The organism is Labrys sp. Lb11 (assembly GCF_057554225.1).
Window position 1 is genome coordinate 221930 of the sequence record NZ_BAAJOT010000009.1, and the last position, 112802, is coordinate 334731.

101 protein-coding genes (2 of these 101 running past the window's edge) are annotated in these 112802 nt (G+C 68.0%); 56 read left to right on the forward strand and 45 right to left on the reverse strand.

Going from position 1 to position 112802, the window contains the following annotated elements:
• Positions 1-114: the 3' end of a beta-ketoacyl-ACP synthase II gene (gene fabF, locus AC27L4_RS29860; RefSeq protein WP_487146267.1), read on the forward strand. Its footprint begins 1146 nt before the window's first position; only the last 114 of its 1260 coding nucleotides appear in the window; the start codon falls outside the window, past its left edge; the stop codon is at positions 112-114.
• A gap of 154 nt (positions 115-268) precedes the next feature.
• Positions 269-1621, forward strand: a complete 1353-nt coding sequence (gene mltG, locus AC27L4_RS29865) for an endolytic transglycosylase MltG (protein ID WP_487146268.1) — start codon at positions 269-271, stop codon at positions 1619-1621.
• Positions 1622-2127: 506 nt separating this feature from the next.
• Here mltG and zwf read toward each other — a convergent pair.
• Positions 2128-3591 (reverse strand): glucose-6-phosphate dehydrogenase, encoded by a 1464-nt coding sequence (gene zwf / locus AC27L4_RS29870; protein WP_487146269.1) that lies wholly within the window; start codon positions 3589-3591, stop codon positions 2128-2130.
• Positions 3592-3774: 183 nt separating this feature from the next.
• On the opposite strand from zwf, the gene AC27L4_RS29875 reads away from it, so the two are divergent.
• Both AC27L4_RS29875 and gmk read left to right on the forward strand, forming a co-directional pair.
• Complete coding sequence (locus AC27L4_RS29875) at positions 3775-4662, forward strand: YicC/YloC family endoribonuclease (protein WP_487146270.1); 888 nt, start codon at positions 3775-3777, stop codon at positions 4660-4662.
• Positions 4659-5339: a guanylate kinase gene (gene gmk, locus AC27L4_RS29880; RefSeq protein ID WP_487146271.1), complete on the forward strand. Its 681-nt coding sequence runs from the start codon at positions 4659-4661 to the stop codon at positions 5337-5339. The genes AC27L4_RS29875 and gmk overlap by 4 nt, the downstream gene beginning before the upstream one ends.
• 4 nt (positions 5340-5343) lie before the next feature.
• Here the strand turns inward: gmk and rsmA are convergent, their stop codons facing one another.
• The 5 genes from rsmA to lptF are packed head-to-tail and all read right to left on the reverse strand — an operon-like array spanning position 5344 to position 11838.
• Positions 5344-6189 (reverse strand): 16S rRNA (adenine(1518)-N(6)/adenine(1519)-N(6))-dimethyltransferase RsmA, encoded by an 846-nt coding sequence (gene rsmA / locus AC27L4_RS29885; protein ID WP_487146272.1) that lies wholly within the window; start codon positions 6187-6189, stop codon positions 5344-5346.
• On the reverse strand, positions 6189-7181 hold the full coding sequence (gene pdxA, locus AC27L4_RS29890; protein ID WP_487146273.1) for a 4-hydroxythreonine-4-phosphate dehydrogenase PdxA: 993 nt from the start codon (positions 7179-7181) through the stop codon (positions 6189-6191). Before pdxA ends, rsmA begins: the two co-directional genes overlap by 1 nt.
• A gap of 6 nt (positions 7182-7187) precedes the next feature.
• On the reverse strand, positions 7188-9581 hold the full coding sequence (locus AC27L4_RS29895; protein WP_487146274.1) for an LPS-assembly protein LptD: 2394 nt from the start codon (positions 9579-9581) through the stop codon (positions 7188-7190).
• Positions 9581-10669, reverse strand: coding sequence for an LPS export ABC transporter permease LptG (gene lptG / locus AC27L4_RS29900; protein ID WP_487146276.1), 1089 nt, complete (start codon positions 10667-10669; stop codon positions 9581-9583). Before lptG ends, AC27L4_RS29895 begins: the two co-directional genes overlap by 1 nt.
• Complete coding sequence (gene lptF / locus AC27L4_RS29905) at positions 10666-11838, reverse strand: LPS export ABC transporter permease LptF (RefSeq protein ID WP_487146277.1); 1173 nt, start codon at positions 11836-11838, stop codon at positions 10666-10668. Before lptF ends, lptG begins: the two co-directional genes overlap by 4 nt.
• Positions 11839-12084: 246 nt before the next feature.
• Here lptF and AC27L4_RS29910 point away from each other — a divergent pair, with 246 nt between their 5' ends.
• From AC27L4_RS29910 to AC27L4_RS29925, 4 genes are all read left to right on the forward strand, one after another.
• Entirely contained in the window at positions 12085-13584 is a 1500-nt protein-coding gene (locus AC27L4_RS29910) for a leucyl aminopeptidase (RefSeq protein ID WP_487146278.1), read from the forward strand.
• A 5-nt stretch (positions 13585-13589) separates the two neighbouring features.
• Positions 13590-14210, forward strand: a complete 621-nt coding sequence (locus AC27L4_RS29915; protein WP_487146279.1) for a glutathione S-transferase family protein — start codon at positions 13590-13592, stop codon at positions 14208-14210.
• A gap of 5 nt (positions 14211-14215) precedes the next feature.
• Complete coding sequence (locus AC27L4_RS29920; protein WP_487146280.1) at positions 14216-14662, forward strand: DNA polymerase III subunit chi; 447 nt, start codon at positions 14216-14218, stop codon at positions 14660-14662.
• Positions 14663-14733: 71 nt separating this feature from the next.
• The gene (locus tag AC27L4_RS29925; protein ID WP_487146281.1) at positions 14734-15123 is read left to right on the forward strand and encodes a hypothetical protein; all 390 of its coding nucleotides are present in this window, start codon (positions 14734-14736) and stop codon (positions 15121-15123) included.
• 39 nt (positions 15124-15162) lie between these two features.
• Here the strand turns inward: AC27L4_RS29925 and panC are convergent, their stop codons facing one another.
• Positions 15163-16008 (reverse strand): pantoate--beta-alanine ligase, encoded by an 846-nt coding sequence (gene panC / locus AC27L4_RS29930; RefSeq protein WP_487146283.1) that lies wholly within the window; start codon positions 16006-16008, stop codon positions 15163-15165.
• A 239-nt stretch (positions 16009-16247) separates the two neighbouring features.
• On the opposite strand from panC, the gene AC27L4_RS29935 reads away from it, so the two are divergent.
• A complete protein-coding gene (locus tag AC27L4_RS29935) occupies positions 16248-16967 on the forward strand; it encodes a vWA domain-containing protein (protein ID WP_487146284.1) in 720 nt (239 codons plus the stop codon).
• On the forward strand, positions 16964-17689 hold the full coding sequence (locus AC27L4_RS29940) for a DnaJ domain-containing protein (RefSeq protein WP_487146285.1): 726 nt from the start codon (positions 16964-16966) through the stop codon (positions 17687-17689). The genes AC27L4_RS29935 and AC27L4_RS29940 overlap by 4 nt, the downstream gene beginning before the upstream one ends.
• Before the next feature lie 39 nt (positions 17690-17728).
• Here the strand turns inward: AC27L4_RS29940 and AC27L4_RS29945 are convergent, their stop codons facing one another.
• Entirely contained in the window at positions 17729-19420 is a 1692-nt protein-coding gene (locus AC27L4_RS29945) for a serine hydrolase (RefSeq protein ID WP_487146286.1), read from the reverse strand.
• 342 nt (positions 19421-19762) lie between these two features.
• Here AC27L4_RS29945 and AC27L4_RS29950 point away from each other — a divergent pair, with 342 nt between their 5' ends.
• The 6 genes from AC27L4_RS29950 (at position 19763) to AC27L4_RS29975 (ending at position 25911) form a co-directional block, all read left to right on the forward strand.
• The gene (locus tag AC27L4_RS29950) at positions 19763-20095 is read left to right on the forward strand and encodes a phasin family protein (protein ID WP_487146287.1); all 333 of its coding nucleotides are present in this window, start codon (positions 19763-19765) and stop codon (positions 20093-20095) included.
• 238 nt (positions 20096-20333) lie between these two features.
• A complete protein-coding gene (gene clpS, locus AC27L4_RS29955; RefSeq protein WP_487146288.1) occupies positions 20334-20717 on the forward strand; it encodes an ATP-dependent Clp protease adapter ClpS in 384 nt (127 codons plus the stop codon).
• Positions 20718-20727: 10 nt separating this feature from the next.
• Positions 20728-23187 (forward strand): ATP-dependent Clp protease ATP-binding subunit ClpA, encoded by a 2460-nt coding sequence (gene clpA / locus AC27L4_RS29960; protein ID WP_487146289.1) that lies wholly within the window; start codon positions 20728-20730, stop codon positions 23185-23187.
• A gap of 186 nt (positions 23188-23373) precedes the next feature.
• Positions 23374-24087, forward strand: coding sequence for an AzlC family ABC transporter permease (locus AC27L4_RS29965; RefSeq protein WP_487146291.1), 714 nt, complete (start codon positions 23374-23376; stop codon positions 24085-24087).
• The gene (locus AC27L4_RS29970) at positions 24084-24425 is read left to right on the forward strand and encodes an AzlD domain-containing protein (protein ID WP_487146292.1); all 342 of its coding nucleotides are present in this window, start codon (positions 24084-24086) and stop codon (positions 24423-24425) included. Before AC27L4_RS29965 ends, AC27L4_RS29970 begins: the two co-directional genes overlap by 4 nt.
• A gap of 187 nt (positions 24426-24612) precedes the next feature.
• Positions 24613-25911: an amidohydrolase family protein gene (locus AC27L4_RS29975; protein WP_487146293.1), complete on the forward strand. Its 1299-nt coding sequence runs from the start codon at positions 24613-24615 to the stop codon at positions 25909-25911.
• A gap of 165 nt (positions 25912-26076) precedes the next feature.
• Here AC27L4_RS29975 and AC27L4_RS29980 read toward each other — a convergent pair whose 3' ends face one another.
• The 7 genes from AC27L4_RS29980 to AC27L4_RS30010 form a co-directional block, all read right to left on the reverse strand.
• Positions 26077-26682, reverse strand: coding sequence for a HupE/UreJ family protein (locus tag AC27L4_RS29980; protein WP_487146294.1), 606 nt, complete (start codon positions 26680-26682; stop codon positions 26077-26079).
• Entirely contained in the window at positions 26679-27248 is a 570-nt protein-coding gene (locus AC27L4_RS29985) for a HupE/UreJ family protein (protein ID WP_487146390.1), read from the reverse strand. Before AC27L4_RS29985 ends, AC27L4_RS29980 begins: the two co-directional genes overlap by 4 nt.
• Before the next feature lie 46 nt (positions 27249-27294).
• Entirely contained in the window at positions 27295-28296 is a 1002-nt protein-coding gene (locus AC27L4_RS29990) for a HupE/UreJ family protein (protein ID WP_487146295.1), read from the reverse strand.
• Entirely contained in the window at positions 28293-29288 is a 996-nt protein-coding gene (locus AC27L4_RS29995) for a peptidyl-prolyl cis-trans isomerase (RefSeq protein ID WP_487146296.1), read from the reverse strand. Before AC27L4_RS29995 ends, AC27L4_RS29990 begins: the two co-directional genes overlap by 4 nt.
• A gap of 13 nt (positions 29289-29301) precedes the next feature.
• Positions 29302-30444 (reverse strand): hypothetical protein, encoded by a 1143-nt coding sequence (locus AC27L4_RS30000; protein WP_487146297.1) that lies wholly within the window; start codon positions 30442-30444, stop codon positions 29302-29304.
• Complete coding sequence (locus AC27L4_RS30005) at positions 30441-32804, reverse strand: DUF3604 domain-containing protein (RefSeq protein ID WP_487146298.1); 2364 nt, start codon at positions 32802-32804, stop codon at positions 30441-30443. The genes AC27L4_RS30000 and AC27L4_RS30005 overlap by 4 nt, the downstream gene beginning before the upstream one ends.
• 351 nt (positions 32805-33155) lie before the next feature.
• Positions 33156-33980 carry a transporter gene (locus AC27L4_RS30010; RefSeq protein WP_487146299.1) on the reverse strand — a complete coding sequence of 275 codons (825 nt, stop codon included), beginning with the start codon at positions 33978-33980 and terminating at the stop codon, positions 33156-33158.
• Positions 33981-34140: 160 nt separating this feature from the next.
• On the opposite strand from AC27L4_RS30010, the gene AC27L4_RS30015 reads away from it, so the two are divergent.
• A complete protein-coding gene (locus tag AC27L4_RS30015; RefSeq protein WP_487146300.1) occupies positions 34141-35208 on the forward strand; it encodes an AraC family transcriptional regulator ligand-binding domain-containing protein in 1068 nt (355 codons plus the stop codon).
• A gap of 173 nt (positions 35209-35381) precedes the next feature.
• Here the strand turns inward: AC27L4_RS30015 and parE are convergent, their stop codons facing one another.
• On the reverse strand, positions 35382-37433 hold the full coding sequence (gene parE, locus AC27L4_RS30020) for a DNA topoisomerase IV subunit B (RefSeq protein ID WP_487146301.1): 2052 nt from the start codon (positions 37431-37433) through the stop codon (positions 35382-35384).
• Between the two features lie 222 nt (positions 37434-37655).
• Here parE and AC27L4_RS30025 point away from each other — a divergent pair, with 222 nt between their 5' ends.
• Genes AC27L4_RS30025 through AC27L4_RS30040 form a run of 4 tightly spaced genes read left to right on the forward strand, consistent with a single transcriptional unit; the run spans position 37656 to position 40455 of the window.
• Positions 37656-38519 (forward strand): cell envelope integrity EipB family protein, encoded by an 864-nt coding sequence (locus AC27L4_RS30025; RefSeq protein ID WP_487146302.1) that lies wholly within the window; start codon positions 37656-37658, stop codon positions 38517-38519.
• Between the two features lie 3 nt (positions 38520-38522).
• Positions 38523-39371, forward strand: coding sequence for a phosphatase PAP2 family protein (locus tag AC27L4_RS30030; RefSeq protein ID WP_487146303.1), 849 nt, complete (start codon positions 38523-38525; stop codon positions 39369-39371).
• A 3-nt stretch (positions 39372-39374) separates the two neighbouring features.
• Entirely contained in the window at positions 39375-40127 is a 753-nt protein-coding gene (locus tag AC27L4_RS30035) for a glycosyltransferase family 2 protein (protein WP_487146304.1), read from the forward strand.
• Entirely contained in the window at positions 40120-40455 is a 336-nt protein-coding gene (locus tag AC27L4_RS30040; RefSeq protein WP_487146391.1) for a lipid-A-disaccharide synthase N-terminal domain-containing protein, read from the forward strand. Before AC27L4_RS30035 ends, AC27L4_RS30040 begins: the two co-directional genes overlap by 8 nt.
• A 337-nt stretch (positions 40456-40792) precedes the next feature.
• On the opposite strand, the gene metC is transcribed toward AC27L4_RS30040, so the two are convergent.
• A complete protein-coding gene (metC, locus tag AC27L4_RS30045) occupies positions 40793-41980 on the reverse strand; it encodes a cystathionine beta-lyase (RefSeq protein WP_487146306.1) in 1188 nt (395 codons plus the stop codon).
• Positions 41981-42228: 248 nt separating this feature from the next.
• Between metC and AC27L4_RS30050 the strand changes: the two genes are divergently transcribed.
• The 5 genes from AC27L4_RS30050 (at position 42229) to pip (ending at position 47560) form a co-directional block, all read left to right on the forward strand.
• Positions 42229-43242 carry an amino acid ABC transporter substrate-binding protein gene (locus AC27L4_RS30050; protein ID WP_487146307.1) on the forward strand — a complete coding sequence of 338 codons (1014 nt, stop codon included), beginning with the start codon at positions 42229-42231 and terminating at the stop codon, positions 43240-43242.
• A gap of 67 nt (positions 43243-43309) precedes the next feature.
• Complete coding sequence (locus tag AC27L4_RS30055) at positions 43310-44500, forward strand: amino acid ABC transporter permease (protein WP_487146309.1); 1191 nt, start codon at positions 43310-43312, stop codon at positions 44498-44500.
• Between the two features lie 10 nt (positions 44501-44510).
• On the forward strand, positions 44511-45656 hold the full coding sequence (locus tag AC27L4_RS30060; protein ID WP_487146311.1) for an amino acid ABC transporter permease: 1146 nt from the start codon (positions 44511-44513) through the stop codon (positions 45654-45656).
• A gap of 8 nt (positions 45657-45664) precedes the next feature.
• On the forward strand, positions 45665-46447 hold the full coding sequence (locus AC27L4_RS30065) for an amino acid ABC transporter ATP-binding protein (protein WP_487146313.1): 783 nt from the start codon (positions 45665-45667) through the stop codon (positions 46445-46447).
• Positions 46448-46579: 132 nt separating this feature from the next.
• A complete protein-coding gene (gene pip, locus AC27L4_RS30070; RefSeq protein ID WP_487146392.1) occupies positions 46580-47560 on the forward strand; it encodes a prolyl aminopeptidase in 981 nt (326 codons plus the stop codon).
• A gap of 14 nt (positions 47561-47574) precedes the next feature.
• Here the strand turns inward: pip and AC27L4_RS30075 are convergent, their stop codons facing one another.
• The 3 genes from AC27L4_RS30075 to AC27L4_RS30085 form a co-directional block, all read right to left on the reverse strand.
• Positions 47575-48576, reverse strand: coding sequence for an NAD(P)H-quinone oxidoreductase (locus tag AC27L4_RS30075; RefSeq protein WP_487146314.1), 1002 nt, complete (start codon positions 48574-48576; stop codon positions 47575-47577).
• A 172-nt stretch (positions 48577-48748) separates the two neighbouring features.
• A complete protein-coding gene (locus AC27L4_RS30080) occupies positions 48749-49453 on the reverse strand; it encodes a glutathione S-transferase N-terminal domain-containing protein (protein ID WP_487146315.1) in 705 nt (234 codons plus the stop codon).
• A gap of 94 nt (positions 49454-49547) precedes the next feature.
• On the reverse strand, positions 49548-51779 hold the full coding sequence (locus tag AC27L4_RS30085; protein ID WP_487146317.1) for a diguanylate cyclase: 2232 nt from the start codon (positions 51777-51779) through the stop codon (positions 49548-49550).
• A gap of 236 nt (positions 51780-52015) precedes the next feature.
• On the opposite strand from AC27L4_RS30085, the gene AC27L4_RS30090 reads away from it, so the two are divergent.
• From AC27L4_RS30090 to AC27L4_RS30100, 3 genes are read left to right on the forward strand one after another with little or no spacing between them, the layout of a single operon-like run.
• Positions 52016-52552: a CDP-alcohol phosphatidyltransferase family protein gene (locus AC27L4_RS30090; protein ID WP_487146318.1), complete on the forward strand. Its 537-nt coding sequence runs from the start codon at positions 52016-52018 to the stop codon at positions 52550-52552.
• Positions 52553-52570: 18 nt separating this feature from the next.
• The gene (locus AC27L4_RS30095; RefSeq protein WP_487146319.1) at positions 52571-53665 is read left to right on the forward strand and encodes an AI-2E family transporter; all 1095 of its coding nucleotides are present in this window, start codon (positions 52571-52573) and stop codon (positions 53663-53665) included.
• On the forward strand, positions 53662-54366 hold the full coding sequence (locus AC27L4_RS30100) for an AAA family ATPase (RefSeq protein ID WP_487146320.1): 705 nt from the start codon (positions 53662-53664) through the stop codon (positions 54364-54366). Before AC27L4_RS30095 ends, AC27L4_RS30100 begins: the two co-directional genes overlap by 4 nt.
• A gap of 4 nt (positions 54367-54370) precedes the next feature.
• Here AC27L4_RS30100 and AC27L4_RS30105 read toward each other — a convergent pair whose 3' ends face one another.
• The gene (locus AC27L4_RS30105) at positions 54371-55261 is read right to left on the reverse strand and encodes a cation diffusion facilitator family transporter (RefSeq protein ID WP_487146321.1); all 891 of its coding nucleotides are present in this window, start codon (positions 55259-55261) and stop codon (positions 54371-54373) included.
• Positions 55262-55558: 297 nt separating this feature from the next.
• Between AC27L4_RS30105 and AC27L4_RS30110 the strand changes: the two genes are divergently transcribed.
• Together AC27L4_RS30110 and AC27L4_RS30115 are read left to right on the forward strand one after the other, a co-directional pair.
• Positions 55559-57802, forward strand: a complete 2244-nt coding sequence (locus tag AC27L4_RS30110; protein ID WP_487146323.1) for an RNA degradosome polyphosphate kinase — start codon at positions 55559-55561, stop codon at positions 57800-57802.
• A 4-nt stretch (positions 57803-57806) separates the two neighbouring features.
• Positions 57807-59351 carry a Ppx/GppA family phosphatase gene (locus AC27L4_RS30115; RefSeq protein WP_487146324.1) on the forward strand — a complete coding sequence of 515 codons (1545 nt, stop codon included), beginning with the start codon at positions 57807-57809 and terminating at the stop codon, positions 59349-59351.
• Between the two features lie 6 nt (positions 59352-59357).
• On the opposite strand, the gene AC27L4_RS30120 is transcribed toward AC27L4_RS30115, so the two are convergent.
• The 6 genes from AC27L4_RS30120 to rnd form a co-directional block, all read right to left on the reverse strand.
• A complete protein-coding gene (locus tag AC27L4_RS30120; RefSeq protein ID WP_487146325.1) occupies positions 59358-60101 on the reverse strand; it encodes an amino acid ABC transporter ATP-binding protein in 744 nt (247 codons plus the stop codon).
• Positions 60098-60751, reverse strand: coding sequence for an amino acid ABC transporter permease (locus tag AC27L4_RS30125; protein WP_487146327.1), 654 nt, complete (start codon positions 60749-60751; stop codon positions 60098-60100). The genes AC27L4_RS30120 and AC27L4_RS30125 overlap by 4 nt, the downstream gene beginning before the upstream one ends.
• Before the next feature lie 61 nt (positions 60752-60812).
• Positions 60813-61661: a substrate-binding periplasmic protein gene (locus AC27L4_RS30130; RefSeq protein WP_487146329.1), complete on the reverse strand. Its 849-nt coding sequence runs from the start codon at positions 61659-61661 to the stop codon at positions 60813-60815.
• 67 nt (positions 61662-61728) lie between these two features.
• On the reverse strand, positions 61729-62628 hold the full coding sequence (locus AC27L4_RS30135) for a dihydrodipicolinate synthase family protein (RefSeq protein ID WP_487146330.1): 900 nt from the start codon (positions 62626-62628) through the stop codon (positions 61729-61731).
• Between the two features lie 135 nt (positions 62629-62763).
• Entirely contained in the window at positions 62764-63867 is a 1104-nt protein-coding gene (locus AC27L4_RS30140; RefSeq protein ID WP_487146331.1) for a LacI family DNA-binding transcriptional regulator, read from the reverse strand.
• Between the two features lie 72 nt (positions 63868-63939).
• Entirely contained in the window at positions 63940-65091 is a 1152-nt protein-coding gene (rnd, locus tag AC27L4_RS30145; protein ID WP_487146332.1) for a ribonuclease D, read from the reverse strand.
• Positions 65092-65319: 228 nt separating this feature from the next.
• On the opposite strand from rnd, the gene aspS reads away from it, so the two are divergent.
• From aspS to AC27L4_RS30170, 5 genes are all read left to right on the forward strand, one after another.
• Positions 65320-67128 carry an aspartate--tRNA ligase gene (gene aspS / locus AC27L4_RS30150; RefSeq protein ID WP_487146333.1) on the forward strand — a complete coding sequence of 603 codons (1809 nt, stop codon included), beginning with the start codon at positions 65320-65322 and terminating at the stop codon, positions 67126-67128.
• A gap of 46 nt (positions 67129-67174) precedes the next feature.
• Positions 67175-67981 carry a glycosyltransferase family 2 protein gene (locus AC27L4_RS30155; RefSeq protein ID WP_487146335.1) on the forward strand — a complete coding sequence of 269 codons (807 nt, stop codon included), beginning with the start codon at positions 67175-67177 and terminating at the stop codon, positions 67979-67981.
• A gap of 22 nt (positions 67982-68003) precedes the next feature.
• On the forward strand, positions 68004-69053 hold the full coding sequence (locus AC27L4_RS30160; protein ID WP_487146336.1) for a glycosyltransferase: 1050 nt from the start codon (positions 68004-68006) through the stop codon (positions 69051-69053).
• A 67-nt stretch (positions 69054-69120) separates the two neighbouring features.
• Entirely contained in the window at positions 69121-69855 is a 735-nt protein-coding gene (locus AC27L4_RS30165) for a membrane-anchored protein (protein ID WP_487146337.1), read from the forward strand.
• 24 nt (positions 69856-69879) lie between these two features.
• A complete protein-coding gene (locus tag AC27L4_RS30170; RefSeq protein WP_487146338.1) occupies positions 69880-70581 on the forward strand; it encodes a glycosyltransferase in 702 nt (233 codons plus the stop codon).
• A 22-nt stretch (positions 70582-70603) separates the two neighbouring features.
• Here the strand turns inward: AC27L4_RS30170 and AC27L4_RS30175 are convergent, their stop codons facing one another.
• Complete coding sequence (locus AC27L4_RS30175; protein WP_487146339.1) at positions 70604-71137, reverse strand: acyltransferase; 534 nt, start codon at positions 71135-71137, stop codon at positions 70604-70606.
• 349 nt (positions 71138-71486) lie between these two features.
• On the opposite strand from AC27L4_RS30175, the gene AC27L4_RS30180 reads away from it, so the two are divergent.
• Positions 71487-72314 (forward strand): hypothetical protein, encoded by an 828-nt coding sequence (locus AC27L4_RS30180; protein ID WP_487146340.1) that lies wholly within the window; start codon positions 71487-71489, stop codon positions 72312-72314.
• A gap of 97 nt (positions 72315-72411) precedes the next feature.
• Complete coding sequence (locus tag AC27L4_RS30185; RefSeq protein ID WP_487146342.1) at positions 72412-74394, forward strand: acyltransferase family protein; 1983 nt, start codon at positions 72412-72414, stop codon at positions 74392-74394.
• Positions 74395-74438: 44 nt separating this feature from the next.
• On the opposite strand, the gene AC27L4_RS30190 is transcribed toward AC27L4_RS30185, so the two are convergent.
• Both AC27L4_RS30190 and AC27L4_RS30195 read right to left on the reverse strand, forming a co-directional pair.
• A complete protein-coding gene (locus tag AC27L4_RS30190) occupies positions 74439-75134 on the reverse strand; it encodes a TylF/MycF/NovP-related O-methyltransferase (RefSeq protein WP_487146343.1) in 696 nt (231 codons plus the stop codon).
• Positions 75135-75334: 200 nt separating this feature from the next.
• Complete coding sequence (locus AC27L4_RS30195) at positions 75335-75970, reverse strand: 2OG-Fe(II) oxygenase family protein (protein ID WP_487146344.1); 636 nt, start codon at positions 75968-75970, stop codon at positions 75335-75337.
• 238 nt (positions 75971-76208) lie between these two features.
• Here AC27L4_RS30195 and AC27L4_RS30200 point away from each other — a divergent pair, with 238 nt between their 5' ends.
• Entirely contained in the window at positions 76209-78497 is a 2289-nt protein-coding gene (locus tag AC27L4_RS30200; RefSeq protein ID WP_487146345.1) for an NADP-dependent malic enzyme, read from the forward strand.
• A gap of 26 nt (positions 78498-78523) precedes the next feature.
• On the opposite strand, the gene AC27L4_RS30205 is transcribed toward AC27L4_RS30200, so the two are convergent.
• Both AC27L4_RS30205 and AC27L4_RS30210 read right to left on the reverse strand, forming a co-directional pair.
• A complete protein-coding gene (locus AC27L4_RS30205; protein ID WP_487146346.1) occupies positions 78524-80488 on the reverse strand; it encodes a hypothetical protein in 1965 nt (654 codons plus the stop codon).
• Positions 80489-80925: 437 nt separating this feature from the next.
• Positions 80926-81822 (reverse strand): sugar kinase, encoded by an 897-nt coding sequence (locus AC27L4_RS30210; protein ID WP_487146347.1) that lies wholly within the window; start codon positions 81820-81822, stop codon positions 80926-80928.
• Between the two features lie 305 nt (positions 81823-82127).
• Here AC27L4_RS30210 and AC27L4_RS30215 point away from each other — a divergent pair, with 305 nt between their 5' ends.
• The 4 genes from AC27L4_RS30215 to gyrA all read left to right on the forward strand — a co-directional run bounded on the left by AC27L4_RS30215 (position 82128) and on the right by gyrA (position 87300).
• Positions 82128-82397, forward strand: coding sequence for a bacteriocin (locus tag AC27L4_RS30215; RefSeq protein ID WP_487146348.1), 270 nt, complete (start codon positions 82128-82130; stop codon positions 82395-82397).
• Between the two features lie 192 nt (positions 82398-82589).
• Positions 82590-84026 carry a cardiolipin synthase gene (gene cls, locus AC27L4_RS30220; protein ID WP_487146349.1) on the forward strand — a complete coding sequence of 479 codons (1437 nt, stop codon included), beginning with the start codon at positions 82590-82592 and terminating at the stop codon, positions 84024-84026.
• Between the two features lie 201 nt (positions 84027-84227).
• Positions 84228-84470 carry a hypothetical protein gene (locus AC27L4_RS30225; protein ID WP_487146350.1) on the forward strand — a complete coding sequence of 81 codons (243 nt, stop codon included), beginning with the start codon at positions 84228-84230 and terminating at the stop codon, positions 84468-84470.
• A 109-nt stretch (positions 84471-84579) separates the two neighbouring features.
• Complete coding sequence (gene gyrA / locus AC27L4_RS30230) at positions 84580-87300, forward strand: DNA gyrase subunit A (RefSeq protein WP_487146351.1); 2721 nt, start codon at positions 84580-84582, stop codon at positions 87298-87300.
• A 162-nt stretch (positions 87301-87462) separates the two neighbouring features.
• On the opposite strand, the gene AC27L4_RS30235 is transcribed toward gyrA, so the two are convergent.
• Entirely contained in the window at positions 87463-87750 is a 288-nt protein-coding gene (locus AC27L4_RS30235) for a hypothetical protein (RefSeq protein ID WP_487146353.1), read from the reverse strand.
• Between the two features lie 316 nt (positions 87751-88066).
• Between AC27L4_RS30235 and coaD the strand changes: the two genes are divergently transcribed.
• The 4 genes from coaD to pyrG all read left to right on the forward strand — a co-directional run bounded on the left by coaD (position 88067) and on the right by pyrG (position 91404).
• Positions 88067-88573, forward strand: a complete 507-nt coding sequence (gene coaD / locus AC27L4_RS30240) for a pantetheine-phosphate adenylyltransferase (protein ID WP_487146393.1) — start codon at positions 88067-88069, stop codon at positions 88571-88573.
• Between the two features lie 20 nt (positions 88574-88593).
• The gene (locus AC27L4_RS30245; RefSeq protein WP_487146354.1) at positions 88594-89133 is read left to right on the forward strand and encodes a peptidylprolyl isomerase; all 540 of its coding nucleotides are present in this window, start codon (positions 88594-88596) and stop codon (positions 89131-89133) included.
• 142 nt (positions 89134-89275) lie between these two features.
• Complete coding sequence (gene secG, locus AC27L4_RS30250) at positions 89276-89665, forward strand: preprotein translocase subunit SecG (RefSeq protein ID WP_487146355.1); 390 nt, start codon at positions 89276-89278, stop codon at positions 89663-89665.
• A gap of 110 nt (positions 89666-89775) precedes the next feature.
• The gene (pyrG, locus tag AC27L4_RS30255) at positions 89776-91404 is read left to right on the forward strand and encodes a CTP synthase (RefSeq protein ID WP_487146356.1); all 1629 of its coding nucleotides are present in this window, start codon (positions 89776-89778) and stop codon (positions 91402-91404) included.
• An 87-nt stretch (positions 91405-91491) separates the two neighbouring features.
• On the opposite strand, the gene AC27L4_RS30260 is transcribed toward pyrG, so the two are convergent.
• The gene (locus AC27L4_RS30260) at positions 91492-91884 is read right to left on the reverse strand and encodes a winged helix-turn-helix transcriptional regulator (protein WP_487146357.1); all 393 of its coding nucleotides are present in this window, start codon (positions 91882-91884) and stop codon (positions 91492-91494) included.
• Positions 91885-91979: 95 nt separating this feature from the next.
• Between AC27L4_RS30260 and AC27L4_RS30265 the strand changes: the two genes are divergently transcribed.
• Positions 91980-92588 (forward strand): NAD(P)-dependent oxidoreductase, encoded by a 609-nt coding sequence (locus AC27L4_RS30265; RefSeq protein WP_487146358.1) that lies wholly within the window; start codon positions 91980-91982, stop codon positions 92586-92588.
• On the opposite strand, the gene AC27L4_RS30270 is transcribed toward AC27L4_RS30265, so the two are convergent.
• From AC27L4_RS30270 to AC27L4_RS30290, 5 genes are read right to left on the reverse strand one after another with little or no spacing between them, the layout of a single operon-like run.
• On the reverse strand, positions 92582-93286 hold the full coding sequence (locus AC27L4_RS30270; protein ID WP_487146359.1) for a class I SAM-dependent methyltransferase: 705 nt from the start codon (positions 93284-93286) through the stop codon (positions 92582-92584). The genes AC27L4_RS30265 and AC27L4_RS30270 overlap by 7 nt on opposite strands.
• A 26-nt stretch (positions 93287-93312) precedes the next feature.
• On the reverse strand, positions 93313-94131 hold the full coding sequence (locus AC27L4_RS30275) for an ABC transporter ATP-binding protein (RefSeq protein ID WP_487146360.1): 819 nt from the start codon (positions 94129-94131) through the stop codon (positions 93313-93315).
• The gene (locus AC27L4_RS30280) at positions 94131-95132 is read right to left on the reverse strand and encodes a FecCD family ABC transporter permease (RefSeq protein ID WP_487146361.1); all 1002 of its coding nucleotides are present in this window, start codon (positions 95130-95132) and stop codon (positions 94131-94133) included. The genes AC27L4_RS30275 and AC27L4_RS30280 overlap by 1 nt, the downstream gene beginning before the upstream one ends.
• Positions 95129-96091, reverse strand: coding sequence for a FecCD family ABC transporter permease (locus AC27L4_RS30285; protein WP_487146362.1), 963 nt, complete (start codon positions 96089-96091; stop codon positions 95129-95131). Before AC27L4_RS30285 ends, AC27L4_RS30280 begins: the two co-directional genes overlap by 4 nt.
• A gap of 50 nt (positions 96092-96141) precedes the next feature.
• Positions 96142-97104 carry an ABC transporter substrate-binding protein gene (locus tag AC27L4_RS30290; RefSeq protein WP_487146363.1) on the reverse strand — a complete coding sequence of 321 codons (963 nt, stop codon included), beginning with the start codon at positions 97102-97104 and terminating at the stop codon, positions 96142-96144.
• A gap of 251 nt (positions 97105-97355) precedes the next feature.
• Between AC27L4_RS30290 and AC27L4_RS30295 the strand changes: the two genes are divergently transcribed.
• Complete coding sequence (locus tag AC27L4_RS30295; protein ID WP_487146364.1) at positions 97356-98243, forward strand: VOC family protein; 888 nt, start codon at positions 97356-97358, stop codon at positions 98241-98243.
• A 98-nt stretch (positions 98244-98341) separates the two neighbouring features.
• On the forward strand, positions 98342-98611 hold the full coding sequence (locus tag AC27L4_RS30300; RefSeq protein WP_487146365.1) for a helix-turn-helix domain-containing protein: 270 nt from the start codon (positions 98342-98344) through the stop codon (positions 98609-98611).
• Positions 98612-98670: 59 nt separating this feature from the next.
• On the opposite strand, the gene AC27L4_RS30305 is transcribed toward AC27L4_RS30300, so the two are convergent.
• From AC27L4_RS30305 to AC27L4_RS30320, 4 genes are all read right to left on the reverse strand, one after another.
• On the reverse strand, positions 98671-99693 hold the full coding sequence (locus AC27L4_RS30305) for an ABC transporter permease (protein ID WP_487146367.1): 1023 nt from the start codon (positions 99691-99693) through the stop codon (positions 98671-98673).
• A 6-nt stretch (positions 99694-99699) separates the two neighbouring features.
• Positions 99700-100683: an ABC transporter permease gene (locus AC27L4_RS30310; RefSeq protein WP_487146369.1), complete on the reverse strand. Its 984-nt coding sequence runs from the start codon at positions 100681-100683 to the stop codon at positions 99700-99702.
• A gap of 14 nt (positions 100684-100697) precedes the next feature.
• Positions 100698-102185: a sugar ABC transporter ATP-binding protein gene (locus AC27L4_RS30315; RefSeq protein ID WP_487146370.1), complete on the reverse strand. Its 1488-nt coding sequence runs from the start codon at positions 102183-102185 to the stop codon at positions 100698-100700.
• A gap of 80 nt (positions 102186-102265) precedes the next feature.
• Complete coding sequence (locus tag AC27L4_RS30320; protein ID WP_487146371.1) at positions 102266-103282, reverse strand: substrate-binding domain-containing protein; 1017 nt, start codon at positions 103280-103282, stop codon at positions 102266-102268.
• Between the two features lie 209 nt (positions 103283-103491).
• Between AC27L4_RS30320 and AC27L4_RS30325 the strand changes: the two genes are divergently transcribed.
• From AC27L4_RS30325 to kdsA, 5 genes are all read left to right on the forward strand, one after another.
• A complete protein-coding gene (locus tag AC27L4_RS30325) occupies positions 103492-104406 on the forward strand; it encodes a MurR/RpiR family transcriptional regulator (RefSeq protein WP_487146372.1) in 915 nt (304 codons plus the stop codon).
• Positions 104393-105958, forward strand: coding sequence for an alcohol dehydrogenase catalytic domain-containing protein (locus AC27L4_RS30330; RefSeq protein ID WP_487146373.1), 1566 nt, complete (start codon positions 104393-104395; stop codon positions 105956-105958). The genes AC27L4_RS30325 and AC27L4_RS30330 overlap by 14 nt, the downstream gene beginning before the upstream one ends.
• Before the next feature lie 22 nt (positions 105959-105980).
• The gene (locus AC27L4_RS30335; RefSeq protein WP_487146374.1) at positions 105981-107531 is read left to right on the forward strand and encodes a xylulokinase; all 1551 of its coding nucleotides are present in this window, start codon (positions 105981-105983) and stop codon (positions 107529-107531) included.
• A gap of 102 nt (positions 107532-107633) precedes the next feature.
• On the forward strand, positions 107634-108653 hold the full coding sequence (locus AC27L4_RS30340) for a galactitol-1-phosphate 5-dehydrogenase (protein WP_487146394.1): 1020 nt from the start codon (positions 107634-107636) through the stop codon (positions 108651-108653).
• A gap of 194 nt (positions 108654-108847) precedes the next feature.
• Positions 108848-109681 (forward strand): 3-deoxy-8-phosphooctulonate synthase, encoded by an 834-nt coding sequence (kdsA, locus tag AC27L4_RS30345; protein ID WP_487146375.1) that lies wholly within the window; start codon positions 108848-108850, stop codon positions 109679-109681.
• A 3-nt stretch (positions 109682-109684) separates the two neighbouring features.
• On the opposite strand, the gene AC27L4_RS30350 is transcribed toward kdsA, so the two are convergent.
• Together AC27L4_RS30350 and queF are read right to left on the reverse strand one after the other, a co-directional pair.
• Positions 109685-110665, reverse strand: coding sequence for an MBL fold metallo-hydrolase (locus tag AC27L4_RS30350; RefSeq protein WP_487146376.1), 981 nt, complete (start codon positions 110663-110665; stop codon positions 109685-109687).
• 11 nt (positions 110666-110676) lie between these two features.
• Positions 110677-111138, reverse strand: a complete 462-nt coding sequence (gene queF / locus AC27L4_RS30355) for a preQ(1) synthase (protein ID WP_487146377.1) — start codon at positions 111136-111138, stop codon at positions 110677-110679.
• Between the two features lie 388 nt (positions 111139-111526).
• On the opposite strand from queF, the gene eno reads away from it, so the two are divergent.
• On the forward strand, positions 111527-112802 hold the 5' portion of the coding sequence (eno, locus tag AC27L4_RS30360) for a phosphopyruvate hydratase (protein ID WP_487146378.1). The gene runs 5 nt beyond the window's last position; the window shows 1276 of its 1281 coding nt (coding positions 1-1276); the start codon lies at positions 111527-111529; its stop codon lies beyond the right edge, outside the window.

Genomic DNA, 112802 nt, shown 5'->3' on the forward strand with positions numbered 1-112802 from the left:
CCGGTCGACCTGGTGCCGCTCGTCGCCAAGCCGCGCAAGATCGACACGGTGCTCTCGAACTCGTTCGGCTTCGGCGGCACCAACGCGTCGCTCGTGCTGCGCCGGGTGGCGTAGGCGGCGCGATTCGTAGGGCGGCCGGGGCTGCGCCCGGGCGTCCGCCGCAGCGGCAGGATCGGAGGAGCCGGGATGCCGCGGTCCGGCGGGAACGGACTTTCGCCATATTCGGCGATCATGCCGGGCCCTCCGAGTGAAGTGATGCGAGGTCCAAATGGCTGATGACCGCGACGGCGGATTCCCTGGTGGATCGTCCCGCCCGTCCTTCGGCAGCCGGTCGGCGCCGCGCAGCGCGCGCGCCGCCATCGAGCCCGAAAGCGTGCCGCCGCCGCCCTCGCGCTCGGCACGCGCACGCAACCCCTGGATCGTGTTCGGCCATTCCGTCATTTCCCTGCTGTTCCTGGTGGTGATCCTGGGCGGCGGCGCGCTGTTCTTCGGCATGCGCGCCATGAATGCTCCCGGCCCGCTGAAGGAGGAACGGACGGTGCTGATTGCGCGCGGCGCCAGCACGACCGACATCGCCGATGCTCTCGACAAGGCGGGCGTGATCGACAGCCCGCTGTTCTTCGCCGCGGCCACGCGCGCCGTGGGCACGGCCAGCGGGCTCAAGGCAGGCGAGTACCTGTTCAGGCCTGGCGTCTCCATGCGCGTCGTCGTCGACATCCTGACCGAGGGCAAGGGCATCGAGCACGCCGTCACTATTCCCGAGGGCCTGACCAGCCAGATGATCGTCGAGCGGCTGTCGCAGGACGACGTGCTGGTCGGCGACACCCCGGCGGCGCCGACCGAGGGGACGGTGTTGCCCGACACCTACAAGTTCCAGCGCGGCACCACGCGCGCCCAGCTGCTGGCCCGGATGGAAGCGGAGCAGAAGCGCGTCCTCGACGAGATCTGGAAGCAGCGTTCGCCCAACCTGCCGCTGAAGAGCCCGCATGAGCTGGTGACGCTGGCCTCGATCGTCGAGAAGGAGACGGCGCAGGCCGACGAGCGGTCGCGGGTCGCCAGCGTGTTCATCAACCGCCTGCAGAAGAACATGCGGCTGCAGTCCGATCCGACGGTGATCTACGGGATCGTCGGCGGCAAGGGCAAGCTCGACCGTTCGATCACCCGGTCGGACCTCGACCAGTCGACCGCCTACAACACCTACACCAACAACGGCCTGCCGCCCGGGCCGATCGGCAATCCCGGCCGTGCCGCCATGGAGGCCGTGGCCAATCCCTCGGTCACCAAGGATCTCTATTTCGTCGCCGACGGCACGGGCGGCCATGCCTTCGCCGCCACGCTGGACGAGCACAATCGCAACGTCTCGCGCTGGCGCCAGATCGAGCAGCAGGCCAACGCGCCCGTGCCGCCGCCGGCGGCGCCTGCCACCGCCGCCCCCGCCACGGCGGCTCCGGCTCCCGCCGCCGATCCGAACGCCGAGGTCGCCAATGCGCCGCAGGATCTGCCGGCCCAGAACGGCAAGAGGCAGCGCACCTTCACCGACCCGGTGGAGAACACCAAGAAAGACCCGCTCTTGAACAAGACCTTCGACCTCAACTCGCCGCAGAACATCCCGAAGCTCTGAGGGGGATTGGCCGGGACTCAGCCCCATAGACGCTAAGACAAGCGATCGTCGGGAAATGGTCTCACTCGCTCAGGGGTGTCATGGCCGGGTTGATCCGGCCACCCCCGAGTGAAATCGAACTCGATTTCGCCGCGAGATCGCATGCGATCTCGTTAGAGCGTTTTGCGATTTGACGGAATCGCGTCAAGTCGCAAAGACGCGTCGAAACAAGGAGTTGGAGCAAAGCGCGTTTCCACCAAAACGCGCTTTGCTCTAGGAAACACGACGATTGGCGGCTGTCGTCACCCGATTCTGTTTCGTTGGTGGGCGCGTGGATGGCCGGATCAAGACCGGCCATGGCGACTGGGAGGGCATCGCCTTTCCCCGGGCCTACATGGTCCGGCCTTATCTCAGCGTCTATGGAGCCCAGCCCTGCTTGGCGAAGGGGTAGTGGGCGATCCAGGAAGCGTGAAAAACCCTCTCCGCGTAGCGGAGAAGGTTTTCGCGTCCTTCCCTGTTCCGCAGCCTTACTGCGCCGACGGATTCGGAGCGCGCCACGCCCGCTCGAAGGGCAGCCGCCAGGCATGGGGAGCGATGAGCTGGTGGATCGACTTCGGGCCCCATGAGTCCGGCGGGTAGAGGCGGACCGGCGGAGGATTGTCCAGGAGCGGCGTCGACAATTCCCACAGGCGCTCGATGCCCTCGGCGGTGGTGAAGAGCGTGCGGTCGCCCCGCATCGCATCGAGGATCAGGCGTTCATAGGCTTCCAGCACCTCGCCGATCAGGCCGGTGTCGTTCATGGCGAACTGGAGGCTCTGCTTGTCCAGCAGCATGCCAGGCCCTGGACGCTTGCCGTAGAACGACAGGGACATCTTCGAGGCATCGGCAAGGTCGAAGGTCAGATGGTCGGGACCTTGCGCGCCGACGCCGGAGCCGGCCGGGAACATGCTCTTGGGTGGCTCGCGGAAGGCAATGGAGATGATGCGCTGGCCCTCGGCCAGTCTCTTGCCGGTGCGCAGGAAGAACGGCACACCGGCCCAGCGCCAATTGTCGATCGTGCATTTGAGGGCGATGAAGGTCTCGGTCTCGGAGGCGGGGTCGACGCCTTCCTCCGAACGGTAGCCGGTATACTGGCCGCGGACGACGTCCTTGGGGTCGATCGGCAGCATACTGCGGAAGACCTTGTTCTTCTCCTCGCTGATCGGTCCGGCCTCCAGGGCCGTCGGAGCCTCCATCGCCGTGAACCCGAGGATCTGGAACAGGTGCGTCACGACCATGTCGCGATAGGCGCCGGTCTGCTCGTAGAAGCCGGCCCGCTTGCCGAGACCCAGGGTCTCCGGCACGTCGATCTGGACATGGTCGATGAAGTTGCGGTTCCAGATCGGCTCGAACAATCCGTTGGCAAAGCGGAAGGCGAGGATGTTCTGCGCCGCTTCCTTGCCGAGGAAGTGGTCGATGCGGAAGATCTGCTCCTCGGCGAAGATCTTGTGCAGCTCGGCGTTGAGGGCTTTCGCGCTCGCCAGATCGACGCCGAACGGCTTCTCCATGATGATGCGGCAGCGGCTGACGAGATCCGCCTCGGCCAGCAGCCGCGCCGCCGACAGGGCCGCGCTGGGCGGTACGCTGAGATAGTGAATGCGGCGGCTTTCAGCGCCGAGCGACTGCTCGGCCTTCTCCACCGCGGATCTGAGGGCGGGGGCGCCGGCGGACAGCGACACATAGTCCAGGGTGTCGGCGAACGCGGTCCAGTCCGCCTCGCTCGGCTTGACGCTGGCAAACTGGTCGAGCGCCCCGCGCGCAATGGCCCGGAAGGCGTCGGCGTCGATCTCGTCGAGGGACACGCCGATGATGCGGCAGGCCGGGATGAAGCCGGTCCGGCACAGATGGAACAGCCCGGGCAGCAGCTTGCGCCGTGACAGGTCGCCCGTGGCGCCGACGAGGACCACGACCTGGGGATGGCGCGGACCCACACTTGCAGAGTTCTTCGGCACCGACGCCTCCATTCCCGATCCGACGCAGCTTCCATCCGATATTCCACGACAAATGACGACGACACCAGTGGGTACCGTGATGTGGTCCCGGAGACATCCTCGAAATCCGCGGCGGCGGCTTGAGCCCGGCATCGCGGCCCACTATGGTCCAGCCCTTCCGTTTCTCCAGTCGACGAGTACCCCATGGCCGTAACGAGCATGACCGGGTTCGCACGGGCCGATGGCGCCAGCGGGCTGAGCCGCTGGTCATGGGAGGTCAAGACCGTCAACGGCAAGGGCCTCGATATCCGCCTGCGCCTGCCGCCGGGGCTCGACGCCGTCGATGCGCCGGCCCGGGCCGCTGCGTCCGCCACCTTCGCGCGCGGCTCCTGCCAGATCGGCCTCACGGTCAAGCGCGAGGCGACCGCGACCGCGGTTCGCGTCAACCAGGCCGTGCTCGACGCCGTGCTCGAGGCGATGCTGCAGGCCTCCAAGCGGGTCGATGCCGCCGCACCGCGCCTCGACGGCCTGTTCGCCATCAAGGGCGTGCTCGAGACCGACGAGCCGGAAGAGACGGAGGCCGAGCGCAGCGCGCTGCAGGCCGATGTGCTCGCCGGCCTGCAGGCGGCCCTGAAGGCCTGCGCCGCCATGCGCCTGGCCGAGGGCGAGGCGCTGGCCCGCGTGCTGCATGCGCGGGTGGACGAGATCGAGGCGCTGACCCGGGAGGCGGAGGCCAACCCGGCCCGCCAGCCCGCTGCGATTCGCGACAAGCTGGTCCAGCAGATCAAGGCCCTGACCGATGCGGCGCCGGCGCTCGACCCGGACCGCCTGCACCAGGAAGCCCTCCTCCTCGCCGCCAGGGCCGATATCCGCGAGGAGCTCGACCGGCTGCACGCCCACATCGCCGCCGCCCGCGAGCTCCTGACCAAGGGCGGGGCGATCGGCCGACGCCTCGACTTCCTGTCGCAGGAGTTCAACCGCGAGGTCAACACGCTCTGTTCCAAGGCGAACGATGTCAGCCTCACGGCCACGGGTCTGTCGCTCAAGGCCGTGGTCGAACAGTTTCGTGAGCAAGTGCAGAATATCGAATGACCGACCTTCGAACCGAAACCGCCGCCGCGCCGGCGCCGCCGCGCCGCGGCCTCATGCTGATCGTGTCCTCGCCCTCCGGGGCGGGCAAGACCACGCTGACGCGCCTGCTCCTGGCGGCGGACAAGAACATTGACCTGTCGGTCTCGGTGACCACCCGGGCGAGACGGCCGAGCGAAGTGAACCGCGTCCACTATCATTTCGTGAGCGCCAGCGAATTCGAGACCATGCGCGAGCGGGGAGAACTGCTGGAGTCGGCGAAGGTGGTCGGGAATTTCTACGGCACGCCCGTCGCCCCGGTCGAAGCGGCGCTCGCGGCCGGACGCGACGTGCTGTTCGACATCGACTGGCAGGGCACGGTTCAGATCTACGAGCGCATGCGACCGGACATCGTGTCGGTGTTCGTGCTGCCGCCCTCGGCGGCCGAGCTCAAGGCGCGGCTGGAGCGACGGGCCGAAAACACGGCCGAGGACATCGCCCATCGCCTGCAGAATGCCCGCGTCGAGATCGGACATTGGACGAAGTACGACTATGTCCTGGTCAATACGGACCTCGACGCGACGCTCGGCCGGTTGAAGGCTATTCTCGAGGCCGAGCGCCAGAAGCGTGCCGAGAAGGCGAGGGTCGTAGAACTTATCGAGACGCTCAAGGCGGATCTCGATGCCATGGCGATGCCCTGAGGCGTCAGCCGCCGAGTGAGTTGGCGAGCCGGACGAACCCTTCGACCGGCACCTCTTCCGCCCGCATTTCCGGCCGCAGCCCGCAGGCCTCGACCCAGGCGGCGGCATCGGGCCTCAGGCCCTTGAGGCTCTGGCGCAGCATCTTGCGGCGCTGGCCGAAGGCGGCCTGGGTGACCCGCTCGAGATCGGCGGCCCGGCAGGGCAGCGGCTCCGGGCGCGGGCGCAGATGCACCACCGTCGATGTCACCTTCGGCTGCGGCACGAAGGCGGTGGGCGGCACGTCGAACACGAGCTGCGCCTCGGTCCGCCAGCCCGCGATGACACCGAGCCGGCCATAGGCGTCGTCCCCGGCGCCGGCGACGATGCGCTCGGCCACCTCCTTCTGGAACATCAGCGTCATGCTGTCGAACCAGGGCGGCCAGGGCTCGGTCTTGAGCCAGGCGACCAGCAGCGGCGTGGCGATGTTGTAGGGCAGGTTGGCGACCAGGCGGACCGGTCCCTCCACATCGGCAAGCAGGCTCGGCCAGTCGGCCTCGAGAGCGTCGGCGGCATGGACGGCAAGGCGGCCGGGATAGCGGGCGGCGATCTCGGCCAGAGCCGGGAGGCAGCGCTCATCGCGCTCGATAGCGATGACGCACCGGGCGCCGCAGGCGAGCAGGGCCCGCGTCAGGCCGCCCGGACCGGGACCGATCTCGACCGCGACGACCCCGTCGAGGTCGCCGCCGGCCCGGGCGATTCGGGCGGTGAGATTGAGGTCGAGCAGGAAATTCTGGCCGAGCGACTTCTTCGCCATCAATTCGTGGCGGGTGATGACGTCGCGCAGCGGCGGCAGGTCGTCGATCTGGGTCATCAGCGGCTGAGCCGGTCGGCGAGCGCCAGGCTGGCGAGGAAGCTCCTGGGATCGGCGCGGCCCGTGCCGGCGAGGTCGAAGGCGGTGCCGTGATCGGGCGAGGTGCGCACGAAGGGCAGGCCGAGCGTGACATTCACGGCTTCGTCGAAGGCCAGCGCCTTGGCCGGGGCCAGCGCCTGGTCGTGATACATGCACAGCGCCGCATCATAGCCCGCCCGTGCCCGGGCGTGGAACAGGGTGTCGGCCGGCAGGGGTCCGCGTGCGTCGATGCCGGCGCGCCGAAGCCTCTCGACCGCCGGCGCGACGATGCGACCGTCCTCCTCGCCGAGCGCGCCGCCTTCACCGGCATGAGGATTGAGGCCGGTGACGGCGAGCCGCGGCGCAGCCACGCCGAAGCGCCGCCTGAGGTCTCGCGCCACCGTCTCGCCCGTGCGCACGATCAGGTCCTCGGTCAGGGCTGCCGGCACGGCCGCGAGCGGGATATGGATGGTGACCGGCACCACCGCGACGATCTCGGACCAGATCATCATCACCGGCTCGACGGCGGCGCCCCAATGGCGGCGGGCAAGTTCGCCGAGATATTCGGTGTGGCCGGGATGGGAGAAGCCGGCGCGGTAGAGCACGTCCTTCATGATCGGCGCGGTGACCAGGGCGCGTGCCCGGCCGTCATGCACGGCCGCCACGCCGCGGTCGATCGCCTCGACCACCGCGGCGGCGCTCGCCACGTCCGGGCGGCCCGGCTCGGCCGGGGCGGGGTTGCGCAGCGGGACGACGGGCAAGGCACGTCCGAACACGGCGGCAGCCTGCGCCTCCTCGGTCTCCTCGACCGGCAGGTCGAGGCCGGCCATCCGGATGCGCTCGCGCATCAGCACGGGATCGGCGAGGACGTAGAACGGCGCGCGGCCCTCCGCCTGCCGCCAGGCCATGGCGGCAAGCTCCGGCCCGATGCCGGCCGGCTCGCCCATGGAGACGGCGATAGGGAGCTTCGTCATAATCGGTCAGTATTTCGGGAAGCCTGTGTCCATCACCTTGTCGGCGAACTCCTTGGGCGTGCCGCCTTCGGTCAGGCCGCGCAGGCTGAGCTGCAGCTTGACCGAGGTGTCGGTCTGCTTGTTGGTGTCGTCGTAGGAGCTGGCGAAGACCAGGCCGAGCGCGATGCACTCGTCGAGATAGGACAACCCGACGAAGCGCGAGGCGAAGCGCTGGTCGTCGATGTCGTAGACCGCGCCGGCCGTGGCCAGCCAGTGCTCTCCGACCCGGACGGCGGCACGGCCGCGGACGCCTTCGCGCTTGTCGAGGCCGAGCAGAGGCTGGGCGTCGAAGCGGCCATAGGCGATGTCGGCGCGGACATTGCCGATCGAGCCGATGGCGCTGATTTCCATGCGCTCCACCGACCAGTCGCTCTGGTCGAAGCGGGCGCTGCTGGTGACGGCGAAGTTGTTGGTCGGCTGCAGCTGCACCCGCGCGACATAGTCGGAGGCATTGGTGTCGAGGCCGGACTCCAGGCCGATATTGGCCATGTCACCGGTCGTATAGGGATTGGTGCCGCCGAAGGAATAGGATTGTCCGAACATGGCGTTGAAATAGGCGCCGCCATTGGTGGTCAGCGTGTACTGCATGCCGGCATTGACGCGCGAGCCGTCCTCCAGCCGGTCATAGCCGGAGAACTTGTCCCACTCGAACAGGTTGGTGTCGTCAAAGACGAGGCTTTGCGCATCCTCGTTCGGGAACTGGCCGGTCTGGGCCATTTTCGGCCGCAGGATCACCTGCGCGATCGGCTCGATCACCTGCGAGCCCCAACTCATCTGGGCGACGAAGGGATAGCGGTACTCCAGGCCGATGGCCGGCACCACCCGGGCGGCGAAGGCCTGGCTGGCGTCGACGAACTGCACGTCGCCCGGAGCGGTATCCAGCTCCGTCCAGCCGAGATCGCCGCGGATATAGGCGAACGGCGTCCAGCGCTGGCCGATCGGGTCGGTGAAGGTGCGCTTCCAGTAGAGGTTGGCCGACGCGCGCGAATAGGTGCCGTCGATACCCTGCTGGACGCAGTTCTGGCGTGTCGTCGTCAGCGCGTTGCCGTCGCAGTTGGCGTTGTTGCCATTGAGGATGTCCTGGAAATCCGCCTCGGTGCGGGTCAGGCTGGTGAAGTTGACGTTCCAGCCGAGTTCGCCGCCGAGGACGGGGTGGTCGACGATGTAATCGTAGTCGATCACCGGGTGGACGATCGGCAACTGCTGCTGCACGTCGACGTCGGAAAGGCCGATGAAGTAGTAGAGACGGGCGTCGAACCACGACTTGTCGCCCTGGCCGGTCAGGTAGACCGTCGAGGTGATCTCGCGGGGCTGATTGTACAGGTCGACACTGTAGTCGTTGAGGAACCTGCGGTCCGACAGGGCGGTGAGGTTCCAGCCCCATTTCCAGCGCTCGTTCAGCCAGAACTCGCCGACGGAGCTGACTGCGCCGCGGAACTCGCGGTCGCCTGGAGTGCCCTCGCCAAAGGCTCCCGGATCCATCTGGAACACGCCGGCTGCGCGGATGGAGTAGGAGCCGGTGATCAGGCGATGGCGCCACTCCGCTTCCAGGAACGGGCCCTGGCGGGTGGTGACGCCCGGGGTGATCGTCAGGTCGTAGTTCGGCGCGAGCGCGAAGAAGTAAGGCGCCCTCAGGCCGATGCCGAGGTCCGACGAATAGAGATAGCTCGGGGCGAGGAAGCCGGACTTGCGCTTCACCGTCGGGTCCGGGTTCGACATGTAGGGGAGATAGGCGATCGGGATGCCGAGGAACTCGAAGCGAGCATCCTCGAAATAGATCATCTTCTCCTTCTGGTCGTGGATGATGCGCACCGCCTTGATCTGCCAGAGCGGCGGCTTCTCCGGCTGCTCCGCACATGGCACGCAGGCGGTGTAGACGCCGTTCTGGAACACCGTGTAGTTGCCCGCCGTCCGCTCGGCGCGGGAGGCGGCAAGATAGGTCTGGTCGGCGGTCACCACGCGCAGGGCGTTGACGAAGCCGTTGCCGAAATCGTCGGTGAGATCGAAGGACTCGGCGCGCGTGACCGTGCCGTCCGTCTCCGTGATGACGACGTTGCCATAGGCTTTCACCCGGCTGGTCTTGCGGTCGTAGACCACCCGGTCCGACTGCATGGCGCGGCCGTCGTAATAGATCTGCACGTCGCCGACCGCGGTGACGGTGTTGCGGTCGTTGTCGTAGATCATCTCGCGCGCCTTCACCACCATGTTGGCGTTGGGGTCGCGCTGCTGGACGAGAGGAGAGGTGACGGCCGTCTGCGCCACGGCGAAGCTGGCGGGCAGGCAAGCCAAGGCCATCGCGCTCGCCAGCATGGCGGCGCGCAGGCCGGACATCCTTATTGGGCGGGCGGCGATGAGGCTCATCAGCCGTCCTCCTGATTCAAAAGCACCGTGAAACCGATAAGCATACTGACAATCGCGGGGCTCCACGCGGCGGCCGAGGTGTTGACGAGGCCGGCGGCACCAAGGTCCTCAGCCATTTTCGTGACGACATAAAGCACGAAGCCTGCACCGACGCCACCCAGGACCATGTAACCGAGACCACCGAACCGTACGAACCGCAACGACACCGTGGCGGCGATCAGGACCATCGCCACCAACAGCGCCGGACGCGCGAGAAGGGTCTGATAATGCAGACGGTACTCGTTGGCATCAAGGCCGGCCGCCGTTGCCAGCGCGATTGCCGACGGGAGTCGCCAGAATGACACGGTGTCCGGCGAGGTGAAGGTCTGCTGCACCTGGGCCGCCGTCAGGTTGGTGGCCAGCACATAGGTGTCGAAGGTGGTCGGCTGGGTCTCGGGCTTGAGCACCCGCACCTTGGACAACTGCCAGGCGCCGTTTTCCAGGCGCGCCGTCTCCGCCTCGATCCGTTCCTGGAAGCGCCCTTCGGGGTCGAAGTTGAAGATGGTGACGCCGCTCAGCGACAGGCCGCCATCCATGCTCGATGAGGCGCGGATGACAGCCTGGCCGTCGACCGAACGCTGGCGAATCCAGCGCTCGGTCCCGGTGGCGAGCTTGGCCTTGCCGGCGCCGAAGACCTTGGCTTCCAGGATATCGCAGCGTGCCTTGAGGTCGGCCGAGAGCGGGTTGAAGCCGGTGGCGACGAGAATGCCCATGATCGCGGCCGCCAGGATCGGCGGCGTCAGGAATTGCCACACGGACACGCCGGCCGCCCGCGCCACCACCAGCTCCAGCCGCCGCGACAGGGCGATGAAGCAGGCCATCGCGCCGAACAGCACGGCGAAGGGCAGCGTCTGCTCGGCGACGGAGGGCGTGCGGAACAGCGAGATCGCGGCGATCGTGGCGGCGCTCACGCCCTTGATGTCGGCGGCGCGGCGCATGGTCTCGACGAAGTCGAGCACGAAGATCAGGGCCAGCAGCACGCCGACGACGCTCAGCACCGCCTTGACGAAGCGACGGCCGATATAGAAGCCGAGGGTGCGGCCGATCATGGCCCGGCGCTCGCCCGCCTGGCGCCCGGCAGCCGCGCCAGGAGGTCGGCGCCGAATTGCGACCAGGATGGCGGCAGGCGAGGATGCGCCCAGCCCATGATGACCGCCAGGCTGATCAGCGAAGCGATCACCGGCACGGCGAAGGTGGCGGCGGCGCCGGCGAGGGAGCGGGTGCTCCAGGTCTGACCGGCGAAGCCGGCGATTCGGATCGCGGCGATGGCGACGATGGCGATGGCGAGCGCGCTGCCGCGGCTCTGCCGCGTGGTCCTCGCTTGGCCTAACGCCGCCAATGCCACCAACATGAACGCCACCGGGTACAAAGGAGCGACAAAACGCTCGACCAGCTCTGCCCGGAACCGGCCAGCATTCGCCTTATACTGCGGATCGTCCACCTTCGGCGACCACAACTCGCTCGTATAGAGCTCCCTTGGTTTATAATGCGTGACGTCCTGTTCGTCGACAAGCTGCGACAGGTCGAAGGCATAGCGTTCGAACACGACGATCGCCGCATCCGCGGCCTCGCCCGCCTGCTGGCGCTGCACCGAGCCCTTGTCCAGGACCAGAAGGGTGCTGTCCCCCGAATCGACGATCTGGCCGCGTTCGGCAATGTAGGTCAGCGTCTGGTCCTTGGCGCGGGCGTCCTGCACGAAGATGCCGAGCAGCGCTCCGTTCGGCCGCCGCTCGCGCACGTGGAAGGTGATGCCGCCGGCCACGGTGGTGAACTGTCCTTCCCGGACGATCTTGGAGATGAGGTCGGCGCGCACCTGGGTCAGCCAGTAGCGCAGCTCGCGCAGGCTGGCCGGCTGGCCGAGCACGGTGGCGGCGGCGATGGCGAGCGCGACCAGGAGGGTCAGCATCCAGAAGGGCCGGGTGAGGCGTGCCGGGGAAAGGCCGGCCGCATTCATCACCACCAGCTCCGAATCGCCGTTGAGGCGGTTGAGGAGCCAGACGATGGCGATGAACAGGGCGACCGGGGCGATGATGACGACGAGCGAGGGCAGGGCCAGGGAACTGATGATCAGGAAGATCAGCACGGACTGGCCCTGGGCCGTCATGAGGTCGAAGTCGCGCAAGGCCTGCGTCAGCCAGATCAAGGCCGTCAGCACGACGAGACAGGCCACGAAGGCGATGCCGAGATTCCGGAAGATGTAGCGATCGATCAGACGCATGCGAATTCCCTGTCGGGCCGTTCTAGCGACGGCTTGCGGTTGCGGCGAGGCGTTTCTATGTCCGGACGGATTTTGCCGCCGGGCGTGCTATAGAATCCCCAAGCCCGCCCGCCGGCCGGATCACCCGCCCGGTTCGTTTCCCCGTCCGCCGGGGTGCCGAGACCCCACCGGCCGTTCAGACCCGTCTCGCCGGGCCGGGACGGGCGGCCTCGCATCCCGCCCCATCCCCGATCTTGGACATAGAGCATGGCCTCCGATCTCAAGCTTTCCCTTGCCCCGCTCGCGGCTCCCTCCGGCGGCGTCTGCGTGATCTTCGCCGATGCGGGCCTGTCGGTCGGGCCAGCCACCGCCGCCTTTCTCGCCGAAGCCGGCGATCTCCTGAAGCGGGCGGCGGCGGCGGACAGCTTCAAGGGCAAGGCGCTGTCGGCCCTCGACATCGTGGCGCCGGCCGGGCTGGCCGTGTCGCGGCTGATCGTCGTCGGGCTCGGCAAGGCCGAGGACATCGCCAAGGCGGACTGGGTGAAGATCGGCGGCTATGTCGCCGGCCGCATTCCCGCCGGCGCGACCGCCGCCAGCGTGCTGCTGGAGCTGCCCGCCGGCCCGCTGGAGCCGAGCAAGGTCGCCGATATGGGCCTGGGCGCCCGCCTGAGGGCCTACAGCTTCGAGCGCTACAAGACCAAGAAGAAGGATGCGGACGCCGAAGCCGGCGCCCTGACGCTGACGCTCGCCGTCGGCGACGAGCGCGCGGCCAAGAAGGCGCTGAAGGGGCGCGAGGCCATCGCCGACGGCGTGGTCCTGGCGCGTGACCTCGTCAACGAGCCGCCGAACGTGCTCTATCCCGAAACTTTCGCCGATCGCGCCAAAGCCTTGGAAAAGCTCGATGTCGAAGTCGAGATCCTGGACGTCAAGGCGATGCGCAAGCTCGGCATGGGAGCGCTGCTCGGCGTCGGCCAGGGCTCGGAGCACGACAGCCGCCTGGTGGTGATGCGCTGGAATGGCGCCAAGGATGCCGACCAGCAGCCTATCGCGTTCATCGGCAAGGGCGTCACCTTCGACACCGGCGGCATCTCGATCAAGCCGGCGGCCAGCATGGAGGACATGAAGGGCGACATGGGCGGGGCTGCCTGCGTCGTCGGCCTGATGCACGCGCTGGCGGCCCGCAAGGCCAAGGTCAATGCGATCGGTGCCATCGGCCTGGTGGAGAACATGCCGGACGGCAACGCCCAGCGGCCGGGCGACATCGTCACCTCGATGTCCGGCCAGACCATCGAGATCATCAACACCGATGCCGAAGGCCGCCTCGTGCTCGCCGACGTGCTCTGGTATATCCAGGATCGGTTCAAGCCGAAGTTCATGGTGAACCTGGCGACGCTGACCGGCGCCATCCTGGTCGCGCTCGCCCAGGAATATGCCGGCTTGTTCTCCAACAATGACGAACTCTCGGCCCGGCTGCACGAGGCCGGAACCAGGACCGGCGAACGGGTCTGGCGCCTGCCGCTCGGCCCGGAATACGACAAGATGATCGATTCCAAGTTCGCCGACATGAAGAACACGGGCGGTCGGCATGGCGGCTCGATCACCGCCGCCCAGTTCCTGCAGCGTTTCGTCAACGACACGCCCTGGGCGCATCTCGACATCGCCGGCACGGCCATGGGCTCGCCGGCGAGCGAGACCAACCGCAGCTGGGGCTCGGGCTGGGGGGTGCGGCTGCTCGACCGTCTGGTGGCAGACCACTATGAGAGCTGACCGGCGTGCAGGTCGTCCTCTTCGGCACGCCGGACAGTGTCTATGTACGCATGGTTCGGCTCGTGCTAGAGGTGAAGAACATCGGCTATGATCTTGTCATAACCGATGTTTTCGACAAGGTGTCGTTGCCGGCTGACTATGTGGTGCGCCATCCGTTCGGCCGCATGCCGGCGATCGAGATCGACGGCGTCCGCCTCTACGAGACGGATGCGATCGTCCATTATCTCGATGCGCTGCAGCCGGCGCCGCGGCTGCTGCCGGCAGACCCCCTGGCGGCCGCGCGCATGCGCCAGATCATGCGGGTGATCGACAACTACGCCTATCCCGCCCTGGTCTGGGGCATCTATGTGCCGCTGTGGTGGCGCGGGGGAGCGACCCCGGACGCGGCGGCGCTGGCCGCCGCCCGCCGGGCGCTGGCGGCCCTCGGCGACCTCGCCGCGGTGGCCCGGCTTGCCGCGGAACCGTCCCTGGCCTGGTGCTACCTGGCGCCGGTGCTGGCCGCGCTCGACAGCGTCGAGGCCGGCGCGCGCCTGCTCGATGAGCAGGCCGGGCTCCGCGCCTGGTGGAACGGGGTTCGCGATCTGCCGGCAATGGTTGCCACCCGCTCGGCCGGGACGCAGAGTTGAGGCCGATGACCGACGCTCTGTTCTACCACCTCCAGCACGCGCCGCTCGAGAAGGTGCTGCCCGGCCTGCTCGAGCGCTCGATCGATCGCGGCTGGCGCTGTGTCGTCCAGGCGCCGGCCGAACGGGTGCGCATGCTCGACGATCTGCTCTGGACCTATGCCGAAGAGAGCTTCCTGCCGCACGGGGTCGAGGCCGACGACGGTCCCGGGCAGCCGATCGTCCTCGTCACCCATGCCGGCAACCCGAACGGGGCGAGCGTGCGCTTCCTGGTCGATGGAGCGCCGCTGCCGGATGACGCGGAGAGCTATGAGCGGCTGGTGGTGCTGTTCGACGGCAATGACGAGGAGGCGGTTGCCACGGCCCGCGCCCATTGGAAGGTGGCGAAGGGCAAGGGCCTCACAGCCACCTATTGGCAGCAGAACGACAGGGGCGGCTGGGAAAAGCGGGCGTGATCAGGGCTCGGCAACGTCTTGCTAACCATGGCATGCTACCCGCCTCGCGCTTCGATTCCCGGAACATCCTCATGATTCCTCGCGTGACTGCCGCGCTCGCCGCGGTCCTGCTGCTCGCCGCCTGCCAACAGACCGGGCAGCGTCCCCGGCCGGTCGTCGTGGCCGATGCCACGCCGTTGAACTCCAAGTTCGCCCAGGCGGGCGACGGCACCGTGATCCCGGATTTCAAGCCGGATGCGGAGGCGGCCGCCTTCGCCTCGCGCTGCGGCGGCGGCCGCGGCGGCTCGATCGCCATGGGGATGAGCGAGTGCGATCTCATCGGCATCAAGGGCACGCCCAGCCGGGTGGTGGGCGGCCTCGACCAGCAGGGCCGTTCGCACAACGCGATCTGGTATGTCGAAGGCGGCGTGCGCACGGTCTACAAGTTCGACGACGACCGGCTGATCGGCATCATCCGATAGGCGTCGCGGAGCCCGGTCCTCAGGTCGGCGGGGCGGGGCTCAGACGCCGATATTGTCGATCAGTCGGGTGCGGCCGAGACGGGCGGCGACGAGCAGGCGAACCGGCTCCCGGCCGTCGCCGGCCAGCGGGGCCAGCGTGCCGGCATGCCGGGCCTCCAGATAGTCCAGCGCAAAGCCGGCCCGTTCGATCGCCTCGCGCCCCTCGGCGAGCGCCGTCGCGGCATGGCCGCCGGCACGAATGGTGCGGGCGCAGGCCGTCAGCACCCGGTGCAGCGCCGGTGCGACGGCCCGTTCCTCTGCGGAGAGGTAGCGGTTGCGCGAGGACAGGGCGAGGCCGTCGGCTTCGCGAACCGTCGGCAGGCCGATGACGCGGGTCGGGATGTCGAGGTCGCGCGCCATCTGGGTGACGACGATCAATTGCTGGTAGTCTTTCTCGCCGAACACGGCGATGTCGGCCTGCGCCTGTGCGAACAGCTTGGTGACCACCGTGGCGACGCCGGCGAAATGCGTCGGGCGGAAGCGGTCCTCGAGCCCGGCGACGGCCGGTCCGGCAAGCGAGACCGTGGTGGCGAAGCCGGCAGGGTACATTTCCGTCGGGGCCGGGATGAAAGCGATGTCCGCGTCGGCGGCTTCGAGGCGGGCGAGATCGGCAGCCTCGGTGCGAGGATACTGGCTGAGATCCTCGCTGGCGGCGAACTGGGTTGGATTGACGAAGATCGAGACGATGCTGTTCCTGGCCTCCTGCCGGGCCTTGGCGACCAGGGCGATATGGCCGTCATGCAGCGCCCCCATGGTCGGCACCAGCCCGATGCCGCCTCCGTTCCGTCGCATGTCCGCGACGGCCGAGCGCAGGGCTGCGACGGTGCGCACGATCGTGACGGCCATGGGCGACTCCTCTGGTGCACTGCAAGATAGCGCCTGCCCGTCCCGGGCGACAGGCGATTGATGCCGCCTGCGAGCGGAATCTCGGCGGCTCGCGTCCGCCGGCGCGCCTCCGACGGCACGCCTGCGGGTCAGGGGGCGACGACGTGGAGCGGCTTGCCGCCCTTGCCGGGATCCCGGCGAGCGCCCGGCCGCTTGCGCGGGCGGCCGCGAGACCCAACTATCGGGAGGAGGAATCGCCGATGCCCGACCTGCCCCGCAAGCCAGCCCCTGCCGAGCCGCCCGCTCCGTCGGACAGCGCCGCCGTGGCCGATTTCCTGGCCAAGGTGCGGGCGATGCCGCCCGCCGGCGAGCGCGGGCGTCTGATCTTCGCGCTCGATGCCACGATGAGCCGCCAGCGCACCTGGGACACGGCATGCCGCCTGCAGGGCGAGATGTTCCGCGAGGCCGGCCGCGTCGGCGGCCTGGATGTGCAACTGGTCTATTTTCGCGGCCTTGGTGAGTGCAAGGCCTCGCGCTGGGCCTCGGACCCCGAGCGCCTGGGGGCGATGATGGCGCGCATCGACTGCCGCGGCGGCCACACCCAGATCGGGCGCGTGCTGACCCATGCGGCGGGCGAGGCGCGCCGGCACCGCATCGGCGCCCTGGTCTATGTCGGCGATGCGGTGGAGGAGCCGGTGGATGCTCTCTGTGCCGGGGCGGCGGAACTGGCCTTGCTCGGCGTGCCGGTGTTCGCTTTCCAGGAAGGCCGCGACGCCGGCGCCGAGGCGGCGTTGCGCGAGATCGTCAGGATCACCCGCGGCGCCTGGTGCCGGTTCGATGCTTCCGCCGCCAACGAACTGGCATCGCTGTTGCGCGCCGTCGCCGCCTATGCGAGCGGTGGCCGCAAGGCGCTGGCGGAGCTGTCGGCCCGCGAGGGCGCCGGCGCGACACTCCTCCTGCAGCAGATCGGTGGCGTATGAGCGGGCTTCTTCTCGGGATCGTCGCCCTGGCCGGCGCGCTGTGGATGCTCAAGAGCTTCACCCAGGCCAGCCCCAGCGCCATGTCGCGCCTGATGCGCAAGCTCGGCGGCTATGCGGCTATGGCGGCGGGCGCGCTGCTGCTGGTGCGGGGACGCATCGACTTCGCCATTCCGCTCTTCGTCTTCGGCGCGGGCCTAGCCGGCTGGATGCCGGGCTTGCAGGGCGTGCTGGGCCAGTTCGGCGGCGGCGGGGCGCGGCCGACGCCGGGGCGCACGACGACGGTGCGTTCGCGCCTGATCGTCATGGAGCTCGACCACGACAGCGCCAGCCTGCGCGGCCAGGTGATCGCCGGCCGTTTCGCCGGGCGCAGGCTCGACGACATGGCTCCGGAGGAACTCGGGGCGCTCTACCGCGAGGCGGCCGGCGATGCCGACAGCCGCTCACTCCTTGAAGCTTATCTCGACCGCCGGGCGCCCGGATGGCGTGAACACTTCCAGCAGGACGCGGCAGCGGGGGCGCGCGAGGGTGGGCGGCGCGGCGACGCGATGACCAAGGAGGAAGCTTATCAGGTCCTTGGGGTGGAGGCGGGGGCGAGCGCCGACGACATCCGTCGTGCGCACCGGACGCTCATGAAGAAACTCCATCCCGACCAAGGGGGGTCGACGTACCTGGCGTCCCGGGTGAACGAGGCCAGGGATGTTCTTCTCGGAGGCCATCACTGAGTACTCCAACGCTACGCAACAGACGGACTTGGCAGGCGGTCACAGGCGGACGGGCAGGCAGGAGAAGTCGCGCGACTTGAGGGCGGCGCAGGCGGCCTGCGCCTGGCGCTGATCGTTGAAGCCGGCGAAGCGGGCCCGCCACAGGGTCGTGCCCTTCTTCTCCACGGTCTCGGTGAACGGCTCGGCGCCGGCGAGGGTGCGGTGGCCGGTGGACTGGGCCTTGGTCAAGAGCTTCTGGGCCTCGTCCTGGCTCTCGGTGGCGCCGATCTGGATGATCCAGCCGGTGTGGGCCGGAGCGGTGGCGGCGGCAGGCGGGGAAGCGGGCTGTTCCGGCGCGGCCGCTGCCGCGGCCAGCTCGCCGATGGCGTCGCCCTTGTCGTCGACGCGGAAGGTGGTGGTGCGCACCGTGGCGGTGGTGATCGGCTCGGAGCCGGTCTGCTGGCTGGTGCGAGCGGGGGGGGTGGCGGGAGCGGTGGCGACGGGGGCCGGGCCCTGGACCCAGCGCATCACCGGACCGGTCTCGACGGTCGAGGCTACGGCCGGGCGGGCGATCTCGAGCGGCCTGGGCTTCGGCATGGCGGTCGGCTTGGGCGCGGGCACCGTGTCGGCGAGCGAGGCCAGCTGCATCGGCGCGGCCACGGGCGCATTCGCCTTGGCCTTCGGCGTCTCGGCGACCACGGCCGGCCTGATCTTGGCGGGGGCCGGAGGCGGCGTCGCCGGATCGGCCATGGCGACCTGCTTGGGCAGGGGCGACGGCTCGACGGCGGCATAGAACTGCTGGGTCTGCCGGGTGCCGGCATAGGCGCGGGGCAGGTTGGAGGCGATCAGCTGGCGCATGGTGGCGTCGCGGGAGGCGCCGGAACGCCCGCCCATCACCACCGCGATCAACTGGCGGCCGTCACGCTTGATCGAGGTCAGGAGATTGAAGCCGCTCGCCCGGGTATAGCCGGTCTTGATGCCGTCGACGCCTTCGACGCTGCCGAGCAGGCGGTTGTGGTTGGGGATGCCCTGGCCGCGGAAGACGAAGCTGCGGGTGGAGAAGAAGCGGTAATATTTCGGGAAACGGTCCTGGATGGCGACGCCCAGGGTCGCGAGGTCGCGTGCCGTCGTGATCTGGCCGGGGTCGGGCAGGCCCGAGGCGTTGTGATAGGTCGTGCGCGACATGCCGAGCGAGCGGGCCTTGCGGGTCATCAGGACGGCGAAATTCTCCTCCGAGCCGCCGAGGGCCTCGGCCACCACCACGGCCGCGTCATTGGCCGAGCGGGTCACCATGCCCTGGATCGCATCGCCGACACTGATGGTGGAGCCGGGGCGCAGGCCCAGCTTGGTCGGCGCCTGCGCGGCGGCATGGGCCGAGACCGGCAACTGGCTGTCGAGCGACAGGCGGCCGGCCTGCAATTGCTCGAACAGCATGTAGAGGGTCATCACCTTGGTGACGGAAGCGGGGTGGCGCAGGCCGTCGGGATCGGTCTCGGCCAGGGTGCGGCCCGCCTTGACGTCGACGACGATCGAGGAAAAGCGCGGATTGTCGGTGAGGTTGACGGAGCGTGGCGCCTGGCGGGTACGGTCGGCCAGGCGCTGCTTCTTGGCGACATGGACCCTGGTGGTGTGGCGCTTGCGCGCCTCGGCCGAATCCGTATCGAAAGCAATCACGCTCGTGACGGCGATGACACAAGCAACCGCGATGGTGGCGCCCCGGCTGAGACCGCCCTTGATCCATCCTGACAACATCACGCGTCCCTACTTACTCTCCGCCGGCGTTCTGCCTGCGGTCCGCAACACATCACTCAGCGACGAAGGACAGGCCTTCGCTGTCGGGCAGTTTGCCGAATGGGTCGGCGGCGGCCTGACACTCGATTCTCCGGTCACCCGGACAGCACAGTCAACGACGCTAGGCCGACGCGGTTACGGATCGGTTAAACTGCGGTAATGTCAGGGCAAAGGTGGCGCTTTCTTGACACGATATCGCACTGCACCTATATCATGCTGCAGTGCACGATGGCCGTGCCGAGTACCCGATGCAGATCGCATAGAGCGGGCCGCCCGGCGGCTCGGAAATCAGGAGAGGCTCCCATGTTCCAGTCCATCGACGACGTGCAGAAGTTCGGCAAGGAGAACTTCGAACTCGCCAGCAAGAGCTTTGCCGCGATTTCGAAGGGCCTGCAGACCGTCGCCGCCGACACGGCCGACTACACCAAGAAGTCGTTCGAGGCGTCCTCGGCCGCGGTCGAGAAGCTGATCGGCGCCAAGTCGCTCGACAAGGCCATCGAGATCCAGAGCGAGTTCGCCCGCTCTTCCTACGAGGGCTTCGTCGCCCAGACGACCAAGGTCGGCGAGCTGTTCACCAACATCGCGCGCGAGAGCTACAAGCCCTATGAAGGCTTCCTGGCCAAGGCGCCGAAGTGAGAGCCTGACGCGGCTGCGACCTCGGGCCGCATGACCAGATTTTCGAAGGCCCGGCCCCTGCGCCGGGCCTTCGTCGTTTCGGGGCTCGCACGCCGCGCCGCGCAGAATTGCGCAGGCTGGCGCATCTGGTGGCGCAAACGCACTGGCGAAATGCCACAGGCATTTATAAATTGTGTGGCGGGATCGCGTCGGCCTGCGACTCCCCTCGTGCTTCGAGGCCGGGTTGCTTTCGGTTTTCATGATTGAATCAAGCACGTCCTCGCCGCAGTACCTGAGTGCGCAGCCCCTGCGCGCCATGGCCCGCGAGCCGCGCCTGCCGGGCGACGGCACGGGGGCGGCGGTGATCACCAAGACCAAGCCGCAGACCAAGCGGCCGCCGGTCTACCGGGTCCTGCTGCTCAATGACGACTACACGCCGATGGAGTTCGTCATCGAGGTGCTGGAGCGCTTCTTCAACAAGAGCCGGGAAGAGGCCACGCAGATCATGCTGCACGTTCACCACAATGGGGTGGGAGAGTGCGGCGTCTACACCTACGAGGTTGCCGAGACCAAGGTGACGCTGGTCATGGATTTCGCCCGCAAGCACCAGCATCCGTTGCAATGCGTCATGGAAAAGAAGTGAGGAACTGATCGTGCCGTCATTTTCCCGCAGCCTCGAGCAGTCTCTCCATCGCGCCCTGGCCGCCGCCAATCAGCGCCGCCATGAATACGCCACGCTCGAACATCTCCTCCTGTCGCTGATCGAGGATCAGGACGCGGCCGCCGTGATGCGCGCCTGCAACGTCGACCTCGACGTCCTGCGCCGCAACCTGATCGAGTATATCGACACGGAGCTGGAGAACCTCGTCTCGGACGGGCGTGAGGACGCCAAGCCGACCGCCGGCTTTCAGCGCGTCATCCAGCGCGCCGTGATCCATGTGCAGTCGTCCGGCCGCGAGGAGGTCACCGGCGCCAACGTGCTCGTCGCGATTTTCGCCGAGCGCGAGAGCCACGCCGCCTATTTCCTGCAGGAGCAGGACATGACGCGCTATGACGCCGTCAACTACATCTCGCACGGCATCGCCAAGCGCGCCGGCCTGTCGGAATCCAAGCCGCCGCGCGGCTCCGACGAGAACGAGGGCGAGACGCCCAAGACCGGACAGGGCGGCGAGGACGGCGCGAAGAAGAAGCAGGACGCGCTCGACGCCTACTGCGTCAACCTCAACAAGAAGGCGCGCGAGGGCAAGATCGATCCGCTGATCGGCCGCGACCTGGAGATCACCCGCACCATCCAGGTGCTGTGCCGGCGTCAGAAGAACAACCCGCTCTTCGTCGGCGATCCGGGCGTCGGCAAGACCGCCATCGCCGAAGGGCTGGCGCGCCGCATCATCGAGCGTGACGTGCCGGAGGTGCTGCAGGGCGCCACCGTGTTCGCGCTCGACATGGGCACGCTGCTCGCCGGCACCCGTTATCGCGGCGATTTCGAGGAGCGCCTGAAGCAGGTGGTCAAGGAGATCGAGGCCTATCCCGGCGCGATTCTGTTCATCGACGAGATCCACACCGTCATCGGCGCCGGCGCCACCTCGGGCGGGGCGATGGATGCCTCCAACCTCCTGAAGCCGGCGCTGGCCGCCGGGGCGTTGCGCTGCGTCGGTTCGACCACCTACAAGGAGTACCGCCAGTATTTCGAGAAGGATCGGGCCCTCGTCCGCCGCTTCCAGAAGATCGACGTGGCCGAGCCGACCATCGCCGACACGATCGAGATCCTGAAGGGCCTCAAGCCCTACTACGAGGAATTCCACAAGCTGCGCTACACCAACGACGCCATCAAGGCAGCGGTGGAGCTCTCGGCCAAGTACATCAACGACCGCAAGCTGCCGGACAAGGCGATCGACGTGATCGACGAGACCGGCGCCTCGCAGATGCTGGTGCCCGAGAACCGCCGCAAGAAGTCGATCGGCGTCAAGGAGATCGAGGCGACGATCGCCACCATGGCGCGCATCCCGCCCAAGAGCGTCTCCAAGGACGACACGGAGACGCTGCGCAACCTCGAGCTCAACCTCAAGCGCGTCGTCTACGGCCAGGACAAGGCCATCGCCCAGCTCTCGTCGGCGATCAAGCTGGCGCGGGCCGGCCTGCGCGATCCGGAGAAGCCGATCGGCAACTACCTGTTCTCGGGCCCGACCGGCGTCGGCAAGACCGAGGTGGCGCGCCAGCTCGCCTCGATCCTGGGCATCGAGCTCCTGCGCTTCGACATGTCCGAATACATGGAGCGCCACACCGTCTCGCGGCTGATCGGCGCGCCGCCAGGCTATGTCGGCTTCGACCAGGGTGGCCTGCTGACCGACGGCATCGACCAGCATCCCCATTGCGTGCTGCTGCTCGACGAGATCGAGAAGGCGCATCCCGACCTGTTCAACATCCTCCTGCAGGTGATGGACCACGGCAAGCTTACCGACCACAACGGCAAGACGGTCGACTTCAGGAACGTCATCCTGATCATGACCACCAATGCCGGCGCGGCCGACCTCGCCAAGTCCGCCTTCGGCTTCACCAAGTCCAAGCGTGAGGGCGACGACACGGAGGCGATCAACCGGCTGTTCACGCCGGAATTCCGCAACCGCCTCGACGCCACCATCCCCTTCGCGCATCTGTCGCAGGAGATCGTCGCGCAGGTGGTCGACAAGTTCGTGCTGCAGCTCGAGGCCCAGCTCGCCGACCGCAACGTCACGATCGAGCTCACCGAGGATGCCCGCACCTGGCTGGTCGCCAACGGCTATGACGAGCTGATGGGCGCGCGTCCGATGGCGCGGCTGATCCAGCAGACGATCAAGACGCCGCTGGCCGACGAGGTGCTGTTCGGTCGGCTGACGTCCGGCGGGGCGGTGCGCGTCGTCGTCACCACCGACGAGGCGGGCAAGCGGGCGCTCGGCTTCGAATATCCCGACGGGCCGATCGCCCCGAAGGCGGAGCGCGTCGTGGCCGAGGCTGCCCGCAAGCCGCGGCGCAAGTCGACCAAGCGGAGCAAGGCCAAGACCAAGGCGCCGGCCCTGCTGCTGGCGCCGAAGGGGCCGCGCGGAACGGTGCCGAAGGTGCCGCTCAAGACGGAGTGAGCCGCCGAGCCGCGCCATCGGCGACCGGCCTCTCGGGCCGGCCGCCGATCGTTCCTGCTTCGTGCCGCCCCTAGAGCAAAGCGCGTTTTGGTGCAAACGCACTTTGCTCCAACTCCTCGTTTCGACGTGTCTTTGCGACTTGACGCGATTCCGTCAGATCGCAACACGCTTTAGCCGCAGCCGCCCATGGTCCGATCGCAGGCCTTGCCGGCCCTTCGCGCCTCGCTCAGCCTGCCGGGCGTGGTGCTGCTCGGCTCGATGATCGGCTTCGGCGGGCTGGCGCATGACGCCGGCTGGGGCCTGTTCGAAACCGTGCTTTCCACCGCGATCATCTGGGCGTTGCCGGGGCAGGTGATCCTGATCGGTGCCCTGGCGAGCGGTACCGGCCTGCCTGCGGCCCTCGCTGCGGTCTCGATCTCCTCGATCAGGCTGCTGCCGATGGTATGTTCGCTGCTGCCGCTGCTTCGGCAGCCGGGCACGCGGCTCTGGACCCAGATCCTGGCCAGCCACTACGTCGCCCAGACCGTCTGGATCCTCAGCCTGCTCAACCTGCCGAAGGTGGAGCGGGACGCGCGGACCGGCTTCTTCTTCTGGATGGCCAATCTCACCGTTCTGCTCAGCGTCGTCGGCTGCGGCATCGGCTGGATGCTCGCCGGCCGGCTGCCGCGCCCGCTCGACGTGGCGCTCTTGATGCTGACGCCCGTCTCCTTCCTGCTGTCGACCGAGAAGACGGCGAAGAGCCTGGACGGCAAGCTCGCCTTCGCGCTCGGCCTTGCGCTGCTGCCGGTGGCGCATGTGCTGGCACCTCTGTTCGGCTTGGCGCAGTGGGATATTCTCATCACCGGTCTGCTGGGGGGCGTCGCGGCGTTCCTGGCCGGCGGTTGGCGGCGATCGGCATGAACGGGCCGGAGAGCCCCTGGGCGCTGTCGCTGATCGTTCTCGCCGCTGCGGCGGTGTCCGACGTCTGGCGCGTGCTCGGCGCCCTGGTCGCCGCGCGGATCGACGAGACGTCCGCCGCCTATCGGCTGGTCAAGGCGGTGGCCACGGCCTTGATCGCCGCCATCATCGGCCGGCTCGTGCTCTATCCCGCCGGGACCCTGGCCGAGGTGCCGGCCTGGCTGCGGATCGGCTCGATGGCGGCGGGCTTTGGCGCCTATTTCGCCGCGAAACGTTCGATGATCGTCGGCACCGTGGTCTGCGAGGCGCTGCTGGCGATCGGCACGTTCTGGTGGGACTGAGGCGCTTCGCCCGTCCGGCCTGCAGACGGGCGTTGCCAAAGTCGCCGCGGCGGTGATGATGCTGCCCGTCCTGTCTCCCGACGCCGCCACGCCGAGGGCTCCGATCCGTGTGCCGCGGGACGGTGCCGCGGTCCGGCCGGGGCAGGGCGGTTCCCGCCGTTCCAGCTTCCAGATGCCGAGGCCTGCCATGTCGTTCGACCTCCTTGTCAAGAATGCCACCCTGCCGGATGGCCGCAGCGGCCAGGACATCGCGGTGTCGGGCGGGCGAATCGCGGCGATCGAGCCCGGCATCGCCGCGGAGGCGGGGCAGGTGATCGACGCGGCCGGGCGGCTGGTCGCGCCGCCCTTCGTCGACTGCCATTTCCACATGGACGCGACGCTGTCGCTCGGCATCCCGCGGCTCAACCAGTCCGGCACGCTGCTTGAGGGCATCGCGCTGTGGGGCGAGTTGAAGCCGCTGCTGACCCAGGAGGCCGTGGTGGAGCGGGCGCTGCGCTATTGCGACCTCGCCGTCAGCCAGGGCCTGCTGGCGGTGCGCAGTCATGTCGACGTCTGCGACGACCGGCTGCTGGCGACCGAGGCGCTGCTGCACGTCAAGGCGCTGGTGAAGCCCTATCTCGACCTGCAGCTCGTGGCCTTCCCGCAGGACGGCTATTACCGCTCGCCCAATGCGGCCAGAAACCTGGAGCGTGCCCTCGATATGGGCGTCGACGTGGTCGGCGGCATTCCGCATTTCGAGCGCACCATGGCCGACGGCGCCGCCTCGGTGCGGGCGCTGTGCGAGATCGCGGCGAAGCGCGGCCTGATGGTCGACCTGCATTGCGACGAGAGCGACGATCCGCTCTCGCGCCATATCGAGACGCTGGCGGCCGAGACGCAGCGCCTCGGCCTCGGCGGCCGGGTCGCGGGCTCGCACCTGACGTCCATGCACTCGATGGACAGCTACTATGTTTCGAAGCTGTTGCCGCTGATCAGGGAGGCGGGCGTCGCCGCCATCGCCAACCCGCTGATCAATATCACGCTGCAGGGCCGGCACGACACCTATCCGCGCCGCCGCGGCCTGACGCGCATCCCCGAGATGCGGGCGATGGGCATCACCGTGGCGCTCGGCCAGGACTGCACCATGGATCCGTGGTACGGCCTCGGCGGCGCCGACATGCTCGACGTCGCCCATATGGGTGTGCATGCCGTGCCGATGACCAGCCGCGAGGCGATCCACTGGGCCTTCGGCGCGGTGACGACGACGCCCGCCGCGATCATGGGCCTCGACGGCTACGGGCTGGCGGTGGGCTGCAACGCCGATTTCGTGCTGCTGCAGGCGGCCGACACGATCGAGGCGATCCGCCAGCGCGCCACCCGCCTCGCCGTGGTGCGCCGCGGCCGCGTCATCGCCCAGACGCCGCCGCGCATCGCTGGTCTCGCGCTCGAGGGCCGCCCCGCCAGCCTGGACCCGGCCAGCTACGCGCCGCGTCCGGCGGGGAACTGAGGGCGGCGCGAGTTCGCTCGGTCCGTTCGCAATCGCGGAGCCGGTTGGCTGGCGCGGTCGAGCGGCATGCGGTGCGGCTGCATGCGGGCGTGGCCGCGTGCCCAAGCCTCGCCGCGGGCGCATCCGTCCCGCATTCACGCATCGAGGCCGGGAGCGGCGCTCCCGTCAGCGGGACGGCGCGATGAATTGATAGGCGAGGTAGAGCATGGCGCTCGCGGTGATCCACGAGCCCGCGACCTGCGCCGCGATCCGCTGCCAGTGCTTTTCCGTTCGAAGCCCAAGCGCGGCGATGACGGTGGCCACGATGGTGCTGCCGAGGAGCGTGGCCAAGCCGCCCAGCAGAGCCGCGGAGCGCGTGTTCGCCTCCGGCGCCGCATCGATACCTGTGGCAAGCCCCGCCAGCATCGCCAGGCCCGTCGCCATCCACAAGGGCGCGCGCAGCCCCGTGGTCACGATCGCGGCGGCAACCAGGGCCACTGCGACGAGCGGTGTGGTCATGTCGGATGTCGCCGCGAGGACAGGCACCGCCGCCAGGCCCGCAGCCATGGCGCCGGCAAGCGCCATGATCCCCCAGCGGCACGTCGCGAGGCCGGACCTGCCGATCAGCAATCCTGTCGCCGCGAGTGCAAGAAGCTCGGCGGGAACGACGACGGGATGCAGCAGCCCCGCATAGAAGTCCCCGGCGCCCTGGAGAGCACCATGGGCATGGGCCGTCCGGGGCACCAGCCACAGGAGGACTCCCGCCGAAAGGACGCAACGGCGGCGGGTCATGCCATGCCGGCAAGATAGGCGCCGCCTGCGACCGCGATCAGGACTCCGGCGGCACGGACGGCGACCCTTCCGGCCGGCCAGCGGGCCAGGCTGCCGAAGGCGATGCCGCAGAGGTGGAGGAGGCCGGTCGCGATGACGAAGCCGAGGGCGAAGGACACCGCATCCGACTGGACAGGCATCTCGGCCCCGTGCGCATAGCCGTGGAAGATCGCGAAGGCGCCGACGATGAGCGCTGCCGCCCAGAGCGGCGGCTTCAGGGCCAGGGCGACGCACAGGCCGAGGACGATCGCGGACAATGCGATGCCTGTCTCGACTGCGGGAAGCGGCACTTCCATCATGCCGAACGCGCCACCGAGGGCCATCACCAGCGGAAAGACGATCGGCAGAACCCAGATTGCCGGCGCCCCGAGAAACACGCCCCAGAGCCCGACGGCGACCATGGCGATCACGTGGTCGGGACCGAGGAGCGGATGCATGAATCCGCTCGAGAAGCCGCCGCCGCCGTGTTCGGCGCCCGTATGCGCCAGGGCGGGGCCGACGGCGATGACGGCCATGAGCCCGATCATCGCGCCCGCGGCGCAGCATCTGTTCCAGGTCAACTCATGCCTCCCCTCAAAGAAAGATCGCGCTGAGACGTTCCACCGACCAGAACGCGGCGACGATGCCGATGCCGTAGGCAGCCGCGATCCGGACCGGTCGTCCGAGAGAGAAGATGAGCCTGGCCGAATAGGCGGCCAGGAGAATCACGGCGATGAACATCAGCTGGCCGGTTTCGACGCCCACGTTGAAGAAGAGCAGCGCCAGGGGAATATCGCGCTGGGGAAGGCCGAGATCGACCATCGCACCGGCGAAGCCGAAGCCGTGCAGCAGGCCGAACCCGAAGGCCACCACCCAGGGCCAGGTGATCGTCAGGCTCGTCTCGCCCCGCTCCATCCGTACCGCCTCGGCGGCGACGAGCAGGATGCTGAGCGCGATCATGGCCTCGACCGGCGGTCCGGGCAGGCTGACGAGGCCGAAGGTGGCGAGGGCGAGGGTGATCGAATGGGCGACGGTGAAGGCCGTGATCGTCTTCACCAGGACACGCCAGTCGCGCACGATCAGCATGAGCGAGGCGACGAACAGCAGATGATCGAGGCCATAGAGAATGTGGCGTATGCCGAGCCGCAGGTACTCCCACGCCACCGACCACATGCTCTGCTCGGCGGGGACCACGTACCAGGGCTGCGAGGGACGCACGATGGTGCTTGCCTGCCGGCCGTCCAGCCAGGTCACCCGGACGAGAACGTCGGTGATGGTGGCCTGGAGGCCGACGAAGTCGATCCGCTGCCCGGCCAGGCCATCCGGCGCGGAGATGATGCGCTTTTGCAGGATGGAGCCGGGCAGCGGCCGTTCCTGCGGCGCCATCACATGCTTCATGCCGTCGGGAAACTTGAGGACGACCGGCAGCGGCATGCCGGAGAAGAGCGGCGTCTTCCACAGGACGGTGTACCGGCTGGCGTCCGTCTGATCGATCTGGAGATAGGCGGGCCTGACCTCATGCGCCGCGGCCGGAATGATCAGGCCGAGGAAGGCGATGACGAACGCGGCCAGGGAGCGGGCGAAAGCGATCGTCATTCGGCCACCGACGCGCCGGGGCCAGGGGGCACGATGCTCAGATTGTCGATGTCGACGTTTTCCAGCGGTGGGGTGACGACCTGGTAGCGGGAACGGATCTCGTTCATCGCGCGCTGCTTGACCTCGCGATACTTCTCTTCCTGCCAGGCCTCGACCACGGTCGGCCGCACCTCCTCCATCGTCGGAACGCGAGGCGCCTCGAGTGAATCGATCCAGATCAGGTGCCAGCCATAGCCGGACTCGATCGGCCCGCGCCAGTCGCCGGGCTTCAGCTCGAACAGGGCGCTCGCAAATGCCCCGCCGAACTCCTTCGCCATCTGCTCGGGCGTCACGTCCGCATAATAGTCGTGGAACATGAAGGGATCGGCGATATCGGCTGTTCCGAGGGAGGCGGGAGCGTGACCGGCGACGCGCCGGAGGCTTGCCTCGGCAGCCTCGCGCGCGCCTTGCCCTCGCTTGTCGGACGAGAAGTAGAGGTGGCGGAAGCGGATCCGCGGCGGCTTCGTGAACTCGGCCTTGTGCGCGGCGAACCAGGTCTCCAGTTCCTGGTTGGTCGGCGGGGCCAGCGCGGCGACATCGGCAAGCAGGAAGTCCATCTTCTGCGCCAGGCGGCGCTTGATGACCTCGTCTTCCTTGTCGAGGCCGAGCGCGATCGCCTCGCGAACCAGCATTTCCGAATCGGCCTTCTGGTCCACCAGGGCCCGCAATTGCTCGGCTGTCGGCTTCTCGCGGCCCTGGGCGAGCCACACGACCGCCAGCTGGCGCAGATCGTCGTTGGTGATCTCTATGCGCTGGGCGCCGGGGGCGGCCTGGGGCTGCTGGTCGAGCAGCCTGTAGCCGCCGAGCACGGCGACGCCGAGCACGACGAAATGCAGGAGCGGCTCGCGCAGGGCACGGCCAAGCCAGCTGCGTTTCTCGATCCTGGCCGGATTCGCTTCATTCGCACGCGCCAAGCCGCCGACGCGGCGGCCATCTTCCGAAAGGCTGTCCATCTGGAACGTTTGCTCAGTTCTGCTGTGCGATGAAAGCTGTCGCCGCCGACTGCGCTTCGGTGCTCGGGCTGTCCCGCAGGTAGGTCAGGATAGCGAACTGCTCGGCGGGATCGGTCACGGCATTCGAGCGAAGCACCTCGACATAGTCCGGTACGGCATCCCATGCCTTCCAGTCGCCGAGATAGGTGGCGACAAATCCGGCCATCGGCTTCCGTTCACGGATGAAGTGTCGGTAGGCGTCCACGATCCGTTGCCGGGGGACCACGTCGCTGCCGCTTCCGCCGTGCACGTTGAGCGCGAGCAAGGCCGCTTCGATCTCGGGCAGGGAGCGGCTGTGGTCGAGGAGATAGTTCTCCTCGATCCATGCGATGCGGGAGGAGCCGCGCAATTCGATATCTGCCGCCAGCATGGCGGCGACATTCGTCGCGTCCTGCGCCGCGCGGGCCTCGATCAGGCGCTGCTCCAGCGTCGCCGCGTCCTCGGCGCCGCCGGCGGCGCCGAGGAGCAGCAGATAGGCGTCGCGGCGCCTGGCAAGGGCGGGATCGGCGATCCACCGCCGCAGCTTGCCGGCGTCGAGGGTGGACCCGAGCGTGCGCAGCGCCTCATACGGTGCGCGCGCCAGCTCGCTGAACGCGATCTCGGCGACGAGCGGATCGTCGTTTTCGAGATAGGTCTCGATGAGGACGATCCGGGTGGACCAGTTGGTGCTGTCCGGGACGGCCTGCACCGTGCTGACGAGCGGCCAGGCCCGCGGCGGGGCCTTCGCTTGGCCGTCATTGGTCTTCAGGAGTTCGCGCAGCCAGGCGGCGCTTTCGGCTCTGACCGCTCCGAAACTCGTCCAGCGGCCGGACATACCGTTGCGCGCGACCAGATAGAGCTTTCCCGCCTGAGGCGGCGGCATCTGCGAACGGTCGGCGCTCGCCTCGACGGTCGAGCCGAGGGAGACGTCGCCCTTGATGGTCTCCACCAGTTGGAATTGCCGGCCGTCCGGGAGGGACGCGGCAAGAGCCACCTGATCGGCGGCATCGAGCTTCTGGCCCGTCGTTACGGAAACGGCCGACAGGCAGATCGCACAGGCAAGGGCGCGGCCGAGGCCGCCGCCCAGAAGGAGTGCGGCGCCGAGCAGCGCCGCACCGAGCTTGCGTACCGGCCTCATTGCGGCACCGTCGCGTCCTTCACTTCGGTTCCGAGGAACAAGGGGGTCGGGACGATCTCATAGTTGGCGTAGCCGAACTCATTGCTGCGCGCGGCAAGATAGGTGTCGCCCCTGGTCATGAGGTCGCTCGAGCCGCCGGCCAGCTTGTAGACGGTGAAGTCATACTCGCGGTTGCCGAACCAGGTCACGACCTTGCCGTCGCGGATCGAGTAGTCGCTCGGCGCGCCGAGATAGGAGCCGCTCACCACATCGCCCACTTCCGAGGGCTGCGGCATGCGCGGATCGACATTCATGGTCAGCATCTGGCCACTTTCCGCCCACTGCACCTTGAAGACGCTGCCGGTGACGTTGTTACGGAGCCAGGTGTATTTGCCGACGAGCAGGGCCTTCAGCGCGGCTTCGTCGAGCTTGACCGCCCCCTGGTCCTTCAGATCGGCTTCGGTCGAGCCCTTCGGGGCGGCGATGCGCTGCTCGGCCGTCGGCGCATACCAGATCGGCGACGACCAGGCGCGTTCCTGCACGGTCGCGGCCACCATTTCCGGCGGCGAGATGCCGAGCTCCTTGGCCTGGATGGTCGTCCAGCGCGGCGTCGGGATCTCGAGGGCGCGCGCATAGTAGAAGGCATCGTCGGCCGGATTGAACTCGGGATCGGACCAGACCGCCTTGAGCTCGGTCGCGCCGATCGAGTTCTTGTACGAGGCGTCCTTGATGTCGACCGTCGATCCGATCGCCGGCACCCTGCCGGTTATCGCATCCGGCCGGCGGTCGCCGGCCCAGGCGACATCGAACACTTTCTCGAAGCTCTGGCCGTTCTTCGACCATCCCTTGACGATCTGGATGCGATCGAGATTGCCGGAGGTGGGGTCCTTGACCGCCCACACCGCAAAGGAGGGCGCGGTCTTGCCCGCGGTGAAGGACGCCAGATCCCCGCCCATCGGAACGCCCTGCGCATACGCAGTCTTGACCCAGTACCGATCCTTCAGCCAGTCCGGAACCAGGCCCCACGCCAGCTCATGGTGCTGCTCGGCCTTCTGATCCTTGGCATAGTCCCAGCTGCCGAAGAAGCGCAGCTTGATGCGCGGGCCGCTGGTGGCGAATGTCTCCTTGCGCTTCATCGCCTCGAACAGCGACGCACGCGTATTCTCCTCCGCCCACACGCCGGTCAGGCCGGCGGGATTCTCGAAGCGGACGTCGAGCCCCGCGAAGTTGTGCCCGGCCATGCGCTCCCTGATGGTCCCGTCCAGCCGGGCATGACCGCCGAAGAAATTCTCCTGGCGATAGGGCGCGGCGGTGTTGTGCGAATCCGATCCGCCGACGACGCCGGTCTTGAACGGATTGTAGCCGCGCGCCTGCTGCATCGTGATGCCGTCCTTCAGCGCCTGGCGGACATAGCTGCCGCCGAGCGTGATGAACTGCCCCTGGGGATCGCCCAGGAGGTAGTTGAGGACCTCGAAATTGGCGAACTCGTCGTTGGGCGAGAGCAGCGGATGGGTCTCGGACGCGCCCTTGATCTGCTTGATCTCGGTCAGGCGCTCGTTGCGGTCACGCGATTCGGCCCAGGCCTGGTCGATCGGCCGGCCCTTGAAGTCGACCTCGGTCGGATACATCAGCCCGCCCGACAGGTTCGCGTTGTGCGAGATCGCCAGAAGCTCGTTGCCGGCCTTGCGCTGGCCGTCCATCCAGGCCCAGAGGTCTTCGGGTGCCTGCGATTCGAGCGAGCTGAACGGGCGGCTCGGAACCTTGGCGCAATCCTTGAAGAAGATGTTGCGGTGCATGTTGCGGTAGTCGGGGTTCGACGTCCACTCGTAGGAGCAGAACGCCGTGAACTTGCCGGGTTCGTTGGCGGCATCGGCGGCGGCGTTGTTGGCCTTCCAGACCGTGTCCGAAATCTCGGGCTTCACCAGGGCTTCGATCGGCTGCGCCTTCATCATGCTGGTGCCGAGCCAGAGATAGATGCGCTGGATGTCGGCGGCGTCCCGCACCTTCAGCTTGTCGGCGATCGGCAGCTTGCTGATCGGGGAGCTCGGATCGTTCGAAAGCCGGACGACGCCTGCGTACTCGGAGTGATCGGTCACGCCCATCCAGTCGAGCGGTGTCGTGATCTTCACGTCGTAGCCGAGCGGGTGCTTGATCGGCTCGCCCTTGGCGTATTTGTAGGCATCCGCCGGTCCCGTGATGTGGTTGCCGAAAATATAGGCGTCGAACGACCAGCTGGTATGGACGTGCGTCTCGCCGAAATAGGCCTCGCGCTCAGGCGCTCCCTGCGCCAGGGCGGCAGCATCGGGAATACTCAGCAAAGGGATGGCTGCGCATGCGGCAGGCGCGATCCCGTAAAATCTAGCGAAGAGTGATTTCGACATGCCCCAAGACTCCAGTCTTCCCTATTCAAATGAGTTATGCGACCAACGCCGGCTGCATGATCCCTGACTGCCGTTGCGACAGCGGGCCGGCATACGAAAGTGGCTAGTTCATCTTGATTCCGGGCTTGACCCTCTCGTCTTGAAGACAACTGCTATCGCCTCAATGACCTTTTGTCGGGCCTTGCGGCCGACGATCACCTCGCGCTCCAGTTCCTTGCCCTGCTCGACATTGTACGCGTGTTTTTTCCGCAAGGCCATTGTGTCGACCGCTGTACCACGAAGCCGGACCTCGAATGCCGGTCGAAGCTTTCGGAGCGTCCCTTCGAGGCATGGCGAGACCCCTCCACCGGCTCACTTCGGCAAGAGGACGGTCATGCCCCATCGCGCGCCCCAGCCGGTGGGGCCGCTGTCTTCGGGCGATGTCGCCCAATAGCGGATGCCCGCAAAGAGCTGGACCGGCAGCTTGTCGAACTTCACGATCTTGGCGACCTGGAAGTTGATCGGGACGGACCAGTCCCCGGTCTCCCAGTCATAGGTGCTCTCGGTGTTGAGGGTGAAGCTCCAGGCGTCCCTGGTCGTGTAGGAGACGAAGGGCTGCAGGTAGGTGGCGTTGACGTCGGGCTTGTCGGCCGCGCCGGTGACGGACCACAGGTGATTGGCCAGGGCGCCGATCGTCCAGCCGTCGCCCTGCCACAGCGCCACGGCGGTCGGCCCCACGCTCAGCTTCTCGGAGCTGAGAAGCGAACCGGAGCCCGTGGGGATGCCGAGCACCGGACCGATGCCCCAGATGATGCCGCCGGTGGGGCGGCTCGGCGACAGGAAGAAGCTCTGCGTCGTGTCGCCGAGCCCGAACTGCGAGCCTGCGCCGGGGGCGATGTCCTTCTGGTAGACGACGGGTATGATCGTCCTGGAGATGAGGTTCCAGTCGTCATTGATGGTCAGCGGAATGACCGGCTGGAAATTCATATAATATTTCGAACCGTCCTCCGCCGGCCCGATTCCGCCGTTGTAGTTGAACTGGAAGGGAATGCTGATGAGATCGGCGACGGGGTTGGAGAGCTTTTTCGCCAGATCCGCCTCGCCGTCCTCGGCGAAGGCGGCGGTCGCCTGAAGTCCGGTGACGACGGCCAAAGATATTGCTGCGGCGATGGTCTTCGACACGATCCCGGACGCCATTGCTGCCTTCCACTCCACCGCAGGTCGACTCGATCTCTGTTCATGCGCGGCGTCCTGCCCCACGACTCGTCCGCGGATGACTCTTGCCACGCTAGGAGGCAGGCGATACCGAGACCACCCATTTTACGCCATCGATGCGGTTGTTCGGGAGTGTCATCACATGGCCACAGTCCCTGTGATCTCCAGCCATGTCCTGCAAGGCTTGCCGGCGTTCGTGCGCCACGAGATGGGGGAGAAGGCGCTCCAGCAGGCCAATCATGCCGCGGGGTTCGATGTCGAGCTGATCGAGGGGCGGAACTGCTTCGTTCCGCAGCAGGCGGTGGTGGCCTTCGCCGATGCGGTCGGCAGGGCGGCCGGCGACCCCAACCTCGGCCTTCTGATCGCTCCCGGCATGAATGTCGCGGCCTATGGCAGCTTCGGGCGCTATGTGTTCGGAGCCGGCACCCTCGACCAGGCGATCACGCGCAGCATCGCGGCCCTTGGCTATCATAGCACCTGCGATACGTTGTCCGTTACGGCTCTTGCCGATGAAGTGCGATATAGTTACAAATTTGCTTTGGCCGGTTCTGAGGGATACGGTGTTGTCGCAAGTGCTGCGATCGGTGAACTGTTGAGTATATTCGGGGCGTACCTGCCCGATAGTTGGCGACCGCTGCGTGTCGAGCTCGATATCGAAGCGCCGCGCCAGGCCTCACTGTTCGAGGACGTGTTTCAATGCCCGGTTCTTTTCAACGCCCCCGCGGTGGCGGTCGTCGTTGAACGACATCACCTGGCGGCTGTGTCGAAGCGTCCGCCACAGCCGATCGTGACCATGGAGGATGTCGCGCGCGATCGGCCCGGCGGCGCCCCGCGAAGCCTGCTCGGCGTCGCCGTCGAACAGATCCGCGCCCAGGTTCTCGCCGGCAGCGTGTCGATCGACGACATCGCGCGATCGATGGACACCAGCATCCGGACGTTGCAGCGGGAACTGCATCGCGCCGGCACGGACTTTCGCAGCCTCACGACCACCGTCAGAGTTCAGCGCGCGACCGAACTGCTGCGGCACGAGAACGGGTCGATCACCCGCATTTCGACAGAATTGGGATATTCCTCCCCGGCCGGTTTTGCGCGCGCCTTTCGCAAGGCGACGGGGTTCGGACCGCGTGAATTTCGCGCAAAGGAGCTGGGGCGACCTGTGGACTCCGAGACGATCGGCACGAGCCGCCGCCAAGGCGTTGTCCGGGACTAAGTGCTTCACCTCTGTTTTGCGAGCCACCCTGTGAGCGAGATGGGCTCCAGGCCGGACTTGCCGCGACGCCCGCGTCTTCCTCCCCCGGCAAGTCGGATGTTTCCGACTGGCCCGGGGGAGGGGACCGGCCGGCGTCGCGCCTGGAGCACGTGTACGCGGACGAGGCCTCGGAGTCAGAGGTCCACCAGTTCGCCGGCGAAGGCGGCGCGCTCCTGGATGAAGGCGAAGCGGGCCTCGGGCTTGTTGCCCATCAGCCGCTCGACCGAGGTCGTGGCGTCGACGCGCTCGTCGTCAACCACCACCACCTTGAGCAGCGTGCGCTTCTTCGGGTCCATGGTGGTCTCCTTGAGCTGCGCCGGCATCATCTCGCCGAGCCCCTTGAACCGGCCGATCTCGACCTTCTGGTTGGGCTTGAACACGGAGGCCAGCAACTCGTCCCGGTGGGCTTCGTCGCGGGCATAGACCGACTTGGTGCCCTGGGTCAGGCGGTAGAGCGGCGGGGCGGCGAGGTAGAGATGGCCGCGCTCGATCAGGCGCGGCATCTGGCGCCAGAAGAAGGTGATCAAGAGCGAGGCGATATGGGCGCCGTCGACGTCGGCGTCCGTCATGATCACGATCTTCTCGTAGCGCAGGTCGTCGTCGCGGTAATGGGTCCCCATGCCGCAACCGAGCGCCTGGCCGAGATCCTGGAGCTGCTGGTTCTGAGCCAGCTTGTCGCGGCCGGCCGCGGCGACGTTGAGGATCTTGCCGCGCAGCGGCAGCACCGCCTGGCTGGCCCGATCACGCGCCTGCTTGGCGGAGCCACCGGCCGAATCGCCCTCGACGATAAACAGTTCAGAGCCTTGGGCGGCGTTGTTCGTGCAGTCCGCGAGCTTGCCGGGCAGGCGCAGCTTGCGTGTCGCGCTCTTGCGGGCCACGTCCTTCTCGGCGCGGCGGCGCAGCCGCTCCTCGGCCCGCTCGATGACGAAGTCGAGCAGCTTGGCGGCCTGCGACGGGCTGTCGGCCAGCCAATGGTCGAGCGGGTCCTTGATGGTCTGCTCGACGATGCGGCTCGCCTCGATGGTGACGAGCTTGTCCTTGGTCTGGCCGGCGAATTCGGGCTCGCGCACGAACACCGACAGCATCACCGCCGAGGTCGCCATGATGTCCTCGGTGGTGATCTGGGCGGCGCGCTTGTTGCCGACGCGCTCGGCATGGTCCTTGAGCGCGCGCAGCAGGGCGATGCGCAGGCCCTGCTCGTGGGTGCCGCCGTCCTTGGTCGGGATGGTGTTGCAATAGGAGGCGACGAAGCCCTCATCCTCGGCGAGGAAGGCGATGGCCCATTCCGCCGCGCCGTGGCCGCCGGGCTTGTCGACCTTGCCGCAGAACATCAGCTCGGTGACCAGCGCCAGGCCTTCGGTGGCGGCGCGCAGATAGTCCTCCAGGCCGCGCGGGAACTTGAACACGTCCTCCGCCGGCACGTCGGCGACGCCGGCCAGCAGCGCCGCATCGCATTTCCAGCGGATCTCGATGCCACGGAAGAGATAGGCCTTCGAGCGCGTCATCTTGAACACGCGCTTGGGATCGAAGGCGATGCCGTGCTTGAAGATCTGGGCGTCGGGCTTGAACCGGACGCGGGTGCCGCGCCGGTTCGGCGCGGGGCCGACATGGTCGAGCGGGGCGAGCGGCAGGCCGCGCGAGAAGCGCTGGCGGTAGAGCTCGCGCCCGCGCGCCACCTCCACCTCCAGGTGCTCGGACAGGGCGTTGACCACGGAGACGCCGACGCCGTGCAGGCCGCCGGAGGTGTCGTAGACCTTGCTGTCGAACTTGCCGCCGGCGTGCAGCTTGGTCATGATGACCTCGACGGTCGACTTGTCGGGGAATTTCGGGTGCGGTTCCACCGGCATGCCGCGGCCGTTGTCGGTGACGGCGATGAAGCCGTCCGCGCTCAGCTCCACCTCGATGAAGGTGGCGTGGCCGGCCACGGCCTCGTCCATGGAGTTGTCGATCACCTCGGCGAACAGGTGATGCAGGCCGTCCCCCTCCGGGCCTGTCGAGCCGACATACATGCCCGGGCGCATGCGGACGGGCTCGAGCCCCTCCAGCACCTCGATGGCGGAAGCGCCGTACTCGGCGTCGACGGCCTGGCGCTGGGCGGCGGCCTTGATCGGGTCGGGCTTCCTGGCGTCGGCAGGTTTCGGCTTGGGCGGGGCGCCGGCGCCGAACAGGTCGGTGGTTTCGGTCATCGAGAAAGAGTCTGGTCCGGTCGATTCGAGGGGCGGCACTATGCCATGGCTGCGGGATCATCGCGAACGGATGGTAAACAAACCGGTGCGTTCGGTCACGGCTTCATCGGCCCAATTCCGTCATCTTCTGCTGGCAGGTGAACGTGGCATCGTTGCGGCGCCTGGCGCGGCTCAATATGGTGCCGCCTGACAACGGCTCTAGCACGGACGGAATCAATGGAGATGACACGAACGGCCGGATTGCGGGTGGCCGGGCTCGCGGCCGGTCTGCTGGCCGCCGCTTCCGCCTGGGCGACCGAGGCGGCGACGCCGGCGACCGCCAAGCCGGTCGACTTCGTGCCGCACCGCGCCGTCTACGATCTGTCGCTGGGGGAGACCCGGGGCACGTCGAGCGTCGAATCGATCCGCGGCCGCATCGTCTATGATTTTTCGGGCAATGCCTGCGAGGGCTATGCGCTGAAGTTCCGGCAGGTGACCGAGATCGGCACGACCGGCGGCGGCGACAACGTCTCCGATCTGCGCTCCACCACCTTCGAGGACGACAAGGGCCGCAGCTTCCACTTCAACTCCCAGAACTTCCTCAACCAGCGCCTCGACGCCTCGATCGACGGGGCGGCCGATCGCGGCGAGAGCGGGGCGGTGGGAGTGGCGCTGAAGAAGCCGAAGAAGGCCTCGTTCGAGCTGCCGCAGGACGTGCTGTTCCCGACCGGCCAGATGAAGGCGGTGATCGAAGCGGCGGAAGCCGGGCGGAACACCTACGAATCGAAGATCTATGACGGGTCCGACGGCGGGGAGAAAGTCTATTCGACCCTGGCGGTGATCGGCAAGAAAGTCCCGGCCGACCGGCCGCGCGAGGGCGCTGCGGCCGGGCGCACGGAACTGGACGGCATCGATCGCTGGCCGGTGACGATCTCCTATTTCGATCCGACCAAGGCGACGCCCGGCGAGGAGACCCCGGTCTACTCCATCTCCTTCGACCTCTATGCCAATGGCATATCCGGCAGCATCCGCCTCGACTATGGCGACTTCACCTTGAAGGGGACGATGACGTCCCTGGATTTCCTGCCGCAGACCAAGTGCCGCTGAACCATGGCTGACGCTGCTGCGGCGCCGGCGCGGGGGCCCGCGGGCTGGCGGATCGTGCGCGGCCGGCTGGCCGCGCCGCGTCCGGATGTGGGCCGCCGACCGGCGTGGGGCACCGTGCCGCCGGGCGTCGCGGTCGGCCTTGCGGTGCTGCTCGTCGCCGCGGCCATGATCGTCCTCGATCCGCTCGGGCTGGCGGCGGTGGGGGCGTGGCCGAAGCCGGCGAAGCGCGTGTTCGGCTTTATCACCACGTTCGGCGATTCCGGCCTCTACCTCGTGCCGCTCAGCCTGGCACTGGTCGGGCTCTGGCTGTGGGCCCGCTTCGGGCGGCAAACCTGGACGCGGCGCGCGAAGGCGGCGTTGTGCGAGATCAGCCTGCGCCTCGCCTTCGTGGCGCTCGCCGTCGCCGGAACCGGCATCGCCGTCAATGTCGTCAAGCGCCTGGTCGGCCGGGTGCGCCCGCAGCACGTCGAACCCGGCATGGCCTGGCATTTCGAACCGCTCGGCTGGAAATCGGCCTATGCCAGCTTTCCCTCCGGCCATGCCACGACCGCCTTCGCGGTGGCGACGGCGCTGATCCTGGTCTGCAGCCCGGGCTCGCGCGCCAGGCTAGCGCCCTGGCTGGTGGCCGGGGCGGTGCTGGTCTGTGCCAGCCGGGTCGTCCTCGGGGCGCATTTCCCGTCCGACGTCATGGCCGGCGCGCTGTTCGGGGCGCTCGGCACCTGGTGGTTCGCGCATTTTCTGGCGCGGCGGCGGCTGGTTTTCCGGCAAACCGGGACAGGCGCTCTTGCCTTGCGGGGGGCGCATGCGTCAAAGACGCTGCGCGCCGTCCTGGCACAAGACAAGGTTTCCTGAACGATGCAGCCCGATCCGTCGCCGGTCGAGATCAGCGTGGTCGTGCCCGTGCGCAACGAGGCCGGCAACATCGCACCGCTGGTGGCCGAGATCGAGACGGCGCTCGCCGGCCGCTATCGCTTCGAGGTGGTCTATGTCGACGACGGGTCGACCGACGGCACGGCGGCGGAGCTGTCCCGGCTCGCCGCGCAGAAGCCCTTCCTGCGCGCCTTGCTCCACGCGGCGTCCTGCGGCCAGTCCTGCGCCGTGCGCACCGGGGTGAGGGCGGCGGCCGGGACGGTGATCGTCACCATCGACGGCGACGGGCAGAACGATCCGGCCTATATTCCCGCGCTCGCCGATACGCTCGCAACCGGGGGGACGGGCATGGGCCTGGTTGCCGGCCAGAGGCTCGGGCGCAAGGACACCGGCTTCAAGCGCTGGCAGTCGAAGACCGCCAACGCCGTGCGCTCCCGGGTGCTGCGCGACGGCACCCGCGACACCGGCTGCGGCCTCAAGGCGATCCGCCGCGACGTCTACCTCGCACTGCCCTATTTCGACGCGCTGCACCGCTTCATGCCGGCCCTGGTCAAGCGCGAGGGCTTTTCGATCGGCTATGTCGACGTGGTCGACCGGCCGCGCCTGTCCGGCCAGTCGAATTATGGCTTCTTCGACCGGCTCTGGGTCGGCATCATGGATCTCGCCGGCGTGTGGTGGCTGATCCGCCGCCGTCGCCGCGTACCCGTCGTCAAGGAGATCAGCGTCCATGCTGGTTGACATTTCCAACGCCGTCGGCGGCTACCTGCACGAAGTCTTCATCAACAAGTTCAACGGCTGGGTCGTGCTCGGCCTGGTGGCGCAGTTCCTGTTCACCATGCGCTTCGTGGTGCAGTGGCTGGCGAGCGAACGCGCCGGGCGCAGCGTCGTGCCGTTCAGTTTCTGGAGCTTCTCGATCGGCGGCGGCGCCCTGCTGCTGGCATACGCCATCAAGCAGCAGGATCCGGTCTACATCCTCGGCCAGCTGTTCAGCCTGTTCGTCTACTTCCGCAATGTCTCCTTCGTGCTGAAGGAGCGGCGGGCGAACAAGGCCGCAGAACAGGCCTGACGGCCGAAACGGTCGCCGGGAGCATTGTTGGACTGCCTGGATTCATGCCCGCCGAACGGGTGATAAGGCCGCGCACGGTCCCGAAAAGGGCGTAAAAGCCTTCTCCAACGGAGTTGGGAAGTGGCCATGCGAAGCATGGTCGGATGGGGTGTGGCGGGCAGCTGGCGTCGGCGTCATGGCACGACGGTGGTGCAGGCTGAGCCGAAGTCGAGCCTTGCGGGCCACACCCCATCCGACCCGACTTCGTCGGGCCACCTTCGCCGCCTTCGGCGGAGAAGGCAACCGCGGCCTTTTCTGCTCGGGGCGCCCCCCTCGGCGAAGAGCAGAGCGCCCAAGGTCACGCCGCCTTGCGGAAGCGCTCCAGGCCTTCGTCCAGATCGGCCAGCAGGTCGGGCAGGTCCTCCAGGCCGATATGCAGCCGGACGCAGGGACCGCCGGGGTTCCAGGCAGTGGCGGTGCGGTAGGACGTGGCGTCGAAGGGGATGGCGAGGCTCTCGAAGCCGCCCCAGGAATAGCCCAGACCGAACAGGCGCAGCCCGTCGAGGAAGGCCTCCACCGCCGCTTCCGGCGCCGGGGCGAGGACGACGGCGAACAGGCCGGAGGCGCCGGTGAAGTCACGCTGCCAAATGGCGTGGCCGGGATCACCGGGCAGCGCCGGATGCAGCACCCGCTGCACCTCGGGCCGGCCCTGCAGCCAGCGCGCCACCGCCAGCCCGCTTTCCTGGTGCTGGCGCAGCCGCACCCCCATCGTCCTGAGGCCGCGCAAGGCGAGATAGATGTCGTCGGGGCCGGCGCACAGGCCCGTGTCGCCGTGGAAGGCCTTGAGCCGGGCCCAGGCCGAAGGCGAGGCCGAGACGGTGCCGAACATCGCGTCGGAATGACCGACGATGTATTTCGTGCCGGCCTGGATCGCCAGATCCACCCCGTGCTGATGCGCCTTGAAGAACAGCGGCGTCGCCCAGGTGTTGTCCATCAGCACCGTGGCGCCGCGCGCATGGGCGGCGGCGGCGATCGCCGATACGTCCTGCATCTCGAAGGTGAGCGAGCCCGGCGCCTCCAGGTAGACGGCCCGGGTGTTCGGGCCCATCAGGCCGGCGATGTCGGCGCCGATCACCGGGTCGTAATAGGTGGTTTCGATGCCGAGGCGCTTGAGCACGACGTCGCAGGCATGGCGGGTCGGGCCGTAGACGCTGTCGGCCATCAGGAGGTGGTCGCCGGCGCCGAGGCAGGAGAGCAGGGCGGTGGTCACGGCCGAGAGCCCGGACGGGCACAGCACGACGCCGGCCCCGCCCTCGATCGCCGTCAACGCCTCCTCCAGCGCGTCGGAGGTCGGCGTTCCGCGGCGGCCATATTGGTATTTCTGCGTGCGGCCGAGCAGGTCCTTTGCCGTCGGCGCCAATACGGTCGAGCCATGCACCACCGGTGGGTTGACGAAGCCGTGCTGGAGGGCCGTGTCGCGGCCGCCGAGCACGAGCCGCGTGTTCTCACCGAGGGCTGCGAGATCGGTCTTTGCAATTTTCTTCATGGAGTGTCGCTTGCAAGATAGGCGTTTCGCCGCGTCCGTGGCGGTTAGGGACCTCGTAAGACACCTTGCCCTTTCCTGACAATGCGGCAATTCTAAGAACCGGGCCAGACCGGGGCCAGTCGTCGATCGAAGACGATGCTCCGAGTGTCATACGGGACCAGCCCCTCCGGCGATCCGTGGATGCCGGCGGGAATTCATCCAAGACGGCAAAAGACTGTCTTCGACAAACCAGAGAGAGGCTTCAATCCATGAAGACCAAGTTCCTCGCAGCAGCTTTCGGGGCCATTTTCGCGCTCGGCGCGACCGCGGCCGGCGCGACGACGCTGGAAACCGTGAAGAATCGTGGCCAGCTGATCTGCGGTTCCAACACGGGCCTCGCCGGTTTCGGCGCGCCGAACGACAAGGGCGAATGGTCCGGCTTCGACGTCGACTATTGCCGGGCGATTGCCGCAGCGATCTTCGGCGATCCCACCAAGGTGAAATTCGTTCCGCTCACCGCCAAGGATCGTTTTGTCTCGCTGGGGTCCGGCGACATCGACGTCCTGATCCGCAACACCACCTGGACGATGTCGCGCGACTACCAGAACATGGATTTCCCGGCCATCACCTTCTTCGACGGCCAGGGCTTCATGGTGAAGAAGTCCGCCAAGATCTCCTCGGCGCTCGAGCTGTCGGGGGCGACGGTCTGCGTGCAGCAGGGCACGACCACGGAGCTCAATCTCGCCGACTTCTTCCGCTCCAACAACATGCAGTTCCAGGCGGTGACGTTCGCCACCTCGGACGAGGCGCGCCAATCCTATGATTCCGGCCGCTGCGATGCCTTCACCACCGACGCCTCGGCCCTCTACGGCGAGCGCCTCAAGCTCACCGCCCCCGACGACAACGTGGTGCTGCCCGAGATCATCTCGAAGGAGCCCTTCAGCGCCGCCGTGCGCCATGGCGACAACCAATGGGGCGACCTCGTGCGCTGGGTGCATTTCGCCCTGCTGACCGCCGAGGAGGACGGGGTGACCCAGGCCAATGTCGACGAGATGATGAAGTCCGACAAGCCGGACGTCAGGCGCCTGCTCGGCGTCGAGGGTGATTTCGGCAAGGGCCTCGGCCTCGAGAACGACTGGGCCGTCAAGATCATCAAGGCCGTCGGCAACTACGGCGAACTGTTCGACCGCAATGTGGGCGCCGGCTCGCCGCTGAAGATCGACCGCGGCCTCAACGCGCTCTGGACGAAGAAGGGGCTGCAATACGCACCGCCGATCCGTTGATCGCATCACAGCCGGGCGGCCTCGATGAGGCCGCCCGTTTTGCATCCGGCAAACATGTGAGGGCGTGATGACGACAGCGGTCGATCCGGGACGGGGCCCCGATTCCGTATCCTGGGTGAACGATCCGAAGATACGGAGCATCGTGTTCCAGATCGTCCTGGCCACGGTGATCGCCAGCCTTATCGCCTGGCTGGTCTACAACACCGTCACCAACATGCGGCGGACCGGCCTGACCTCGGGGTTCGACTACCTCGCCCAGGTCGCCGGCTTTCCGATCAGCCAGAAGCCCGTCGACTATGTCGTCGGCGTATCAAGCTATGGCCGGGCGCTGGTGGTGGGCCTGCTCAACACCCTGATCGTGGCCGCCATCGGCATCGTGCTGACCACCATCCTGGGCTTCGCCATCGGCATCGCCCGCCTCTCGTCCAACTGGCTGGTGGCCAGGATCGCCACCGTCTATGTCGAGACCATCCGCAACATCCCGCTGCTGCTCCAGCTCCTGTTCTGGTATGCGGTGTTGCGCCTGCCGATGCCGGTGCCCAAGCAGTCGATCAACATCCTCGACAGCATCTTCATCAACCAGCGCGGCATCTACTATCCCGCGACGCAGTGGGGCGAGGGGACGATCTTCGTCGTCGGAGCCCTGGCCGTCGGCATCGTCGGCGCGATCCTCCAGGCCCGATGGGCCGGCCGCAGGCAGGCCGAAACCGGCCGGCGCCCGCCGGTGCTGATCGTGGCGCTCGCGCTGATCATCGGCCTGCCTGTGCTGGCCTTCTTCCTCGCCGGCTCGCCGATGACGCTCGACTATCCCGCGCTGAAGGGCTTCAACATCGCCGGTGGCTCGGCGGTCGGGCCCGAATTCTTCGCGCTCCTGCTCGGCCTCGTCATCTACACCGCCTCGTTCATCGCCGAGATCGTCCGCGGCGGCATCCGGGCCGTGTCGCACGGCCAGACCGAGGCGGCGCGCGCCCTCGGCATCACCTCCGGGCAGAGCCTGCGCCTCGTCGTCATCCCCCAGGCGGTACGGGTGATCATCCCGCCGCTGACCAACCAGTATCTCAACCTGACGAAGAACTCCTCGCTGGCCCACTTCATCGGCTATCCCGACCTGGTGCTGGTCAACGAGACGGTGATGAACCAGACGAACCGCTCGATCGAGGGCATCGCCATCGTGATGGGCGTCTATCTGATCATCAGCCTCGTCACCGCGGCCTTCATGAACTGGTTCAACAGGCGCGTCGCGCTGGTCGAGCGGTGAGGAGGGGGCGATGAGTTCCACGGATTTCAACCCCGCCTATCTCAGCCGGGAGACGTTGCAGCCGCAGCCGGCGCCGGTCGCGACCCGCGGCGTCATCGGCTGGCTGCGCACCAACCTGTTCTCGTCCGTGACCAACGCGGTGCTGACGGTGCTCGCCCTGGCGCTGGTCGCCGTGGTGGTGCCGCTGATCCTCAGGTTCGTCCTGTTCGACGCGGTCTGGAGCGGGCTGGGGCGCGACGCCTGCCTGGCCGAGAAGGTCGGCCATCCTGTCGGCGCCTGCTGGGCCTTCGTCGGCTCGCGCCTCTCCTATTTCATCTACGGGCAGTATCCCGAAGCCGAGCGCTGGCGCGTCAACATCTTCTTCGTCCTGGAGATCATCGCCATCGCATGGCTGCTCTGGCCGCGCATCGGCGCCAAGGCCTGGGGCCTGGTCTATCTCCTGATCGCCTTCCCCGTCCTGGCCTGGTGGCTGCTCGGCGGTGGCTGGGGGCTGGCGCGGGTCGACACCAACCTGTGGGGCGGCATGCTGGTGACGCTGGTTGTCGCCACCGTCGGCATCATCTTCGCCCTGCCGGCCGGCGTCGTCCTGGCGCTCGGACGCCGTTCGCGCATGCCGGTGGCCAAGCTCCTGTCGGTGATCTTCATCGAGCTGGTGCGCGGCGTGCCGCTGATCACAGTGCTGTTCATGGCCAACGTCATGCTGCCGCTGTTCCTGCCCGCCGGGTCGCAGCCCGACAAGCTGCTCAGGGCGCTGGTGGCGGTGGCGCTGTTCTCCGCCGCCTACATGGCGGAGGTGGTGCGCGGCGGCCTGCAGGCGATGCCCAAGGGCCAGCATGAAGGCGCGATGGCGCTCGGGCTCAACTATCCGCAGCGGCTGGTGCTGATCATCCTGCCCCAGGCGCTGAAGATGGTCATCCCGGGCATCGTCAACTCGATCATCAGCCTGTTCAAGGACACGACGCTGGTGGCGGCCGTCGCCATCTTCGACTTCCTCCGCACCATCGAAGCCTCGGCCCAGGACGCGACCTGGGCGACGCCGGTGACGCTCTATTCCGGCTACGCCTTCGCCGCCATCGTCTACTGGATCTTCTGCTTCAGCATGTCCCGCTACTCGCAATGGGTCGAGCGCCGGCTCGACACCGGTCACAAACGGTAGGAAACACCATGGCTACCAGCAGCGCCCTCCAGACCAAGCCCGCCAGCGGCACCGCGGCCGGCCCGGCGATCGAGATCGTCGCCATGAACAAGTGGTACGGCGATTTCCACGTCCTCAAGGACATCAACCTTGTCGTCAGGCGCGGCGAGCGCATCGTCGTCTGCGGGCCGTCCGGATCCGGCAAGTCGACGATGATCCGCTGCGTCAATCGCCTGGAGGAGTTCCAGAAGGGCTCGATCACCGTCGACGGCATTCCGCTTACCAACGACCTCAAGCGAATCGACGAGGTGCGCCGCGAGGTCGGCATGGTGTTCCAGCACTTCAACCTGTTCCCGCACCTGACCGTGCTGGAGAACTGCATGCTGGCGCCGGTGTGGGTGCGCAAGATGCCGAAGAAGGAAGCGGAGGAGCGCGCCATGCATTTCCTCACCCGCGTGCGCATCCCCAACCAGGCCCAGAAATATCCGGGGCAGCTCTCGGGTGGCCAGCAGCAGCGCGTCGCCATCGCCCGCGCCCTGTGCATGGCGCCCAAGATCATGCTGTTCGACGAGCCGACCTCGGCCCTCGATCCGGAAATGGTCAAGGAAGTGCTCGACACCATGGTGTCGCTCGCCGAGGACGGCATGACCATGGTGTGCGTCACCCACGAGATGGGCTTCGCCCGCCAGGTGGCGAACCGGGTGATCTTCATGGATGCCGGCCAGATCGTCGAGATGAACGAGCCGAACGCGTTCTTCTCCAACCCGCAGCACGAGCGCACCAAGCTGTTCCTCAGCCAGATCCTGCACTGAGCCCGAGCGGCGCTCGGCCATGGCGCCCCGGTTCGGCCGGGGCGTTCGCCGGCTGGAGATCGGCGGTCCAAGGCTGTACGGTCGGGCCGTCAGCAAGAGACCATCATGGCAGAACTCAAGGATACCATCGCGATGCCGTTCGACCGTCGCTTCGAGCCGGACGGCACGCCGCGGCGCGGCCTCTACCCGGAGATCGAGCCCTATCGGACCGGTCGCCTCGATGTCGGCGACGGCCACAGTCTCTATTGGGAACTGGCCGGCAACCCGGACGGCAAGCCGGCTGTCTTCCTGCACGGCGGGCCCGGCGCCGGGTGCTCGGCCCGGCATCGCCGCCTGTTCGACCCCGAGCGCTACAAGGTGCTGCTGTTCGACCAGCGCGGCTGCGGCCGCTCGACGCCGCATGCCTGCCTCGACGCCAACACCACATGGCATCTCGTCGCCGACATCGAGCGGCTGCGCCGGGAGGTGATGGGCGCGGAGCAATGGCTGGTGCTCGGCGGATCCTGGGGCTCGACCCTGGGGCTCGCCTATGCCCAGACCCATCCCGACGCCGTGTCGGAACTGGTGCTGCGCGGCATCTTCACGCTGCGGCGGCTCGAGCTCGACTGGTATTATCGGCGCGGGGCCTCCTATTTCTTTCCCGAGAAATGGCAGGGCTTCGTCCGCGACCTGCCGCAGGAGGCGCTCGACGACCCGATCCTGACCTATCACCGCCGCCTGACCGGGGACGATGCGCGCCTGCGCCTCGCCGCGGCGCGGGCCTGGAGCGTGTGGGAAGGCGAAACCTCGACCCTGATGCCGGAGGGGCCCGCGACCAGCCATGCGGACGAGAAGTTCGCGATCGCCTTCGCCCGAATCGAGAACCACTACTTCGTGCATGGCGGCTGGATGGAGGAGGGACAACTCCTGCGCGACGCCGGGCGGCTGCGCGCCATTCCCGGCGTCATCGTGCAGGGGCGCTACGACATGGTCTGCCCGCCGATCACCGCGTGGGAACTGTCGCAGCGCTGGCCGGAAGCCCGGTTCCACATGGTGGAGGATTCCGGCCACTCCTTCGCCGAGCCCGGCACGCTGCACCAGTTGATCGCCGCGACCGACCGCTTCGCCGGCTGAGCCTCCGGCGGCGGTCACTCGACCGTCAGGACGATCTTGCCGACATGCGTGCCCTCTTCCATCAGGGCATGCGCCCTGGCCGCCTCGGCGAGCGGGAAGGTGGCATGGATGATCGGCCGGCAGGAACCGGCGGCCAGCAGCGGCCAGACCCTGTCTTCCAGGGCCCGGGCGATCGCCGCCTTGGCGGAGACCGACTGGGCCCTCAGGGTCGAGCCGGTATGGGTCAGGCGCTTCATCATCAGCCGGGAGAAGTCGATCTCGGCCTTCGCGCCCTGCAGGAAGGCGATGCTGACGATGCGCCCCTCCAGGGCGGCGACCTCGTAGTTGCGGGCGATGTAGGAACCGCCGACCATGTCGAGGATCAGGTTCGGGCCGCGCCCGCCGGTCGCCTCCTTGACCGCCGGTGCCCAATCCGTCGCCTTGTAGTCGATGGCGACGTCGGCGCCGAGCTTGCGGCAGGCCTCGCACTTCTCCGGCGAGCCGGCGGTGACGATCACGGTCGCCCCGAAGGCCTTGGCCAGCATGATCGCGGTGGTGCCGATGCCGGAGGAGCCGCCATGGACGAGCAGGGTCTCGCCCTCGGTGAGGCGGCCGCGCTCGAACACGTTGTGCCACACGGTGAAGAAGGTCTCGGGCAGGGCCGCGGCCTGCACCATGCCGAGGCCGGCCGGGATGGGCAGGGCGTTGGCTTCATGCACCAGAGCATATTGAGCGTAGCCGCCGCCCGGCGTCAGCGCGCAGACGAGGTCGCCGGGCTTCCAGCGCATGACGTCGGCCCCGACCGCGACGACCTGTCCGGCAACCTCGAGACCGGGCAGGTCCGAGGCGCCCGGAGGCGGAGGATAGGCGCCGGAGCGCTGCAGCACGTCGGGGCGATTGACGCCGGCGGCCGCGACCCGGATCAGGATGTCGCTGTCGTCGGGCACGGGCAGCGGACGCTGCTGCGCTTCCAGCACCTCGGGGCCGCCGGGCTGGCGGATGGCGATGGCGGTCATTGTCTCGGGGAGGGCGGACATGATGCGCTCCTTGGCAAGGTTGCGGGGTGGCGCGTTCCCGCGCAGCCCAAGCAGGTTCTCCCGAACCTGCTCACACTTGTAAGTCTGAGCAGCTTTGATTTTGCATTGAAAATGCAAAATCAATCGTGGCGGCAGCCACGAGAAGCTGCTCAGGCAGGAACGCGGGCGGTTCTCACGACCGCTTGGGACTGTCGAGGCCGCGCTGCACGGCCGGGCGGGCGAGGCCGCGCTCCAGCCAGCCCGGCACGTGCTTCAGCGAGTCGAAACCGACGATCTCGCGGGCGCCGTAGAAGCCGATCAGGTTGCGAACCCAGCCGAGCAGCGAGATGTCGGCGATGGTGTAGTCGTCGCCCATGATCCATTGCCGGCCTTCGAGGCGCGTATCGAGCACGCCGAGCAGGCGCTGGGATTCGGCGCGATAGCGCTCGAGCGGCCGCTTGTCCTCGATTTCCCGGCCGGCGAACTTGTAGAAATAGCCGACCTGGCCGAACATTGGCCCGACGCTGGCCATCTGGAAGAAAACCCATTGGATGGTTTCGTAGCGCCGCGCCGCATCGGCCGGCAGGAGCTTGCCGGTCTTCTCGGCGAGATAGAGCAGGATGGCGCCGGATTCGAACAGGCCGAGCGGCTTTCCGCCCGGACCGTCCGGGTCGATGATGGCCGGGATCTTGCCGTTCGGGTTGAGGGACAGGAATTGCGGGGTCCAGCTCTCGTTCTTGCCGATGTCGATCAGGTGCGGCTCGTAGGGCAGTCCGATCTCCTCCAGCATGATCGAGACCTTGACGCCGTTCGGCGTCGGCAGGGAGTAGAGTTGGAGCCGGTCGGGGTGCGCGGCCGGCCAGCGCTCGGTGATCGGGAAGGCGGAAAGATCGGGCATCCAGGTCTCCGGAAGGGCGATTGCCGGACGACGATAGCCCGTCCTGGGGCATGCGCAACCCCGTGGCGGCGGTGGTTCCGCAGCCGCCGCTGCGTCAGGTCGCCCAGCCGGACTCGGATTCGAGGCCGGGACCGGCCGCGACGATCTCCGCGCTGGACACGACCCGGTCGCGCCCATTCGCCTTGGCCTGGTAGAGGGCACTGTCGGCCGCCCGAACGAGGTCCGACCAGGACGTGCCGTCCTGTGGGCCGGCGGCGACGCCGACCGAGATCGAGATGGAGCCGAGCCGGCGGCTGCGATGGGTGAGATGGATCTGCTTGACGGTCTGGCGCAGCTGCTCGGCGCGCTCGATGCCGGCCGCCAGCGAGGCGCCCGGCAGGATGAGCGCGAACTCCTCGCCGCCGTAGCGCGAGGCGATGTCCGACTCCTGGGCATGGTCGAGCAGCGCGCTCGCCACATGCATCAGCACGAGATCGCCGGCGTCGTGGCCGAAGGTGTCGTTGAAGCGCTTGAAGTGATCGACATCGAGCATGATGACGACGAGCGGCTGGCCCGAGCGCTGCATGCGCCGAAGTTCGCGCCCTCCTGTTTCCTCCAGGTATCGGCGGTTGAACAGGCCGGTGCTGGGGTCGCGGATCGACTGCTGGCGCAGCGTCTCGCGCAGCCGCAGATTGGCCAGCGCCAGGGCGATGGTGTCGGCGACGCCACGCAGGATCTGGCCTTGCTCAGCCAGCCAGTCGGTGGTGTCGGCCCCGTCCGAGCGGCACATGTGCAGGATGCCGAGCGTCTCGCCCTGGGCGGCCAGCGGCATGCAGACATAGGCCGCCACGCCCTCGTCGGCGACATGGCTGCAGCGTGGTGTGAGGCGGCCGGTGGCGAACACGTGCTCCTGGCCGCGTCGCAGCGCCCAGCAGTCCTCCGGCGCGAAATGGGCGGCGCTGGAGCGCCGGGCACCCCATTGCGCCATCTCCTCTACCAGGTTGCGCGAGGCGCTGGTCAGATGCAGGTTGCCGCTGAGGGCGGGGAAGAAGCCGGGCATGGCGGCACCCACCACGGCAAAGGCCTCGTCATAGGTGACGCAGGCCTGAAGCAGCTCGCCGAGCTTGACCAGCCGGGCCGTCGCCTCGGAATTTGCCCGCAGTTCGCGATTGAGGGCAGCAAGCTCCTCGGCCCGCTCGTTCACCGAGCGCTCGGCCTGGTGCAGGGCGCTGATGTCGCTGAAGGTCAGCACCGCGCCGGCGTCCGGCCGGCTCAGCGGGCTGCAACTGACGATGACCGGCAGGTGTGAGCCGTCCGGGCGCATCAGGCGCATCTCGCCCTGATGGCGCTGACCGGTGGCGACCGCCATCTCGACCGGCGAAGCGCCCTCCGGCAGGCCGGTGCCGGCATGGCTGCGCATGTCGACCACGGCCCGCCAGTCCTGCCCGGCAATGCGGTCGGCACGCCGGCCGAGCATCCGCGCCGCGGCGGGGTTGACCATGCCGACGCGGCCCTCGCCGTCGATCACGGCGATGCCTTCGGCGGCGGTGTGGACGATGTCTTCCACGAAGGTCTTCTGCTCGACCAGATTGGCCCGCGACGTCTCCAGCTCGCCGGCCATCGCGTTGAAGCCCTTGGCGAGATCGCCGAACTCATCGGCCGAGATCGGCTCGATGCGCGTTCCGCCCCTGCCGTTCGCCAGCGAGCGGATACCCTCGGTCAGGCGCCGCAGGCCGGCGTTGAATCGTCGCAGCAGCACCGTCGCCGACAAGGCCGCGATGATCACGCCGACACAGGCGGTGAAGCCGATCAGCCATAGGAAGTCGTTGACGCTCCGTTCCGCGTCGCGGAGCAGCGAGGTGTACTCGAAGATCACCGCGCCGTCATACGAGCCCGAATGCTCGCCGACCGGGACGACGACGAGGTTGGCCTGGCCGGCAACGTCGGTGCTCCTCTCGACGAAGCTGCGGGGGAGGCCGTCGGCGATCGTCTTGGCCACCTCGCCGCCGGCGTCATGGTTGAAGACGGTGCCGACATTGCTCCTCTCGTCGGGAATATCGGCCAGGATGACGCGATCGCGGTCGACCACGACGAAGTCGCGGTTCGAGCCGCGGTGATGGTCGGCCACGAAGGCTTGCAGCGCCTCGGGTCGTCGCAGCAGCGATGCCGGCGCGTCGGGCGCCTTGAAGGTGATGGACAGGCCGAGCTGGCGGGCGACGCTGGTCGCCTCGGTCACGGCGACGGATCGCGTCAGCTTCGATTCGACATAGATCGCCACGCCGCCCACGGCGCCGATGAGCGCGGTGGCCAGCACGATGGTCGCGACGAGGTGCGCCTTGATACGCAAAGGATCGATTCCGGACGGCCCGGAAACTAGCGGCATCGGCGCCGGAGATAAATACGTAGTGACGACGAGCCGGGGACGACGGCGTCCGGGCGCCCCGGCGATGCGGGGCATGGGCCGGCCCCGCCATGGAGCATTTGGTTCCGATCGCGCACCGGATCGGCCGCGTGCGGCGGCTGCCGTTTGGGCGCGCGGGCGAGAACCGCTATGATCCCGGGGCTCGAAGCCGCTGGTCCGCCATGCCCGTCACCGTCCCGAACCTGATCACCATCTTCCGCTTCTGCCTGGCGCCGGTGGTGGTGTGGTGCATCGCCTCGGGCGAATGGCGCTGGGCCTTCTGGGTGTTCGTCGCCGCCGGAGCCTCCGACGGAGTGGACGGCTTCATCGCCAAGCGCTTCGACCAGCGCACCGAGCTGGGGGCGACGCTCGACCCCCTGGCCGACAAGGCGCTCCTGATGTCGATCTTCGTGTCGCTCGGTGCGGTCGGCGGCCTGCCGTTCTGGCTGGTGATCCTGGTGGTGTTCCGCGATCTGATGATCATCGGCGCCGTGCTGGTGGCACGGGTCATGGACAAGCCCGTGGCGATCGCTCCCTCCATGCTGTCGAAGCTCAACACCGCCGTGCAGATCGCTTTCGCCGCCGTGGTGCTGTTCCTGAAGGGCTTCGGCTTCGACCTGCCCGGCGTGGTGACGGCGGGAGCGTTGGCGGTCGCGGCCTTGACCATCGCTTCCACCGTCCCCTATCTGCGGCAGTGGCTGCGCCATATGGCGACCTGAGGCACCCGGAGTAGCGCGATGTCCCTTCAGCGCCAGATTGCGTTCTGGATCGGCGCGCTTGCCGTGCTGGTCCTGCTGCTGTGGGTGCTGAGCAGCGTGCTGCTGCCCTTCGTCGCCGGGATCGTGCTGGCCTATTTCCTCGATCCGGTGGCACGCCGCCTGGAGCACCTGGGCCTGCCGCGCTGGGCTGCGACCAGCGTGATCATGCTGGTCTTCGTCATGGTCTTCGTCATGGCGCTGCTGCTGCTGGTGCCGATCCTGGTCGACCAGCTCGCCGGCTTCCGGGCACGGATCCCGGCCTATATCTCGGCGCTGCAGTCGACCCTGGCCAACCTCAACAGCGGCTGGCTCGGCACGCTGATCGGCGATCGGCTGCCCGACATCCAGAAATTGTTGTCGGATTCGGTCGGGCAGGGTGCGTCCATCCTCGGCGGCTTCATGGCCTCGATCTGGTCGGGAGGGCAGGCGATCTTCGGTGTCATCAGCATGCTGGTGATCACGCCGGTGGTCGCCTTCTACCTCCTGCTCGACTGGGACCACATGATCGCCAGGGTCGACAGCTGGCTGCCACGCCATCAGGTCGAGACGATCCGAACCATCGCGCGCGACATCGACCGGGCCATCGCCGGCTTCCTGCGCGGGCAGGCGACGGTGTGCCTGCTGCTGGGCCTGTTCTACGGCACCGGCCTCAGCGTGGTCGGCCTCAGCTTCGGCTTCCTGATCGGCCTGTGCGCCGGATTCGCCTCGTTCATCCCCTATGTCGGCTCGATCCTGGGCTTCGTGGTGGCGATGGGCGTGGCGCTGGTGCAGGCCTGGCCGAACTGGCACCTGCCGCTGCTGGTCGCCGTGGTGTTCGGCATCGGCCAGTTCCTGGAAGGCAACGTGCTGTCGCCCAGGCTGGTCGGCGGCTCGGTCGGCCTCCACCCGGTCTGGCTGATGTTCGCGCTGCTGGCGGCCGGTTCGCTGTTCGGGTTCGTCGGCCTGCTGGTGGCCGTGCCGGTGGCCGCAGCCATCGGTGTGCTCGTGCGCTTCGCGCTCTCCCAGTATCTGCGCAGCGCATTCTATACCGGCGTGCCGGCGGCTGCGCACGACGACCGGGAGGCGGGCGAGTGAGGCCGCCCGCCCGGCAGCTCCCGCTCGACCTGCCGACGACGCCGGCCCAGGGTCTTGAGGATTTCCTGGTCTCCGCCTCCAACGACGCCGCCTATCGGCTGGTGGAGGCATGGCCGGACTGGCCGGAGCGGCGCGCCCTCCTGGTCGGCCCGCCCGGCTCGGGCAAGACCCATCTCGCCGCGATCTGGGCCGAGGCATCCGGCGCCGTGACGGCGGAGGCCTCGGCGCTGACGGAACTCGACGTGCCGGCGCTGCTGGCCGGCGGGGCGCTCGCCCTGGAGAACGCCGACCGTATCGGCGACCGCGAGACGGCGCTGTTCCATCTCCTCAACCTCGCCCGCGAGTCCGGCGCGGCGCTGCTGATCACCGCCGGCGACCGGCCCGGCCGCTGGGGATTGACGATTCCGGACCTTCTGTCGCGGCTGCGGGCCCTGCCGACGGTGGCGATCGAGCCGCCCGACGATGCGCTGCTGCGCTCGCTGCTGGTCAAGCTGTTCGTCGATCGCCAACTGGTGGTCGACACCGGCGTCATCGACTACCTCGCCCGGCATATCGAGCGGTCCTTCGACGCGGCGCGGGCGGTGGTGGCCGGGCTCGACCGGGAGGCTCTGTCGCGCGGGCGACGCATCACCCGGGCCATGGCGGGTGACGTGCTGGCGGCCGCGGCAGGCTCGCCGCCGGCCGGTGATGACGCTCCCTGAGGGCTCAGACGAAGGCGACGCGGTCGCCGTGCTTGGCCTTCTGCTCGGGCTCGACGTGGATGGTGACGACGATGCCGTCGATCTCGCGGCGCAGGGCCGCCTCGATCCGGTCGCAGATGGCATGGGACTCGGTTACGCTCATGGCACCCGGCACGACCAGGTGGAAGTCGACGAAGGTGACGCGCCCGGCGAGACGGGTCCTGACGTCGTGGGCTTCGAGCGCCCCCTTCGAATGGGCGGCGATGGTGTCGCGCACCCGCCCCGCCACGTCCGGCGGCACCGCCGCATCCATCAGGCCGCCGATCGACTCGCGCATCAGCGTCCAGCCCGACCAGATGACGTTGAGGCTGACGAGAGTGGCCAGCAGCGGGTCGAGCACCAGCCATCCCGTGACCGCCGCCAGCCCGACGCCGACGAGGACGCCGCCCGAGGTGAGGACATCCGTCCACAGGTGCTGGGCGTCCGCGACCAGGGCGGGCGAGCGCCAGAGCCGGCCGTAGCGGAACAGCACGGCGCACCACGCGACGTTGACGACGCTGGCGAGGCCGTTGACGAGCAGGCCGGCGACCGGGGCGTCCAGCGGCCTCGGATTGAGGAAGGTCGCCCAGGCCTGGTGGATGATGGCGAACGCCGCCGCGATGATCAGCACGCCGCCGAGCACGGCCGAGAGATACTCGGCCTTGTGATGCCCGTAGGGATGGTTGGCGTCGGCGGGCATGGCCGCGAGCCGGACGGCGAAGAAGGCGGCGACCGCCGTCGCCACATTGGTGATGCTCTCGACGGCGTCCGAATAGAGCGCCACGCTGCCCGTCACCAGATAGGCCACATATTTCAGGCCCAGGACCGCGAGCCCGACGGCGATGCTGCCGAGCGCGAGTTTCAGGGTCCGGTTCATGGCGCCATCCGTCGCTTCCAGCTGCAGGGACAGGCGCAAGCAAAAGCGCGTCCCTGTCATGAAACGGCAGGGTTACTCATGTTGTTCCGGAGGCGCAATCGCTATCTTTGCAAGTAAGAACGGTTCGCATTTGCAGGTTGTGCAAGTTGTTTTCGAACCAGGGAGCGCGGCCGGAATCCGCCGGAGGGAGGGCGCGCGGCGCCTGCGCAGGTTGCCGCCGGCAGGGCGCGGTGCTCTGATACATGGACGTCGCAATTGCGTCGTATTCAACGCCGCGACGTGTTTCGGGAGTCGGTGATGACGGAAAAAGGCAGGGCGGCGGCGAAGGCTGCGGGAGTGGCGACGGCGATGCGCGCCGTCGAGATCGAAACGCCGGCGGCGGAGGCTCCCGCCGCCCCGCCGGCGAGGGAGGCGCTGCCGCTCTCGCAACTGCCCGAGCGCTTCATCAACCGCGAGCTGTCCTGGCTGCAGTTCAACCGCCGCGTCCTGGAGGAGGCCTCCAACAAGAGCCATCCGCTGCTGGAGCAACTGCGGTTCCTGTCGATCTCGGCCAGCAATCTCGACGAGTTCTTCATGGTGCGCGTCGCCGGCCTGGTCGGCCAGATCCGCGAAGGCGTAGCCGTCAAGAGCCCGGACGGGCTGACGCCGGCCGAGCAGATCGCCCGGATATCCGAGGGGGTCTCGCGCCTGGCCAGCGACCAGCAGAAGCGATGGACGCAGCTGCGCGACGAACTGCTGCTCGAAGGCATCGTCCTGGCCGAGCCGGCCGATCTCAGCAAGCATGAGCGGGCCTGGCTGGACGAGTATTTCCTCGGCCATGTCTTCCCGATCCTGACGCCGCTGGCGGTCGATCCGGCGCACCCCTTCCCGTTCATCCCCAATCTGGGCTTCACCATCGCCCTGCAACTCGCCCGGATCGGCGACGGTCGCGGCCTCAACGCCCTGATTCGCGTGCCCAACAAGGTCGAGCGCTTCATCCGCCTGCCCGACTTCGCCGAGACCGGGGCCGCCCGCTTCATCGCGCTGGAGAACGTGGCGGTGATGTTCATCGGCAAGCTCTTCCCCGGCTATACCGTCAAGGGGCAGGGCAGCTTCCGTCTCGTGCGTGATTCCGACATCGAGATCGAAGAAGAGGCCGAAGACCTGGTGCTGGAGTTCGAGACGGCGCTGAAGCAGCGCCGACGCGGCATCGTCATCCGCCTCGAGATCGATGCGGCCATGTCCGACGCCATCCGCCAGTTCGTCGCCGAGGAACTCGACGTCAGCGAAGAAGCGATCTTCCGCGTCGCCGGCATGCTCGGCCTCAACGAATTGTCGCAGCTGGTGGCGCTCGACCGGCCGGACCTGAAGTTCACGCCCTACACGCCGCGCTTCCCCGAGCGGGTGCGCGACCACGGCACCGACGCCTTCGCCGCCATCCGCCAGAAGGACATCGTCGTCCACCACCCCTACGAGTCCTTCGACGTGGTGGTGCAGTTCCTGCAGCAGGCGGCCCGCGACCCCAACGTCGTCGCCATCAAGCAGACCCTCTACCGCACCTCCTCCAACAGCCCGATCGTCAAGGCCCTGGCCGAGGCGGCCGAGGCCGGCAAGTCGGTGACGGCGCTGGTCGAGCTCAAGGCGCGCTTCGACGAGGAGGCCAACATCCGCTGGGCCCGCGACCTCGAGCGCGCCGGCGTTCAGGTTGTGTTCGGTTTCGTCGAGCTGAAGACCCACGCCAAGCTGTCGATGGTGGTGCGGCGGGAGATGGGCCAGTTGGTGTCCTACTGCCATGTCGGCACCGGCAACTACCACCCGATCACGGCGAAGATCTACACCGACCTCGCCTTCTTCACCGCCGACCCGGTGATCGGCCGCGACGTGGCGCGCATCTTCAACTACATCACCGGCTATGCCGAGCCGGCCGAGCTGGAGCGCATGGCGGTCTCGCCGGTGTCGCTGAAGAAGCGCCTGCTGGCCCATATCCAGGAAGAGATCGAGCATGCCAAGGCCGGCCGCCCGGCGGCGATCTGGTGCAAGTGCAACTCGCTGGTCGACCCCGTGATCATCGACGCGCTCTACGAGGCGAGCCGCGCCGGCGTGCAGATCGACTGCGTGGTGCGCGGCATCTGCTGCCTCAGGCCCGGCGTGCCCGGCCTGTCGGAGAACATCCGCGTCAAGTCGATCGTCGGGCGCTTCCTGGAGCATGGCCGCATCTACGCCTTCGGCGCCGGCCACGGACTGCCGCACCCCAAGGCCGCCGTCTATATTTCCTCGGCCGACCTGATGCAGCGCAACCTCGACCGCCGGGTCGAGGCGCTCTGCCCGATCCTCAACCCTACCGTGCATGAGCAGATCCTGGACCAGATCATGGTTGCCAATCTTATCGACAATCAACAGAGCTGGCGGATCTTGCCGGACGGTCTCTCCCAACGCATAGTCCCGGCCGCGGGCGAGGAAATCTTCAACGCCCACGAATATTTCATGACCAATCCGAGTCTGTCCGGCCGTGGAAAATCACTCAAGCACAGCTCGCCTCGCAGCCTGCTCAAGCGAGGCTAGAGACGTGGTGAAGCCGGGGCATCCGGATTTTGCCCAGGGACGGATCTGCCAGGGGCCGCCGATCGCCACCATCGACATCGGCTCCAACTCGGTGCGCCTGGTCGTCTATGAGGGGCTGACCCGCAGCCCCACGGCGATCTTCAACGAGAAGGCCATGTGCGGCTTGGGCAAGTCGGTGGCGATCACCGGCTATCTCGACAAGGGCGCGGTGGCCAAGGCGATCAACGCCCTGCGCCGCTTTCGCACCCTGTGCGACACCATGGGCGTCGAGCGGCTCTACGTGCTCGCCACCGCCGCCGCGCGCGATGCCCTGGACGGCGACGCCTTCATCGAGCAGGCCGAGGCGGTCTGCCGCTGCAGCATCGAGGTGCTGTCCGGCAAGCGCGAGGCCAAGCTTTCGGCCTATGGCGTGGTATCGGGCTTCCACCGGCCGGACGGCGTGGTGGGCGACATGGGCGGCGGCTCGCTGGAGCTGATCGACGTCCACATGCACCGCGTCGGCGGCGGCGTGACCACGCGGCTCGGCGGCCTTGCGCTGCAGGACGAGTCCGGCCAGTCGCTGCGCAACGCCGAAAAGATCATCAAGACGGCCCTGGCCAAGGCCGAGCCGCTCGAAAAGCTCAAGGACAGGTCGTTCTACGCCGTCGGCGGCACCTGGCGCTCGCTTGCCAAGCTGTACATGAGCCAGCACGGCTATCCCCTGCACGTCATGCACGGCTACACCGTGCCGGCGCGCGACATGCTGGATTTCTGCCGGCTGGTGACCCGGGTCGATTCCGAAACGCTGGTCGGAAAGGAGACGGTGTCCGCCGCCCGCCTGCCGCTGCTCGCCTATGGCGCGGCGGTGCTGGCCGAGATCATCCGCGTCGGCAGGCCCAGGGACATCGTCATCTCCGCCATGGGCGTGCGCGAGGGCCTGCTCTACACTCTGCTGGACGAGGAGACGCGCCGGCAGGATCCGCTGATCGCCGCCGCAAGCGAGCTCAACATCCTGCGCTCGCGCTCGCCGCGCCACGGCGAGGAGCTGTCGGCCTGGAGCAGTCGATTCATGGCCTCGTCCGGCATCGAAGAGACGGCGGAGGAGAAGCGGCTGCGCCATGCCGCCTGCCTGGTCGCCGACATCGGCTGGCGGGCCCATCCCGACTATCGCGGCGAGCAGAGCCTCAACATCATCGCGAATGCCGCCTTCGTCGGCATCGACCATCACGGCCGGGCCTATGTGTCCCTGGCCAACTTTTTCCGCCATGTCGGGCTCGGCGACGATGAATTGTCGCCGCGCATCCGCGAGGTCGCGACCACGCGCATCCTCGACCGGGCCCGCATCCTCGGCGCGATGATGCGGGTAGGCTACATCCTCTCCGCCTCGATGCCTGGCGTCCTGCCGCGGGCGCCGCTGCATGTCGAGCGCGGCCGTATGGTGCTCGACCTGCCGGCGGATCTGGAGGGGCTGGCAGGCGACCGCCTCGCCAGCCGGATGAAAGCGCTGGGCAAGCTGATCGGCCGCGAGCCGCTGGTGCGGATCGCGACGATGCAGGAGGCGGCCGAGTAGGCTGGATCAGACCGCCTCGCGCTCCAGCACCGCCCGCAGGAAGCGGCGCAGACGATCATTGCCCGGATTGCTGAAGATCCGGGCCGGCGGCCCTTCCTCGACGATCACGCCGCCGTCCATGAAGATGACGCGGTCGGCGACGTCGCGGGCAAAGCTCATCTCATGGGTGACGATCAGCATGGTCATGCCCTGGCGGGCGAGATTGCGGATCACCGCCAGCACCTCGCCGACCAATTCCGGATCGAGCGCGGACGTGACCTCGTCGAGCAGCAGCAGGCGCGGCTGCATGGCGAGGCACCGGGCGATGGCGACGCGCTGCTTCTGGCCGCCCGAGAGCTGGGCGGGGTAGGCCTCGGCCCGCTCGGCCAGCCCGACCTTGGCCAGAAGCCGGCGGGCCTCGGCCACGGCCGCCTCGCGCGGCACCCTGCGCACATGCACCGGCGCCTCGATGACGTTGCCGAGCACGGTCATGTGCGGGAACAGGTTGAAGTGCTGGAACACCATGCCCATGCGGGCGCGCATGGCGTTGATGTCGGTCTGCGGCGTGAAGTCGCGTCCCTCGAACACCATGCGCCCGCCGGTCGGGGTCTCCAGGCGGTTGAGGCAGCGCAGCAGGGTGCTCTTGCCCGAGCCGCTCGGCCCGATGATGGCGATGCTCTCGCCCTCGTTGACGGCGAGGTCGACGCCGCGCAGGACCTCATGCTTGCCGAAGGCCATGCGCAGGCCCTCGATGCGCAGGATCTCGGTCATCGCGGCGCCCTCCGACGCTCGAGCGCCTTGGCCAGCTGCGACAGCGGCAGGCAGATCGCCACATAGATGATGCCGGCCATCGAATAGATCTCCAGGCTGCGGAAGGACTGGCTGGCGGCATCGTACGACCGGTACATGACCTCCGGAACCGCAATCGTCAGGGCGAGCGAGGTGTCCTTGATCATGGCGATGACGAAGTTGGTGAAGGGCGGCAGGATCAGCACCGCGGCCTGGGGCAGGATGACGCGCCGCATGGCCAGCGCCGCCGGCATGCCGAGGCTGCGGGCAGCCTCGTACTGGCCTCGGTCGACAGCCTCGATGCCGGCGCGGAACACCTCCGCGGCATAGGCGCCGCCGATCAGGCCGAGGGTCAGCACCGCGGCCGTGAACGGGTCGAGGCGGATGTTGAAGGCGGTCAGGCCGAAATAGATGATGAAGAGCTGCAGCAGCGCGGGAGTGGCGCGGATCAGCTCGATGTAGATACCGGCCAGTGCGCGCAGCCAGCGCTGGGGGCTCATGCGGGCCAACGCGGTCAGCAGGCCGAGGCCGACGCTGGCGATCAGGGCCAGGGCCGTCAGCTCCAACGTTACGACGGCTCCGCGCAGGATGTAGGGGAAGTATTGCTGGACGAGTTCGAGATAGGCCGCCATGGGCGGAACTGCTCCGGGCGAATGTGGGGCGGAGGCCATCCGGCGGCCTCCGCCGTCGGCATCACTTCATCGAGCCGGTGATATAGCCGGGATTGGTGAGGCCGTAGCTCTCCATGATCTTCTTGTCCTCGCCGGCCTGCTGCATGCGCCGGATCTCCGTGTCGAAGGCCTCGATCAGCGATGCCGTGCCGGTCTTGGCGAAGACGTAATGGGTGGCGGGCAGCTTGTCGCTGCCGAGGTACTCCGGCGGCAGGTATTCGACGACCTTGAAATCGTAGCTCGGGTTCTTCTGCACGGCATAGTCGAAGGTGAAGCCCCACCAGATCGCCGCGTCCAGCCGGCCGGCCTTGAGGTCGAGCAGCATCGGATCGGCTGCGTCGAACTTGCGGATGTCGGCGACGCCGAAGCGCTTCTGGAGCTCGACGGCCTCCAGCTCCTGGGCCGAGCCGCGCACCGTGCCGATGACCTTGCCCTTGAGATCCTCGACCTTGTCGATGCCGCCCTCGCGGCGGGTGATGAGCACATCCATGCCGTACCAGAACGGCACCTTGTTGTAGGCCATGACCTTTTCGCGTTCGGGCGTGCGGTAGAGGCCGGCGATGACGTCGACACGATTGGCTTCCAGCGCCGGCGCCAACGCGGCGTGGACGAGCACCACCGGATCGACCTCGACGCCGATCGCCTTGGCGATGGCGGTCGTGAAGTCGGCGTCGATGCCTTTCCACGCACCGCTCTCGATGTCGATCCAGGCTTCCGGCGGGATGCTGAAGGTGCCGACGCGCATGTAGCCGCGCTTCTTGATCTGGGCCAGGAGATCGTCCTCCGCCCGGGCCGGGCCGCCGGCAAGAGCGGCGCCGGCGATGCCGGCGAGGGCGGTGTTGAAGGCGCGGCGCGTGAAAGTGCCGGTCATGTCGTTGTTCCCTTGTTGTGGATGGTCGGATGGCGGGCGCCGGGCGCTGCGTCCGGCGCCCCGGCGCTCAGAACTTGGGGAGCGCGTCGGCGAAGCGGCGGGCCGCCGCGAGACCGAAGGGGGTGCAGACGGTGGAGGGCAGGGGGGCGCCGCCGGCCTCGATGCCGAGGCGATGGGCGAGGACGCGCTTGCCGTAGGTGACGAGGTGGTCGATGCTCTCCTCCAGGAAGACGATCAGCGGCAGCACCTCGCGGTAATGCCGCTCGGCCTCATCCTCGCGGCCGGCGCGCATGGCGTCGTAGATCCTGGCGAAGAGGTCGAAGCTCTCGCTGCCCGGGATGATGCCCGCGGCGCCGGCGCGCAGCACGTCCGGCGTCTCATAGCCGCCGCGGCCGTTGAACACATCGAACAGTCCCTCTGTCTCCTCGACCAGCCGGGCGATGGCGACGGCGCTGCCCTCGGTCTTCGCGACACGGAAATTGGCGTGGCGGCGGGCCAGCTCGCGCAGGCCGGCATTGGAGAGGCCGATGCCGAGATATTGCGGGGCGTTCTGGATGCCGACCGGCAGGTCGACCTTGTCGATCACCGCGCTGAAGAAGGCGAGGAGCTGGCTCTCCTCGATATGCGACACCGGCGGGGGCTGCAGCACCAGCCAGTCGGCGCCGTGCTCCTTGGCCATGCGGGCGAACTCGATCTGCCCGGCGACGCTGTTCTCGGCCACGGTGACGCTCAGCGGCACGCGGCGGGCATTGGCGGCGCTGACCCATTCGAGCAGAGACAGTCGATTGTCTCGCGACAGCTTGTTGACCTCGGACGCAAGCCCGAGCACGGCGAGACCATGCACGCCGTGGCGGATCATCGCCTCCACCGACGCCACGACGGGAGCCTTCACCAGGCCGCCGCCGTCGTCGAAAAAGGCATAGATCATCGGGTAGATGCCGTGAAAGCCGGACCGGGTTTCGGGCAAGGCAACCTCCTTATTTATCGTTAAACAAACGCTACCCGGCTTAATCTGGATTGGCAAGTCCCCGGCAGGGCGGAAAGAGCGGACGGTCGGGGCGGCAAGGCCGCCGGAGCCCGGCGCGCCGGGGAAGGGCGGCCTTCAGGTCGAGCCGCCGACCTGCACGGTCACGGGCAGCAGGCATTCGCGGGCCGCCGGCGGGTTGCCGCGCAGCGTTTCCAGGATGATGTCGCCGGCGCGCGCGCCCATGGCGTAGGCCGGCGAGACCACCGTGGTCAGCACCGGATCGGTGTATTGCCAGGCATCGAAGGCATTGAAGCCGCTCACCAGGAGGTCCCGCGGCACCTGGCGGCCCTGCCCGGCGGCCCATTTCAGCGCGGCGATGCCCATCTGGTCATTGCCGCCCATCAGCGCCGCGGGCCAGCCGTTGCGTCCGACCTCGGCGGCCAGGGCGGCTTGCGTCGCCGTGAAGCCGCCGTCGCCGCAGACGACGACCTTGAAGCGCTCGCCCAGCCCGGCCTCCGTCATGGCGGCGTGGGCGCCGGCGATGCGTTGCTCGATCGCCGGCCAGGCGGCTTTCGGGGCTAGGAAGATGATGCTGCCGGCTCCGCGCTGCAGCATGTGACCGGCCAGGGCCCGGGCGCCGCCGAAGTCGTCCTGCCGGACCGAGCGCAGGTGCGGCTCGTCCGGCACCGGCTCCTGCACCACCACGACGGGCTGGCCCAGCGTGGCGAAATGCTCGATCAGGCGCCGGCGCAGTGCGGGGGGGCCGGAGAGGAAGACGCAGAGCGCGTCCGTTTCATGCCGTTTCATCAGGGCGGAGTGCTGCAGCTGCGCCGCACTCATGCCCTGCACCACCAGGCCATAGTCGCGCTGGTTGAGGAAGTTGCTCAGGCCGGCGACGAGGTGGGTGATGAAGGGATCGGCCAGGAAGGTCGGCGATTCGTCGACCACCACCATGCCGATCGAGAAACGCTTGGAGAATTTCAGGCTGCGGCCGCTGGCGTGCGGGCGGTAGCCGAGCTCGCGGATGGCGCGCTCGACGGTCTCGCGGGTCTCCTTGGTCATCGACCCGAAGCGGCCGTTCACGACGTTGGAGACCGTCATCGAGGAGACCGCGGCTGCCCGCGCCACATCGGCGACCGTGGGGCGGCGCGGCGGCAAAGGCTCGGAAACAGCCGCGTCGGGTTGGCCGGCAGCGGCAGGGCGAAGGGATCGAGGCGCTCTGGGTCTTGGTGGCTTCATGCTGCGATGAGAGAAACCGTTCCTTCGGACGAGGGGAGCGCGGCCCGGTTCGTCGGAGCCGGGCAGGGGGACTCACCGCTCGATCGCGGTGACCTTGCCCTTCTCGATCGCCAGCGCCAGCTTGCCGTGCTTGAGGGCGAGGGCCTTCTCGCCGAACAGCTCGCGTCGCCAGCCGTGCAGGGCCGGCACGTCGGCCTTGTCGCTGTCGGCGATCAGATCGAGATCGTCGGTGGTGGCGATCACCTTGGCGGCGACGCCCTGCTTCTCCGACACCATCTTGAGCAGGACCTTCAGAAGCTCCACCGTGGCGCCGGCGCCATTGGCGGCGATGCGGGGCGGCGCCTTGGCCGGCAGGGTCGCGGGGTCGCGGGCCATGCCGGCCTTGACCGCGTCGATCAGCTCCAGGCCGCTGCGCGAGCGCTCCCAGCCCTTCGGGATCATCCGGATCGAGGCCAGCTTATCCGGCGTGTCGGGGGCCTGCAGCGCGATCTCGACGATGGCGTCGTCCTTGAGCACGCGCGAACGCGGCACATTCTTGGTCTGCGCCTCGCGTTCGCGCCAGGCGGAGACCTCGATCAGGATGGCGAGGTCGCGCGGCTTGCGGATGCGTCCGCCGATGCGCTTCCAGGCCTCCTCGGGCGGCTGGCGATAGGTCTCGGGCGAGGTGAGGACGGCCATTTCGTCCTGCATCCAATGAGCGCGCTTGCGCTTCTCCAACTGCGCCGCGAGCTTGGTGTAGACCTCGCGCAGATGAGTCACGTCCGAGACGGCATAGGTGATCTGGGCCTCGCTCAACGGGCGCCGGGCCCAGTCGGTGAAGCGCGAGGACTTGTCGATGTGGGCGCCGGTCAGGCGCTGCACCAGCTGGTCATAGGCGATGCTGTCGCCATAGCCCAGCACCATGGCGGCGACCTGCGTGTCGAACACGGGCGAAGGGATGAACTTGGCCATGTGCCAGACGATCTCGATGTCCTGGCGCGCGGCATGATAGACCTTCAGCACCGCTTCGTTGCGCAGGAGCTCGTTGAGCGGTTCCAGGTCGAGCCCCTCCGCCAGCGCGTCGATGACCACGGCCTCCGCGGGGCTCGCCACCTGGACGACGCACAGCTTGGGCCAGAACGTCGTCTCGCGCAGGAACTCGGTGTCGACCGTTACGAACGGATGCCGCGCCAGACGGGCACAGGCTGCAGCGAGATCGTCGGTCGTGGTGATGATGGAGGTCATTGCATGAACGGATTGCGGCGGACTTGTGCTTATCGGACAGGCGGGGCCGCGAGGCAAGGGCGGGGCGCCTCCCGCTGGCGCAAAGCGGGCGGAACGGGGAGCGGAAGCGCCGGAAGGCGCGCGAATCGGTGACGGTCCGGCACCCCCTCGTCATGCCGAACCTTGACGATACCGGATGCTTGGGGTCTATGGCCCGGCAAATCCTCGCAGTCCTTGAAAGACGCCCCGATGCATCGCTACCGTTCCCATACCTGCGCCGAGCTGCGCCCCGACCATGTCGGGCAGCAGGTGCGGCTCTCCGGCTGGTGCCACCGCATCCGCGACCATGGCGGCGTGCTGTTCATCGACCTGCGCGACCATTACGGGCTGACGCAATGCGTGGTCGACCCGGATTCGCCGGCCTTCCACCAGGCCGAGAAGCTGCGCTCGGAGTGGGTGGTGCGACTCGACGGCAAGCTGCGCCTGCGCCCGGAGGGCACGGAGAACCGGGAGATGCCGACGGGCCTGGTGGAGGTCTATGTCAGCGAGATCGAGGTGCTCGGCCAGGCGCTGGAGCTGCCGCTGCCGGTGTTCGGCGAGCAGGACTATCCGGAGGAGACGCGGCTGAAGTACCGCTTCCTCGACCTCCGGCGCGAGCGCATCCACGGCAACATCATGCTGCGCAGCAGGGTGGTGGACTCCATGCGCACCCGCATGAAGCAGGCCGGCTTCAACGAGTTCCAGACGCCGATCCTCACCGCCTCCTCGCCGGAAGGCGCGCGCGACTTCCTGGTGCCCTCGCGCATCCATCCCGGCAAGTTCTACGCCCTGCCGCAGGCGCCGCAGCAGTACAAGCAGCTCCTGATGATGGCCGGCTTCGACCGCTACTTCCAGATAGCGCCCTGCTTCCGCGACGAGGATCCGCGCGCCGACCGCCTGCCTGGCGAGTTCTACCAGCTCGACATCGAGATGAGCTTCGTCACCCAGGACGACGTGTTCTCGACTCTCGAGCCGGTGATCACCGGCCTGTTCGAGGAGTTCGCCAAGGGCAAGCCGGTGACCAGGAACTGGCCGCGCATCCCCTATGCCGAGGCCCTGGCCAAGTACGGCACAGACAAGCCAGACCTGCGCAACCCGCTGGTGATCCAGGACGTGTCCGAGCATTTCCGCGGCTCGAACTTCAAGGTGTTCGCGCGCCTGCTCGAAGACCCGGCCAACCGCATCTGGGCGATCCCCGGACCGACCGGCGGGCAGCGCACCTTCTGCGACCGCATGAACAGCTGGGCGCAGAGCGAGGGCCAGCCGGGCCTGGGCTACATTCTCTATTTCGACCGTGCCGCGGACGAGACCGTCCAGGCCGCCGAGCCGGGGGCCACGGGCGTCGGCGCGCGCGGGCCGATCGCCAACAACATCGGCCCGGAGCGGGCCGAGGCGATCCGCGTCCAGCTCGGACTGAAGGCGGGCGATGCCGCGTTCTTCGTCGCCGGCAACCCGGACAAGTTCGTGAAGTTCGCGGGCCTTGCCAGGACCAAGATCGGCACGGACCTCAAGCTCGTCGACGAGGATCGTTTCGAGCTGGCCTGGATCGTCGACTTCCCGATGTACGAGTGGAACGAGGACGAGAAGAAGATCGACTTCTCGCACAATCCCTTCTCCATGCCGCAGGGTGGGCTGGAGGCGCTGCAGACGCAGGATCCCCTGACGCTGAAGGCCTTCCAGTACGACATCGCCTGCAACGGCTTCGAGATCGCCTCCGGCGGCATCCGCAACCATCGTCCCGACGCGATGGTGAAGGCGTTCGAGATCGCCGGCCACAGCGAGGAGACGGTGATCGAACGCTTCGGCGGCATGTACCGCGCCTTCCAGTACGGCGCGCCGCCGCATGGCGGCATGGCGGCCGGCGTCGACCGCATCATCATGCTGCTGGCGGGCGAGCAGAACCTGCGCGAGGTCGCCCTGTTCCCGATGAACCAGCGCGCCGAGGACATCCTGATGGGCGCTCCGACGCCGGCGACGCCGAAGCAGCTGCGCGAGCTGCACGTCCGGACTGTCGATTGACGTGTCCGGCCGTCGACCGACGGACGGCGCAGCCGTGGAGCGTGACATGGCCTCAGACGCCGGGCCGCTGCCGATCTCCTGCTATGTCCGCACCCTCAACGAGGAGCGGACGATAGCGCGCTGCATCCGGGCGGCGCAGGCGGTGGCGTCCGAGGTCGTCATCGTCGATTCCGGCTCGACCGATCGCACGATCGAGATCGCCGAATCCCTCGGCGCCCGCGTCTTCCGCCAGCCCTGGCTCGGCAACGGCTTCCAGAAGCGCGCAGCCGAAGAGCGTTGCAGCCACGACTGGCTGCTCGATCTCGACGCGGACGAAGTGGTGGCGCCGGATCTGGCGGCTTCGATCCGGGCCCTGTTCGCCGGAGGCTCCGGTCCGCAGCTTCCGGTCTACGAGATGTGCCTCGTCACCGTGCCGCCGCTCGGCGAGCCCTGGTACGACTTCTGGCTCGCCGACCGACGCAAGCTGTACGACCGCCGGGTGATGCGGATACCCGAGCACAAGGCCTGGGACCAGTTGGAGGTTCCGGCCGGCACGGCCGTCGGCCGCGTGAAGGGAAGCCTGCTGCACTACTCCTACCGCGACCTCGGCCATATCGTCGAGAAGCTCAACCGCACCAGCACGGTCCGGGCCCGGGAAGGCGGCAGGAAGTCGCGGGTGACGGTGGCGCTGCGCGTCCTGTTCGGCCTGCCCTTCTACTTCCTCAAGCCGTTCGTGATGAAGCAGCTGTGGCGGGCGGGCATCTACGGCGTTGCCCTGGCCGGCGTGTTCGCTTTCGGGCGCTGGCTGCGCGACGTGAAGATGTACGAGATGATCCTGATGGAAAACAGGAGCGCCGATGCCGATCGCTCGTGATCGTCGCAACGGGTAGCTCGCCGTGGCCAGGATCTTCAACATGATGCTCGGCTACCGGCGGGGCGGCGTCGAGCGCATGGCAGCCGTGTACCATCGCATGCTCGCGGCGCAGGGCCATGAGGTGACGACGATCGGACACCCGCAGGGGTGGGTGCGCGCGTTGCTGCCGGAGGGGGCCGATTTCATTCCAGCCGCCCCGTTCTCGGCCTATGATCCGCGGCTGACCGCTGCCCTGCGCGCCTATGTGCGCACCGCCCGGCCCGACCTGATCCTGGCGCATTCCAACCGGGCGCAGGCCTATGCGGCCCGCCTGGATGGGGTCGTGCGCATCGGCGTGCAGCACAATTTCCGGCTGAAGAGGGCCATCCGCAGGATGGACGGCATGATCGTCGTCTCCACCGACATCGCCGCCGCAGTCCGGGACCGATTCGGCAAGGTCCCCGTCGAGGTCGTGCCGAACGCCCTCGACATCGAGGCCGGCGCCGAGCGGCCGCCGCGCCGGACGCCGCTCGTCATCGGCGCCATCGGGCGGCTGCACCGCAACAAGGGCTTCGATATCCTGATCCGCGCCCTGGCCGGGCCTGCGCTCGCCGGCTGCGACTGGCGCCTGACGATCGCCGGCGAGGGCCCGGAGCTCGCGAGCCTGCGCAGCCTCGCCCGGCAGCTCGGACTGGCGGACCGGGTCTCCTTCGCCGGCTGGGTGTCGGACGTGGCGGGTTTCTTCGACACCATCGACGTCTATGCCATGCCATCGCGCGTGGAGCCGTTCGGCCTGACCCTGATCGAGGCGCTGGCCGGCGGCGTACCGACGGTCGTCTCCGATACGGCGGGAACGCGTGACATCGTCCGGACGCACGAGGTCGCCCTCGTCGTCCCGGCCGAGGATCCGGAGGCGACCGGTGCCGCGATCCGGCGGCTGATCGATGACGAGCCGTTGGCGATCAGGCTGGGACAGGCCGGCCGCCGGCACATCGATGCCACCTATGGCCCCGATGTGATCGCACCGATGCTGTCCGGCGTGATCGCGCGTTTCCAGGAGGCTCGGCGGAGAGATTGCGTTTCCGCCGCGTGATTGTTCATCGTCGGTCGGATCATGCAACGGCCGCGCTTCGGTGGAGCGGGCCTATCGGGAGAGAGGGATGCTGGCAGGGCTACGCGACTTCAAGAAGGACGTGCTGCGCCGGCTGCTCTACGCCGTGAGGCGCCCGAAGGCGCCGGTTCACCCCGCGTTGTTCACGGGGCCTGTCCTCGTCGTCGGCTCGGCCCCGGTCGCCCATCTTCCGGAAGGCTTCGACGAGAGCTTCTGCGTCATCACCATCAACGGCGCGCAGGCCACCACGAAGAAATGGGGCATCGCCGCGCCGCACGTCACCTTCATCCAGAACAACCAGATCGAAGGCCTCAACACCAACGCGGTGGCGATCCGGCGGGTGCTCGACGGCGAGCGTACCGGCCTGCTCTACCTGCTCCTGTGGAAGGACGGGCGCGAGAAGCTGGAACGCCTGCTGGCGGAGTTCAACTATCGATATGACCGCCTGAGCATCGTCGATCGGTTCGAGCGCATGGCGCTGCACGCCAGCGTGATGGGGCGGATCAATCCGGAAGCGGAGAAGGGCATGCAGTTCTCCAACGGCATCACCGGCGTGCTCTATGCGATCCACAACGGCGCCCGCAGTGTCGTCATTTCCGGCATCAACCCGAATTCGAAGGGCCACGTCTACAACGACGCAAACCTGGCGCGTCAGCATGTCCAGAAGGACAAGGAGATCCTCCTGGCGATCCGGGACAGCGGCTTTCCGCTGTTCACCGCCGATCCGGAGGTTGCGCGATCCCTCGGTTTGCCGCAATGGCTTGGCAAGCACGCCGACGGTTGAGGCGCGGATTGAGAGACGGTTCGGATGGAAAACGCACTTGATGTCTATATCGGCTGGGATTCTCGCGAGCCGATCGCCTACGATGTCGCCAAGGCCACGATTCTGGAGCACGCCAGCATCCCCGTGCGCGTCATCCCGATCCGCCTCGCCGAACTGGTGGAGAAGGGGGCCTATACCCGGGCCGTCGATCCGCTGGCATCGACCGAGTTCACCTATTCCCGCTTCTTCACGCCCTGGCTCAGCGGCTTCAAGGGCTGGTCGCTGTTCTGCGATTGCGACTTCCTGTTCTTCGCGGACGTGGCCGACCTGCTGAAGTATCGGGACGAGACAAAGGCGGTCGCCTGCGTCCACCATGACTACAGGCCCAAGGACGGGCTGAAGATGGACGGCAAGATTCAGGCCTCCTATCCTCGCAAGAACTGGTCCTCGTTCATGCTGTTCAACTGCGGCCATCCCTCGACCCGCAAGCTGACGCCGGAGGTGATCAACCGCGAGAGCGGCGCCTATCTCCATCGCATGCAGTGGGCGGCGGACAGCGAGATCGGCGAGATCCCGGTGGCCTGGAACTGGCTGGAGGGGTGGAACGAGAAACCTGGCACGGGCACGCCGAACGCCGTGCATTTCACGAATGGCGGGCCCTGGTTCAAGGACTGGCAGAACGTCGAGTACGGCGAGATCTGGACCCGCAAGGCGCTGGAACTGGACCCGCACTTCAAGCCGATCTGACGGCCCCGGGCCGGCGGCCGGCTCAGGGCTGGCCGCCGCCGCGCATCTTCATCAGCCGGGCCGGGGCGCCGATATAGACGCCATTGGGCACGGTCTTGCCCTTGACCACGGCGTTGGCGCCGATCACGCAGCCCTTGGCCACGTGCGAGCCGCCGAGGATGCGTGCGCCGGCGGCGATCCAGACATCGTCCTCGATGACGACAGGCTTCTTGGTGATGCCCTGCAGGCGAATCGGCTGCGACAGGTCGTCGAAATTGTGATCATGCGCCGCGATCAGGACGAAGGAGGCGATCCGCACGTCGTTGCCGATGCTGATGCCGCCGCGCCCGAGCAGGATGGTGTATTCGTTCAACGAGACATTGTCGCCGATCTCGATATGCCCGCGATGTGCGTTGAGGATGATGCCCGAGCGCAGCAGGCTATTCCTGCCGATGCTGAGATGCCCGTCCCGCCACGACAGATCCGCGCTTCGCGAGATCTTGGTGCCGTTGCCGATGCGCAGGGTGCCGCGTGTGAACAGGGCCTTCAGCCGGTAGAACGACGTCATGTTGGGCATGGTCCGGTCTTTTTGGCGCAATCCATCGGGATAGGGACGGCGAAGGTGGCAGTGTCATGGCGGCACGCGCTTGTCGACCGGCCGCGCCGGACGGCGATGCGAGAGCCCTGGCCCCCGATCGGTCCGTGGCGCCGGCTTTCATAGCCCTGTCGACTGATTGACGGAAGGGCCGGCTCCCACGTAAATCTCCGGTGAAGGTCGCCTTTTGCGCTCGGGGTTCGGAAGCTGCCGCGATGTCGCCATTCCGGCGCCTTGAAGCTGGTGAAGACGAGCGACATCGAAGGGCGGTGCCCGGGGCGCTGCCCGGGAGCCGATCCGACGGCGTTGCAGGAGTTTGGGAGAACGACCCATGTTTGACGATGCCTTCCGGCAGCACGTCGCATCGCAGATCCAGGGGGCCGAGCTGGTCCTCGACCCGTTCCCGCATTTCTACGTCCGAGAGCTGATCCCGGCCGACACCTATCGCGAACTCCTGGCCAAGCTGCCCAAGGACGCCGACTACACCGCCTACAAGCCGCCCTACCAGGCGCGCCTGCACATGCCGCTCAACGAGGCGCAGGTCGCCAAGCTGCCGGACGATGTCCGCCCCTTCTGGATCGAGTTCGAGGCCTGGATCAACTCGCAGGAGTTCCTCGAGCTGATGGCGGCACGCTTCGGCGATCTGTTGGAGACGAACAGCAAGCACCGGCGCTCGCAGCTGCGCGAGGCCAGCGATGCCGACGGCGCCGTCAACATCAATTCGCGGACCTTGCTGGCGCGAGACTATGCCCATTTCGCACTGGGACCGCATACGGATTCGAAGAACAAGTTCATCACGGCGCTGTACTACCTGCCGAAGACCGACGACCTCAGGCAGTTCGGCACCAGCATCTACAAGCCGAAGAAGCAGGGCTATACCTCCTGGGAGTCCGAGCATCACAAGCATGAGGACTTCGATCTCATCGAGACCTTCGAAAATCGCCCCAATTCCCTGTTCGTGTTCATGAAATCGGACCACTCCTTCCATGGGGTGCAGCCGGGCGACTATCCCAATGTCGGCCGCGACCTGATCATGTGGTTCCCGGAGATCGGCCCCAGGCGGGAGCAGGGCCGTCGCCTGTCGCTGCCGCGGCGGGTCTTCGAAGCCGAGGAGCGCCGCGGCTTCGTCCGCTCCCTGATGGATCGGATCGCCGGCTGACATCCACCTGTCCGGCGCTGCCCATGCGCGGCCATCGCCGGCAGGATGCGGCGCTGACGGCGCGGCGCAGCCGCGCCGCATTCGGGACCTTGCGGGCATGATCGCCTATCGCCGCGACATCGACGGACTTCGGGCGGTCGCGGTGGTCGCCGTCGTGCTCTATCACGCCGGCCTCAGCGCCCTGCCGGGTGGTTTCGTCGGCGTGGACATCTTCTTCGTCATCTCCGGTTATCTCATCACCTCCATCATCGCCCGGGAGATGGCCGAGGGTCGGTTCAGCACGGTCGCCTTCTACGACCGGCGTATCCGGCGCCTGTTCCCGGCCCTGGCGGCGATGTTGGCGGGGACGGTCCTGGCAGCATTGGTCATACTGCCGCCCTTCGACCTTGAGGGCTTGGGCGAAACCCTGCCGGGTGCGGTAGGCTTCTTCTCCAACCTGCACTTCTGGTCCAAGTCCGGCTATTTTGCGCCCGCCGCCCGGACGCTGCCGCTGCTGCACACCTGGTCCCTGGCGGTCGAGGAGCAGTTCTACATCCTATGGCCGCTTCTCGTGATCGCCATGCTGAAATGGCGCCGGGGGAGCCTGATGCTGCTGGCGATCGGGCTGGGCTCGCTGGCCCTGGCCGAATACCAGCTTCGCATCGCGCCGGATGCAGCCTTCTATCTCTTGCCCACCCGCATCTTCGAATTCGTCTGCGGCGCGGCCCTGGCACTGGGCCTGGTGTCGGCACCGCGACGCCGCGGTGCCGTGGCGGCCTTGTCCGTCCTCGGCCTGGCGCTCGTGCTGGCGCCGATCCTGCTCTATGATGAGGATACGGCCTTTCCCGGCTTCGCCGCGCTGATACCCTGCCTGGGTGCCGCCCTGGTGATCCTGACGGGGCCGGACGCGCCGGTCTCCCGGCTGCTCGGCCGGCAGCCCTTCGTCTTCGTCGGCAAGATCTCCTATTCCCTCTATCTCTGGCACTGGCCGGTCTTCGTGCTGGCTGAAGCGCAACTCGGACGGCCGCTCACGACAGCGGAGACCGGGCTGGCGCTCGCCGGAATCCTCGTCCTGTCGGTCCTGTCCTGGCGCTTCGTCGAGCAGCCGTTTCGGCGCTCCTCGCCGCCGACGGCGCGCAAGGGCATCGCGGGACTGCCGCGCAGCTTTGCTGCTGCCCTTGGGATCATCGCGGTCTTCGTGGCGACAGGCGTGATGTTCCGCAAGACGGACGGCCTGGGCTTTCGTGCCAACCCGGAGGTTGCCGCCGAGCAGGCGCGGATGGCCGACGCCGGGGGGCCGCGGCTCGGCAAGGATTGCGCCCGCTTCTCGCGCGTCGAGAACGTGGCCGACTGCATCTACGGTACCGGGCCGGTCCGCATCGTGGTGTGGGGAGATTCCCATGCCCGGCATTTCGCCCCGAGTTTCCTCGCCCGGGCCGCCAAGGGCGGCTATGCCGTGCTGCAGGCCAGCGAGACCGGTTGCCCGCCGCTGTTCGACGTCGACGTGTTGCGCAAGGGCGTGGTCGAGGAGCGCTGCCGGGCGGCAGCCGACAAGGTGAGGGCCGAAATTCAGGCTCGGCCGGACGTCATGCTGGTCGTGATGGCGGCACGCTGGTCGCTCTATGCCCATGATCCGAAATCACCGCTGGACCGGTTGCCGACACCCTTCCTCGTCGACGGACGCTCCGACGATATGACGGTGGACAACACGCGTCGGGTGCTCGCCGACGGCCTGGAGCGGACGGCGGCGCAGATCGAGCAGGCCGGTCGGCGCGTCATGCTGATGCAGCAGACGCCCGAGTTCGGGTTCGATCCGAGCAAATGCCTGATCCGCGCACTGTGGCGCAGCCAGAAGCCGGACTGCGACGAGCCGAAGGACGACATCTACAGAAGGATGGCCATCTCGGAAGGGATTCTGACCGGCTTCGCCCGGCGCCACCCCTCGATCATCGATTTTGATCCATGGGCGCGGTTCTGCGACGCGGCGACCTGCCGGCCGGTCGAGACCGAGGCGGGGAGCCTGTTCCGGGACTTCAGCCATCTCGCCCGGGCCGGCGGCGAGAAGCTGGCGCCCGCCCTGCCGCTGCCCGCGCCGCTCTGATCTCCGACGGTTCCAGGCCTGGGGGAGAAGCCGCGGCCTTCGCGTCAGGCCAGCTTGGTGACGAGCACCTGCATGGTCGGCAGCTCCATGAACTTGACCGGCTTGCCGGCGAAGAACTCGTCCATTGCCCGTTTGGCGCCCGGGCAGCGCGGCGAGCCGTAATCGTCGCAGACGACCATGCCGTCGCGCACGAGCCGCGGCCAGAAGAAGTCGAGCGTGGCCAGGGTCGGCTCGTAGAGGTCGACGTCCACATGGACCAGCGCGAAGCTGCGGTCCGCGACCTCATCGAAGCGCGCCGGGATCCAGCCGCGGTAGAGGCGGACATCCGGAAAGGCCTTCAGATTGTTGCGGACCGCCTCTTCCGAGACGGCAAGGTCGTTCTTCCGCCAATGGGCACGGCCGGTCCTGGGGACGGCGTCCTCCGCGGTCGGGTCGGACACGCCTTCGAACGAATCGAACAGATGGAAGGCCCGTGGCGCCTGGTTCGCTTCCATCAGGAAGAGCGAGCTCTTGCCATAGCGCACGCCGCACTCGGCGACGTCGCCGGGCACAAGGTCGAGGCTGCGGATGACGTTCTGCAGGACGAAGCATCGCGCATCCGGGATGCCGTCGATGTTGCGGGCGGCGGCGCGCTGGAAATAGTCACGCTCGCGCCATGCCGCCCTGGCGTCCGGCGTCGTCTTGCGCTTGCGCGGCAGCGACGGGAAGACGCCGCGCAGAGCCTTCGAGAACCTGCTCAACCAAGCCACTCCGTTGGTAGCGGCCCGGCAAGACCGCGCATCCCTTGGGACAAAGCACGTCCCGCTGGAAACGCCCTTTGCCTGAACTTTTCATGTCGACGCGTCCTTGCGGTTTGACGCGATTCCGTCAAATCGCAAAACGCCCTGGCCAAAAGGATGCGCGCCGGCGACCGCGGCCGCCGCGGGACCAGCCCGCCGTCCTATCGTCCGAAGATGCCTTTGAAGAACTGTGCGGCGGTGTTGCGCTTCTTCTTGCGCTCCAGTTCCGAAGCATCGCGCAGCCAGGTGACCTGCACCACCCGCCGCTCGCCGGCGAAGGGCTTGTGCCCGTGCCAGGAATTGTCGGCGCGGCGGAAGCCGAAGATCGAGCCCATGGTCGGGGAGATCTCGGCGGTCATGTCGTCGAAGTCGTCGGGGCCGCGCAGCACGCGCAGGCGGCCGGCGCCGTCGTCGGCCCATTCGTCGTTCATGTAGACCAGGAAGGTGGCGAGCTTGCTCTCGCTGTCGGTATGGATGCGCCCGTCCTTGAGCTGGGACAGGCGGCGGATGGTGGTCAGGCGCGGATAGGGATCGAGCTCGAGGCCGAGCTTCTCCTCCAGGGCCTTGGCCAGGGGCGAGCCTTCGACCTCCTCGATCAGGCGCTTGAAGCTGCCGCGCAGGTCCACGTCCTCGACGGTGAGGAAGCCGGGCTTCTCGATGTTCGGGAAATCGCGCCGCAGATCCGAGATGGCTTCCTGCCGCAGGAACCCCTGCGCCATGAAATGAGGATAGGGCTCGCGGTTGGTCGGGGCATTGCGGATGACGTCGAGGTCGATCAGGCTCGCGGATTCAGGCATTCACGATCCTCCAGCAGTGCGAAGCACCGGATAAAATTCGAATGACTCCCAGCTCCGGCGGATATAGCGCGCAGGCCGTGTCGAGGCAAACGGGCTGAGAGGGCGGCCGAGGAACCGGTCACGCGCCGTGACGCAAACCGCCTGGCCGTCCGCGCCGGCTCGCGTCAAGGGTCGTGACAGCGCGGGCTTTGTATGGGATGCGATGGCGGTTCGAACACTCCTGCGGCAGGCGCATCTCATGACATCTTCCATCTCCGATGATCTGCGTTCCGGCGCCCTGGTCTATCACCGCCTGCCGCGCCCGGGGAAGCTGGAGGTCGTTCCGACCAAGCCGCTCGGCAACCAGCGCGACCTGGCGCTGGCCTATTCGCCCGGCGTGGCCGCGGCCTGCGAGGCGATCGCCGCCGATCCGGCCGAGGCGGCGACCCTGACGGCGCGCCAGAACCTCGTGGCCGTGATCTCCAATGGCACCGCCGTGCTCGGCCTGGGCGACATCGGGCCGCTCGCCTCCAAGCCGGTGATGGAGGGCAAGGCCGTCCTGTTCAAGAAGTTCTCCGGCATCGACGTGTTCGACATCGAGATCGCGCCCAAGAGCGTCGACGAGATCGTCGCCGTGGTGGCGGCGCTGGAGCCGACCTTCGGCGGCATCAACCTGGAGGACATCAAGGCGCCGGAGTGCTTCGAGGTCGAGCGCCGGCTGCGCGAGATCATGAACATCCCGGTGTTCCACGACGACCAGCACGGCACCGCGATCATCGTCGGCGCGGCGGTGCGCAATGCGCTGGAACTGTCGGGCAAGAGCATCGAGGCGGTGAAGATCGTCGCCTCCGGGGCAGGGGCCGCGGCGCTGGCCTGCCTCAACCTCCTGGTGTCGCTCGGCGCCCGGCGCGAGAACATCTTCGTCGCCGACATCAAGGGCGTGGTCTACAAGGGCCGCACGGAGCTGATGGACCCGTGGAAGGAGCCCTACGCCCAGGACACCACGGCGCGGACGCTCGACGAGATCATCGAGGGGGCCGACGTGTTCCTCGGCCTTTCCGCCGGCGGCGTGCTGAAGCCGGAGATGGTGGCGCGCATGGGCCCGCGTCCGCTGATCATGGCGCTCGCCAACCCCTTCCCGGAAATCATGCCGGACGACGCGCGGGCCGTGCGTCCAGACGCGCTGATCTGCACCGGACGGTCGGACTTCCCCAACCAGGTCAACAACGTCCTGTGCTTTCCCTATATCTTCCGCGGCGCGCTCGACTGCGGCGCCACCACGATCAACGAGGCGATGAAGCTGGCCACCGTGGAGGCGATCGCCGCGCTGGCGCGCGAGACGCCGTCCGACGTGGTGGCCAGGGCCTATGGCGGGGAGGCGCTGCGCTTTGGCGCCGACTCGCTGATCCCGTCGCCCTTCGATCCGCGCCTGATCCTGCGCATCGCGCCGGCGGTGGCCAAGGCGGCGATGGAGTCGGGCGTGGCGCAGCGGCCGATCGAGGATCTCGCCGCCTATGCCGAAAGCCTGACGCGTTTCGTCTTCCGGTCCGGCTTCATCATGAAGCCGCTGTTCACCGCGGCCAAGGCGGCGCCCAAGCGCGTCGTCTATGCCGAGGGCGAGGATGAGCGCGTGCTGCGGGCCGCCCAGGTCGTGCTGGAGGAGGGGCTGGCCAAACCCATCCTGATCGGCCGCCCCTCGGTGATCGAGAGCCGCATCCAGCGCTTCGGCCTGACCATCCGGCCGGAGACGGATTTCGAGGTGATCGATCCGGCCGACGACCCGCGCTACAAGGATTACTGGACGCTCTACCACGAGCTGGCCGGCCGGCAGGGCATCTCGCCGGAGCGGGCGCGCACCACGGTGCGCTCGAACAACACGGTGATCGCGGCCCTGGCGCTGCAGCGCGGCGACGCCGACGCCATGATCTGCGGCCTCGAAGGCGGCTATATGCGCAATCTCAAGGCCGTGCAGCAGATCATCGGCCTGGCGCCGGGTGTCCAGAGCTTCTCGGCCCTGTCGCTGGTGATCACCTCCAAGGGCGTGTTCTTCATCTGCGACACCCAGGTGAAGCCCGATCCCTGCGCCGGGGAGATCGCCGAGATGGCGATCCTGGCGGCCGAGCACGTCAAGCGCTTCGGCCTCGAGCCGCGGATCGCCCTGCTGTCTCACGGGGATTTCGGGTCCTACGACACCGACTCGGCCCGCAAGATGCGCCACGCCCTGGAGATCCTGATGGAGAAGCGGCCGGATCTGGAAGCGGACGGCGAGATGCAAGCCGACAGCGCCCTGTCGCCGGCCGTGCGCGAACTGAAGCTCAGCCAGTCGCGCCTGACCGGCGAGGCCAATGTCCTGGTCATGCCCAACCTCGACGCCGCCAACATCGCCTACCAGCTGACGCGCATGCTGGCCGATGCGTTGCCGGTCGGCCCGATCCTGATCGGCGGGGCCAAGCCGGCGCACATCCTCACCAGCTCGGTGACGGCACGCGGCGTCGTCAACATGACCGCGACCGCCGTGGTCGAGGCGCAGACCCAGGCGGCGGGCTGAGGGTCCGCCGGGCCCCGCCGGGACCGTCACTTGTTGGCGCGAGCCTCGATCCGGATCGCCTTCTTCACCAGATCGAGCGAAGCCTTGTCGCCGCCCTTCACCTGAATCAGCGTCAGGGCCGGGATCGGCTCCAGCGCGTGGACCGCCAGATTGAACGATCTGGGATTGGTGATGAAGGCCTGGACGGCGGCGCCGAGCTGCTTGCCGGCCTCCTCCATGCCGAGCAGGCCGATCATGCCGCCCTGGATCTGCAGGGAGAGCTGCTGCGCCAGCTTGGCCGGCGTGGTGTTCTTCTTCTTGGCCGCCTGGGCGATCAGCTTGGCGAAGGCGCCGCCGTCCTGCAGCGACAGCGTCAGGCCGCGGAAGTCGAGGGTGACGATCGCGGCCTGCGCGGTCTCCGGGTTCTCGAAGACGCTCCTCGGCACGCCGCCGAGCGCGCCGCCGACCTCGGCCTTGCCGATGCCGTCGATGTCGAGCGAGATCGGGCCGAGCGCCAGCGTCTGGTCAGCCTCCTTCCACTCCGCATCGACGGTGCTGTTGATGGTAAGGGTGCCGAGCCCGAGCGCCGCAAAGCCCTCGCGCGCCTTCTCGTCGTCGATGGCGTCGATCGGCATGCTGAAGCCGGCGACGCGGGTCTTGATCGAGGTGGGGAGGAAACCGATCCAGTCCGGCGTGTCGAGGGTGAAGCCGCCGATCGAGAACTCGCCCTTGCCGGGGACGGAGACGTCGAGATCGGCGACGGCGACGCCCGCGACTCGCAGCTTCGGATACTGCTCCAGCGGCAGGTCGTCGGGCGACTCGCTTCGAGCGATCTTGTCGAGCATGGTTTCGAGATCGACGATCTCGAAGCCCCGGATGGCGAAGGAGCCGAGCTTGACGACTGCGCCTTCCTTCGGATCGGTCATCGCCATGTCGCCGAGGCGGATCTCGCCGATCCGGGCGCCGGCATAGTCCTCGATCCGGAACAGGCCGATCTCGACCGGAGGCTTGCCGGCCTCGGACACCGCCAGGCCCTCGACCGCCATCGTGCCGAGCGTGAAGGCTCCGAGGATGCCGCGCGTGAACGCGATCGCCTCGGCCGGTTGCTCCTCGCCCAGCTTGGGATTGCTCGACATCTTGGCGAGGAGAGCCAGCAACTCCGAAGGCTTCATCGGCGGCGGGCCGACCTTCACGTCGCTGCCGCTGATCTTGGCCATCGTCATGGTCATGTTCTCGACCGTCATGGCCATGTCCCGGGCCGAGAAGGTCCTGTAGACCAGCCGCTTCTCCTTGGGCGCTGCTGCTGCGATCGCGTCGTCGAGCCAGGCGGCGTAGACGTTGAAATCGATGTCCTCGACCGACATCCGGCCGATGGTGATCTTCGAGTTCGCTTCGGGCGTGCCGCCGGTCGTCTCCTGGCTGGCGCCTGCGGCGAGCATGGCGGCGACCCTGCCGGCGTCGATGCCGGTCACGGCGATATCCTTGTAGATCGCCAGGCTGTGGACCTTGTCGAACGTCGTCCTGACCGAAACTGTCGGGATGCGGATCGATTTGGCCTTGGCTGCCAGCAGCCATTCGCCGAGAGGGGGGAGCGAGCCCGGCCTGGCCGCGGCGCCGAGCTTGTCGGCCGAGGGGAGGGGGCCGGAGACATCGGTGATGGTGGCGGCGTCGACGGCCATTTGCACCTCGGCGCCGGCGACATAGCGCGTCGTCAGCCCCTCGACGGCGATTTCGCGGGCCTTGAACGTGTCTCCGGAGGCGTCCAGGCCCTTGATCACGAGCCTGCTGATGCCGATCGCCGTGCCGTTCGCGCCGGGATAGGCGATCTTGACGTCGCTGAGCGTGACGCCGTGGCCGGCAGGGTCGGGCGTGGTGGCGCCGATGGTGATGGAAGGCGCGGCATCCTGCGCCTGTGCGGACAGGGGAGCCGCGGATGCGAGCCCGGCAGCGACCAGCGCGGCGGCGAGGCGGAGGCGCAGCCGCGGAGCTCCCTTGCCGGAAAAGAGGGACATTCTCGTCTTCATCCTCGTCGCTCCCGTGGGAATGAATTGCCGGGCGCCCGGCTTGCCATCAGGTTAGCACAGCCGCGACGGGCGTTGCGGCCCCGACCGCGGCGCCGTCATGCGAGGCCGGCCCCGGGGTGGGATGTGCGCTCCCGCACGGCGAGCTCCGAGCAGGATGGCCTGGCCACCAGCGAGGGCCGTGATCAGGGCGTCGGAAGGTGAGGCGGCAGGAGCTCGCGCTCCCGGAGGGATCGCTCCGTCCGGCCGGCCCCCGGATATGGGCGGCGATCAGCTCCTGCCGGATCGACGCTGATCTGCGAGCAGGCCCAATCCATCCCGCTTGTGCGATCGAATCCGCGTGGGATCGATTTCACGTCGAGACTGCGAAATCGATCATGGCAACGCCGCCGGACGCCGGCCGGAGCCGCCGCCCCGTGGGCAAGGGCTCAGGCGGCGGCGGGCTGGAACCGCGTCTCGATCGCCTCGACGTCCTCGCGGGTCGGCAGCTTGGCCTCGTTGCCGAGGAACTGGATGGCATGGGTCGAGGCGGCGCGGGCGAAGCGGAAATGATCCTCCCAGCGCGACAGCGGCCGCCACAGATAGGAGTACATATAGGCGCCGTGGAAGATGTCGCCGGCACCGTTGGTGTCGACGACGGCGGCGCGCGGCACCACAAGGGCCGGCATGCGCTGCACCCGCCCGGTCTCGTCGTACCAGAGCATGCCGCGTTCGCCCTGGGTCACGCCGCCGACCTTGACGCCGCGCTGCTTGAGATAGTCGAGCATGGCGCTGTCGGAGAGGTTCATCTGCTCGCACAGGCGTTCGGCCACCACCGCCACGTCGACATAGCCGAGCAGCTCGTCGGTGTTGGAGCGCAGGCCGCCGCCGTCGAGCGAGACCATGCGGCCGAGCCGGCGGAACTCCTTGGCATAGTGCAGCGCCGCATCGGCGAGGTGGCCGTCTAGGTGCAATGCCCGGCAGGAGCTGAGGTTGAGATGCGGGAAGGGATGGAGATAGGCGTCGTCGCGGGCGCGGACGATGGCGCGCTTGCCGTCCTTGGGCATGATGAAGGACAGCGAGGAACGCTTCACCTTCCGCGGATGCACGGAAATCCCGTACTTCGCCGCCATGTCGAGGAACATACGGCCAAGCCAGTCGTTCGAATTGGTAGTGATCAGGTCCGGGATCACGCCAAGCTTGGCGCAGCAGAACGCTGCGGTCGTCGCGTTGCCGCCGAAAGCGACGGCGTAATCCCTCGCCACCGATTTCTCATCCCCTTGCGGCAGGGCGTCGGCCACGAACGTCACGTCGATATAGGCATGACCGATGAACAGCGCTTCCATGCGCACAGCTCCGGCGAAAAATGAAATCGCCCAACCGTTAATCGTCACGGGCGGCTGGCGCAACATGCTTTCGCATCTGCGAAGAGACCGGTGGGTTGTGTCGGCACGGCGGCTCGGGTTAAAGGGGAAGAGGTGCGCATGAGTGCGATTGGGGGCGACCCGTATCATTCTCAAGGCCCGTCCGGCGTCCGAGGCGTGACCCCCGGTGCCGGAACGATCAGGTTTCGCCATCGATGTTGCACGGCGGGGGACGCCGCGGCAGACTTGGCTACCGTTCGTTTGATTCACAGCTGGGAGGATACCCCATGAGAAAGCTTCTTCTTGTCGCCGCCGCCGGCCTCGCCATGGCGGGTTGCAGCGAGTACTCGCGCTCCGATCGCGCCCTCGGCGGCGCGGCGATCGGCGCCGGCAGCGGCGCGCTGATCGGCGGCCTCGCCTCGCGGTCGGCGGGCGGCGCCATCGTCGGCGGCGTCGTGGGCGGCGCGGCCGGTGCGATCATCGGTGCCGAAACCACTCCGCGCGCCTGCTGGGCCCGCGACCGCTACGGCCGCCGTTACGCGGTCCAGTGCCCCTGAGCCCGGTCGCATCCGACGTCCTTTCGAAGGCCCCGCGCGGCACGCCGCGCGGGTTTTTGTTGATATCGTTTATTTTGCATGAAGGGCTGCGGCAGCGCCTGACCTGAGGCGCGCGGGGGCAACCCACCATGCCGTGGCGGCGGCGGTGCCTTCCTCTTCCCGGCGCGCTATGGTCGGGCGAGGGGGATTTCCTTGATTCCGCACGATGCCAGTTCCTGGGCCGTCGCCTTCTATATTTCGGAATGGCTGATCCGGCTTGCGATGATCGTGATCGTGCCGTTCCGGCGGTCGCCGGATGCGGCGCGCGGCTGGCTGCTGCTGGTGCTGTTCATGCCTTGGCCGGCGCTGATCCTGTACTGGCTGATCGGCCGTCCGACCTTTCCGCGCTGGCGGCGCGAGCGGGTCGAACGCCTGCCGCAGCTCCTCGGCGTCACCGGCGAGCAGATCGCCCGGCTGACCGGCGCCACGACGATGCGCCTGCCGGTCCGCGCCGCCGGGGCGGCGAAACTGGTGCAGAGCCTCGGCCAGATGCCGGTCGTCGACGGCAACGATGTGGAACTGCTGGCGGACTACCAGGGGACGATCGACCGGCTGGTCGCCGACATCGACGCCGCCCGCTTCCACGTCCATCTCCTGTTCTACATCTTCGCCGACGATGCCACCGGCCGGCAGGTGATCGAGGCGCTGCGGCGGGCTGCGGCGCGCGGCGTCTCCTGCCGCGTGCTGATCGACGCGCTCGGCTCGCGGCCGTGGATCGACCGGGTCCAGGCCCTGCTGCAGGCTGACAAGGTGTGGGTGCGCGCCGTGCTGCCGGTCAGCATCTTCCGGCGCCAGTCGGCACGGGCCGACCTGCGCAACCATCGCAAGATCGCCGTGATCGACGGGCGGATCGGCTATGCCGGCTCGCAGAACATCGTCGATGCCGCCTTCAAGCCCGGCATCGTCAACAAGGAGCTGATGGTTCGGGCGCGCGGACCGGTGGCGCTGGAGCTGCAGTCCGTGTTCATCGCCGACTGGTTCCTGGAAACCGACGAGGCGCTGGCTGGCGACGACCTGCTGCCCGGCGCCGACATTGCCGGCGAGGTGGCGGCGCAGGTCCTGCCCGGCGGGCCGGACTATCCCGGCTCCGGCATCGAGACGCTGATCGTCGCCGCCATCCACGATGCGCGCCAACGGGTGGTGATCGCCACGCCTTACTTCGTGCCGAGCGGGCCTCTGCTCGAAGCGCTGCGGACCGCGGTGCTGCGCGGCGTCAAGGTCCATCTGATCCTGTCGCGCGTCGCCGACCAGTATCTGGTGCGGCTGGCGCAGCGCTCCTACTATTCGGAGCTGATGGCGAGCGGCGTGCATATCCGGCTCTACCGGGACGGATTGCTGCACGCCAAGAACATCGCCATCGACGACGATGTGGCGGTGATCGGCTCCAGCAATGTCGACATCCGTTCCTTCGTCCTCAACTCCGAGGTGATGCTGATGTTCTACGGCCGGGACGTCGCGGCACGGCTGCGGGCCGAGCAGGAGCATTATTTCGCCGGCAGCGACCTGCTGTCACCGACCGCGTGGGACGCACGGCCCCTCGCATTCAAGGTTGCGGAGAATCTCGGACGGATGTTTAGTCCGCTGTTGTAACCGGCTACCGCCATTGCTCCGCCCGCCTACATTCCCTAAAGTCATGTCATGCGACTGAAAGAACGGCAGCCCCTCGGGACGGCGATGCGGCCTGGCTCCGCGCGATCGAAGTCCCAGACCGGAACGGCCCGATCGATTCTGCGCCAGCGCCTGTCACGATCCCGCCTCGAGGCCAGGTGCCTGACCGCGCTTCGCGAAACGATGTTCTATCGCGACCTGACCGCGGTGGACGTCGACTCCTGCGAGAGCGGCGCCGGCGATTGGGCCGTGGTGCGCCTGTGGCGTGGCCATGTCGTCGAGTTGCCGCAGGGCCGCTGCTGGGATGCGGGCGGACGCGAGACGATCGCCTGCCTGGCGACCTGCTGCGCCCTGGACGAGGAGCGGGCGGCAGGGCCGGGGCCGACGGCGACGGGCCGCCGGGCGCGGGGCGGCAAGGCCGGGTAATGCGTTGAAAGATTTTCGAAAGATGCCGTTGCCCTGCATTCCTGCGAGAGTGGTGCGATCGGTCGGAATCGTTTAGAAGAACGGATCAGAATCGGTCCGAGGCCGTGCATTGACTGACGAGAACGACAAGCGTCCGGGCGACGGCGAGCCGTCCGAGATTCGATCCATCTCCATCACCGACGAAATGCGCCGCAGCTATCTCGATTACGCCATGAGCGTGATCGTCAGCCGCGCGTTGCCGGATGCCCGCGACGGCCTGAAGCCGGTGCACCGGCGCATCATCTATTCGATGTATGAGAACGGGCACACCCCCGACAAGAAATACGTCAAGTCGGCCAACATCGTCGGCGCCGTCATGGGTCAGTATCACCCGCATGGCGACCAGGCGATCTATTTCGCCCTGGTGCGCATGGCGCAGTTCTTCTCGATGCGGCTGATGCTGGTCGATGGCCAGGGCAATTTCGGCTCGGTCGACGGCGACATGCCGGCGGCGATGCGCTACACCGAATCGCGCATGTCCAAGGCGGCGGTGGCGCTGATCGAGGATATCGACAAGGACACGGTCGACTTCCAGGACAATTATGACGGTTCCAAGCAGGAGCCGACGGTCCTGCCGGCGCAGTTCCCCAATCTCCTGGTCAACGGCGCCGGCGGCATCGCCGTCGGCATGGCCACCAACATCCCGCCGCACAATCTCGGCGAGGTGGTCGACGCCTGCCTCGCCTATATCGACAATCCCGGCGTCACCATCGACGAGCTGATCGAGCTGATTCCGGGGCCGGACTTTCCGACCGGCGCCCAGATCATCGGCCGCAGCGGCATCCGCTCGGCCTACAACACCGGCCGCGGCTCGGTGATCATGCGCGCCACCGCGGCGGTCGAGGAGATCCGCAAGGACCGCGACGCCATCGTCGTCACCGAGCTGCCCTACCAGGTGAACAAGGCGACGCTGCAGGAGAACATTGCCGAACTGGTGCGTGAGAAGCGCCTCGAGGGCATCTCCGACGTGCGCGACGAGTCCGACCGCAAGGGCATGCGCCTGGTGATCGAGCTCAAGCGCGACGCGGTCGGCGAGGTGGTGCTGAACCAGCTCTACCGCTTCACCCAGCTGCAGACCAACTTCGGCTGCAACATGGTGGCGCTCAACGGCGGCAAGCCGGAGCTGATGAACCTCAAGGACTTCATCTCCGCCTTCGTCGACTTCCGCGAGGAGGTGATCTCCCGGCGCACCAAGTACCTGCTGGCCAAGGCCCGCGACCGCGCCCATATCCTGTGCGGCCTGGCCACTGCCGTCGCCAATATCGACGAGGTGATCCGGATCATCCGCACCAGCCCCGACCCGAACACGGCGCGCGAGGCGCTGATGGGGCGGGACTGGCCGACCGGCGACATCGCGCCGCTGATCCTGCTCGTGGACGACCCCAAGCACCCCATGAATCCCGACGGCACCTATCGCCTGTCGGAAGCGCAGGCGCGGGCCATCCTCGACCTGCGCCTCGCCCGGCTGACCGCCCTCGGGCGCGACGAGATCGGCGAGGAACTGCAGAAGCTCGCCGACCAGATCCGCGACTATCTCGACATCCTGCGCTCGCGTGCCCGCATCCTCGGCATGGTCCGCACGGAGCTGGAGGCGATCAAGGCCGCGCATGCGACGCCGCGCCTGACCCAGATCCTCGATTCCGATGCCGATTTCGAGGACGAGGACCTGATCCAGCGCGAGGACATGGTCGTCACGGTCAGCCATGCCGGCTATGTCAAGCGCGTGCCGCTCTCGACCTACCGGGCACAGCGCCGCGGCGGCAAGGGCCGCGCCGGCATGCAGACGCGCGAGGAGGATTTCGTCACCCGCCTGTTCGTCGCCAACACGCACACGCCCGTGCTGTTCTTCTCCTCGAAGGGGCGGGTCTACAAGGAGAAGGTCTGGCGCCTGCCGCTCGCCACGCCGCAGGGACGCGGCAAGGCGCTGATCAACCTGCTGCCGATCGAAGGCGACGAGCGCATCACCACGATCATGCCGTTACCGGAGGACGAGAGCTCCTGGTCGACGCTGCACATCATGTTCGCCACCAATTCCGGCTCGGTGCGGCGCAACGACCTGTCCGACTTCGTGCAGGTCAACCGTGCCGGCAAGATCGCCATGAAGCTGGAGGAGGGCGAGCAGATCTGCGACGTCTCGATCTGCACCGAGGCCGACGACATCCTGCTGACCACGGCGGAAGGCCAGTGCATCCGCTTCCGCGTCGACGACGTACGCGTGTTCAAGGGCCGCGATTCCATGGGCGTGCGCGGCATCAAGCTGGAGGAGGGCGACACCGTCATCTCCATGGCGGTGATCCGTCACCTGGAGATCTCGCCCGAGGAGCGCACCACCTATTTCCGCATGCGCCGGGCGGTGCTGGGCGAGGCGGAGAACGGCGAGGCGGCGGTGGAGGAGGCGGAGGACGCAGCCGGGCCGGTCGAGATCTCGACCGAGCGCTACGCGGAGCTCTCGGCCGCCGAGCAGTTCATCCTCACCATCTCGGAGAACGGTTACGGCAAGCGCACCTCCTCGTTCGAGTACCGGATCACCGGACGCGGCGGCAAGGGCATCGCCGCCATGGCCGTGAACGAGCGTAACGGCCGCCTCGTGTCGTCCTGGCCGGTGGAGGCGTCCGACCAGATCATGCTGGTGACCGACGGCGGACAATTGATCCGCTGCCCGGTCGCGGGCATCCGCATCGTCAGCCGCGGATCGCAGGGCGTGATCGTCTTCAACACGGCCGAGGGCGAGCATGTGGTCTCGGTGGAGCGCATCAGCGACGACGGCGAGGACGAGGCTGCGACGGAGTAACGCATCCGGCGCCGGGGGCGCGAGCAGAAAAAAGCGCGGTCGCCTTGCGGCGCCGCGCTTGGAGTTCCGGGCTTGGGGTCAGACTGCGTGGGGGGCCCGGGATCTTGGAGATCGGAGGAACTACGCGCCGGTTGCGCGAAAGTTCCGGGAACTTGTGAAAATTCAGTCTCCGAGCTTGACACGGACGAGAATCGTCTCGCCGGGCTTCTCGAACACCTGGAGCATGGAGCCGTTGCGCGCCTTGGCGCGCGCGACATCCTGGTTGGGGTTGGTGGCACAGGCGGCCATCAGCGAGCCGGCACCACACCGCGCCGCCAACTCGGCAACATCCAGGCGATCACCGCGTGCGGCAATGGCAGGGGAGGGAACCTTGGCCATGTCGAGCAACGATGCCGCAGCCAGAACAAACATGCCGCCACCGACCGCAAGCACGGAACGACGGGGTTTCATTTTTTTCGCCTCCCTGAAGGCTCGGTTTGTTTGAACGATATGTTACGCTGTTTACAATCCGTTCAATCTCAAAACTGCGTGAAACTCGCTGTGCGTTTTGGCACACAGTCAATCCCCTTGTGCAAGGATCTGGTAACAAACGGCGACGGCTTCAAGATGTTCCCACCGGAACGGGATCTCGTTGTGTTCACGGAAGCGTGTGCGGACCGGCGGGGCCTGCGCCCTCCGGCCCCGACGGCCGCATCTTCGGCTTGCGGGCTCGCCGCCGGGCCGGTAACGCTCGCCCATCACCAGGGATGACGCGATGACGCAGGCCATCACCCGCACCGCCTTCTATGCCGGCTCGTTCGATCCCTTGACCAATGGCCATGTCGACGTGATCCGCCATGCCTGTGCCATTGCCGACCGGCTGGTGGTCGCCATCGGCGTGCATCCCGGCAAGACGCCGCTGTTCTCGGCGGAGGAGCGCGCCGAGATGATCCGCGAGGATTGCGAGCCGGTGACCGGGGGGACGGTCCTGGAGGTGATCACCTTCGCCGACCTGGCCGTCGATGCCGCCAAGCGCGTCGGCGCGACCATGCTGATCCGCGGCCTGCGGGACGGCACCGATCTCGACTACGAGATGCAGATGGCCGGCATGAACGCCTCGCTGGCGCCGGGCATCCAGACGGTGTTCCTGCCGTCGTCGCCGATGGTCCGCCCCATCACCGCCACGCTTGTGCGCCAGATCGCCGCCATGGGCGGCGACGTCTCGGGCTTCGTGCCACCAAGCGTGCTGCGGCGCCTGAAATCCCGTTTCGCTCGCCCCGATGACAGGCCCTGACGGGCCAAGGAGACAATCCCGTGCTTCGTATCCTCACCGCCGCAACCATCGCCTTCGCTCTCGCCCTGGCGAGTCCTGCGGTGTCCGCCGCGCAGTCCGACCCGAAGAATACCGTCTACCTCGACACCAAATACGGCCGCGTGACCATCAGGCTGCGGCCGGATCTGGCGCCCAAGCATGTCGAGCGCATCAAGACCCTGACCAAGAAGGGCTTCTATGACGGCATCGTCTTCCACCGCGTGATCGACGGCTTCATGGCCCAGACCGGCGACCCGACCGGCACCGGCATGGGCGGCTCGGACCTGCCTGACCTGCCGGCCGAGTTCTCCAAGCAGCCTTTCGTGCGCGGCACGGTCGGCATGGCCCGCTCGCAGGATCCGAACTCGGCAAACAGCCAGTTCTTCATCATGTACGCCGACGGCTCCTTCCTGAACGGCAAGTATACCGTGATCGGCGAGGTGGTCTCGGGCATGGAGGCAGTCGACAAGATCAAGCGCGGCGAGCCGGTGCAGGATCCCGACAAGATCATCAAGATGCAGCTCGCCACCGACGCCAAGTAACTCCTCGAGGCGCCCGCCGGCCGTCGGCGGGCGCCGGCCGCTCCTTCCGGTCCGCGACGCGGACCGGGCAAAGGAGAGGGTGGAAATGCGCCGGCGTATCGTGTAGAGACCGCCCCAAGTTTCGTTTCGGATCGTTCCTTTCATGCAGACCGTTCTTATCGTCATCCACTTGATGGTGGTGCTGGCGCTCGTCGTGGTTGTCCTGCTGCAGCGCTCGGAAGGGGGCGGGCTCGGCATCGGCGGCGGCAGCGGCGGTTTCATGACGGGTCGCGGGCAGGCCAACCTCCTGACCCGGACCACCGCGATCCTGGCGGGCCTGTTCTTCCTGACCAGCCTGCTGCTGTCGGTCCTGGCAGGCTATCACGGCAATTCCGGCTCGATCTTCGATCGCGTGCAGCAGCCCGCCGCTCCGGCCGGCCAGTCCGCGCCGCCGCAGGGCACGCTCCTCGACCAGCTAAGGGGGCCGCAGCAGCCCGCGCAGCCGGCTCCGGCTCCGGCCCCGACGGGGCCGCAGGTTCCGCAGTCGCAGTAGCATCGACGGGCCCGTCGGCCCGGTCGCGGTACATCCTGGCTTGAGAATCACGGGACCGGTCGCAAGACCGGTTCCCCGAATCGTTTGGCAATTGGTTAGAATGGGGGCCCATGACGCGGTATATCTTCATCACCGGCGGCGTGGTCTCCTCGCTCGGCAAGGGCTTGGCATCGGCCGCCTTGGGTGCCCTCCTGCAGGCGCGTGGCTACAAGGTCCGCCTGCGCAAGCTCGATCCCTATCTCAATGTCGATCCGGGCACGATGAGCCCGTACCAGCACGGCGAGGTGTTCGTCACCGACGACGGTGCCGAGACCGATCTCGACCTCGGCCATTACGAGCGCTTCACCGGCGTGCCGGCGACGAAGAAGGACAACATCACCACCGGCCGGATCTATTCCGACATCATCGCCAAGGAGCGGCGCGGCGACTATCTCGGCGCCACAATCCAGGTGATCCCGCACGTCACCAACGCCATCAAGGACTTCGTGCTCGACGGCAATGACGGGTTCGATTTCGTCCTCGTCGAGATCGGCGGCACGGTCGGCGACATCGAGGGCCTGCCCTTCTTCGAGGCGATCCGCCAGATCAAGAACGACCTGCCGCGCGGCGCCTGCATCTATGTGCACCTGACGCTGCTGCCGTTCATTCCCTCTGCGGGCGAGCTCAAGACCAAGCCGACGCAGCACTCGGTGGCCGAGCTGCGCTCGATCGGCATCCAGCCGGACATCCTGCTTTGCCGCAGCGACCGGGCCGTGCCGGCCGAGGAGCGGCGCAAGCTGGCCCTGTTCTGCAATGTGCGCGAGACGGCGGTGATCGAGGCGCGCGACGTGTCCTCGATCTACGACGTGCCGGTGGCCTATCACCGCGCCGGCCTGGACGGCGAGGTTCTCGCCGCCTTCGGCATCGAGGATGCGCCGGCGCCGGACCTCACGCGCTGGGAGCGAATCTCGCGCACCGTGCACAATCCGGAAGGCGAGGTGACGATCGCCATCGTCGGCAAGTATACGGGCCTCAAGGACGCCTATAAGTCGCTGATGGAAGCGCTGGCCCATGGCGGCATCGCCAACGGCGTCAAGGTCAATCTCGACTGGATCGAGAGCGAGATCTTCGAGGGCGCCGACCCCGCGCCTCACCTTGAGCATGTGCACGGCATCCTGGTGCCCGGCGGCTTCGGCCAGCGCGGCGCCGAAGGCAAGATCAAGGCCGCCACCTTCGCGCGCGAGCGCAAGGTGCCTTATTTCGGCATCTGCTTCGGCATGCAGATGGCGGTGATCGAGGCGGCGCGCTCGCTCGCCGGCGTGGCGGATGCCAACTCGACCGAGTTCGGCCCGACGCCGGAGCCGTTGGTCGGCCTGATGACCGAATGGATGAGCGGCAACGAACTGCAACTGCGGGCGGAGGGCGGCGACCTCGGCGGCACGATGCGGCTCGGCGCCTTCCCGGCGGCACTGAAGCGCGGCTCGAAGATCGCCTCGATCTACGGCACCACCGCCATCTCCGAGCGCCATCGCCATCGCTACGAGGTCAACATGGCCTATCGCGAGCGGCTGGAGAAGGCCGGCATGGTGTTCTGCGGCCTGTCGCCGGACGGCCTGCTGCCGGAGACGATCGAATATGCCGACCATCCCTGGTTCATCGGCGTGCAGTACCACCCCGAACTGAAGTCGCGCCCCTTCGAGCCGCACCCGCTGTTCTCCAGCTTCATCGCGGCTGCGGTCGAGCAGAGCCGGCTGGTCTAGACCGGCGGCCCCTGGCGGGCCCCTGGCGGCCGCTGCCATTCCCCGTGCGCTCGGGACGCCGGCCCCTGCTTTCGTCCCGAGGATGGGTCAGGCAGCCTCTGCGGCCCGGTCGTAACGCTCGCGGGCGGTGGCGACATCGGCCATATGCGTCTCGGCCCAGCGGCTGAGCGCCTCGATCGGGCCTGTCAGGGTGCGGCCGAGCGGAGCGATCGAATATTCCACGGTGACCGGCACGGTGGCGAAGGCGGCGCGGTGGATCAGGCCGTCGCGCTCCAGCTCGCGCAGCGTCTGCGCCAGCATCTTCTGCGAAATGCCCTCGATCTCGCGCCGCAAGCGGTTGAAGCGCACCGGCCCCCGGGCCAGGCGGCCCAGCACCAGCACCGCCCATTTGTCGCCGATGCGATCGAGGATCTGCCGGGTCGGGCAATTGGCGTCGTAGGGATTGGGACGCCTGTCGGCGGAGCCCGCAGGTGGTTTCATGACGGTGACCAGCTAACGCAAAAGTGCTCTCTTTACCTGTTAGCGTATTTTCTGCATCTGGTCACTATTCGAAACCAGGCAAGGAGAGCCGCGTCATGAAGATCGCCGTGATCGGAGCGTCCGGACGGGCGGGATCGGAGATCGTCGCGGAATTGGCACGCCGCGGGCACGAGGTGACCGGCATCGCGCGTTACCCCGGGAAGATCGCCGCGCTCGCGGGCATCACCGCCAGGGCCGGCGACGTCGCCGACGGTGCCGCGCTGGCCGGGCTGCTGAAGGGGCACGATGCCGTCGTCTCGGCGGTGAGGTTCAGCGACAGCGACCCGCATGTGCTGATCGAGGCGGTCAAGGCGGCGGGCGTGAAGCGCTATCTCGTCGTCGGCGGAGCCGCCAGCCTGGAGGTCGCCCCCGGCGTGCGCCTGATCGACACGCCGCAGTTCCCGGAGGCCTACAAGCGCGAAGGCTCCAGGGGCGCGGCCTTCCTCGATATGCTCAAGGCGGAGAAGGACCTGGACTGGGCCTTCCTGTCGCCATCGGCCCTGTTCGAGGCCGGTCCGCGCACGGGCCGCTTCCGCCTCGGCGGCGACCAACTGCTCAGCGATGGCGAGGGCAGCCGCATCTCCTTCGCCGACTATGCCATCGCCATGGTCGACGAGATCGAGAAGCCGGCGCACAGCCGCCGGCGCTTCACCGTCGGCTATTGAGACCCGGCCGCGCCGCCGGCCGGCGCCGTGACGCGGAACACCACCTTGGCCTCGGCGTAATAGCCGAGCTCGTCCCAGAGCCGCGGATACCAGCCGCCGGGCGGATCGGCCGGCACGAAGCCGTCATAGCCGAGCTTGCGTGCCGAGACCGAGAGGCCCTGGCGGCGGAAGGCGGCGGCATAGTCGTCGAGCGAATAGTCCTGCACCGCGACATTGGTCACCTTCGGGATATAGCTGCGCCAATGCGGCCAGAGCGGATTGTCGACGTGGCAGCCGGTGACGGCGTAGTAGACCCCGCCGGGGCGCAGCAGCCGGCGGATCGTCGCGGCATGGGCGTCGAGGTCGGGCAGGAGGTAGAGGACCTCGTGGCTGAAGGCGATGTCGAAGGCACCGGTCCAGGGGGCGAGATCCCCGATGACCTCGTACTGGATCGGCAGGTCGCCTTTCAGCGCATTGGCGCGTGCGATCGAAGCGGTGGCGATGTCGAGGCCGAGCGCACGCTCGAACGGCCTGACGGCATAGAGCAGGCGCAGGAAGCCGCCCTGGCTGCAGCCGAAGTCGAGCACGGACCTTGCGGAGAGATCGCGCTCCGGCACCAGCCCGATCAGATGGCGCCAGATCGGAGCATGGCCGGAGCCCATGGCATTCTCCGCGTCGGAGTCGATGTACCAGGTCGTTATGGTGCTGCTGCTCGTCATGGCTTGATCGGATCTGTTTTCGGGTCTCATTCGGCGGCCGTCCGGCTCGACGCACCGGAATCGTCCTGGCGTGCGGCGGCGCGAATCGGCAGGCAGAGCGGCAATCCGTCTTCCCACAGGATGCGGGCCTCGATGCCGAAGACGGATGCCAGCATCCGGCGGGTGAAGACGTCGCGCGGCGGCCCGTCGGCGACGATGCGCCCGCCGGAGACGGCGAGCAACCGGTCGGCGTAGCGCGCTGCCTGTGCCAGGTCGTGCAGGGAGACGACCAGCGTCAGGGAGCGCTCCCGGTTCAGCCGGCGCAGCAGCTCCATCAGGTCGAGCTGGTGGCGGATGTCGAGATAGGTGGTCGGTTCGTCCAGGAGCAGGATCCGGGCCTGCTGGGCGAGGGCCATGGCGATCCAGGCCCGTTGCCGCTCGCCGCCGGAGAGGTCGGAAACCGGGCGATGCCGCAGGCTGTCGAGGCCGGTCGCCGCGATGGCCTCTTCGATGGCGCGGACGCCGTCCTGGTCGCCGCGGCCGAGCAGCGGCCGATGGGGATAGCGGCCATGGGCGACGAGATCGGTGACGGTCAGCCCCTCGGGGACCGCCGGGTTTTGCGGCAGGATCGCCACCCGCCGGGCAAAGGCCTTGCCGGTCCAGTCGCGGAAGACACGCCCGTCGAGGGTCAGCACGCCGTCGCGCGGCGCCAGCAGCCGGCCGAGCCCGTGCAGGATCGTGCTCTTGCCGCAGCCGTTCGGGCCGATCAGGCAGGTGATGCTGCCTGCGTCGAGCGCAAGATCGAGCCCGGGCACGACCAGCCCGGCACCGTAGCCGAGATCGAGGCGGTCGGCTGTGATCGCCATCAGCGGCTCCGGCGCAGCTGGAAGAGAAAGAGCGGCACGCCGATCATGGCGCAAAGCACGCCGACGGGGACCTCATAGGGCGTGAACAGCGTGCGGCCGGCGGTGTCGGCCGTCACCGCCAGGACCGCGCCGAGCAGCGGCGAAACCAGGATGACGCGTTCCGGATCGGGACCGGTCAGGAGCCGCGCCGCCTGCGGCACGACCAGTCCGATGAAGCCGACGGCGCCGGCCATGGCCACCGCCGTCGAGGAGAGGAAGACCGCGGCGCCGATCGCCAGCAGCCGGGCCCGCTCGACGTCGAGGCCGAGGCTGCGGGCGGGATGGTCGCCAAGGGCGAGCAGGGCTGCCGGACGCTTGAGGAAGGGCAGGGCGATCGCCCCGGCGGCGGCGGTCGCGGCAAGAACGCCGACCTCGTCCCATCCGCTGGCGTAGAGACTGCCGGCGACCCAGACCAGCATGCCCTCGATCCGTCCCTGGCCCCAGCCGGCCAGCAGCCCGGCGACCAGGAGCTGGAGGATGCTGGACACGCCGATGCCGCAGAGCACCAGGCGCCTGGACGCAGCGCCGCCGGCCCAGGCCAGGCGGTAGACCAGGGCGGCGGCGGCGATGCCGCCGAGGCAGGCGATGAGCGGCAGCAGGTCGAACAGGATGCGGCCGGGGATCGCCAGCCTTTCGCCGGCCAGGATCAGGGCGACGGCGGCGAGGCTGGCACCGCCGGTGATGCCGAGAATGCCGGGATCGGCCAGCGGGTTGCGCAGGGTGCTCTGGGTGAGGGCGCCGGCCAGGGCGAGCTGGCCTCCGATCAGGGCAGCGACGAGGACGCGCGGCAACCTGAAGTCCCAGATGATGTCGCCGCCCTCGGCTCCGGATCGGGTCAGTGCGAGCAGGGCTTGGCCGGCGCCGAGATCGGCCGAGCCGGCGGCAACGCCGAGCAGCAGCGCTCCGGCGAGGAGGATGACGCCGAGGCTCACGCTCCGGACCGGCGACAAACCGGCGGTCATGCCGCATGCCTCGTGACCATGTGCAGCAGCACCGGGCCGCCGATCACCGCGGTCAGCATGCCGACCGGCAGCTCGTAGGGGCCGCCGAGGAAGCGGGCGGCGAGGTCGGCCAGGGTCAGGAGAGCGGCGCCGAACAGGGCGCTGACCGGCAGGAGCCAGGCGTGGTCCCGGCCCGCGACCCGCCGTGCCACATGCGGAACGGTGAGGCCGATGAAGGCGATCGGGCCGGCGACGGCCACGGTGGCGACGGTCAGGGCGATCGAGGCGCCGACGATGGCGAGGCGCCAGCCCGTCACCGCCACGCCGAGGCTGCGGGCGCGATCCTCGCCCAGGGCGAGCAGATCGAGCGCGCGCACCGCCGGCAGCGCCACGGCGAGGCCGGCCGCGGCCCAGGGCCAGACGACGCCCACCTGCTCCCAGGATCGGCCGGCGAGGCCGCCCACCAGCCAGAAGAACAGCGTGCCTGCCTGCGGCCCGGCCAGCACGAGCGCCGCCTTGGTGCCGGCGAGAGCGAGAGCGCCGACGGCCAGTCCCGCCAGGGTCAGCCGCAGCGGCTGCAGCGTGCCGTTCCAGGCGATCAGCACGGTGAGCAGGGCGGCAGCGCAGCCGCCGAGCAGGCCGCAGGCGGGCAGCCAGCCGGCGCCGACGCCGAGCCAGACGCTGGCGGTGACCACGGCGAAGGCCGCGCCTCCGGTGACGCCGGTCAGTTCCGGAACGGCAAGGTCGTTCTGCACCACGCCCTGCATCAGCGCTCCGGCCACGGCCAGGCTGGCGCCGCAGAGCACGCCCAGCAGGGCCCGGGGCAGCCTGAGATCCCAGACCAGCACCGATGCGACGTCGTCGCCGGGCGACACCAGAGCCTGCAGGATGTCACCGGGGCCGAGAAGCCGTCGCCCGAGCGAGAGGTCGGCGACGATGGCGGCGGCCAGCAGGCCGGCCGCGGCGGCGATCCACAGCATCCGTCCCGATCGCGCCGGTGGCCCAACGGCGGCGGGGATCGCGCCGGCGGTCATTGCGGCTTGGGAAAGGCGACCGCCCGCACGCCTTCGGACAGGGCCGGCGCCGGGAAGACCGAGGGATAGGCGAGGTAGGCCATCTCGCGCAGCACCATCTCGCGGGCGATCGGGCCGTGCACCTCCATCCATTGCACGCCGACGGCATAGGCACGCCCGGTCCTGACCGCCTTCAGCCGGCGCCAGACCGGATTGGTCTCCATGTCCACGTCCTGGGGCAGGAAGACGAACAGGATGTCGGGATCCTTGAGCAGCAGATCCTCCAGGCTGCCCTGGTCGGCGAAACGAATCTTGTCGGCCGGCGTCGGGTTCGGGCCGATGACATTGGCGATCTTGAGCCGGCCCATCAGGTCGGCGGTGAGGTAGTTGTCGTAGTAGACCCAGGGCGAGGTGCCGTCGCCCCAGAGCAGGGCGGCGGTGACGCCGCCGGGAGCCTTGGCGCCGAGGTCCTCGACGAGACCGGTGAAGCGGGCGTTGAGCGCCTCCGCCTCCTTGACGTGGCCGGTTGCCTGGCCGAGGGCCGCGACGGTTCTCAGGCTGTCGTCATAGGTCGCGACATCGAAGGCGAGATAGGGGGCGATTTCCTGGAACTTGGCGGCGTTCTTCTCGGTGTAGCGTCGGATCGCCACGATCAGGTCCGGCTTGAGCTCGGCCAGGCGCTCGAGGTTGGGCGTGGCGCGTGAACCGAGATCGGGGAGGCCGTCGATGGCGGGGCCGAGGAATTTCGGCAGGATCTTGTCACCCGTCCGCGCCAGCGCGATCGGCTTCCCGCCGATGGCAATCAGGAAATCGGCGGCGATGCTCGACACGGCCGCGACGCGCTTGGCCGGCGCCGGCAGCACGACCTCGACGGGGCGATCGTCGGTGACGCGGATCTCCTCGGCGCGCGCGGGCAGGACAGCCAGCGCCGTCGACAAGGCAAGGCCGAAGGCGCTCCCGAGCCGGATCCAGTGCTTCATGATGCGCTCTCCGTATCGATCTGGAGTTCTTGATGGATACTGCTGTTAACACTGTGGAGTCGTGCTATTCAACTTCAATTATACTTTCTATTTCTTGTAATATGTGCAGAATGGAACGAGTCCATTCGGGTGGCGCGATCGTGGATGGCGCGGGCCGGCGCCGCGATTCTGAAAACGTGCCGGGCGGGTGTTGATCTTGGCCGGCGGCGCCGCGATGGTGGCCCCGTCGCCCACGCCAGCGAGTCTCAGCCTTGATCCAGCCCCGCGGTATCGACCACCTCGTCCTTCCCGTCCGCGACCTCGACGCGGCCGGTGCGCATTATGCGGCGCTGGGCTTCCAGGTCGGCGGGCGCAACCGCCATCCCTGGGGCACGGAGAACCGCATCATCCAGTTGCCCGGCGCCTTCCTGGAACTGATCACGCCGGGAGAGGCCATCCGCACGGCGCCGGCGGAGGGCGACGACCCGTCGGCGCCGCGCTTTCTCAGGTTCGTCCGGCAGTTCCTGGAACTGCATGGCGACGGCTTGGCCATGCTGGTGCTGGAATCGGCGGATGCCCAGGCGGACAAGGCGGCGTTCGACGCGGCCGGGATCGGCGGCTTCGAGCCGTTCTTCTTCGAGCGCACCGGCACGCGCCCGGACGGCAGCCGGGTGCGCGTGGCGTTCACCATGGCCTTCGCCGAGAGCCCGGCGATCACCGAGGCCGGCTTCTTCGCCTGCCAGCAGCACGAGCCGCAGAACTTCTGGAATCCGGCCTTCCAGCAGCATGCCAACGGCGCGACCGCGCTCGGCGGCGTGGTGATGCTGGCGCCGGACGCCCGCGCGCCGCTCGCCTTCCTGGAGGCGTTCTCGGGCGCGCGCGCCGTCTGCGCCGGCGAGCGCAACATTGCCATCGTCACGCCGCGCGGCACCATCGAGGCGATGACGCCGGCCTGCTTCTCCGACGTGCTCGGCCTTCCCGAGGCGGCGGTGGAGGGCGCGCGGCTCGCCGCCTTCAAGGTGCACGCGCCCGTCGAGGCCATGGCCGACCGGCTGGCGGCGGCCGGCATCCGCTTCGTCCGGCACCGCAAGCATCTGGCGGTGCCGGCCGTGGACAATTTCGGCACGGCGCTGATCGTCGAAGAACCGCGCTCGCGCTGAGAAAGGCGCGAACTCGATTGGCTCGGAGGCCAAACCTCTGGCTTGGCTGGAGCGTCCATCGGCGGTTCCCTTATTCAAGACAGCCTATCCATGAGACCATGGAAGGGCTGTTTGAAATCGGCGCGATCGACAAGCAGACGATGCGCGAGTTCGATGATGCATGCCTGACAGCCGTTCAATCCCTGACGCCGGAGGAAATCCGCGCAATTCGTGAGCGCGAGCGCCTGTCCCAGCCGGTCTTCGCCCGGTATCTCAATGTGAGCAAGGGCCTTGTGTCGGATTGGGAACGCGGTGTGAAGAAGCCCGGAGGCCCGGCGCTGCGGCTGCTGACTGTCGTTCAGAAAAAAGGCGTCCGGGCCCTTGCCTAGCTGGGAAGGATCTCCCCCGAGGAACGGCAAGCCCCCCGAGGATGTCCTGGCGACGCAGCTCAGCTCCGGATATGCGTGGGGCGGAGCCCGAAGATGGTCTGCCACGGGCGTCCCGCCTTGCGCAGCAGCAGGGTGGCATCGACGATCACCACCATGACCAGCACGGCGCCGATCACGACGGCCTGCCATTCCGAGGGAACGGTCAAGAGGTTGAAGGCATTGGTCAGCAAGGTCACGAAGCCGACGCCGACGAGCGCGCCGACATAGGATCCCTTGCCGCCGGCAATCGAGCCGCCGCCGATCAGGCAGGCGATGAAGATCTGCATCTCCAGCCCTTCGCCCATATAGCGGTTCGCCATGCCGACGCGCGCGGTCATCAAGACGCCGGCCAGCGCCGCCAGGCCGCCTGACAGGGTGAACGCCAGGAACTCGATGCGCCGGCGGTTGAGGCCGGTGGCCGTGGCGGCCTGCGGATTGCCGCCGAGGAACAGGAGGCGACGTCCCGGAACGGTCAGGCGCAGGAAGGCTTCGAAGCCGGCGCACAGCGCCAGGGCGAAGAGGAACAGGCCCGACAGGTTGCCGATCGCCCACTGGCCGAGCTGGCTGAAGGCCGCAGGAAAGGCCGTGAAGCCACCCAGTTTCCGTCCGACCATGATCACTTCGATCACGCCGCGGGTCATGTAGAGGACGCCCAGGGTCACGATCAGATGGTTGATGCCGACGAAGGCCACCATCGCGCCGTTGAAGGCGCCGATGCCGATGCCGGTCAGCAGGCCCGCGGCGAAGGCGAGCGGCACCGGCGCCCCCGCATCCAGCGCCATGGCCGCGGCGATGCCGGAGATGCCCATCACCGCGCCGACCGAGAGATCGAAGCGGCCGATCATGAACAGGGTCATCATGCCGATCGCCACGATCAGGCTCGGCGCCACCGATGTCTGCAGCGAGGCGAGATTGCTGCCGTCGAGAAAGGCCGGCGTGAGGAATGCGAGGCCGAGCGCCATCAACGCCGCCACGGTCAGCGTCAGGGCCTCCTGCTCCAGGCGGTTGGCGCGCAGGAACGTGATCTTGCGGATTGCGGCCATCGCGGTTCAGCCCCTCGAACGGTTGACCATCGTGTCGATGGCGACGGTGACGATGAGCAGCAGCCCGATGACGAATTGCTGGAAGACCGGCTCGACGTCGTACATGATCATGCCGTTGAGCACCAAGGCCAGCATCAGGAGGCCGAGGGCCGAGCCGCGAAGGTCGCCGCGACCGCCATAGAGGCTGGCTCCGCCGATGATGGCGGCGGTCACCATCACGAACTCCAGCCCGAGCCCCATGCGCACATCGGCGCTGGTGATGCGGGAGGCCGTGAAAATCCCCGCCAGTCCCGCCGTCATGGCGCTGACCATGAAGGCGGCGATCTTGATCCGGCCCACCCGGATGCCGTGGACGACGGCGGACCTGACGTTCTCGCCGATGAAGCACATCTTGCGGAACAGGGCCGAACGGCGCTGGAAGCCCCATGCGGCCAGCAGCGTCACCACCATCACGACGACGGTGAGCTTGACGCCGAGGAGGTCGGTCCTGGCCAGGCTGCGAAAGGCGCGCGGATAGGTCTGGCCGCCGAGCCCGTTGGCCAGCAGATTGGCCAGCCCGCGCACGACCAGCATCGTGCCGATGGTCAGCATCAGCGAGTTGATGTTGAATCGGACGACGAGGAGCCCGTTGGCGAAGCCGATCAGCCCCGCCAGGGCGAGAACGGCAAACGCCGCGGGCCAGGCCGGCCAGCCTGCCACCAGCAGCGTGCCCATCAGCGTGCCGGTGAAGGCGAAGACCGAGCCCACGGACAGGTCGATCTCGCGCATGACCATCACATAGGTGAAGCCGACGATGGCCAGGAAATCGATGGAGACGCCGAACAGGATCGACGTCAGGTTCTGGGCGGCCAGGAAATTCTCGCGCGTCAGCGCCAGGAAGGCGAAGATCGCCAGAGTCACCGCCGCCAGCGGCAGGATGTTGGCGCCGAAGGCCGCGGTCCGGGCCCGGACGGGCTTGCCGGGGGTGGAGTCCTGGTGAACGGTGGTCATCGCTGCGCCCTCCCTCAACCGCGTCCGGCCGCCAGCGCCATGATCGATTCCTCGTTCATGTCCCGGCCTTCGACCTCGCCGGCGCGCTTGCGCGAACGCATCACGACGATGCGGCGCGCCAGGCGCAGGAGTTCCGGCAGATCCGACGAAAACACCAGCAAGGCCTTGCCGGCCATCGCCTCGCGCCGGAGCGCCTCATGCACCTCCGCCTTGGCGCCGACGTCGACGCCACGGGTGGGCTCGTTCAGCACGATCACGTCCGGCGCGCTGGCAAGGCAGGCGGAGACCATGACCTTCTGCTGGTTTCCGCCGGAGAGCTGCCTGGGCAAGCCCTGCGGGCCCGGCACCCGGATCGCGAAGCGGCGCACGGCCTCTTCCGCCTGCTTCAGGATCTTCCGCACGTCGACGAGGCCGAGGCGCGAAAGGCGGTCGAGGATCGGAGCCGACACGTTGTCCGCGATGTTGCGGTCCATGTAGAGCCCGGCTTCCTTGCGGTTGCCGTTCAGATAGCTCATGCCCCGCCGCATCAGTTCGGCAGGCGCGAGGTCGCGAACCGGCTTGCCCAGCAGTTCCACCCGCCCGGCGGTGGGAGGAACGATGCCGAAGATGGCGCGCGAAAATTCCTCCGCTCCCGAGCCCTCCAGCCCGTACACGCCGACGATCTCCCCCCGGCGCACGGCGATGGCCATGTTTTCGAAGCCGCCAGGCAAGGTCATCCCCTCGATCCGCAAGGCGACCGGGGCGTCGGCCAGAGCGTCGGCGTCCGCCGCCTGCGCCGGCTCGAGGTTGCGGCCCACCATGCGCTGGATCAGATCGTCCTCGGTCAGGCCCTTGTTCTCGAGCGTCTCGACGAACTGCCCGTCGCGCAGCACGGTGATGTGGTCGGCGATGTCCAGGACTTCGTGCAGGCGGTGCGACACGTAGAGGATCGTATGCCCGGAGGCGCGCAGGCGCTTGATCAGCCCCATCAGCGTCTCGGCCTCGAGATTGTTCAGGCCCGATGTCGGCTCGTCCAGGATGAGCAGGCTCGCATCGCTTTCGACGGCTCTGAGAATTTCGATGATCTGCTGCTGGCCCGGCGTGAGCTGGCCGAGGATTTCGCGCGGATCGAGCTCGAGGCCGAACAGATGCAGCAGTTCGGCGGTGCGGGCATGCATGCGGGCAAAGTCGATCCGCGCTCCCGTCCGCGGCATGCGGTCCACGAAGATGTTCTCGGCGACCGACATGTTCGGAAACACCGCGAGTTCCTGGTGCACCATCGAGATGTCGCCGCGGGCGCGGTCGGAGGCGCTGGTGGTGCGGCCCGAAATCTGCACCGCCCCCTCGTCAGGCTCGATCTCGCCGTTGATGATCTTCAGCGTGGTGCTCTTGCCGGCGCCGTTCTCACCGAGGATGGCATGGACTTCGCCGCGGCCGACGGTGAAGCTGACGCCGCTCAGCGCTTTGACCGCGCCATAGGACTTGCACACGCCGGTGAGGCTCAGGATCGGTTCGGCGGTCATGCGGACACCTCCGGGGCGCGCGGCCGAAACCGCGCGGCAAGGCACGGGCTGCGCACATGGCACGCAGCCCGTGAGGTCGATCAGAACTTGGGCAGGTTGGTGCGCTTGAACTGTTCGACGTTGGCCTTGTCGATCACTTCGGTGCCCATGTAGATCGCCGCGGGGAAAGGATTGACGCCGGCCTTCTTGTTGTCGGCGGAGATCGGAACGCTGGCCAGGCCGACCTTCTGATCGTTGTAAGCCTCGAGCATCTGCACGGCCATATAGGCTTCCAGCGCCGTCTTGTTGACGATGGTGGCGTCGATCACGCCATCGGCGATGCACTCAAGGACCGCGTCTTCGCGATCATGGACGATGACGGTCAGCTTGGTGATGTCCTTGTCGAGTTCCTCGGCGCCCAGGCAGATGCCGCTGCCGGAAGAGCTGTCCAGGCCAACCACCCCCGTCAGGTCGGGGTAGGTGTTGAACATCGCCTTGGCGGCGTCGATCGCCGTCGAGGTCGTGGCCTTGTCGTCGACGCGGCCGACGATCTGCCATTTGCTGTTCGCGGTGAGATAGTCGGTCAGGCCCTGAAGCTTGGCGTCGGTGTTCGATGCGCCCCAATTGCCGGAAACCGCCAGCTTGCCCTCCTTGCCGCCGCGCGCGATGAGTTCCTTGGCGGTGTCGACGCCGGCCTGGTAGTTGTCGAGCCCGATGAAGGTCAGGGCGCCGCCATTGTCGGGCGTGACGGCCTCGATGACCACCACGGGAATGCCCTTTTCCATCGCACGGCGGATGCCGGGAACCGCGCCGGGCTCCCACAGGGTCGTGATGATGCCGTCGGGCTTGCGGGCGATCGCCTGCTCCACCGCCTCGGCACCGGCGACGGGATCCCAGCCCTGCGGCCCGAGACGCTCGACTTTGACGCCGAACTTCGCCTGCGCATAGTCCATGCCCAGCAGGCTGTCGAGCAGGTAGGGATGCCCCTGGAGCTGCGACGCGTAGATGTAGGTCCGCGCCTTGCCGTCCTCGGCGGCGGCAGGCGCCGCCATGGCCAGGACGGCCGCGCCGCAAAGCGCGGCATTGCGGACGAGAGACGCTATCGTCTTGATTTTCATCGAGTTCCTCCAACTCTTGTTATGAGCCGATGCCGGTTTCGACCGCGCGCCTTTGCGCAGGGCCTGCCGGTCGGGATGCGACGGAGGAAAACGCTATCAGTGCGGAAAATATCTGTCTATAAAATTTCATATCTTGAAAGTAATTTTCAATGGGTGCAGTTTTCACCGTCGGCGGAGGCGTCGACCGGAGGCGCAGGGGAGGGCAGGTCGTGAGCGTGGAGGTCGGTATCCTCGAACATATCCAGAGCCTGCGCGGCGGCATGAAGCCGACGCTTCAGCAGGTGGCGGACGCGATCCTCGCCAGCCCCGAGGCGACCCGCGGCATGAACATCAAGGATCTGGCCGAGGCCAGCGGCGTGTCGGAGGCGTCGATCAGTCGCTTCGTCCGCAGCATGGGCTTTGCGTCCTACCGCGCCTTCCAGATGCGCATGGTCGAGGAAGGCGCCCTCGGCCTTTCCCAGCGCGGCGCCTCGCCGGACGAGGGCCATATCTACGAGAACATCGGCCGCCACGACACCGCCGCCACCATCCTCACCAAGGTGACGCATCGCACCGCGGACATGGCGCGCGCCTGCCTTTCGACGCTCGACACCGCGGCGCTGGAGCAGGCCGCGCGGATGACCCGGTCGGCGAAGGTGATCTATTTCTTCGCCGCCGGCCTGTCGGCGCTCGCGGCCGAGAACGCGCTGCTGCGCTTCGGCCGCATCGGCAAGCCGGCGATCTTTCATCGCGACCGCAACAACCAGCTGATGATCGCAAGCTCACTGTCGGAGGGCGCGCTGGCCATCGGCATCTCCGATTCGGGCCGCACCAACCAGACGCTGACGGCGCTGGCCGCAGCCCGGCAGGCCGGCGCGGCGACCATCGCCATGACCGCCTTTCCCGACTCGCCGCTGACCCGGCACGCCGACCTGACGCTGGTGACGCCGACCAGTTACATGCCCGCCGGCGTGGAGCCGCTCTACGAAAGCATCGTCAGCAAGTTTGGCCAGCTCCTCGCCATCGACGTGCTCTATTCGCTGGTCGCGGTGCAGGACTTCGATGCCGCGGCAGCCGCCGTCCGGCGCGGCGATTCAGTCATCCAGCAAAGCCGCAGCGTAAGGCGCCAGAATGAAGCGGAATGAGACGCGGGCGGTCAGCCCGCAGATGAACCGGCATTGGCCGCACCGCGGCGGCACCTTCGATGCGCTGCTCGATGCCAGGCCCGAGACGGCCCCGCTGGCGGAGCCGGGGCCGGACGAGGTGGTCGCGCTGGTCGAAGCGGTGTCGATCTGCTCGTCCGACATCAAGATCGTGCGGATGGGATCGGAGCATCCGCTTTTCCGCGGTGCCGAAGGCCCGATCGACACGATCCTGGGCCATGAAGTCTGCCTCAGGGTGCACGCCGTGGGGAGCGCGCAGGCGGGCCGGTTCCGGCCGGGCCAGCGGCTCGGGCTGCAGCCGGCGATGGTGGTCGACGGCAAGCGCAGCATCATCGGCATGGACCGGCCCGGCGGATTCGCTCAGTTCATGCGCCTCGGCCCCGAGGCGCTCGCCGGCTATGTGTTCGACGCGCCCGAGACGATGTCCGCGGCCGAGATCGCCCTGCTCGAACCCTATGGCTGCGTCGAGCGCAGCTGGCGGCCCAATGCGCGGCGCGGCCTCATGCCGGGCGGGCGCGCCCTGGTGGTTTCGGCTGACGGCGCGGATTTCGCGCTGGCCGATGTTCCCGACTGGCGGGCGATCACGGTCGTCGGAGAAGTCCCGGCCTTCCTGCAGGGCCGAACGGTGGACCGCGCCGCCGGTATCGCGACGGCGGCCGGGCCGTTCGACGACATCCTGGCGCTGGGAGACCTCACCGCAGCCGAGCTTTCCGGCCTGTGTGCGCTGATGGCAGTGGACGGCGTGCTGCTGCAGGGACGCCGGGGCCTGTCGTCCGGACCCGTCGCGGTCGATCCGGCGCGCGTCCATTATGACCGGCTCGCCTTCCTGGGCACAGCGGGCGTCGACCTCTCGGCCGCGCTCCTGCCGCAGGCGCAGCGCTTCGATGTCCGCCCCGGCGGCCGGGCGCTGGTCCACGGCGCCGGCGGCGCCATGGGCCGCATTCACGTGCATCGCCTGCTGCAACTCCAGAAGGGGCCGCGCACCGTCATCGCCTCGTCCCGCAAGGGCGAGCGCCTGAAGGACATCGAGGCCGATTTCGGCCGCCTGGCGCAGGCAAACGGGCGGCGCCTGGTCGTGGTGGACGGCGCCGGGCTGCCCGACGCCATCGCCGAGCATGCGCCGGGCGGGCTGGACGATGTCGCCGTCGTGGCGCCCAGCCGCGAGGCCGTCGCCGAGGCGGCGGGGTGGCTCGCCCCGGACGGCCTGCTGGCGCTGTTTGCGGGCTTTCCCTACGGCCAGTTCGTCGATTTCGATCTCGCGTCCGTCGCACGGCACGGGATGCGCCTGACCGGTTCGACCGGCTGCTCGGTCGACGACATGCTGGACGTGCTGTCGCGCGTCGAGGGGGGCACGCTGGATCTGTCGGCCAACATCGCCGCCGTGGCGGGGCTGGATGCGCTGCCCCAGGCGCTGAAGGCGGTGGCGGACGGCCGTGTCTCCGGAAAGATCGTCATCTATCCGCAACGGCCGGACCTGCCGTTCGCCCCGGTTCGCGGCTGGGATGCCGCGCAGGAGCGGGGGCTCACCGGCTGAAGCCGGAGGTTGGGAGGACATCATGAAAGACCATGTCGTCGGCATCGACATCGGCACGACCGGCACGAAGACCGGTATCTACGACCGCGACGGCCGCCTTGCCGGCGAGGCTTTCGAGGAATCCGTCCTGCACTATCCCCGTCCGGGCGAGGTGGAGCAGGACCCCGAGGACATGTTCCGGTCCGTCCTGCATACGGTCAAGGCGGCGATGGCGAGATCGGGACTCTCTCCCGACCGCATCGCGGCGATCGCCCTCGACGGCCAGATGGCGGGAATCATGGCGGTGGACGAGGACTGGCGGCCCGTCACTCACTATGACAGCTGGCTCGATACGCGCTGCGCGCCGCATCTGGACGAACTGCGCCCCCACGAGCTCGACATCATCCGCACCTGCGGCATGGCGCTGGCCTTCAACCATGCGCCGAAGATCCTGTACTGGCGCGATCGCCCCGCCGTCTGGAACCGCATTGCCAGCTTCATCCAGCCCGCCGCCTATGTGGCGGGAAAGCTGGCCGGGCTGAAGGGCCGCGACGCCTTCATGGACCGCACCTACCTGGTGTTCTCCGGCTTCGGTTCGAGCGAGCATTCCGTCTGGAACGAGGAACTGCTGTCGCGCTTCGGGTTGACCACCGAGAAACTGCCGAAGATCGTCGAGCCGTGGGACATCGTCGGCGCCGTTCAGCCGGAATGGGCCTCGGAGCTCGGCCTGGCTGCCGGCACGCCCATCGCCGCAGGCTGCGGCGACCAGAGCGCCAACGTGCTGGGCGGCGGCCTGGTCGATCCGGGCGCGGTCTTCGACACCTCCGGCACCGCTTCCGTGTTCGCGACGGTGATCGACAGCTTCGGCACCGACACGACCTATCGCTGCCTCATGACCTGCCCGCATGTCGTGCCGGGGCTGTATTTTCCCATGGCCTATCTCGCCGGCGGCGGCCTGAACCTGCGCTGGTTCCGCGACGCGATCTCGCCGAGGGAAAAGGCCGCATGGGAAGCGGCCGGCGTCAATCCCTACGACGCCCTGGCCGATCTGGCCGGCGAGGTGCCGGCAGGATCGGAAAAGCTGATCTTCCTGCCGCATCTGTCCGGCCGGAATACGCCGAACGATCCCGACATGCGCGGCGCGTTCCTCGGCCTGACATGGCGCCATGGCAAGCCGCACATGATCCGGGCGATCCTGGAGAGCATCGCCTACGAATACGCCTTCTATCTGCGCGCGGTGCGCGAGATCGCTCCCGGCTACAATCCCAGCTTTGCCGTGAACATCGGCGGCGGCGCGCGCTCGGGCGTGCTCAGGCAGATCAAGGCCGACGCGCTCGGCCTCGACTATCGGACCCTCGACCGCGAGGAGTTCGGCACTCTCGGCGCGGCGATCGTCGCAGGCCACGCCGCGGGCCTGTTTCAGGACTTGCGCGACACGGCACGCCGCTTCGCCGGCAGGCAGCGCGAGCCCACCGCCTCCCGGCCGGAGGTGACCCAAGCCTATGCGCCCTATGTCGACGCCTATATCGACGCGATGGAGACCCTGTCGCCGCTGTTCTCCCGCCTCAGCCGCCGCCTGGATCAGTCGGGTTGATCACGAATGTGAATAATCTCAACTTATGTGATTTTCCTTGCCGTCATCGCCGGAATATCACATAAGTGTCGATATGTAACATATGTAACAATGGAGACGCCCGTGCGCGCCATCGTCCTGCATGCCCCCAAGGATATCCGGCTGGAGGAAAGGCCAAAGCCCGTGGCCGGGCCGGGCGAAGTCGTCGTCCGCGTCGCCGCCGTCGGGGTTTGCGGCTCGGACTTGCCGCGCATGCTGGTCAAGGGCGCCTGGAAGATGCCCTTGATCACCGGGCACGAGTTCTCCGGTCATATTGCCGAATTGGGCGCGGGCGTCGAAGGGTGGCGGACGGGCGAACTGGTCGCGGTGCCGCCGCTGCTGGCGTGCCACAAATGCGACCAGTGCCGGACCGGCAACTTCTCGCGGTGCCGCGACTATGACTATTTCGGCTCGCGCCGCGACGGCGCCTACGCCGAATATGTGGCGGTGCCGGTGAGCAACCTCTTGAAGGTGCCGCAGCACGTGGACCCGCGCGCCATCGCTATGACGGACCCGGCCTCGATTGCGCTGCACGCGATCTGGAAGGCGGGGGGCGTGCGCATCGGACAGGTGGGCGGCGTCGTCGGCTGCGGCCCGATCGGCCTGTTCGCCATCCAGTGGATGCGGCTGATGGGCGCGAGCGATGTCATCGCCGTCGACGTCTCGGAGGAGAAGCTGGCCCTGGCGCGCGAGGCGGGCGCCACGGTGACGGTGCTGTCGAAGGACGTGGCACAGAACACCGGGCGCGCCGACGTGGTGGTCGAGGCCGTCGGCCTCGATGCGACGATCAACGCCGCCGTCATGCTGGCCGGCCCCGGCGGGCATGTCACCTTCATCGGCATTCCGGTGCCGGACGTGAAGCTGTCGAATGCGACGTTCCAGTATTTCCTCAGGCAGGAAATCTCGCTGCACGGGTCATGGAACAGCTTCGGCGCCCCCTTCCCGGGGCCGCAATGGACCGTCACGATCGAGAAATTCGGGACGGGTGAGTTGAAGTGGGAGTTCATGATCTCGCACGACCTGGATCTGGCCGAGCTGCCGGGGATCTTCGAGCGGTTCGACAAGAAGGACATCCACTTCTCGAAGGTCCTGTTCCGGCCGTAAGGCTGCTCAAGAAAGAAGCGCGGGGAACCCCTCTCCCGGAGGGAGACGGGTTCTGCGCTCGTGTCTCCGATGACGACGTGCGCGCCCACGCCCCCTTGTCGGCGGCGGCGGGTGGCGCGCGGCGCCGGGACCGGCTATCACGGGCGGACGACCGGCGTGCGGCCGGCCCTTGACCCGTGACGACAGGAAAGCTCATGTCCCCCAATTCCGTGGTGTCCGTCGGCAACCTGCGCATCGGCAACGACCTGCCGCTGACCTTGATCGCCGGGCCCTGCCAGATGGAGAGCCGCGCCCATGCGCTGGAGATGGCGGGTGCGATCAAGGAGATCGCCGCCCGCGTCGGCATGGGCGTGATCTACAAGTCCTCCTTCGACAAGGCGAACCGCACCTCGTCCAAGGGCGCGCGCGGCCTCGGTCTGGACAAAGCCCTGCCGGTGTTCGCCGAGGTGCGCGAGAGCCTCGGCCTGCCGACGCTGACCGACGTCCATGAGCCCGGCCAATGCGCCGTGGTGGCGCAGGCCGTCGACGTGCTGCAGATCCCGGCTTTCCTTTGCCGGCAAACCGACCTGCTGGCGGCGGCGGCGCAGACCGGACGGGTGGTCAACGTCAAGAAGGGCCAGTTCCTGGCGCCCTGGGACATGGTCAACGTCGTGGCCAAGATCACCGAAGCCGGCAATCCGAATGTGCTGGCGACCGAGCGCGGCGCGTCCTTCGGCTACAACACCCTCGTGTCGGACATGCGGGCCCTGCCGATCATGGCCGAGAGCACCGGCGCTCCGGTGGTGTTCGACGCCACCCATTCCGTGCAGCAGCCCGGCGGCAAGGGCGCGTCCTCCGGCGGCCAGCGCGAATTCGTGCCGGTGCTGGCCCGGGCGGCCGTGGCGGTCGGCGTGGCGGCGGTGTTCATCGAGACCCACCAGGATCCCGACAACGCCCCTTCGGACGGCCCGAACATGGTGCCGCTGAACGAACTGGAAGCCTTGCTGCGCCGCCTCAAGCAGTTCGACGCGCTGGCCAAGGCGAAGTAGGCCCTATCCCTCCCACACCATGCCGGCCCGCAGCGGCACGAAGCGCTCCGGTGCGATTCCGGCGGCCTGAAGCGCCGCGTCGAGCTGGCGCACCGGCTCGTCGATGGCCTCGTCGGTGAGCTGGAACGTGCCGAAGTGATAGCCGAGCGCCTGCTCGGCGCCGCAATCGGCCATGGCCTGCACGGCCTCGGCCGGGTTCATGTGCTGGGGCTGCATGAACCAGCGCGGCTCGAAGGCGCCAATCGGCAGGACGGCGAGGCGGGGGGCGCCGTGGCGCTCGCGCAGACGGCGGAAGATGGTGCCGCCGCCATAACCGGTGTCGCCAGCCAGATAGAGTCGGCCCGCCGGCGTTTCCACGAGATAGCCGCACCACAGCGCCATGCGCCGGTCGGCCAGGCGCCGGGCCGACCAGTGGTTGGCCGGAACCAGCGTCACCGAGACCTCGTCGCCGAGCCGGATCGTCCCGCCCCAGTCATGCGTCGCCACCGCGAGGGCGGGGTGGCGGCGGTGAACGACCACGTCATTGCCGAGCGGGGCGACGATGCAGGGCCGATGCTCCTCCCACAGCCGCGCCAGCGTGGCGAGGTCGAGATGGTCGTAATGATTGTGGGTGATCAGCACCGCATCGATCGGCGGCAGGTCGGCGAAGGCGATGCCGGGCCGCTCGACGCGCCGAGGGCCGGCGAAGCGCAGCGGGCTGGCGCGCTCCGACCAGACTGGATCGACCAGGAGGTTGAGGCCGGCCACCTGGATCAGCAGGCTGGCATGGCCGACATGCACGATGCGCAGTCCGGTCGAGCGGCGTGGCGGTCGATCGGGGACGCGGCCCTCGACCCGCCGCGGCCACGGCCGGCGCTGGCCGTTGAAGCGCCACCGCATCAGTTCGCGAAGGCCGCGATCGGTCGGCGGGGCGTCGGGGTTGAAGAAGAGCACGCCGTCGAAATGGTCCGAGGGCGGACCTTGGTAGTAGGGATTGCGATGCATCGGGCCGAGGCTCAGCCGCGGCCGCGATAGCTGGCGACGCCCTGGTCCGGGATCCACAGGCCCTGCGGCGCCGTGCCGGTCTGCCAGAACACGTCGATCGGCATGCCGCCGCGCGGATACCAGTAGCCGCCGATGCGCAGCCAATGCGGTTCCAGCAGATCGGCGAGCCGCCGGCCGACGGCGACCGTGCAGTCTTCGTGGAAAGCGCCGTGGTTGCGGAAGCTGGCGAGGTAGAGCTTGAGCGACTTGGATTCCACCAGCCAGTCCTTCGGCGCATAGTCGATGACGAGATGGGCGAAGTCGGGCTGGCCGGTCACCGGGCAGAGCGAGGTGAATTCCGGACAGGTGAAGCGGGCGAGATAGAGCGTATCGGCCTGCGGGTTGGGGACGCGGTCGAGCCGGGCCTCGTCGGGCGAGGCTGCGATCCGGGCTTCGCGGCCGAGCTGCAGGGTGGAGGCGTCGAAGTCGGCCATGCGTCTTGCCTTTTCGTCCTGCCGGTAGCGGCACCGGCGCGGGCGCAGCCGGTCCAGCCAGAGGTGGGGCCGCCGGGAGGCGCGGTCAAGTCCGGCGGCGGCCGTCCGGTCCCGCGGATCGTCCGACGGACCGACTCGGCGTCCGGGGCCGCGACTGTCACGCCCTTGCCATGCTTGGCGGGCATGGTGCCGGGCTCGGCCGCGGTGCGCAGGGGAAGGACCGCTGCCGATCATTATCGCGCCGCCTGGCGAAAGGTAGGGCAGGGGGCCCCGAGATGGAATCGACCTGCTTATGGTTGACAGCCAAGTCCTCCATAAGATCTTTCCCCTCCGCCCGGCTTCGGCTAGGAGAGCGGCGAAAGTTCCCCGACCGACAAAGGAACAGCTTATGACAGCCATCACCGACATCATCGCGCGCGAGATCCTCGACAGCCGCGGCAACCCGACCGTGGAGGTCGACGTGCACCTGGAGGACGGGGCGTTCGGCCGCGCCGCCGTGCCGTCCGGCGCCTCGACCGGCGCGCATGAGGCGGTCGAGCTGCGCGACGGCGGCAAGCGCTATCTCGGCAAGGGCGTCGAGCAGGCGGTGCAGGCGGTGAACGGTGAGATCTTCGATGCGCTGGGCGGCCTCGAGGCCGAGGACCAGGTGCAGGTCGACCAGACCATGATCGACCTCGACGGCACCGCCAACAAGTCGCGCCTGGGCGCCAACGCCATTCTGGGCGTGTCGCTGGCCGTGGCCAAGGCGGCGGCGCAGTCGGCCGGCCTGCCGCTGTGGAAATATGTCGGCGGCCCGGCCGCCCGCGTCCTGCCGGTGCCGATGATGAACATCGTCAATGGCGGCGTGCACGCCGACAACCCGATCGACTTCCAGGAATTCATGGTGCTGCCGGTCGGCGCTCCGAGCTTCGCCGAGGCGCTGCGCACCGGCGCGGAGATCTTCCACACCCTGAAGAAGGCGCTGAAGGACGCCGGCCACAACACCAATGTCGGTGACGAAGGCGGCTTCGCCCCGAACTTGCCCTCGGCCAAAGCGGCGCTCGACTTCATCATGACCGCGATCGAGAAGGCCGGCTACAAGCCGGGCGAGGACGTGATGCTCGGCCTCGACTGCGCCTCCACCGAGTTCTTCAAGGACGGCGTCTACAACTATGCCGGCGAGGGCCAGAAGCGCGATATCAAGGCGCAGGTCGCCTATCTCGCCGGCCTCGCCGCCGACTATCCGATCGTGACGATCGAGGACGGCATGTCCGAGGACGATTTCGAGGGCTGGGCCCTGCTCACCCAGACGATCGGCAAGACCTGCCAGCTCGTCGGCGACGACCTGTTCGTCACCAACACCGCCCGCCTGTCGCAGGGCATCAAGGACGGCCTCGGCAACGCCATCCTGGTGAAGGTCAACCAGATCGGCACGTTGACCGAGACGCTGGCCGCGGTGGAGATGGCACACAAGGCCGGCTATCGCGCGGTGATGTCGCATCGCTCGGGCGAGACCGAGGATTCCACCATCGCCGACCTGGCGGTGGCGACCAATTGCGGGCAGATCAAGACCGGCTCGCTGGCGCGCTCCGACCGTACCGCCAAATACAACCAGTTGCTGCGCATCGAGGAAGCGCTCGGGACCCAGTCGCTCTATGCCGGACGTTCGGCGCTGAAGGCGCTGG

What these genes read in the sequence shown, in the direction of transcription:
- mltG (WP_487146268.1), top strand. Translation starts at nt 269, where the DNA reads ATGGCTGATGACCGCGACGGCGGATTCCCTGGTGGATCGTCCCGCCCG.
- AC27L4_RS29875 (WP_487146270.1), top strand. Translation starts at nt 3,775, where the DNA reads ATGGCCGTAACGAGCATGACCGGGTTCGCACGGGCCGATGGCGCCAGC.
- gmk (WP_487146271.1), top strand. Translation starts at nt 4,659, where the DNA reads ATGACCGACCTTCGAACCGAAACCGCCGCCGCGCCGGCGCCGCCGCGC.
- rsmA (WP_487146272.1), bottom strand. Translation starts at nt 6,189, where the DNA reads ATGACCCAGATCGACGACCTGCCGCCGCTGCGCGACGTCATCACCCGC.
- pdxA (WP_487146273.1), bottom strand. Translation starts at nt 7,181, where the DNA reads ATGACGAAGCTCCCTATCGCCGTCTCCATGGGCGAGCCGGCCGGCATC.
- AC27L4_RS29895 (WP_487146274.1), bottom strand. Translation starts at nt 9,581, where the DNA reads ATGAGCCTCATCGCCGCCCGCCCAATAAGGATGTCCGGCCTGCGCGCC.
- lptG (WP_487146276.1), bottom strand. Translation starts at nt 10,669, where the DNA reads ATGATCGGCCGCACCCTCGGCTTCTATATCGGCCGTCGCTTCGTCAAG.
- lptF (WP_487146277.1), bottom strand. Translation starts at nt 11,838, where the DNA reads ATGCGTCTGATCGATCGCTACATCTTCCGGAATCTCGGCATCGCCTTC.
- AC27L4_RS29910 (WP_487146278.1), top strand. Translation starts at nt 12,085, where the DNA reads ATGGCCTCCGATCTCAAGCTTTCCCTTGCCCCGCTCGCGGCTCCCTCC.
- AC27L4_RS29920 (WP_487146280.1), top strand. Translation starts at nt 14,216, where the DNA reads ATGACCGACGCTCTGTTCTACCACCTCCAGCACGCGCCGCTCGAGAAG.
- AC27L4_RS29925 (WP_487146281.1), top strand. Translation starts at nt 14,734, where the DNA reads ATGATTCCTCGCGTGACTGCCGCGCTCGCCGCGGTCCTGCTGCTCGCC.
- panC (WP_487146283.1), bottom strand. Translation starts at nt 16,008, where the DNA reads ATGGCCGTCACGATCGTGCGCACCGTCGCAGCCCTGCGCTCGGCCGTC.
- AC27L4_RS29935 (WP_487146284.1), top strand. Translation starts at nt 16,248, where the DNA reads ATGCCCGACCTGCCCCGCAAGCCAGCCCCTGCCGAGCCGCCCGCTCCG.
- AC27L4_RS29940 (WP_487146285.1), top strand. Translation starts at nt 16,964, where the DNA reads ATGAGCGGGCTTCTTCTCGGGATCGTCGCCCTGGCCGGCGCGCTGTGG.
- AC27L4_RS29945 (WP_487146286.1), bottom strand. Translation starts at nt 19,420, where the DNA reads ATGTTGTCAGGATGGATCAAGGGCGGTCTCAGCCGGGGCGCCACCATC.
- AC27L4_RS29950 (WP_487146287.1), top strand. Translation starts at nt 19,763, where the DNA reads ATGTTCCAGTCCATCGACGACGTGCAGAAGTTCGGCAAGGAGAACTTC.
- clpS (WP_487146288.1), top strand. Translation starts at nt 20,334, where the DNA reads ATGATTGAATCAAGCACGTCCTCGCCGCAGTACCTGAGTGCGCAGCCC.
- AC27L4_RS29965 (WP_487146291.1), top strand. Translation starts at nt 23,374, where the DNA reads ATGGTCCGATCGCAGGCCTTGCCGGCCCTTCGCGCCTCGCTCAGCCTG.
- AC27L4_RS29970 (WP_487146292.1), top strand. Translation starts at nt 24,084, where the DNA reads ATGAACGGGCCGGAGAGCCCCTGGGCGCTGTCGCTGATCGTTCTCGCC.
- AC27L4_RS29975 (WP_487146293.1), top strand. Translation starts at nt 24,613, where the DNA reads ATGTCGTTCGACCTCCTTGTCAAGAATGCCACCCTGCCGGATGGCCGC.
- AC27L4_RS29980 (WP_487146294.1), bottom strand. Translation starts at nt 26,682, where the DNA reads ATGACCCGCCGCCGTTGCGTCCTTTCGGCGGGAGTCCTCCTGTGGCTG.
- AC27L4_RS29985 (WP_487146390.1), bottom strand. Translation starts at nt 27,248, where the DNA reads ATGATCGGGCTCATGGCCGTCATCGCCGTCGGCCCCGCCCTGGCGCAT.
- AC27L4_RS29990 (WP_487146295.1), bottom strand. Translation starts at nt 28,296, where the DNA reads ATGACGATCGCTTTCGCCCGCTCCCTGGCCGCGTTCGTCATCGCCTTC.
- AC27L4_RS29995 (WP_487146296.1), bottom strand. Translation starts at nt 29,288, where the DNA reads ATGGACAGCCTTTCGGAAGATGGCCGCCGCGTCGGCGGCTTGGCGCGT.
- AC27L4_RS30000 (WP_487146297.1), bottom strand. Translation starts at nt 30,444, where the DNA reads ATGAGGCCGGTACGCAAGCTCGGTGCGGCGCTGCTCGGCGCCGCACTC.
- AC27L4_RS30005 (WP_487146298.1), bottom strand. Translation starts at nt 32,804, where the DNA reads ATGTCGAAATCACTCTTCGCTAGATTTTACGGGATCGCGCCTGCCGCA.
- AC27L4_RS30010 (WP_487146299.1), bottom strand. Translation starts at nt 33,980, where the DNA reads ATGGCGTCCGGGATCGTGTCGAAGACCATCGCCGCAGCAATATCTTTG.
- AC27L4_RS30015 (WP_487146300.1), top strand. Translation starts at nt 34,141, where the DNA reads ATGGCCACAGTCCCTGTGATCTCCAGCCATGTCCTGCAAGGCTTGCCG.
- parE (WP_487146301.1), bottom strand. Translation starts at nt 37,433, where the DNA reads ATGACCGAAACCACCGACCTGTTCGGCGCCGGCGCCCCGCCCAAGCCG.
- AC27L4_RS30025 (WP_487146302.1), top strand. Translation starts at nt 37,656, where the DNA reads ATGACACGAACGGCCGGATTGCGGGTGGCCGGGCTCGCGGCCGGTCTG.
- AC27L4_RS30030 (WP_487146303.1), top strand. Translation starts at nt 38,523, where the DNA reads ATGGCTGACGCTGCTGCGGCGCCGGCGCGGGGGCCCGCGGGCTGGCGG.
- AC27L4_RS30035 (WP_487146304.1), top strand. Translation starts at nt 39,375, where the DNA reads ATGCAGCCCGATCCGTCGCCGGTCGAGATCAGCGTGGTCGTGCCCGTG.
- metC (WP_487146306.1), bottom strand. Translation starts at nt 41,980, where the DNA reads ATGAAGAAAATTGCAAAGACCGATCTCGCAGCCCTCGGTGAGAACACG.
- AC27L4_RS30050 (WP_487146307.1), top strand. Translation starts at nt 42,229, where the DNA reads ATGAAGACCAAGTTCCTCGCAGCAGCTTTCGGGGCCATTTTCGCGCTC.
- AC27L4_RS30055 (WP_487146309.1), top strand. Translation starts at nt 43,310, where the DNA reads ATGACGACAGCGGTCGATCCGGGACGGGGCCCCGATTCCGTATCCTGG.
- AC27L4_RS30060 (WP_487146311.1), top strand. Translation starts at nt 44,511, where the DNA reads ATGAGTTCCACGGATTTCAACCCCGCCTATCTCAGCCGGGAGACGTTG.
- AC27L4_RS30065 (WP_487146313.1), top strand. Translation starts at nt 45,665, where the DNA reads ATGGCTACCAGCAGCGCCCTCCAGACCAAGCCCGCCAGCGGCACCGCG.
- pip (WP_487146392.1), top strand. Translation starts at nt 46,580, where the DNA reads ATGCCGTTCGACCGTCGCTTCGAGCCGGACGGCACGCCGCGGCGCGGC.
- AC27L4_RS30075 (WP_487146314.1), bottom strand. Translation starts at nt 48,576, where the DNA reads ATGTCCGCCCTCCCCGAGACAATGACCGCCATCGCCATCCGCCAGCCC.
- AC27L4_RS30080 (WP_487146315.1), bottom strand. Translation starts at nt 49,453, where the DNA reads ATGCCCGATCTTTCCGCCTTCCCGATCACCGAGCGCTGGCCGGCCGCG.
- AC27L4_RS30090 (WP_487146318.1), top strand. Translation starts at nt 52,016, where the DNA reads ATGCCCGTCACCGTCCCGAACCTGATCACCATCTTCCGCTTCTGCCTG.
- AC27L4_RS30095 (WP_487146319.1), top strand. Translation starts at nt 52,571, where the DNA reads ATGTCCCTTCAGCGCCAGATTGCGTTCTGGATCGGCGCGCTTGCCGTG.
- AC27L4_RS30105 (WP_487146321.1), bottom strand. Translation starts at nt 55,261, where the DNA reads ATGAACCGGACCCTGAAACTCGCGCTCGGCAGCATCGCCGTCGGGCTC.
- AC27L4_RS30110 (WP_487146323.1), top strand. Translation starts at nt 55,559, where the DNA reads ATGACGGAAAAAGGCAGGGCGGCGGCGAAGGCTGCGGGAGTGGCGACG.
- AC27L4_RS30120 (WP_487146325.1), bottom strand. Translation starts at nt 60,101, where the DNA reads ATGACCGAGATCCTGCGCATCGAGGGCCTGCGCATGGCCTTCGGCAAG.
- AC27L4_RS30125 (WP_487146327.1), bottom strand. Translation starts at nt 60,751, where the DNA reads ATGGCGGCCTATCTCGAACTCGTCCAGCAATACTTCCCCTACATCCTG.
- AC27L4_RS30130 (WP_487146329.1), bottom strand. Translation starts at nt 61,661, where the DNA reads ATGACCGGCACTTTCACGCGCCGCGCCTTCAACACCGCCCTCGCCGGC.
- AC27L4_RS30140 (WP_487146331.1), bottom strand. Translation starts at nt 63,867, where the DNA reads ATGAAGCCACCAAGACCCAGAGCGCCTCGATCCCTTCGCCCTGCCGCT.
- rnd (WP_487146332.1), bottom strand. Translation starts at nt 65,091, where the DNA reads ATGACCTCCATCATCACCACGACCGACGATCTCGCTGCAGCCTGTGCC.
- aspS (WP_487146333.1), top strand. Translation starts at nt 65,320, where the DNA reads ATGCATCGCTACCGTTCCCATACCTGCGCCGAGCTGCGCCCCGACCAT.
- AC27L4_RS30155 (WP_487146335.1), top strand. Translation starts at nt 67,175, where the DNA reads ATGGCCTCAGACGCCGGGCCGCTGCCGATCTCCTGCTATGTCCGCACC.
- AC27L4_RS30165 (WP_487146337.1), top strand. Translation starts at nt 69,121, where the DNA reads ATGCTGGCAGGGCTACGCGACTTCAAGAAGGACGTGCTGCGCCGGCTG.
- AC27L4_RS30170 (WP_487146338.1), top strand. Translation starts at nt 69,880, where the DNA reads ATGGAAAACGCACTTGATGTCTATATCGGCTGGGATTCTCGCGAGCCG.
- AC27L4_RS30175 (WP_487146339.1), bottom strand. Translation starts at nt 71,137, where the DNA reads ATGCCCAACATGACGTCGTTCTACCGGCTGAAGGCCCTGTTCACACGC.
- AC27L4_RS30180 (WP_487146340.1), top strand. Translation starts at nt 71,487, where the DNA reads ATGTTTGACGATGCCTTCCGGCAGCACGTCGCATCGCAGATCCAGGGG.
- AC27L4_RS30185 (WP_487146342.1), top strand. Translation starts at nt 72,412, where the DNA reads ATGATCGCCTATCGCCGCGACATCGACGGACTTCGGGCGGTCGCGGTG.
- AC27L4_RS30195 (WP_487146344.1), bottom strand. Translation starts at nt 75,970, where the DNA reads ATGCCTGAATCCGCGAGCCTGATCGACCTCGACGTCATCCGCAATGCC.
- AC27L4_RS30200 (WP_487146345.1), top strand. Translation starts at nt 76,209, where the DNA reads ATGACATCTTCCATCTCCGATGATCTGCGTTCCGGCGCCCTGGTCTAT.
- AC27L4_RS30205 (WP_487146346.1), bottom strand. Translation starts at nt 80,488, where the DNA reads ATGTCCCTCTTTTCCGGCAAGGGAGCTCCGCGGCTGCGCCTCCGCCTC.
- AC27L4_RS30210 (WP_487146347.1), bottom strand. Translation starts at nt 81,822, where the DNA reads ATGGAAGCGCTGTTCATCGGTCATGCCTATATCGACGTGACGTTCGTG.
- AC27L4_RS30215 (WP_487146348.1), top strand. Translation starts at nt 82,128, where the DNA reads ATGAGAAAGCTTCTTCTTGTCGCCGCCGCCGGCCTCGCCATGGCGGGT.
- AC27L4_RS30225 (WP_487146350.1), top strand. Translation starts at nt 84,228, where the DNA reads ATGTTCTATCGCGACCTGACCGCGGTGGACGTCGACTCCTGCGAGAGC.
- AC27L4_RS30235 (WP_487146353.1), bottom strand. Translation starts at nt 87,750, where the DNA reads ATGAAACCCCGTCGTTCCGTGCTTGCGGTCGGTGGCGGCATGTTTGTT.
- secG (WP_487146355.1), top strand. Translation starts at nt 89,276, where the DNA reads ATGCAGACCGTTCTTATCGTCATCCACTTGATGGTGGTGCTGGCGCTC.
- pyrG (WP_487146356.1), top strand. Translation starts at nt 89,776, where the DNA reads ATGACGCGGTATATCTTCATCACCGGCGGCGTGGTCTCCTCGCTCGGC.
- AC27L4_RS30260 (WP_487146357.1), bottom strand. Translation starts at nt 91,884, where the DNA reads ATGAAACCACCTGCGGGCTCCGCCGACAGGCGTCCCAATCCCTACGAC.
- AC27L4_RS30265 (WP_487146358.1), top strand. Translation starts at nt 91,980, where the DNA reads ATGAAGATCGCCGTGATCGGAGCGTCCGGACGGGCGGGATCGGAGATC.
- AC27L4_RS30270 (WP_487146359.1), bottom strand. Translation starts at nt 93,286, where the DNA reads ATGACGAGCAGCAGCACCATAACGACCTGGTACATCGACTCCGACGCG.
- AC27L4_RS30275 (WP_487146360.1), bottom strand. Translation starts at nt 94,131, where the DNA reads ATGGCGATCACAGCCGACCGCCTCGATCTCGGCTACGGTGCCGGGCTG.
- AC27L4_RS30280 (WP_487146361.1), bottom strand. Translation starts at nt 95,132, where the DNA reads ATGACCGCCGGTTTGTCGCCGGTCCGGAGCGTGAGCCTCGGCGTCATC.
- AC27L4_RS30285 (WP_487146362.1), bottom strand. Translation starts at nt 96,091, where the DNA reads ATGCTGTGGATCGCCGCCGCGGCCGGCCTGCTGGCCGCCGCCATCGTC.
- AC27L4_RS30290 (WP_487146363.1), bottom strand. Translation starts at nt 97,104, where the DNA reads ATGAAGCACTGGATCCGGCTCGGGAGCGCCTTCGGCCTTGCCTTGTCG.
- AC27L4_RS30300 (WP_487146365.1), top strand. Translation starts at nt 98,342, where the DNA reads ATGGAAGGGCTGTTTGAAATCGGCGCGATCGACAAGCAGACGATGCGC.
- AC27L4_RS30305 (WP_487146367.1), bottom strand. Translation starts at nt 99,693, where the DNA reads ATGGCCGCAATCCGCAAGATCACGTTCCTGCGCGCCAACCGCCTGGAG.
- AC27L4_RS30310 (WP_487146369.1), bottom strand. Translation starts at nt 100,683, where the DNA reads ATGACCACCGTTCACCAGGACTCCACCCCCGGCAAGCCCGTCCGGGCC.
- AC27L4_RS30315 (WP_487146370.1), bottom strand. Translation starts at nt 102,185, where the DNA reads ATGACCGCCGAACCGATCCTGAGCCTCACCGGCGTGTGCAAGTCCTAT.
- AC27L4_RS30320 (WP_487146371.1), bottom strand. Translation starts at nt 103,282, where the DNA reads ATGAAAATCAAGACGATAGCGTCTCTCGTCCGCAATGCCGCGCTTTGC.
- AC27L4_RS30330 (WP_487146373.1), top strand. Translation starts at nt 104,393, where the DNA reads ATGAAGCGGAATGAGACGCGGGCGGTCAGCCCGCAGATGAACCGGCAT.
- AC27L4_RS30335 (WP_487146374.1), top strand. Translation starts at nt 105,981, where the DNA reads ATGAAAGACCATGTCGTCGGCATCGACATCGGCACGACCGGCACGAAG.
- kdsA (WP_487146375.1), top strand. Translation starts at nt 108,848, where the DNA reads ATGTCCCCCAATTCCGTGGTGTCCGTCGGCAACCTGCGCATCGGCAAC.
- AC27L4_RS30350 (WP_487146376.1), bottom strand. Translation starts at nt 110,665, where the DNA reads ATGCATCGCAATCCCTACTACCAAGGTCCGCCCTCGGACCATTTCGAC.
- queF (WP_487146377.1), bottom strand. Translation starts at nt 111,138, where the DNA reads ATGGCCGACTTCGACGCCTCCACCCTGCAGCTCGGCCGCGAAGCCCGG.